Annotated in this window: 113 protein-coding genes, 3 tRNA genes, 1 other RNA gene and 1 other annotated feature (1 of these 118 running past the window's edge); of the genes, 113 read left to right on the top strand and 4 right to left on the bottom strand. The window is 38.1% G+C overall.

The window, feature by feature from the left end:
- From ltrA to DFR79_RS00020, 4 genes are all read left to right on the top strand, one after another.
- Positions 1-984: group II intron reverse transcriptase/maturase (gene ltrA / locus DFR79_RS00005; protein ID WP_133513449.1), on the top strand; the 984-nt coding region annotated here is incomplete at its 5' end.
- A gap of 300 nt (positions 985-1,284) precedes the next feature.
- Positions 1,285-2,382 carry a hypothetical protein gene (locus tag DFR79_RS00010; protein ID WP_133513450.1) on the top strand — a complete coding sequence of 366 codons (1,098 nt, stop codon included), beginning with the start codon at positions 1,285-1,287 and terminating at the stop codon, positions 2,380-2,382.
- A complete protein-coding gene (locus DFR79_RS00015) occupies positions 2,375-2,935 on the top strand; it encodes a replicative helicase loader/inhibitor (RefSeq protein WP_133513451.1) in 561 nt (186 codons plus the stop codon). Before DFR79_RS00010 ends, DFR79_RS00015 begins: the two co-directional genes overlap by 8 nt.
- Positions 2,932-3,252, top strand: a complete 321-nt coding sequence (locus DFR79_RS00020) for a hypothetical protein (RefSeq protein ID WP_133513452.1) — start codon at positions 2,932-2,934, stop codon at positions 3,250-3,252. Before DFR79_RS00015 ends, DFR79_RS00020 begins: the two co-directional genes overlap by 4 nt.
- A gap of 39 nt (positions 3,253-3,291) precedes the next feature.
- Here DFR79_RS00020 and DFR79_RS00025 read toward each other — a convergent pair whose 3' ends face one another.
- The gene (locus DFR79_RS00025) at positions 3,292-3,447 is read right to left on the bottom strand and encodes a YvrJ family protein (RefSeq protein WP_133513453.1); all 156 of its coding nucleotides are present in this window, start codon (positions 3,445-3,447) and stop codon (positions 3,292-3,294) included.
- Between the two features lie 295 nt (positions 3,448-3,742).
- Here DFR79_RS00025 and DFR79_RS00030 point away from each other — a divergent pair, with 295 nt between their 5' ends.
- From DFR79_RS00030 to rlmH, 31 genes are all read left to right on the top strand, one after another.
- Positions 3,743-3,934, top strand: coding sequence for a hypothetical protein (locus tag DFR79_RS00030; protein ID WP_133513454.1), 192 nt, complete (start codon positions 3,743-3,745; stop codon positions 3,932-3,934).
- Between the two features lie 75 nt (positions 3,935-4,009).
- Complete coding sequence (locus DFR79_RS00035) at positions 4,010-4,342, top strand: nucleotide pyrophosphohydrolase (protein ID WP_133513455.1); 333 nt, start codon at positions 4,010-4,012, stop codon at positions 4,340-4,342.
- 26 nt (positions 4,343-4,368) lie between these two features.
- Positions 4,369-6,972 (top strand): McrB family protein, encoded by a 2,604-nt coding sequence (locus DFR79_RS00040; RefSeq protein WP_133513456.1) that lies wholly within the window; start codon positions 4,369-4,371, stop codon positions 6,970-6,972.
- 86 nt (positions 6,973-7,058) lie between these two features.
- Positions 7,059-9,530, top strand: a complete 2,472-nt coding sequence (locus tag DFR79_RS00045; protein ID WP_133513457.1) for a restriction endonuclease-like protein — start codon at positions 7,059-7,061, stop codon at positions 9,528-9,530.
- A 739-nt stretch (positions 9,531-10,269) separates the two neighbouring features.
- Positions 10,270-10,554, top strand: coding sequence for a DUF3467 domain-containing protein (locus DFR79_RS00050; RefSeq protein WP_166637920.1), 285 nt, complete (start codon positions 10,270-10,272; stop codon positions 10,552-10,554).
- Between the two features lie 26 nt (positions 10,555-10,580).
- A complete protein-coding gene (locus DFR79_RS00055; protein ID WP_133513459.1) occupies positions 10,581-11,162 on the top strand; it encodes a hypothetical protein in 582 nt (193 codons plus the stop codon).
- Positions 11,152-11,586 carry a hypothetical protein gene (locus tag DFR79_RS00060; RefSeq protein ID WP_133513460.1) on the top strand — a complete coding sequence of 145 codons (435 nt, stop codon included), beginning with the start codon at positions 11,152-11,154 and terminating at the stop codon, positions 11,584-11,586. The genes DFR79_RS00055 and DFR79_RS00060 overlap by 11 nt, the downstream gene beginning before the upstream one ends.
- A gap of 85 nt (positions 11,587-11,671) precedes the next feature.
- On the top strand, positions 11,672-12,643 hold the full coding sequence (locus DFR79_RS00065) for an AAA family ATPase (protein WP_133513461.1): 972 nt from the start codon (positions 11,672-11,674) through the stop codon (positions 12,641-12,643).
- 26 nt (positions 12,644-12,669) lie between these two features.
- A complete protein-coding gene (locus DFR79_RS00070; RefSeq protein ID WP_133513462.1) occupies positions 12,670-15,228 on the top strand; it encodes a S8 family peptidase in 2,559 nt (852 codons plus the stop codon).
- A gap of 32 nt (positions 15,229-15,260) precedes the next feature.
- A complete protein-coding gene (locus DFR79_RS00075; RefSeq protein WP_133513463.1) occupies positions 15,261-15,674 on the top strand; it encodes a hypothetical protein in 414 nt (137 codons plus the stop codon).
- Positions 15,675-15,901: 227 nt separating this feature from the next.
- A tRNA-Arg gene (locus DFR79_RS00080) sits at positions 15,902-15,978 on the top strand.
- 209 nt (positions 15,979-16,187) lie between these two features.
- A complete protein-coding gene (tadA, locus tag DFR79_RS00085) occupies positions 16,188-16,652 on the top strand; it encodes a tRNA adenosine(34) deaminase TadA (RefSeq protein WP_133513464.1) in 465 nt (154 codons plus the stop codon).
- Positions 16,639-16,731 (top strand) — tRNA-Ser (locus DFR79_RS00090). Before tadA ends, DFR79_RS00090 begins: the two co-directional genes overlap by 14 nt.
- A 109-nt stretch (positions 16,732-16,840) precedes the next feature.
- Positions 16,841-16,932 (top strand) — tRNA-Ser (locus DFR79_RS00095).
- 32 nt (positions 16,933-16,964) lie between these two features.
- Positions 16,965-17,231, top strand: an RNA gene (gene ffs, locus DFR79_RS00100) — signal recognition particle sRNA large type.
- Positions 17,232-17,298: 67 nt separating this feature from the next.
- Complete coding sequence (gene dnaX / locus DFR79_RS00105) at positions 17,299-19,404, top strand: DNA polymerase III subunit gamma/tau (RefSeq protein WP_133513465.1); 2,106 nt, start codon at positions 17,299-17,301, stop codon at positions 19,402-19,404.
- Position 19,405: 1 nt separating this feature from the next.
- Positions 19,406-19,714 (top strand): YbaB/EbfC family nucleoid-associated protein, encoded by a 309-nt coding sequence (locus DFR79_RS00110; protein ID WP_133513466.1) that lies wholly within the window; start codon positions 19,406-19,408, stop codon positions 19,712-19,714.
- Complete coding sequence (gene recR, locus DFR79_RS00115; RefSeq protein ID WP_133513467.1) at positions 19,714-20,313, top strand: recombination mediator RecR; 600 nt, start codon at positions 19,714-19,716, stop codon at positions 20,311-20,313. Before DFR79_RS00110 ends, recR begins: the two co-directional genes overlap by 1 nt.
- A gap of 349 nt (positions 20,314-20,662) precedes the next feature.
- Positions 20,663-22,126 (top strand): IMP dehydrogenase, encoded by a 1,464-nt coding sequence (gene guaB / locus DFR79_RS00120; protein WP_208107463.1) that lies wholly within the window; start codon positions 20,663-20,665, stop codon positions 22,124-22,126.
- Between the two features lie 289 nt (positions 22,127-22,415).
- Positions 22,416-23,471, top strand: a complete 1,056-nt coding sequence (gene trxB, locus DFR79_RS00125) for a thioredoxin-disulfide reductase (protein ID WP_133513469.1) — start codon at positions 22,416-22,418, stop codon at positions 23,469-23,471.
- Positions 23,472-23,696: 225 nt separating this feature from the next.
- On the top strand, positions 23,697-24,323 hold the full coding sequence (gene tmk / locus DFR79_RS00130) for a dTMP kinase (protein ID WP_133513470.1): 627 nt from the start codon (positions 23,697-23,699) through the stop codon (positions 24,321-24,323).
- Positions 24,323-24,682: a cyclic-di-AMP receptor gene (locus tag DFR79_RS00135; protein ID WP_133513471.1), complete on the top strand. Its 360-nt coding sequence runs from the start codon at positions 24,323-24,325 to the stop codon at positions 24,680-24,682. Before tmk ends, DFR79_RS00135 begins: the two co-directional genes overlap by 1 nt.
- A gap of 109 nt (positions 24,683-24,791) precedes the next feature.
- Positions 24,792-25,781: a DNA polymerase III subunit delta' gene (holB, locus tag DFR79_RS00140; RefSeq protein ID WP_133513472.1), complete on the top strand. Its 990-nt coding sequence runs from the start codon at positions 24,792-24,794 to the stop codon at positions 25,779-25,781.
- A gap of 21 nt (positions 25,782-25,802) precedes the next feature.
- Positions 25,803-26,615: a PSP1 domain-containing protein gene (locus tag DFR79_RS00145; protein ID WP_133513473.1), complete on the top strand. Its 813-nt coding sequence runs from the start codon at positions 25,803-25,805 to the stop codon at positions 26,613-26,615.
- A gap of 20 nt (positions 26,616-26,635) precedes the next feature.
- The gene (locus tag DFR79_RS00150) at positions 26,636-26,962 is read left to right on the top strand and encodes an initiation-control protein YabA (RefSeq protein ID WP_133513474.1); all 327 of its coding nucleotides are present in this window, start codon (positions 26,636-26,638) and stop codon (positions 26,960-26,962) included.
- 2 nt (positions 26,963-26,964) lie between these two features.
- A complete protein-coding gene (locus tag DFR79_RS00155) occupies positions 26,965-27,687 on the top strand; it encodes a tRNA1(Val) (adenine(37)-N6)-methyltransferase (protein WP_133513475.1) in 723 nt (240 codons plus the stop codon).
- A 77-nt stretch (positions 27,688-27,764) separates the two neighbouring features.
- Positions 27,765-28,634 carry a 16S rRNA (cytidine(1402)-2'-O)-methyltransferase gene (gene rsmI, locus DFR79_RS00160; protein WP_133513476.1) on the top strand — a complete coding sequence of 290 codons (870 nt, stop codon included), beginning with the start codon at positions 27,765-27,767 and terminating at the stop codon, positions 28,632-28,634.
- 94 nt (positions 28,635-28,728) lie between these two features.
- On the top strand, positions 28,729-30,687 hold the full coding sequence (gene metG, locus DFR79_RS00165) for a methionine--tRNA ligase (protein WP_133513477.1): 1,959 nt from the start codon (positions 28,729-28,731) through the stop codon (positions 30,685-30,687).
- A gap of 24 nt (positions 30,688-30,711) precedes the next feature.
- Entirely contained in the window at positions 30,712-31,368 is a 657-nt protein-coding gene (locus DFR79_RS00170; protein ID WP_133513478.1) for a redox-sensing transcriptional repressor Rex, read from the top strand.
- Positions 31,369-31,371: 3 nt separating this feature from the next.
- Complete coding sequence (locus DFR79_RS00175; protein WP_133513479.1) at positions 31,372-32,190, top strand: MBL fold metallo-hydrolase; 819 nt, start codon at positions 31,372-31,374, stop codon at positions 32,188-32,190.
- A 2-nt stretch (positions 32,191-32,192) separates the two neighbouring features.
- Entirely contained in the window at positions 32,193-32,672 is a 480-nt protein-coding gene (rlmH, locus tag DFR79_RS00180) for a 23S rRNA (pseudouridine(1915)-N(3))-methyltransferase RlmH (protein WP_133513480.1), read from the top strand.
- A gap of 145 nt (positions 32,673-32,817) precedes the next feature.
- Here rlmH and rpsD read toward each other — a convergent pair whose 3' ends face one another.
- Complete coding sequence (gene rpsD, locus DFR79_RS00185; RefSeq protein WP_133513481.1) at positions 32,818-33,414, bottom strand: 30S ribosomal protein S4; 597 nt, start codon at positions 33,412-33,414, stop codon at positions 32,818-32,820.
- Between the two features lie 291 nt (positions 33,415-33,705).
- Here rpsD and DFR79_RS00190 point away from each other — a divergent pair, with 291 nt between their 5' ends.
- From DFR79_RS00190 to DFR79_RS00570, 77 genes are all read left to right on the top strand, one after another.
- A complete protein-coding gene (locus tag DFR79_RS00190; protein WP_133513482.1) occupies positions 33,706-34,341 on the top strand; it encodes a class I SAM-dependent methyltransferase in 636 nt (211 codons plus the stop codon).
- A 14-nt stretch (positions 34,342-34,355) separates the two neighbouring features.
- The gene (locus DFR79_RS00195) at positions 34,356-34,781 is read left to right on the top strand and encodes a hypothetical protein (RefSeq protein WP_133513483.1); all 426 of its coding nucleotides are present in this window, start codon (positions 34,356-34,358) and stop codon (positions 34,779-34,781) included.
- A gap of 257 nt (positions 34,782-35,038) precedes the next feature.
- Positions 35,039-35,569: a transcription repressor NadR gene (locus DFR79_RS00200; protein ID WP_133513484.1), complete on the top strand. Its 531-nt coding sequence runs from the start codon at positions 35,039-35,041 to the stop codon at positions 35,567-35,569.
- Positions 35,570-35,636: 67 nt separating this feature from the next.
- Positions 35,637-35,834: a hypothetical protein gene (locus tag DFR79_RS00205; RefSeq protein ID WP_133513485.1), complete on the top strand. Its 198-nt coding sequence runs from the start codon at positions 35,637-35,639 to the stop codon at positions 35,832-35,834.
- Between the two features lie 3 nt (positions 35,835-35,837).
- Complete coding sequence (locus DFR79_RS00210; RefSeq protein ID WP_133513486.1) at positions 35,838-37,325, top strand: sodium:solute symporter family protein; 1,488 nt, start codon at positions 35,838-35,840, stop codon at positions 37,323-37,325.
- 115 nt (positions 37,326-37,440) lie between these two features.
- Positions 37,441-37,690 (top strand) — a binding site (T-box leader).
- Positions 37,691-37,834: 144 nt separating this feature from the next.
- Positions 37,835-38,701 carry a prephenate dehydratase gene (pheA, locus tag DFR79_RS00215; protein WP_133513487.1) on the top strand — a complete coding sequence of 289 codons (867 nt, stop codon included), beginning with the start codon at positions 37,835-37,837 and terminating at the stop codon, positions 38,699-38,701.
- A 501-nt stretch (positions 38,702-39,202) separates the two neighbouring features.
- Positions 39,203-40,252 (top strand): 3-deoxy-7-phosphoheptulonate synthase, encoded by a 1,050-nt coding sequence (gene aroF, locus DFR79_RS00220; RefSeq protein ID WP_133513488.1) that lies wholly within the window; start codon positions 39,203-39,205, stop codon positions 40,250-40,252.
- Positions 40,245-41,132 carry a prephenate dehydrogenase gene (locus DFR79_RS00225; RefSeq protein WP_133513489.1) on the top strand — a complete coding sequence of 296 codons (888 nt, stop codon included), beginning with the start codon at positions 40,245-40,247 and terminating at the stop codon, positions 41,130-41,132. The genes aroF (DFR79_RS00220) and DFR79_RS00225 overlap by 8 nt, the downstream gene beginning before the upstream one ends.
- A 128-nt stretch (positions 41,133-41,260) precedes the next feature.
- Positions 41,261-42,553, top strand: coding sequence for a 3-phosphoshikimate 1-carboxyvinyltransferase (gene aroA / locus DFR79_RS00230; protein ID WP_133513714.1), 1,293 nt, complete (start codon positions 41,261-41,263; stop codon positions 42,551-42,553).
- The gene (gene hisC / locus DFR79_RS00235; protein WP_133513490.1) at positions 42,550-43,662 is read left to right on the top strand and encodes a histidinol-phosphate transaminase; all 1,113 of its coding nucleotides are present in this window, start codon (positions 42,550-42,552) and stop codon (positions 43,660-43,662) included. Before aroA ends, hisC begins: the two co-directional genes overlap by 4 nt.
- 1 nt (position 43,663) lies before the next feature.
- Complete coding sequence (gene aroF / locus DFR79_RS00240) at positions 43,664-44,716, top strand: 3-deoxy-7-phosphoheptulonate synthase (RefSeq protein WP_133513715.1); 1,053 nt, start codon at positions 43,664-43,666, stop codon at positions 44,714-44,716.
- Positions 44,717-44,803: 87 nt separating this feature from the next.
- Positions 44,804-46,003: a chorismate synthase gene (gene aroC / locus DFR79_RS00245; RefSeq protein WP_133513491.1), complete on the top strand. Its 1,200-nt coding sequence runs from the start codon at positions 44,804-44,806 to the stop codon at positions 46,001-46,003.
- 225 nt (positions 46,004-46,228) lie between these two features.
- Entirely contained in the window at positions 46,229-46,975 is a 747-nt protein-coding gene (locus DFR79_RS00250; protein ID WP_133513492.1) for a SurA N-terminal domain-containing protein, read from the top strand.
- Positions 46,976-47,183: 208 nt separating this feature from the next.
- The gene (locus tag DFR79_RS00255) at positions 47,184-48,584 is read left to right on the top strand and encodes an aminopeptidase (protein ID WP_133513493.1); all 1,401 of its coding nucleotides are present in this window, start codon (positions 47,184-47,186) and stop codon (positions 48,582-48,584) included.
- Between the two features lie 196 nt (positions 48,585-48,780).
- On the top strand, positions 48,781-49,440 hold the full coding sequence (pdo, locus tag DFR79_RS00260; RefSeq protein ID WP_133513494.1) for a protein disulfide oxidoreductase: 660 nt from the start codon (positions 48,781-48,783) through the stop codon (positions 49,438-49,440).
- Between the two features lie 99 nt (positions 49,441-49,539).
- Complete coding sequence (trxA, locus tag DFR79_RS00265; protein WP_133513495.1) at positions 49,540-49,860, top strand: thioredoxin; 321 nt, start codon at positions 49,540-49,542, stop codon at positions 49,858-49,860.
- A gap of 139 nt (positions 49,861-49,999) precedes the next feature.
- Positions 50,000-50,407, top strand: coding sequence for a DNA-binding response regulator (locus DFR79_RS00270; protein WP_133513496.1), 408 nt, complete (start codon positions 50,000-50,002; stop codon positions 50,405-50,407).
- Between the two features lie 74 nt (positions 50,408-50,481).
- The gene (locus tag DFR79_RS00275; RefSeq protein WP_133513497.1) at positions 50,482-50,919 is read left to right on the top strand and encodes a DUF1934 domain-containing protein; all 438 of its coding nucleotides are present in this window, start codon (positions 50,482-50,484) and stop codon (positions 50,917-50,919) included.
- A 31-nt stretch (positions 50,920-50,950) separates the two neighbouring features.
- A complete protein-coding gene (argS, locus tag DFR79_RS00280) occupies positions 50,951-52,612 on the top strand; it encodes an arginine--tRNA ligase (protein WP_133513498.1) in 1,662 nt (553 codons plus the stop codon).
- 50 nt (positions 52,613-52,662) lie between these two features.
- Entirely contained in the window at positions 52,663-54,273 is a 1,611-nt protein-coding gene (locus DFR79_RS00285) for a CTP synthase (protein ID WP_133513499.1), read from the top strand.
- A 12-nt stretch (positions 54,274-54,285) separates the two neighbouring features.
- A complete protein-coding gene (locus tag DFR79_RS00290; RefSeq protein ID WP_133513500.1) occupies positions 54,286-55,059 on the top strand; it encodes an enoyl-CoA hydratase/isomerase family protein in 774 nt (257 codons plus the stop codon).
- 120 nt (positions 55,060-55,179) lie between these two features.
- Positions 55,180-55,812 carry a hypothetical protein gene (locus tag DFR79_RS00295; protein WP_133513501.1) on the top strand — a complete coding sequence of 211 codons (633 nt, stop codon included), beginning with the start codon at positions 55,180-55,182 and terminating at the stop codon, positions 55,810-55,812.
- A gap of 39 nt (positions 55,813-55,851) precedes the next feature.
- A complete protein-coding gene (fba, locus tag DFR79_RS00300) occupies positions 55,852-56,709 on the top strand; it encodes a class II fructose-1,6-bisphosphate aldolase (protein WP_133513502.1) in 858 nt (285 codons plus the stop codon).
- 121 nt (positions 56,710-56,830) lie between these two features.
- Positions 56,831-57,850: a sodium:calcium antiporter gene (locus tag DFR79_RS00305; protein WP_133513503.1), complete on the top strand. Its 1,020-nt coding sequence runs from the start codon at positions 56,831-56,833 to the stop codon at positions 57,848-57,850.
- A gap of 157 nt (positions 57,851-58,007) precedes the next feature.
- The gene (gene rho, locus DFR79_RS00310) at positions 58,008-59,267 is read left to right on the top strand and encodes a transcription termination factor Rho (RefSeq protein ID WP_133513504.1); all 1,260 of its coding nucleotides are present in this window, start codon (positions 58,008-58,010) and stop codon (positions 59,265-59,267) included.
- Positions 59,268-59,513: 246 nt separating this feature from the next.
- The gene (mtnA, locus tag DFR79_RS00315; protein ID WP_133513505.1) at positions 59,514-60,572 is read left to right on the top strand and encodes an S-methyl-5-thioribose-1-phosphate isomerase; all 1,059 of its coding nucleotides are present in this window, start codon (positions 59,514-59,516) and stop codon (positions 60,570-60,572) included.
- A 121-nt stretch (positions 60,573-60,693) separates the two neighbouring features.
- The gene (locus DFR79_RS00320; protein ID WP_208107464.1) at positions 60,694-61,425 is read left to right on the top strand and encodes a nucleoside phosphorylase; all 732 of its coding nucleotides are present in this window, start codon (positions 60,694-60,696) and stop codon (positions 61,423-61,425) included.
- An 18-nt stretch (positions 61,426-61,443) separates the two neighbouring features.
- The gene (locus tag DFR79_RS00325; RefSeq protein WP_133513506.1) at positions 61,444-62,445 is read left to right on the top strand and encodes a BMP family lipoprotein; all 1,002 of its coding nucleotides are present in this window, start codon (positions 61,444-61,446) and stop codon (positions 62,443-62,445) included.
- A gap of 57 nt (positions 62,446-62,502) precedes the next feature.
- Entirely contained in the window at positions 62,503-64,029 is a 1,527-nt protein-coding gene (locus tag DFR79_RS00330; protein ID WP_133513507.1) for an ABC transporter ATP-binding protein, read from the top strand.
- Positions 64,030-65,079, top strand: a complete 1,050-nt coding sequence (locus tag DFR79_RS00335) for an ABC transporter permease (RefSeq protein WP_133513508.1) — start codon at positions 64,030-64,032, stop codon at positions 65,077-65,079.
- Positions 65,076-66,011 carry an ABC transporter permease gene (locus DFR79_RS00340; RefSeq protein ID WP_208107465.1) on the top strand — a complete coding sequence of 312 codons (936 nt, stop codon included), beginning with the start codon at positions 65,076-65,078 and terminating at the stop codon, positions 66,009-66,011. The genes DFR79_RS00335 and DFR79_RS00340 overlap by 4 nt, the downstream gene beginning before the upstream one ends.
- A gap of 208 nt (positions 66,012-66,219) precedes the next feature.
- Positions 66,220-66,459 (top strand): 50S ribosomal protein L31, encoded by a 240-nt coding sequence (gene rpmE / locus DFR79_RS00345; RefSeq protein WP_133513509.1) that lies wholly within the window; start codon positions 66,220-66,222, stop codon positions 66,457-66,459.
- Positions 66,460-66,609: 150 nt separating this feature from the next.
- Entirely contained in the window at positions 66,610-67,188 is a 579-nt protein-coding gene (locus DFR79_RS00350) for a thymidine kinase (RefSeq protein WP_133513510.1), read from the top strand.
- A gap of 40 nt (positions 67,189-67,228) precedes the next feature.
- Complete coding sequence (gene prfA, locus DFR79_RS00355; protein ID WP_133513511.1) at positions 67,229-68,311, top strand: peptide chain release factor 1; 1,083 nt, start codon at positions 67,229-67,231, stop codon at positions 68,309-68,311.
- A gap of 1 nt (position 68,312) precedes the next feature.
- A complete protein-coding gene (prmC, locus tag DFR79_RS00360; protein WP_133513512.1) occupies positions 68,313-69,188 on the top strand; it encodes a peptide chain release factor N(5)-glutamine methyltransferase in 876 nt (291 codons plus the stop codon).
- 46 nt (positions 69,189-69,234) lie between these two features.
- Positions 69,235-70,368 (top strand): L-threonylcarbamoyladenylate synthase, encoded by a 1,134-nt coding sequence (locus tag DFR79_RS00365; protein WP_133513513.1) that lies wholly within the window; start codon positions 69,235-69,237, stop codon positions 70,366-70,368.
- Entirely contained in the window at positions 70,355-70,852 is a 498-nt protein-coding gene (locus DFR79_RS00370) for a low molecular weight protein arginine phosphatase (protein WP_133513514.1), read from the top strand. The genes DFR79_RS00365 and DFR79_RS00370 overlap by 14 nt, the downstream gene beginning before the upstream one ends.
- Before the next feature lie 26 nt (positions 70,853-70,878).
- Positions 70,879-71,526, top strand: coding sequence for a uracil phosphoribosyltransferase (gene upp, locus DFR79_RS00375; protein ID WP_432207086.1), 648 nt, complete (start codon positions 70,879-70,881; stop codon positions 71,524-71,526).
- Positions 71,527-71,628: 102 nt separating this feature from the next.
- The gene (locus DFR79_RS00380) at positions 71,629-72,669 is read left to right on the top strand and encodes an MraY family glycosyltransferase (protein WP_133513516.1); all 1,041 of its coding nucleotides are present in this window, start codon (positions 71,629-71,631) and stop codon (positions 72,667-72,669) included.
- 209 nt (positions 72,670-72,878) lie between these two features.
- Positions 72,879-73,100 carry an AtpZ/AtpI family protein gene (locus tag DFR79_RS00385; RefSeq protein ID WP_133513517.1) on the top strand — a complete coding sequence of 74 codons (222 nt, stop codon included), beginning with the start codon at positions 72,879-72,881 and terminating at the stop codon, positions 73,098-73,100.
- 117 nt (positions 73,101-73,217) lie between these two features.
- Entirely contained in the window at positions 73,218-73,877 is a 660-nt protein-coding gene (atpB, locus tag DFR79_RS00390; RefSeq protein ID WP_133513518.1) for a F0F1 ATP synthase subunit A, read from the top strand.
- A gap of 21 nt (positions 73,878-73,898) precedes the next feature.
- Positions 73,899-74,156 (top strand): ATP synthase F0 subunit C, encoded by a 258-nt coding sequence (gene atpE, locus DFR79_RS00395; RefSeq protein WP_133513519.1) that lies wholly within the window; start codon positions 73,899-73,901, stop codon positions 74,154-74,156.
- Positions 74,157-74,196: 40 nt separating this feature from the next.
- Complete coding sequence (locus DFR79_RS00400; RefSeq protein WP_133513520.1) at positions 74,197-74,604, top strand: ATP synthase subunit I; 408 nt, start codon at positions 74,197-74,199, stop codon at positions 74,602-74,604.
- A gap of 37 nt (positions 74,605-74,641) precedes the next feature.
- The gene (gene atpE, locus DFR79_RS00405; RefSeq protein ID WP_133513521.1) at positions 74,642-74,899 is read left to right on the top strand and encodes an ATP synthase F0 subunit C; all 258 of its coding nucleotides are present in this window, start codon (positions 74,642-74,644) and stop codon (positions 74,897-74,899) included.
- Positions 74,900-75,100: 201 nt separating this feature from the next.
- Positions 75,101-75,601 (top strand): F0F1 ATP synthase subunit B, encoded by a 501-nt coding sequence (atpF, locus tag DFR79_RS00410; RefSeq protein ID WP_133513522.1) that lies wholly within the window; start codon positions 75,101-75,103, stop codon positions 75,599-75,601.
- Positions 75,598-76,158: an ATP synthase F1 subunit delta gene (gene atpH, locus DFR79_RS00415; protein ID WP_133513523.1), complete on the top strand. Its 561-nt coding sequence runs from the start codon at positions 75,598-75,600 to the stop codon at positions 76,156-76,158. Before atpF ends, atpH begins: the two co-directional genes overlap by 4 nt.
- Position 76,159: 1 nt before the next feature.
- Positions 76,160-77,740: a F0F1 ATP synthase subunit alpha gene (gene atpA, locus DFR79_RS00420; RefSeq protein WP_133513524.1), complete on the top strand. Its 1,581-nt coding sequence runs from the start codon at positions 76,160-76,162 to the stop codon at positions 77,738-77,740.
- Positions 77,741-77,742: 2 nt separating this feature from the next.
- Positions 77,743-78,678, top strand: a complete 936-nt coding sequence (atpG, locus tag DFR79_RS00425; RefSeq protein WP_133513525.1) for an ATP synthase F1 subunit gamma — start codon at positions 77,743-77,745, stop codon at positions 78,676-78,678.
- Positions 78,679-78,702: 24 nt separating this feature from the next.
- Entirely contained in the window at positions 78,703-80,115 is a 1,413-nt protein-coding gene (gene atpD / locus DFR79_RS00430) for a F0F1 ATP synthase subunit beta (RefSeq protein WP_133513526.1), read from the top strand.
- Between the two features lie 3 nt (positions 80,116-80,118).
- Positions 80,119-80,550 (top strand): F0F1 ATP synthase subunit epsilon, encoded by a 432-nt coding sequence (locus DFR79_RS00435; RefSeq protein WP_133513527.1) that lies wholly within the window; start codon positions 80,119-80,121, stop codon positions 80,548-80,550.
- Between the two features lie 324 nt (positions 80,551-80,874).
- Positions 80,875-81,435 (top strand): YueI family protein, encoded by a 561-nt coding sequence (locus DFR79_RS00440; RefSeq protein ID WP_133513528.1) that lies wholly within the window; start codon positions 80,875-80,877, stop codon positions 81,433-81,435.
- A 58-nt stretch (positions 81,436-81,493) separates the two neighbouring features.
- The gene (locus DFR79_RS00445) at positions 81,494-82,774 is read left to right on the top strand and encodes a UDP-N-acetylglucosamine 1-carboxyvinyltransferase (RefSeq protein WP_133513529.1); all 1,281 of its coding nucleotides are present in this window, start codon (positions 81,494-81,496) and stop codon (positions 82,772-82,774) included.
- An 82-nt stretch (positions 82,775-82,856) separates the two neighbouring features.
- Positions 82,857-83,810, top strand: coding sequence for a 1-phosphofructokinase family hexose kinase (locus DFR79_RS00450; protein WP_133513530.1), 954 nt, complete (start codon positions 82,857-82,859; stop codon positions 83,808-83,810).
- Between the two features lie 3 nt (positions 83,811-83,813).
- On the top strand, positions 83,814-84,284 hold the full coding sequence (locus DFR79_RS00455) for a CBS domain-containing protein (RefSeq protein WP_133513531.1): 471 nt from the start codon (positions 83,814-83,816) through the stop codon (positions 84,282-84,284).
- A 61-nt stretch (positions 84,285-84,345) separates the two neighbouring features.
- On the top strand, positions 84,346-85,659 hold the full coding sequence (locus tag DFR79_RS00460) for a cation:proton antiporter (RefSeq protein ID WP_133513532.1): 1,314 nt from the start codon (positions 84,346-84,348) through the stop codon (positions 85,657-85,659).
- A gap of 58 nt (positions 85,660-85,717) precedes the next feature.
- Entirely contained in the window at positions 85,718-86,758 is a 1,041-nt protein-coding gene (locus DFR79_RS00465; RefSeq protein ID WP_133513533.1) for a rod shape-determining protein, read from the top strand.
- Positions 86,759-86,781: 23 nt separating this feature from the next.
- Positions 86,782-88,677, top strand: coding sequence for a SpoIVB peptidase S55 domain-containing protein (locus DFR79_RS00470; protein WP_133513534.1), 1,896 nt, complete (start codon positions 86,782-86,784; stop codon positions 88,675-88,677).
- Between the two features lie 33 nt (positions 88,678-88,710).
- Positions 88,711-93,147 carry a translocation/assembly module TamB domain-containing protein gene (locus tag DFR79_RS00475; protein WP_133513535.1) on the top strand — a complete coding sequence of 1,479 codons (4,437 nt, stop codon included), beginning with the start codon at positions 88,711-88,713 and terminating at the stop codon, positions 93,145-93,147.
- A 12-nt stretch (positions 93,148-93,159) separates the two neighbouring features.
- Positions 93,160-94,845: a BamA/OMP85 family outer membrane protein gene (locus DFR79_RS00480; protein WP_133513536.1), complete on the top strand. Its 1,686-nt coding sequence runs from the start codon at positions 93,160-93,162 to the stop codon at positions 94,843-94,845.
- Between the two features lie 114 nt (positions 94,846-94,959).
- Positions 94,960-95,412 (top strand): OmpH family outer membrane protein, encoded by a 453-nt coding sequence (locus DFR79_RS00485; protein WP_133513537.1) that lies wholly within the window; start codon positions 94,960-94,962, stop codon positions 95,410-95,412.
- 81 nt (positions 95,413-95,493) lie between these two features.
- Positions 95,494-96,381 carry a hypothetical protein gene (locus DFR79_RS00490; protein ID WP_133513538.1) on the top strand — a complete coding sequence of 296 codons (888 nt, stop codon included), beginning with the start codon at positions 95,494-95,496 and terminating at the stop codon, positions 96,379-96,381.
- Positions 96,382-96,395: 14 nt separating this feature from the next.
- The gene (locus DFR79_RS00495) at positions 96,396-96,749 is read left to right on the top strand and encodes a hypothetical protein (RefSeq protein WP_133513539.1); all 354 of its coding nucleotides are present in this window, start codon (positions 96,396-96,398) and stop codon (positions 96,747-96,749) included.
- Between the two features lie 104 nt (positions 96,750-96,853).
- Positions 96,854-97,918: a UDP-3-O-(3-hydroxymyristoyl)glucosamine N-acyltransferase gene (gene lpxD / locus DFR79_RS00500; RefSeq protein ID WP_133513540.1), complete on the top strand. Its 1,065-nt coding sequence runs from the start codon at positions 96,854-96,856 to the stop codon at positions 97,916-97,918.
- A 60-nt stretch (positions 97,919-97,978) separates the two neighbouring features.
- Complete coding sequence (gene lpxC / locus DFR79_RS00505; RefSeq protein ID WP_243727667.1) at positions 97,979-98,845, top strand: UDP-3-O-acyl-N-acetylglucosamine deacetylase; 867 nt, start codon at positions 97,979-97,981, stop codon at positions 98,843-98,845.
- 1 nt (position 98,846) lies between these two features.
- Positions 98,847-99,296 (top strand): 3-hydroxyacyl-ACP dehydratase FabZ, encoded by a 450-nt coding sequence (gene fabZ / locus DFR79_RS00510; protein ID WP_133513542.1) that lies wholly within the window; start codon positions 98,847-98,849, stop codon positions 99,294-99,296.
- Between the two features lie 21 nt (positions 99,297-99,317).
- Positions 99,318-100,136, top strand: a complete 819-nt coding sequence (lpxA, locus tag DFR79_RS00515; protein ID WP_133513543.1) for an acyl-ACP--UDP-N-acetylglucosamine O-acyltransferase — start codon at positions 99,318-99,320, stop codon at positions 100,134-100,136.
- Between the two features lie 9 nt (positions 100,137-100,145).
- Positions 100,146-100,976: an LpxI family protein gene (locus DFR79_RS00520; RefSeq protein WP_133513544.1), complete on the top strand. Its 831-nt coding sequence runs from the start codon at positions 100,146-100,148 to the stop codon at positions 100,974-100,976.
- Positions 100,970-102,115, top strand: a complete 1,146-nt coding sequence (lpxB, locus tag DFR79_RS00525; protein ID WP_133513545.1) for a lipid-A-disaccharide synthase — start codon at positions 100,970-100,972, stop codon at positions 102,113-102,115. The genes DFR79_RS00520 and lpxB overlap by 7 nt, the downstream gene beginning before the upstream one ends.
- Complete coding sequence (lptC, locus tag DFR79_RS00530; RefSeq protein WP_166637921.1) at positions 102,108-102,677, top strand: LPS export ABC transporter periplasmic protein LptC; 570 nt, start codon at positions 102,108-102,110, stop codon at positions 102,675-102,677. Before lpxB ends, lptC begins: the two co-directional genes overlap by 8 nt.
- A gap of 51 nt (positions 102,678-102,728) precedes the next feature.
- Complete coding sequence (locus DFR79_RS00535; protein WP_133513547.1) at positions 102,729-103,415, top strand: LptA/OstA family protein; 687 nt, start codon at positions 102,729-102,731, stop codon at positions 103,413-103,415.
- A 4-nt stretch (positions 103,416-103,419) separates the two neighbouring features.
- Positions 103,420-104,139: an LPS export ABC transporter ATP-binding protein gene (lptB, locus tag DFR79_RS00540; RefSeq protein ID WP_133513548.1), complete on the top strand. Its 720-nt coding sequence runs from the start codon at positions 103,420-103,422 to the stop codon at positions 104,137-104,139.
- A gap of 14 nt (positions 104,140-104,153) precedes the next feature.
- Positions 104,154-105,254, top strand: a complete 1,101-nt coding sequence (locus tag DFR79_RS00545; RefSeq protein WP_133513549.1) for an LptF/LptG family permease — start codon at positions 104,154-104,156, stop codon at positions 105,252-105,254.
- 75 nt (positions 105,255-105,329) lie between these two features.
- Positions 105,330-107,084, top strand: coding sequence for an AAA family ATPase (locus DFR79_RS00550; protein WP_133513550.1), 1,755 nt, complete (start codon positions 105,330-105,332; stop codon positions 107,082-107,084).
- A 15-nt stretch (positions 107,085-107,099) separates the two neighbouring features.
- Positions 107,100-108,410 carry a DUF3084 domain-containing protein gene (locus tag DFR79_RS00555; protein WP_133513551.1) on the top strand — a complete coding sequence of 437 codons (1,311 nt, stop codon included), beginning with the start codon at positions 107,100-107,102 and terminating at the stop codon, positions 108,408-108,410.
- Positions 108,403-108,816, top strand: a complete 414-nt coding sequence (gene ruvX, locus DFR79_RS00560; protein ID WP_243727668.1) for a Holliday junction resolvase RuvX — start codon at positions 108,403-108,405, stop codon at positions 108,814-108,816. Before DFR79_RS00555 ends, ruvX begins: the two co-directional genes overlap by 8 nt.
- A 317-nt stretch (positions 108,817-109,133) precedes the next feature.
- The gene (locus tag DFR79_RS00565) at positions 109,134-110,939 is read left to right on the top strand and encodes an S-layer homology domain-containing protein (protein ID WP_133513553.1); all 1,806 of its coding nucleotides are present in this window, start codon (positions 109,134-109,136) and stop codon (positions 110,937-110,939) included.
- A gap of 107 nt (positions 110,940-111,046) precedes the next feature.
- The gene (locus DFR79_RS00570) at positions 111,047-111,730 is read left to right on the top strand and encodes an outer membrane protein (RefSeq protein WP_133513554.1); all 684 of its coding nucleotides are present in this window, start codon (positions 111,047-111,049) and stop codon (positions 111,728-111,730) included.
- Between the two features lie 93 nt (positions 111,731-111,823).
- Here DFR79_RS00570 and DFR79_RS00575 read toward each other — a convergent pair whose 3' ends face one another.
- The gene (locus DFR79_RS00575; protein WP_243727669.1) at positions 111,824-113,539 is read right to left on the bottom strand and encodes a methyl-accepting chemotaxis protein; all 1,716 of its coding nucleotides are present in this window, start codon (positions 113,537-113,539) and stop codon (positions 111,824-111,826) included.
- 240 nt (positions 113,540-113,779) lie between these two features.
- Positions 113,780-114,472 (bottom strand): cytochrome c biogenesis CcdA family protein, encoded by a 693-nt coding sequence (locus DFR79_RS00580; protein WP_133513555.1) that lies wholly within the window; start codon positions 114,470-114,472, stop codon positions 113,780-113,782.
- 162 nt (positions 114,473-114,634) lie between these two features.
- Between DFR79_RS00580 and DFR79_RS00585 the strand changes: the two genes are divergently transcribed.
- Positions 114,635-115,343 carry the 5' portion of a hypothetical protein gene (locus DFR79_RS00585; protein ID WP_133513556.1) on the top strand. It continues 278 nt past the right edge of the window, so 709 of the gene's 987 nt are visible here — the first part of the coding sequence; it begins with the start codon at positions 114,635-114,637; its stop codon lies off the right edge, out of view.

Below are 115,343 nucleotides of genomic sequence, written 5' to 3' on the forward strand. Positions count from 1 at the left end.
CTGACACCAATATTTGACCCAGGATTTTCAGAATACAGCTACGGTTTCAGACCTGGAAGGAATGCACATCAGGCAGTAAATAAAGCTAAAGAATACATTAATGATGGTTACACATGGGTGGTTGATATTGACCTTGAAAAGTATTTTGATACTGTCCAACATGATAAACTGATGTCTTTAGTAGCCAGGAAAGTGCAGGATAAAAGGGTGTTGAAATTAATAAGAGCTTATCTTAACTCAGGAGTAATGATTGATGGTTTAATTAAGAAAACAGATGAAGGATGCCCACAGGGCGGACCTTTAAGTCCATTGCTTAGTAACATTATGCTGGATGAACTGGATAAAGAACTGGAGAAACGCAATCATAAATTCTGTCGCTATGCTGATGATAGTCAGATCTATGTTAAAAGCAGGAAAGCGGCTGAAAGAGTTATGGAAAGTCTTACTGTATTTATTGAAAAGAAACTGAAATTAAAAGTCAATACAACAAAAAGTGCAGTTGGCAGACCCTGGAGAAGAAAATTCTTGGGGTTTTCATTTTATCAAATGAATGGTGAAGTAAGGGTTAGAGTCCATCCGAAATCAATTAAGAAAATTAAGGCAAAGATAAAAGAACTCACATCAAGAAGCAAGCCCTGGACGATGAAATATCGTTTTAAGAAATTAAAACAGACAATCACAGGCTGGGTCAGCTATTATAAAATAGCTGATATGAAAAGCAAGATGCGAGCTCTTGACCAGTGGACAAGACGACGAATAAGAATGTGCTACTGGAAACGGTGGAAGAAGGTTAAAACCCGCTTTAGGATGCTCAGGAAATTAGGTATTAAAGAGCCTAAAGTGTGGGAATATGCTAACACAAGAAAAGGCTACTGGAGAATATCCAATAGCCCAATACTTGCAAGAACCTTTACCAATCAGCTATTAAAGAAACTGGGATACTTTAGTTTTACGGAAAGATATGCACAAGTAATTAATTCTTAATGAACCGCCCAGTACCGATCGGTAAGCTGTGGTGGTGTGAGAGGACGGGGAATAAACTAATTATTTCCCTCCTACTCGATGTTAACCAGATGAATTTTTAAATCGATTTTAAATAAATAAGAATAAAGAAATTAAATCAATATTTATTAAAATAAGTAAAAATTTGCAATATTTTGACTTGAAATATTATACTAATAATGGTATAATACCATAAATTAACATAATGATAGGTTTTTAACAAATAAAGAATAGAAAGGAGGTTTATTTTAGTCGGCTGGCAAACCAAACAGGAGGTAGCAAATGAAATTTAATAAAGTAGATACGAGTTTCTGGATTGACGAGAAAGTAAGAGCCTGGGATTATAAAACTAAATTTCTGGCACTGTATATTTTAACTAATCAGCATAGATATTCTGAAGGTCTATATAGATTGCCAAAACAATATATTGCCGGAGATCTGTCAATTTCGATTGAGGAAGTTAATCAGCTGCTAAATAATTTAATTGATAATGGATTTATAGCTTATGATGAAAAGAATTCAATAATTTTAATTAAAAAGGCTTTAAAATATTCTCCCATCATAAATAAGAATCATCAAAAAGCCGCTCTAAAAAAATTAAATGAACTGCCTAAATCATATCTGTTTAACGAATTTTTGAAGCTGGCTGAGAAGTATAATAATTCTTTTGCAAAATACTTAAAAAAAGAACTGGCGGAGTATTTTATTGACCAAGATCCTGATACAGCGGGCGATTTCGATGCTATCAATAATGGTATTGCAGATGGCATTGATGATGCCGTTAATGATGGCATGGGTGATTCTCTAGAACCAGATCCAGAACTAGAACCAGCTCCAGCTCTAACTCCAGCTCCAACTCTAAATCTAGCTCAAATTAATAAAACATTCGATCTGGATTCGGAAATGGAAATCATATTTTTTGAAAATAATTTTGCTGAAGATAATACTTCAGACTCAAAAAACGGATCAATATCTCAAGCAGACCAAAATGATTTTGAAGCAGAGGAATTAACCGAAAAACTAATAGACTTAATTTTGTCGAATAATTCTAGAGCCAGTGTGCCGGATAAAAATCTAAAAAATAAACGTTTTCAGAAGTGGTTAGGTTCTATTGAAAAACTAAATCGACTGGGTCCTGTAGGAGCTAAAGAAAAAGAAAATAAAGGATACAGCTGGCAGGAAATTGATGAGATTATAGAATTTAGTCAGCAGGATGATTTCTGGAGAAGTAATATTTTAAGTCCACAAAAGTTAAGAAAGCAGGTGATAGTTCTGGAAAACCAGATGCAGAGAAACGGATATCGGGATCAGGCGGAAGCTAAAATGGATATGCTGGCAGAATTATATGCGGAGGCAAAAGAGGATGATTTAGATGAATAAAAAAGAAATTATTAAACTGCTAACTTATTTAAATCACTGTTATCCCGGGAAATTTAAATTTCCTAAAAAATCAAAAAGAGAAAATGAAATGCTGATCGAAGTCTGGTATGATCTGCTCAAATTTTATGATAATCAGTGTGTGATCAGTGTTTTAAAAAAATTGATAATCAACAGCGGTCACTGGCCGCCTTCGGTTGGAGAAATTGTAAAAGAAGTTGAAAGCTTAAAACTGCCGGCGGAAGCAAAGATTAGTGCCGGTGAGGCCTGGAGTCTGGTTTTGAGGTCTGTCAGAAGATATGGTTATTATAGAGCGGGAGAGGCAATGGAGTCCTTACCACCTAAAGTCAGAGAGACTGTAGAACATTTTGGTGGTTTTACAGCAATCTGTCACAGTGACTGCAATAATGATTATGTACGCAGTCATTTTATGAAGCTTTATCAGGAAGTTAACCGCCACAATGAGGAATTAATGTATTTACCTGCTGCAGTTAGAGATGAGCTGCTCGAGGCAGCTTCTAAAAATGAAAATCAAAATAAGGAGTGGTTGCTGTGAGACGTGAAAAACTGGTTGAACTGTTTGAAGAAAAAGTCAAAACAGAAAGAAAAATTCCTACTGCCAGAGATATAGATAGAGATCAGAAATTCCCTTCTTATAGAAAGTTCAAAAAAAGTTTCGGCAGCCAGAGGATCAGGCAGGCAGAAGAACTGAGAAAGATAGTTGAGCATTATAAGCTGCAGTTTAAAATAGATGAGCTGTTCTGTGAGGACTGTAAATTCAACAAATTTGAGTGTGGTAATAATATTGAGGACTGCAAAAATCAGGGTGAATTATATATTAGAATCTTAAAACAGGAATTAAAAAGTCATTAAGTCGTCTCCGGTCTCTGTGTAAAAGCAGGGGCCGTTTTTTTAGTGTTTAAAGTGTTGATCATTATCGTTAAGCATGATCAAGGTGTCGATTGATTCTTTTAATTCTTTAATTAAAGGTTCAAACCTGACTAAAAGATAAATTGATAAAACCATCGGAAACCCATAAGTACTGATTAAGTTGAATATTTCTTTCATGAGTGCCTCCCTTCTAAGCTTTTCATCTAAGCTAATTATATCATAAAAAGTGAGCAGCTGAGTTGGAAAATGGCAGAATTTGTCGACTTGTGAATAAAGGAAAAACAGTATATTTCAAGAAGTATGTAGTTAGATGTAAAAAATTAATTTGAACTAATTATATATGGGGAAGATAATAAGACCTTTGATTATGGCAGGGGAAGACATCAAGGTCTAGAATAATATCTCACGAAAAGGTGTTACCTGGGATGGAGATCAGAATGCCAGAGATGATGGTGTTGATGTCAGAGTCCAGGTGAATTTTGAAATTAATCAAGATAGCTTTATACCAGCTAAAAATACTATCTTCCAGGTTAAAGCTACTAATATGCCTGCTTCAAAAATAGAAAAAGAAATGTGTCCTAACGGTAAATTGCGAAAAACCATCAAAAAATTATCAGATGACAATGGTGCTTATGTAATTGTGAGCAGCATGAATGGGTTTTAATTTTTTACTGGACCGAAAGTTAATAAAACTGCTGATTTGAGTTTATAACTTAATAATCAGATTGGAGTTAAGATAATGGATAAAAAATTAATAGAAAAAATCATTAATTTTAGAGATGATCGTAACTGGTCTCAATTTCACAACCCAAAAGATTTAGCAATTTCTATTTCTTTAGAAGCAGCTGAATTATTAGAATTGTTTCAATGGAATAATAGTGATGAAGTAGTAGAAAATAATTATCAAGAACTGCAGGATGAATTAGCAGATATATTGATTTATTGTACTTTAATGGCAGATAAACTAGATATTAATTTAGATGAAGCTGTAAAAAAGAAATTAGAAAAGAATGAAAAGAAATATCCTGTAGAAAAATCATATAACTCAAAAGAGAAATATGATCAATTATAATAGCTTATTAAATAAGGAGCATAAAAATGGCTGATAATGATAGAAGAATATATCTAATAATTGGAGAAAAAACAAATTTTAATAGAACTATCAAAAGCTCTGTTGATATCAATGAATTATATGAGAAAAATATGATTTCAGAAGCTACATATAATGATTTAATCTCTATTTATCCTGATGCTAAAATGAAATGCTGGGGATTTCCAGATAACAAAAATAAAGATAATGTCTGGGCCAGAATGAACGAAGATGATCTCTGTTTAATGTATAATGATGATCAAATTGTAATGTCAGGTATCTTTAAATATCGTTTTCATAATCAAGAAGTAGCAGAGTATATTTGGGAGAGTGATGGTGTTCCCTTTGAATATATCTTTTGTTTAGATGATGTTCACATTTTAGATATACCTTCAGAAAAAATATTGATAGAGGAATTTGGGTATAAAAAATCTTTTATCATGGGCGCCAATCCTTTGGCAAATAGCAGGTTAGAAAAAGTATTAGATAAATATGGTTCAATAGATAATTTTAGAAAAGAAATAGAAAAAGAAAATAGGACTGACATATTACATTCTTCTAACTCCTGGAGAATACTTTCAGAAAATATCTTTCTGAAAATTATTGATAAGTCAGTATTACATAATAATGGAACTGGAATTCCAAAGGATATAATTAAATATTTTGAAATAGAAGATATTGCAGAAGGCGGCAATAGAGAAATTATATTTAATTATAATGATGAAGAGTATTATGCTAGATTTGAACATATAAGCTTAGACCGCTATCGAATCATGTGGAGACAGGATTTTGCTAATATTTTAAAAGATGAATTATCTTTCTGGCATCAAAAATTTGAAGAAGATAGCAGTTATGGAAGTGATCAGGAAAGACCAAAACTTAAATTTTTCAAGAAAAGCAGCAATAAATATGAAATTGAATTAATTAAAGGTGAAGAGACTGATATTACATATGATAAATTTGATCCAAATATCTGGTGGGTCAACCAAGGTCAAACTATGGAAGCAGAAAAGAATGAAGGGATACTCTGGGCTCCAATAAAAAGCAAAGGTGGTACTACTCAGTATCATTGGGAGACAATGACCGAAGTTAAGTTAGGAGATATTATTCTTCATTATGCAAATGGTTCCTTAAGGTATGTAAGTCAAGTGAAGGAAGAAGCGGTTAAATCAGAAAAACCGGCAAGTATGGAAGCAGATGACTGGAATCGAGAAGGTAGATTAATCAAAACAGATTATTATAAACTTGAACCGGAAGTTAGTTTAGACCAATTCAATCAAGAAATAGTAGAATTAGATATTGAAAAAGGACCAATCAATAAGTTAGGTGGAGTTAATCAAGGCTACTTATTTTATTTTAACAAAAAAGCATTAACGATTATTCAAAATAAAGCTAAAGAAACTAATTGGCCAGAATTTGCTCTTTTAGAGGAGGACCCAATGATAGCAGAATCAGATAAACTTACAACCAAAGAAAAACTAAACCAAATTAAAACCTACATCAAAGCTCAGGGCTATACCTATCCTGATAAACTAATCGAAAACTTCTATCTTTCTCTAAAAACAAAACCTTTTGTCCTGCTGGCCGGTATCTCAGGTACAGGTAAAACAAAACTGGTAGAACTTTTTGCTAGAGCTATTGGCTGCCCATCAGATAACGATCGCTTTAAGCTGATTTCAGTCAAACCCGACTGGAATGACAGTGCAGATCTCTTAGGTTACAGCAATATTAGAGGAGACTTTCAGCCTGGCCCGATTTTAGAAACAATCAAAAAAGCTGCTGCAGATCCTGCTAATCCCTATTTAGTCTGTCTTGACGAAATGAATCTGGCACGAGTGGAATATTATTTTAGTGATTTTTTATCAAAAATGGAGACTCGACACTATGATGGTGATCAGATTAAAACAGATAGATTACTAAATGAAAATGATTTTGATCCAAATGACAAAAATAATTCTAAGACTAAATACTCTAATCTACATATCCCGGACAACCTCTATCTCATTGGAACGGTTAATATGGATGAAACAACCCATCCGTTCAGTAAAAAGGTATTAGATAGAGCAAATACAATTGAATTCAATCAGATCGATTTAACAGCCTTTTTGAAGGAAGATTATTCAGTGCAGGCTCAGAGTTTAAAGGTAAATAATCAATTTCTAAAAACTGAGTATCTAAATTTAAAAGATCTGCTGCCTGCTAAAAAAGATGAAGTTAGAAGAATAACTGAAGAACTGGAAAGACTAAACCAGATACTTAAAAAGGCAAATCTGCAGGTCGGCTACAGAATCAGAGATGAGATCAACTTCTATGTTGTTGAAGCTCTGGATAAAGAACTGCTGGCTGAAAACACTGCCTTTGATAAAGAAATATTGCAGAAGGTATTACCCAGGATTCAGGGTAGTTCAGCTGTTATTAAGGAAATTTTGTTGGAATTATTTGATTTCTTCAGTGGAGCTAGCTTCAGCAAAGAAAATGGGCAGCTGTCTGCAAAAATCTGGAACTATTATCAGGCAGAGAAAGAGGATTTTAAATATCCGGAATCTGCAGAAAAAATAACATATATGCTGAGGAAATTTGAAGAAGATGGTTTTACTTCTTACTGGTTATAGTTTGGACTGCAATACAGACAATAAATTTAAATGAAGTAAGAATATAAAAATATTAGATGAGATATCGACTATATTAAGGTGATAAAATGGCAGTTAAAAAGATAGATCTAATCACAATTAAAAATGATAAATTTTCTCTAAATATTAAGGGTAAGCCTCTTCATCCTGATCACGAAAAGAAATTCCCGGAGAAAAATAAGGCTCAGGCTTCCTACAGCTTCAGCTCGAGTTTAGAAAAAAGATTGGATTTTAAATATCACGATCCTGAAATAGATCAGCTCAAATTGAGCCAGTCTAATTCCATAAAAAGTTTTCCCCTCTTTTTTGAATATCAAAATTATGATTTTCACATAGAAGCAGAAGAGCCGATTGAGCTCTACCATCCTAATCGGGAAATAAGAGAATCGCTGTCACATCCAAATGACAAGCCTAATGTACTTTACGGCAGCATCAATTTTGGAAGTGATATCGGTTATTCTGAATTTGAAATCCGCAGTAACTCTCAGGTGATTTTAACCCTCAAACTGGAGGTCTTTCCCAGCAAGATTGACTACCAGCAGGACTACAATCAGCTTTTAGAGGAAGTAAATAAGGAAGTATATAATTTAGCCTATGACTTTTTAAGAAAGACCTATCAAGAAATGAAGATTTCTGAAAAGCAGAATATCACTGAAGCCGAGTTTTTTACGATCATTGAAAATATCTTTGAAGATTTATTTAAAGCTCTAAAGAGAATAGAAGAGTCACCTCATCATCAAATTATTAGAAAGAGAAATGTCAAGCCTGCTTCCAGAGTCAAAAAGGTCGGCAGACAGAGCCTTAAATGGTTAAATAAAAACAGCCGTCATTATGATCAGGACCTTAAGCTGCCGGAAAAGATGTTGGCAGTGGAAAAGAAGCTGAGTTATGACAATTTTGAAAATAAATTTATCAAGTGGAGTTTTTCAGAACTGATCAAAAGGCTGAAACACTTTAAAGTAAATTACTCTAAAGCCAAAACAAATCCGGATCAAAATTTGCTGAATGAAATCGATAAAATGATCAGAAAACTCAAATTAAAACTTAAACATTCATTTCTGGCAGAAGTTGGTGAACTGCAGAAAATAGATTCCATCTCTCTAGTGCTGCAGATGGCTCCTGGTTACAAGGAATTATATAAATATTACCTAATGCTTTTAAAAGGTCTTTCTCTCAATGGAGATATCTTTCGACTTTCAATTAAGCAGCTTTGGCAGCTCTATGAATACTGGACATTTCTTAAGTTAAACAGCCTGCTCCAGGATAAATATAAGATGATTAAAAATAATATTATTGATTTAGATTATAGCGGGATCAATGTTACCCTTTCTCAGGGAGCAGCGGCTGAAGTTGAATATCAGAATCCAATTACCGGTGAGAAATTTACTTTAAGCTACAATAGATCAAGTGGAGATGGAATCACCACCAATCAGAAGCCGGATAATATTCTTTCACTTAGTAAAAATGATTCTGAGCATCAGTATAAATTTATTTTTGATGCTAAATATCGGCTCAACACCGCAGAAGAGGGAACTAGATATGGTGATAGGTACGAGGGGATTCCTGGTCCGGAAGAATCAGATATCAACACCATGCACCGCTATCGAGATGCCGTAGCAGCAGAGATGGGAGAAGACTACCGGAGAACAATGGTCGGAGCTTATGTACTCTTTCCCTATCGTGATCAAGAAAAAAGATTTAAAGAACATAAATTCTATCAGAGTATTGAGCAGGTCAATATTGGAGCTTTTCCTTTTTTGCCCGGCAGCACAGAACTACTGGCTGATTTTTTAGAAAATATTATTGACGAATCAGCTCAAAGTAATTTTGACCGCAACCTGATGCCTGCTGCTGCAGATGAATTTAGACCTCAGCCTGAATTTAAGGTTGACCTGCTGCTTGGATCTCTGCGCAGTAAAAAGCAGTTTGAGTATTTACTGGACAATAATCTCTACTATTTACCTTTACAGCAGTCAGTCTTAAATCATAATTTAGAATATGTGGCAATCTTTCAGAGTAAAACAAAGTTTGGTAAGCAGAGTGGAGTCCGGTATTACGGCAGAATCAAGAATAAAAAGATAGTCAAAAGAGAGGAAATAGATTTTCCTTCCAGCAGCAGAAGTACCGATCAGAATTATTTGCTCTTTGAAGTTGAAAGCTGGCAGCAGCTTGGCAAAAAAATTAAATCCGAAGGCTATGGAGTCAGCGGCAGTCATATTTATTCCAATCTAATGCTGCTTAAAAAGGCAGATACTCTGCCGGAGCTAAGCATTCGTTCTTTAAAAGAATGGCGGCTCTGGTTGGAATTAAAGCGGCTCAAGGAAGATATTAAGCTACAATTAAAAAATGATAATCTGGATCAAATCCAAAAAATTGAAGGATTCAGAGCTGGAAAAGCGAAAATCAAACTTAAAGAAGATATACTGCAGGTAGAACTGAAAGAAAATCAGCTGGAATTTTCTTATTCAGAGTTTATTCAGAATCCGAGAGCTGTTTTAAATAAGATAATGGGACTTATTAATGACAGCTCTCAGCACTAATTTTGATTTAGATATAAATTTTATATCTTGCTGACGGTTAAAATGTGCTAAATGCAAAACAAAACTTTTTAAATACAAAAAGCTTGGTTAGATGGGGGCGCTGCTGAGAATAGCACTTGACTTTGTTTAAGTATTTTTGTGCAATGCTAGCCATAAAATATATATTTAAGAAAAATATTCTTAAAAGAATTTAAAAAGCCTGATGAAAAATAGCTTTTAATTATAAAAAAAGAAAAACACCTGATAAAATATCAGGTGCTTTCATAATTTTAATTTTGCCCATTGAAGAGCTCTTTATAATTTTATTTTCTAAATTAATATTACTGTTTTATTGATAAAAAGTCAAGTGTTTTCAAATAAAACTCACTTATTTGTTGATTAAGGTCTGCGGGGTTTTCTTTAATTTCATATATAGTGTGAATGTCAAATAATATTTTACACTTTCAGTTAAAACTGCAGCCTATCACTATTTTAATTAAGGACTTTGCTTTTGCAAGTTAAAATTATCAATTTTTTTTATAACAATTTAAGATTATCTGAAATAAAAGCGGATCGTCACCCTTTTTACAACAATCATTATTGATCTTTATCGGAGTTTGAATGAAGAATAATTAAACCATTAATAAGGAAAAGAGATCGCTGCACTTTTTTAAAAATATTAAAAGGATTCTTAGTCTTAATGATGAATATTATAAATAGATCATATTTTGGATAATTTTTTATGAAGGAGTGTTTAAAAATGTATGGGAAAATTAAAGATGGAGATTTAAAAATTAATATTCCAGATGATTTGAAGAGAAAATATGCTAACTCTTTTAAACTAGAATATAATGAGTCAGAAATACTTGTTGACTTTGCTGATACTAATAAAAATCAGGAATATGATCTTGATCTTGTCTCTATGGTTAAGTTTTCTCCCGAAATGGCTGAAAAATTTGTTGTATCTCTGGTAGAATTGATTATGGAGTATAACAATGAATTTGACAAAAATTTGTTAAATTTAAATAATAATGATAAGGAATAATTAAATTTTATTAGGGAGCTGATATTATGAGTAGCTTTGTTATTCCTCGAAGTTTTAAGGGTGAAGCCAAATTGAGCAGAGAAAAAGGGCAACTTGACTTTCAAAAAGTTTTGAGCTTAATTACTAAAGATTTAAATATTGATGAATATTCTGCTGGTAAACTAACAAATTTTACTATACCAGTAAAGATAACTGCCAGATTTTTAGGTGGGGCTTTATTAGATTCTCAGTCTTTGGATCATAAGTCTGAAAATATATTAAATAAAATAAAAAAAGTAATAATTCAAAATAAAATTTCATTTGTTAAAGAAAATTATATTTTAATAAATAAAAATAAAATATTAACTTTTCTATTAAAAAATAAAGATATTTTGTTTTTTTTAGAATCATTACCGGATGTTTTAATAAATTACTTTGATAAAAAAAGAAAATTAAGTTTAGAAGTGAGAAAAGAATTTGAAACAGGAGAGGAAATTTTAATTATTTTAATTAACACATCTGATTTAACTGTTGACAGCGCTTTTCAATATTTAATGGATTTTAAAAGTGACTTTTTACTAAAGAAAGACAATGATTTTTTAAGGAGGATTCATATTAATGCCACCTGAAAAGAACTTTGACTGGCAGCAGTATATAGAATTTGCTGAAGCATTATCGAATACTTCTCAAAAGAATGAATGTATCATGAGAAATATAATCAGCCGCAGTTATTATGGTGCATTTTGTTTATCCAGAGAATTTGCACTAAAAACCGGCTGGATTACTAATGAATTTTCAGGAGCTGATTCTCATAATAAAGTTATTAATGCTTTCTACAATAGTGATTATATAACAAAAATGGAGCTCGAATCTCAAAATATTTATCAGAGAAAAAGAGCTGTAGGGGAATATTTAAGGGACTTAAAAACTTACAGGATAGATGCAGATTATAAAAATATCTATCCGTCTTCAAATGGTAGAACTCTGGAGAGAGACTCTGAATTTGCTCTTAAATATGCAAATACAATTAAAAATATAATTAATGATTTATAAATATATGAATTTAGCATATTGTTTATACAAAAAATGTGATTTAATATAACTCTATAAAATTATAACTATCTGGAGGTGTTATAAGATGGCTAGAGGTGATTTAGTTTTAAAATTAGTTCAGGCTGGAATGTCTGGAGATAAAAGCTTGTTTGAAAGAACTACAAGAGCTATTATTTCGGAAGAAAAAGCCAAAGACCACCATATTCTGGCTTCAAGGATCGAAGAAAAGTTCCAAAACAAGAATAAGGGCACTTCTGATAATAAAAATAATACCTATTATCTTAAAAATAAAAATGCTAAAAATAAAGCTTTAATAGAAAGAATTCCTCGATTTACTTTTGATGATTTAATATTAAATAATAAAACACTAAATATTTGTGTTGAACTGATTGAGGAACAGCAAAAGGCTGATATATTAAGAGCAAACAACGTGGAACCACGACATAGAGTACTTTTGGTGGGCCCGCCTGGAAATGGAAAAACTTCTTTAGCAGAAGCAATTGCCGAGGAACTAATGGTTCCCTTATTTATAGTTTCGTATGAACAACTTATAAGCAGCTATCTGGGAGAAACAGCTAAGAAAATTGATGAATTATTTGAATTTGTTAGCAAAAGAAATTGTGTATTATTTTTTGACGAGTTTGATGTTTTGGGTAAAGAAAGAGGAGATTCCAGAGAGTCAGGAGAAATTAAAAGAGTGGTCAGTTCTTTATTAATGCAGGTAGATGATTTACCAAGTAATGTAGTTGTTGTGACTGCGACTAATCATCCAGAATTATTGGATAGGGCTGTCTGGCGTAGATTCCAAATTAAACTTGAGTTAGATTATCCTTCCAAAAAGGATATTATTAAATGGTTTAATAAATTTGAAAAAAGTATCAATACCAATTTAAAATTTGATAAAGAGATTCTGGCGGATAAATTGTTAGGGCTGAGTTTTGCAGAGATAGAGCAATTTGGTCTTGATGTTTATCGGAGATTAATCTTAAGTGGTAATTCTCTTAAAAGTATAATAAATGAAAGATTAGAGCAGTGGGATAATAAAATAAATGACTAATTAATAATTGATTGGAGGAAACCAACTTGCCCCAGAAAAAGTATATCCCTTTTCCTAATTATACAATCAATGGTCGTGAAAGTTTAACTGGAGGAAGATCTAAGATAAAGAGTCCTTCTCGTGAAAAACAAAAAGATAAATTTGATGGTCCCATGAGAGAGTTGACGCGTACAATGGAGTCAAGATTTGCTGAAATAAAAGATGAGACTACTGGCTTAGATCCGGATATGGTTCTGGTATTAGAAACAGTAGGAAGTGTCGGTAATTTTTATACAGCAGTAAAAAATACTCAAGGGTTTAGCTGGTTGGTAGATTCTATTTCAGAGAGTATTGAAGAAAATGAAGAATTTTATAAAGATAGTGCTCCTTCAGGTAAGGAATTAAAATGCAAGTTATATATGCTTTTAACAAATAGGACTGCTCTGGAACAGTTACTCCAGTTATGGGATAAATTTAACAGGGAAGAAGATCTTCCTCGAGGTAAAAAAGGTTGGAGAGAGATTTTTAATCATTTAAAGGATATCAGAACCTGGGGTGTAGAGGATAGGCTTCAAGATACAGGTCTGTTAAAAAGATGGAAAGAAGATTTAGAATATCAGGATTCAGTTAAGTTTGAAATAGAATTCTGGTTTAATGACAATCGGGATAAACAAAAATTAATTGAATCTGATTTTAAAAGTAAAATTGAGGAATTTGAGGGTAAGATTATTGATTCAGCTTTAATTGAAGAGATTAAATATCATGCTTTTTTAGCTGAGATTCCTGCTGTTGCAGCTGAAAAATTAGTTGCTGATTTTAAACGAGATAAAGATAATAAAGTTTTAAAATCTGAATCTGTAATGTTTTTTAATCCACTTCCCCAGGCAGATTATAAATTTCAGGTTGAAGAATTGGAAGAATTAGCTACCGACAATATTGGTACTACAGAACAAACCGATATGGAGCCAGTGGTTGCTTTATTTGATGGTTTGCCTTTGCAAAACCATCAATCTATAAAAAACAAATTAATTATTGATGATCCTGAAGATTTTGAGGATAATTATCTGGCAAACTATAGATTACATGGTACAAGTATGGCCTCTTTGATTTTAAATGGAGATTTAAATAATTCTTTTCTTAAACATGAAAGGCCTATTTATGTTAGACCAATATTAAAGCCAGACTTAGAAAATAATTTTGATGGTCAAATAAGAGAAACTATCCCTGAGGATAAATTATTTATAAAAAGGATTTATCAAGCTGTGAAAAGATTATTCGAAGAAGGAAATGATGGGGTAGCTTCTGAGATAAAGATTATTAATTTTTCCATTGGTGATAAATATCGTCCATATTTAGATAAGATGAGTTCTCTGGCCAGACTATTAGATTGGCTTTCATGGAAATATAGAATTCTTTTTATGGTTAGTGCTGGTAATAAAGCTGATAATTTTGATTTCGAAGAGGGAGAATATACAAAAGACAGTTTATTAAAAAATATAAATAAAAATCTAAGAAACAGTAAAATCTTGTCACCTGCAGAGTCAATAAATTCAATTACTGTTGGAGCTCAACATAAAGATTATAGTGAGTTTTCTTTAGAAGGTAATTTTCATATCGATTTTTTTGAAGGGTATAATGATTTACCCAGTCCTATTTCACGCTTTGGTTTAGGTTATAATAGAACAGTTAAACCTGATATTTTATTGCCAGGTGGAAGACAGATATATAATAAGAATTACTTACCTGGGGGAAATTATAGATTTACTCCTAACTTTTCTCCACATAAACCCCCCGGCTTAAAAGTTGCTTTTCCTGGATCAAGTCCAGGGTTAAATAATTTTGCTTATACTAATGGTACGAGTAATGCTAATGCGCTAGCAACCCATAAAGCCGCTGAATTATATGAGTTACTAAAAACTAATGAAGAGTTTATAAAAATACCAGATGATGAGATTACAGCATTAATAAAATGTCTGCTAGTTCATTATGCAGACTGGAATAATGGATATAAATTTTTGGAAGAAACATTGTCTGAAGATGTAAATATAAATTCTTTTAGAAGACACGCACAAAAGTTTTTGGGTTATGGTTTTATTAATCCAGAGCAAACATATGGCTGCACTGAAAGACAGGTCACTTTATTTGCTACATCAAAAATCAAGGCTGAGGAGGGGCATAAATATATTTTTCCTTTACCTAAAAGTCTTGAAAGTAAAGCTATTCCAAGAAATCTAATTATTACTCTGGCCTGGTTTAGTCCAATAAAATCTCAGTTTAAAAATTATCGACTGGCTAAATTATATTTTAAACCACCACAAGATGAATTATTGTTGGGTAGAAGTCAGGCGGACTGGCAGGCTGTAATGAGAGGCACTCTTCAGCATGAAATTTTAACAGGTGATAAAGCCAGTGTTTATTATGATAGTGACAACATAAAAGTTAGTGTTAACTGCTATGATAAAACAAATGAATTGAATAAGAATGATATTGAAATTCCTTATGCACTCGCAGTTACACTGAAAATTGAAGAAGATATTAATATTTATAATGAAATAGAAGAAAAGGTAAGAATAATTAATGAGCAGAGAGAACAGATTAGATCATAATTTTTCTAAGGTTATAAGGAGTTGAATAACTAATGGGTAAAAAAAGAAATGGTCATTACTGCGTAGTGTGTGCAAGTGTACTTCCTAATGAAAAGTTCTCTGGCAAAGGTCACAGTCGGCATATATGTAAAAAATGTTCTAAAAAATCAGCTGCAGAGCAGGATGAACAAATAAAAGTAAATAAAATTTACGGTATGACTCGTTTTATGAACTTATCTAAAAATAATAAAAAGCAGCTTGATAAATATTTAAATGATGATTCTAAAAAAGTAAGGGAAGCGGCGAAATCAGTTATAGAAGAATTTGAGGAACTAAAAAGAATAAGAAAAGAAGATGATCAACTGGTGGAAAAAATTGCATCGATGACAGAAGAAGAGTACGAAGAATATTTTGATGAAGATGAAGCCTATCAGGATGACTTTTTTTCTGATGATTTACCTTTTTAACTCGTGTTAAATCTCCAGGATTATAATTAATAACAGCTCACAACGGCTGTCAATTCGATCAACACTAATTTATTTCAAAAAAACCTTGACGAGACCCCTGTATGCTGTTATAATAATAATCGTCGTCTGAAACAATCAGTCGTTCACCGGCTGCTGTTTTATGGTTTTAACTCCCCAAAAAGGGTTAAGCAAAGGGAAAGATTCCCGATATGACATAATCTTACTGTGCGCCCGTAGCTCAACTGGATAGAGCGATTGACTACGGATCAGTAGGCTAGGGGTTCGAATCCTCTCGGGCGCGCCATTTTAAATAAGATAGCAAAAGTAAACTCCCAGTTAACACAGCAGGGAGATTTTTATATTTATAGCTGTTATTTATCGACATAATTGACCAGACACTTCCGGCTGCTGGGCCTTGAAAATTATCTCAAAAAGGTCTTGCAAAAGCTAAAAGCAGCTGTTATAATAGTTAATGTTGCAAGTTAAAATTTTGCACTATTCAGGAGATATTCTATGGAAGATGATATAAAATATATGCAGATGGCCCTGGCAGAAGCCAGGAAGGCTTATCATAGAGCTGAAGTTCCAATCGGTGCAGTTGTTGTCTGTGATGATCAGGTTGTTGGCCGTGGGTTTAATCTCCGGGAGCAAACTCAGGACCCAACTTCTCATGCCGAAATGATTGCTCTGAGAGAAGCTGCCGCAAATGAGGACAGCTGGCGTTTAGAAGATTGTCAGCTTTATGTGACTTTAGAGCCCTGCCCAATGTGTGCAGGTGCAATTTTACAGTCGCGAATTAAACGCCTTGTTTACGGTGCCAGTGATCCCAAAGCAGGAGCTGTCAGAAGCCTGTATCAGCTTTTAGATGATAACCGTTTTAATCATCAGGTAGAAGTTGAGGCAGGTGTACTGGAAAAAGAATCAGCTCAGCTTTTAAAAGATTTTTTCCGTGAGTTAAGATTACGGAAGGATGGGTGAGTCTGGCTGAAACCGCTTGACTCGAAATCAAGTAGACAGTTTTACTGTCTCGAGGGTTCGAATCCCTCTCCTTCCGCCATTAGATTTTATCATCCATAGAATTATATATAAATTTTAAAAGTAGAGACTTAGAATTGGAGTGATTGGATTTTATCCGACCTCTTACTTCTTACCTCCTACTTCCTTACGGAGAGGTGTCCGAGTCTGGCTTAAGGGGCCCGCCTGGAAAGCGGGTGTAGGCTCAAACCTACCGAGGGTTCGAATCCCTCCCTCTCCGCCATTAAAAACTTTATAATTTTTGTTAAGATTTGGCCGCACTAGATGGGGTGGTAGCGGTACCCTGTAACCTGCAAACCGCTAAAGCAGGATTGACGCCGTGGCTGAGGATTTTTTCTTTCAGGGTCTGGCCCTGATAAGTAGTGTTGACAATTGGGTCTCGCGCAATGAAGTCTTGTGAACCCCGTCAGATCCGGGAGGAAGCAGCGGTAAGCAAGTCGCTTCATGTGCCGCGAGGGTGCCTGATTCGAGCCAACTGTCAGGGTAACGCCTGGGGGAGAATTTTCGAAACACGGTGTGCGGTCACTTTTTTAAAACACCCGGAATAGGGTGTTTTTGTTATATAATACTATTTTTTGAGGTGAAAAAAATGTCCTTTCTCTCTCTTTATCGAAAATATAGGCCAGAAAATTTCAATGATCTGATCGGTCAGGATCAGGTTAAACAGACTTTAAAAAATGCTCTAAAAAATGATAGAGTAGCTCATGCCTATCTCTTTGCTGGTCCCCGGGGAACAGGAAAAACTTCGGCAGCGAAAGTTTTTGCCAAATCACTTAATTGTGCTAATCCAACTCCGGATTTTGAACCCTGTGGTGAGTGTAATTCCTGTCAGCGGATAGAAAAGGGTAATTCTCTTGATGTAATTGAGATTGATGCTGCTTCTAATCGCGGTATTGACGAAATTAGAGAGCTGAGAGAAAAGGTCAAATTTTATCCTGGTGAAGGCAAACATAAGGTATATATTATAGATGAGGTGCATATGCTGACCAAAGGTGCCTTTAATGCTCTTTTAAAAACCTTAGAAGAGCCGCCCGAAAGTGTGGTTTTTATCCTGGCAACTACTGAACCACATGCGGTGATCACAACGATTATGTCCCGCTGTCAGCGCTTTGATTTCACCTTACTAACTTTAACTAATCTTAAAAAACGTCTAAAATATATTGCTGATGCTGAAGGTTATGAGATTGACAAAGAAGCTCTTGATATTTTAGCCCGCAGTGCGCGGGGAGGGATGAGAGATGCGATCAGCCTTTTAGACCAGGCCATTTCTTTTAGTGATGGTCAGCTCAGTCTCGAAGAAGTATCCCGGATGCTGGGAAGGATTGATAAATCAGATTTAAAAGAATTTTTACTTCATTTGAGTAACAAAAAAAGCCAGCCTGCTTTAGAATTATTAAATAAACAGCTCGAATCAGGGCTCGGTATAGAGAGATTTAGTGATGAGTTAATCGAATACTGCCGCGAATTACTTTTAATCAAAGAATGTGGTATTGATTCTGGAATTCTCGAATATTCCCGCAGTTATTTAGAAGAAATTGCTTCTGCAGCTGCTAATTTAAGTACTAAAAAGATAACAAATATTATTGATGAATTTGCATCTTTAAAAGATAAATTGCGCTCAAGTGCCAGACCCCGTTTACAATTGGAGATAAGTGTTATAAAATTAAGTAGTAGAGGGAGCAGCAGCAGTTCTCTGGAAGCAAGACTTTCAGAACTGGAATTCAAACTGGATAATTTCCTGACTAATCAGGATAGTTCTGAGTTTAAAAGTGGACTTGAGCTTGAGAAATCAGCTGCCGAAAAGTCGGAGCAGAAAAAAATTGAGAGCGGGAAAGATCAGTCTGAACCAACTCCAGAAGAAACTGCTGCAGATGAACCAGCAGCTGAGACACACACACCAGCTGTTGAAGCTGATAAATCTTCAAAATCTGACCAATCTGGGCCAAAAAATAGGCAGGCCAAAAAACAGATAGAGTCTGTTAAAAAAGAAAAAAATGTGTCAGAAAAAGACACTTCCAGAAATGCTGGCAGTAATGCTGAAAGATCTAAACAGCAAAATCAAAATACAGCAGCCGCTGGAGCTGATATTAGTCTGAGCCAGGTTAAAGAAAGCTGGGCCCGGGTTTTAAAGGAAATCCGTCAGCTGGATATTTCGGTGCAGGCGCTTTTAAGAGAAGGTTCTCCCGCAGCAGTGGAAGGAAAAACAATAGTTATTGCTTTTCCGGAAGATAAAAAGTTCCACTACAAAGGAGCTGCTTCCAATGAGGCTTTAATTGCTCGAGTTTTAAGAAATGTTTTAAATGAGGCAGTGGAACCGGAATTTCAGCTGGGAGCTAAAAAAAAAATAACTGAGCAGTCGGCAGATAGAGATTCTGACATTCAAACTGTTCAAAAAAATGTTGCCCAAACTGAAGCTGTTGATTTAGTTGAAGACAGCAGTCCAGCTGCAGGACAGTCGGAGCAGAAAACCAATCTCAGTCACAGTTCTGAGCCGGATGAGGCAGACGAATTTTCAAAAAGTGATCAACAAAAATCAGAAAAAAATGAATCAGAAGCTGAAGAACCTGCTTCTCAGGGGAGAGAACAAAAACCTGAGCAGGCCGGTGATTTGGACATAGAAGCTTTAGCCAGGATTTTTTCTGGTGAGATTATAGAAGTGGACCAATCAATTTTAGAAAATAGAGGAGGAAATTAAAATGAATATGCAAAAAATGATGAAACAGGCACAGAAGATGCAGGCCAAGATGGCCAAGATGCAGGAAGAGCTGGAAGATAAGACACTTGAGGCAACTGCAGGTGGTGGAGCTGTTAAGGTAGTAGTTAATGGTAAGCAGGAAGTTGTTGATCTGCAGATTGATCCTGAAGTAGTTGACCCGGAGGATGTAGAAATGCTGGAAGATTTAGTACTGGCAGCTGTTAATCAGGGTATGCGCGAAATGCAGGAAATGGTAAATGATGAAATGGGTAAAGTAACTGGTGGTATGAATCTACCAGGGATGCCCTAATGAATCCATATCCTAAACCAATGGGGAAATTGATCGGCGAGCTCAGTAAACTGCCCGGTATCGGGCCTAAAACTGCTCGCCGTCTTTCTTTTTATATACTGGGCCAGCCCAAAAATGATGTAAAAACCCTGTCAGATGCCCTGATTGAAGCCCGGGAGAAGATCAATTATTGTTCTAACTGTAACCATTTGACTGAGGGAGAGACCTGTACTTTCTGTCAGTCTGAGGAGCGGGATAGGACTTCGATTTGTGTAGTGGAAAGCCCCCGGGATGTAGTTGCAATGGAAAAGACCGGAGAATACAACGGTCTTTATCATGTGCTGCACGGAGCTATCTCACCGATGGATGGAATTGGGCCTGATGAAATAAAAATTCGTTCCCTGATTCCCCGTCTGGAAAAGGATCATGTCCAGGAGATTATTGTAGCCACTGACCCTAATGCAGAAGGTGATGCTACTGCAATGTATCTTGCTAAATTGATTAAACCTCTGGGAGTTAAAGTGACCCGGATCGCTCACGGAATTCCTGTCGGCGGCGACTTAGAATATGCAGATGAGGTAACCCTCTCCAAGGCTTTAGAGGGAAGAAGAGAGTTATAAATATTACAGTTACCGTTTACCTGTCGAATTTTGTCGTTAATTCGACAGGTAAACGGTAGGTGCACAAGGAGAAGTCCCCTGAACGGGGGCTTTTTTTAAAATTAAAACTAAAATTGGAGCACAAAATGGGATATATTTCGCTAAAATTCGACAAGTAAACGGTAGGTGCACGTTTTACAGCTTGACATTAGCCCTGAGCTTTGTTAAAATACTTAAAATATTAGATTGTTCTTACGGCATAATAATTATCCAATTATCTCATTTTATTACATATCAATGAGGGTTAGTTTTGCAGTTTTCAGTTCATAATTTTAAGTATTAATTTTTACAAAACTCAAGGAGGTTGGTTATGGAAAAAATAATTAAAGAAGGCTTGACTTTTGATGATGTTCTGCTGGTGCCGGCAGAATCAAATGTAGTTCCAAAAGAAGTAAGTACAAGATCTAAACTGACTGATGATATTTATCTCAATACTCCAATTATGTCGGCGGGAATGGACACAGTTACCGAAGGTGATATGGCAATTGCAATGGCCAGAGAAGGTGGATTGGGAGTAATTCATAAAAATATGCCGATCGACCAGCAGGCGGCTGAGGTTGATCGAGTAAAGCGTTCGGAAAGTGGAGTTATTGTTGATCCATTCTTTTTAAGTCCAGATGCCCTGATTGAGGAAGCAGAAGCTTTAATGTCCAAGTATCATATCTCAGGTGTGCCAATTGTTGATGAAAACGAAAAACTGCTCGGAATTTTAACCAATAGAGATCTGCGTTTTGTAGAGGATTATAAGCGGCCTGTTTCGGAAGTAATGACCGAGGAAAAACTGGTTACTGCCCCTGTGGGAACAGATTTAGAGGGAGCCAAAGCTCAGTTAAGAAAACATAAAATAGAAAAACTGCCCATAGTTGATGACGAAGGAATTTTAAGAGGTTTAATTACAATCAAAGATATAGAAAAGGCAAAACAGTACCCTCTTGCTTCAAAAGACAAGCAGGGAAGATTACTTGCTGCTGCAGCGGTCGGGACCGGAAATGATACAGATGAGCGAGTGGCAGCTTTAGTTGAAGCCGGGGTTGATATTTTAGTAATTGATACCGCCCATGGACATTCGAAAAATGTGATCAATGTAGTTAAGAAAATCAAGACCAAATACCCAGAACTGCCTGTGATTGCAGGTAATGTGGCAACTGCTGAAGCAACTGAAGCTTTAATTAAAGCTGGTGCTGATGTGGTTAAAGTCGGAATCGGACCCGGTTCAATCTGTACCACCAGAGTTGTTGCTGGTGTTGGTGTGCCTCAAATTACTGCAATTAATGATGCAGCTGAGGTGGCGAAAAAACACGGTAAAACAGTGATTGCTGATGGTGGTATTAAGTATTCTGGTGATATTGTTAAGGCGATTTCTGCTGGAGCCAATAATGTGATGATCGGAAGTCTCCTGGCTGGAACCGAAGAAAGTCCGGGAGAATTGGAAATATATAAAGGTAGAAGTTATAAAGTCTACCGCGGAATGGGTTCAGTTAGTGCCATGAAAAAAGGAAGTAAAGACCGCTACTTCCAGGAAGATGAAACTGAAACAGAAAAATTTGTGCCGGAGGGAATTGAAGGAAGAGTTCCCTATAAAGGTACACTGGCAGAAACTGTTTATCAGCTTGTTGGAGGCTTAAAATCCGGTATGGGTTACTGTGGAACCCCTGATATTGATTCTTTGATTGAGAACTCCCGGATGATCAAAATTTCTGCAGCTGGTCTCCGCGAAAGCCATCCTCATGATGTTAAGGTAACAAAAGAAGCTCCAAATTACAGTATTGATTAAGTCAAAATTTTTTAGTATGCTCTCTGTTCTTTTTCCGGCAGAGAGTTTTTCTTTTTGGACAGGCCAAAAGAGAATAAAATAGAACAAAAGTGATTCAGACTTTGCTGTTAGCACCTGCTTTGTTGCTAGTTTTACAGAAATATAGGCTAAATAGTATTAAGATTATATCTGTAAGTTAAAAGTTTATCTTATAAACAAAAAATAAAAAATATTATATATCTCACACAAAGCACCTAAAAACACTTTAGAACAAAAAATGTTAGCAAAGTTGATAACAGGGGGAATTAAAATGAACGAAAAAATTAGACAGGAAGAAAATTTAATTATTATTGGTGGAGGACCCGGTGGTCTTTCTGCCTCAATTTATGCAGCCCGGAATGGAGTTGCACCACTGGTTTTAAATGGTCCGGAACCAGGGGGTCAGATTACAACAACTTCTGAACTGGAAAACTATCCCGGCTTTCCGGAGCCGATTGGTGGTTTTGAATTATCTCAAAAAATGACCGAGCAGGCCGAAAATTTTGGTGTGCGTTTAGAATACGAAAGTGCAGAAGAAATTGATTTTTCTGGAGACAAATTTACTGTTAAAACAGAAATGGGCGAATATATTGCAGACTCGATAATTATAGCAACAGGAGCCGAGCCTAGAACTCTGGGACTTGATAAGGAAGATAAATTTCGAGGTAATGGAGTTTCTTATTGTGCAACCTGTGATGCCGCTTTCTTTAAAAACAAAGAAGTAGCGATCGTCGGTGGTGGTGATACCGCTTTATGGGAGGCAACTTTTTTATCTAAATTTGCTGCTAAGGTTTATATCCTGCACCGCCGCGATAAATTTAGAGGTGCCAAGATTCTCGGTGACAGAGTAAAGGCTAAAGAAAATATCGAGATCCTCTGGGATACAGAGGTTAAAAGCCTTAATGGGGAAAACAAATTAGAAGGTATCCAGATCTTTAATAATAAAAATGGTGAAGAAAGACTGCTGGAAGTCGATGGGATGTTTGTTGCTATTGGTCATCAGCCGAGAACCGAATGCCTCAAAGGCCAGATTGATTTAGATGACTACGGCTATATTCTAACAGATAAGAAACAGCACACCAATATCCCGGGAGTTTTTGCCTGTGGAGATGTCCAGGATCCCGATTACAGACAGGTTGTTGTGGCAGCTGGTTCTGGAGCTAAAGCTGCAATCGAAGCTTCCGAATATATTGAAGAAAAGGAAGATTCTTTCCCTGCCAGAGAGGTTAAGATTAAAGATTTTACAGGCGAAAAGAATGAAGATAGCCAGGAAGATGGGGCTGAAAAAGAAGAAGGAAGTTTAAGCCTCAGTTTAAACCTGGATTAAATCTAAAACTAAAAATATAATTATAAACCTTGATAATCTAGCCGGCGGGTATTCTTGAGAAGTTCAAGAATGCTGAAGTCGGTTTTTTTCTTTTTTGAATCGGTGAAAACCCACAATTATTATTTATTTTGCAGCTGGAGTCTCATTGCATTAACAGAGGGATTATTATATAATTATATTATAAATAAGATTATTTTAACAAAGTTTAGAGAGGGGCTGGCCGTTTTGGCAGAAGGTTTTTTTATTACATTCGAGGGAATTGAGGGCTCAGGTAAGACCACCCAGATTAATTTACTGGCAGAATATCTGCGGGAGCAGGGTTATCAGGTTTTAGTTAGCCGGGAGCCGGGTGGAACAGCTCTGGGAGAAAAAATCAGGGAGCTGCTTTTAGATCCTCAATATGATTCGATGGACTACAGAACAGAGATTCTTCTTTATGCTGCCGATAGAGCTCAGCATGTTAGAGAAAAAATTAAACCTGCTTTAGAGCAGGGGAAAATTGTTATTTCAGATAGATTTGTGGATTCTAATCTTGCTTACCAGGCAGCCGGCCGCGGTCTTGATTATGAGATGGTATATCAAATCAATGACTGGGTAATTGATTCTACCTGGCCGGACTTAACTTTTATTTTAGATATTGAGATCAAAGAAGGTTTAAAAAGAGCCCGGGCACTCAGCCTGGATGAAGCAGGAGATAGACTGGAACGAGAAGTTGATGATTTCCATCAGCGGGTTAGAGACGCTTATCTGGAGATGGCAGAGGGCGAAAGATTTGCCCTGGTAGATGCGGGTGGAGACAGAGAAGAGGTCCAGAAAAATATAAAAAAAATTATCGCCAGGAGGTTATTCTAATGGAAAAAAGAGCAGAATCAGGTAAAACAGTAAAAATGGTGGTTGCTGTAGTTCATGATCACGATGCGGCTGACTTGCTGGAGTCGCTGACAACTTCGGGTTTTCAGGCTACAAAAATGGCCTCAACAGGTGGATTTTTAAGAGAAGGTAACACCACCTTTATGATCGGCTCCGATCAGGAACATGTAGAAGAAGTGCTGGATATCATTAGAGAAAACTGTGAGTCACGCAAAAAAACTGTGGCCCCGATGTCACCTGTTGCAAATTCGTTAGAAGGTTATTATTCTTTTCCAATGGAAATCAAAATTGGAGGAGCAACCGTATTTATCATTGATGTCGAACAGTTTATCAAAATGTAGAGCAGTTATTTAAAATATAGAGTTTTTAATTAAGATTTAGAAGAGTTAATAAGCTGTGGTCTAATTTAAATGATAAAGTGTAGTTTATAATAAATAGAGGAGTTTTTAAATGAGTTTTAACTCAGTTATCGGACAAAAAGAAGCGGTAGAAATACTGCAGGATGAAATAAAAGATGATCGAATCAGCCATGCCTATCTGTTTTCTGCTAAAGAGGGCAGCGGCAAATCAAAGCTGGCTTTTGAATTTGCAAAGGCCAGTTTTTGTGAGGAAGCTGAGGCTGACAGCTGCGGCAGCTGTATTAACTGCCGTAAAATGGATCACCAGAACCACCCTGATTTTAAGGTGATTTCTGTGCTGGAAGGCAAAAGCGCGATTTCTATCGATCAGATCAGAGAGTTAAAAAAAGAGATTGCCTATAAGCCCTATGACAGTGATCATAAAATTTACGTTATGGAAACAGCCGAAAAGATGACAAAAGAAGCAGCAAATTCGCTTTTAAAGACTTTAGAAGAACCTCCTTCTTTTGCCACAATTATCTTATTGGTCGAGGACAGCGGTAAACTGCTGCCGACAATAGTTTCGCGCTGTCAGCAGATCAAGCTGCGTAATGTAAGTAAAGAGAAAATCAAGGAGCTGCTTTTAGCGGAGGGCCTGGAGGTTGAGCGGGCGGAAATAGTCAGCAGTACTGCAGCTGGAAGTCCGGGTAAGGCGCTGGAGATTATAAAGATCGACGATTATTTTGAGCAGCGTCAGCAAATTTATGATTTTTTAAAAGATATTAATTCCAAAAACACAATCGAAATTTTTCAAATCACAGAAAAATTATCTTCACTGCTGAAAGCTGATTTTCCCTGTTTTAATTTGCTATCAGACTGGTATCGCGATATAATGATGATTAAACAGGATTATCTGGATGCAGTGACCAATAAAGACTATTTTGAGGAATTAAAAGAGCTGGCTGCAGAGCTTAGTCTGCAGAATATAATTAGAAATTTGGAGTTGATAGCCCAGAGTGAAGAATATATTGAACGCAATATTAGAGAAGAACTTAGTCTGGAAGTCTTATTTTTCAAACTGCGCCAGCCTGATCAAGAATAGATAAATGAGGTGTTTAATTTAATGAAGACGGTAGTTGGAGTAAGTTTTAAAAAAGCCGGAAAAATCTATTATTTTGATCCTGGTGAACTGGAAATAAAAACCGGAGATTATGTAATAGTAGAAACCGCCCGCGGTATAGAATATGCCGAAGTTGTGGTTGGCAAAAAAGAAATATCAGATGACGAAATAGTTGCGCCTTTAAAAGATGTTATCAGAAAGGCCACTTTAAAAGATAGAGATAAACATGAGAAGAATTTAGCACTGGAAGCAGAAGCTTATGACATTTGTCTGGATAAAATTGAGAAACACGGACTGCCGATGAAGCTGATAGATGTAGAATATACTTTTGATCACAATAAGATTATATTCTATTTTACAGCAGATGGCAGAGTTGACTTTAGAGAACTTGTTAAAGATTTAGCATCAGTTTTTAAAACTAGAATTGAGCTGCGTCAGATTGGAGTCCGGGATGAGGCCAAAATGCTTGGTGGTTTAGGTCCCTGCGGCTTACCTGTCTGCTGTGCGACATTTTTACGCGATTTTCAGCCGATTTCAATTAAAATGGCAAAAAAGCAGGATTTATCACTCAATCCTTCCAAAATATCAGGTCTCTGCGGCCGTTTAATGTGCTGTCTGCGCTATGAAGCTCAGACCTATAAAGCCCTTAAAAGATTAATGCCCAATATAGGCGAAAAAATTGAGCTTGAGATGGGTAAAGGAAAAGTTGTTGACCGCAATCTGGTCAAACACACTGTAGAAGTTGATATTGGAACAGAAGAAAATATAGAAGTAGATGTAGAGGAACTGGACGAATATGATTTAGATTTAGATTGAATGGAAAGGAAGGAAATTTAATGGATCAGGAAATATTGAGCAGCCTTGCCCATTTTCAGGAACAAATCGAGGCACTTTCCCTCCGTTTTCATAAACTTAAAGATATTACCTACAAGCTCTATCAGGAAAACGAAGAACTGCAGCGCGAAAACGAAGAGCTGAGATCTCTGCTTTTTAAAGATCAGGAAGATGCAGAAGAAGCTGTGGTTGAAAAAGAAGGTTACAGTAATTTGATTCATATCTATGATGAAGGTTATCATGTTTGTCCTTTAAGTTTTGGAGAAAAAAGAAAAGGAGACTGCCTTTTTTGTTTAAATCTGCTGGAAAATCAGGGTAAGGAGAAATAGTGATGGAAGAGATTCATTATTTGATTGAAGATGAGCTTGAAATTATACAGGATAATCGGTTTTTTAAATTTGGAACTGATTCTGTACTTTTAGCAAATTTTGTTAAACTCCGTCGAGGAGATAAAGTAATTGATCTTGGTACAGGCAGTGGTGTAATTCCACTGCTTTTAGCATATAAAAATGAGGGTGTAGAGGTCACAGGAGTCGAAATCCAGCCTGAGGCCGCTGAGCTGGCAGAGCGTAATGTGGAGTTCAATCAGCTGCAGGATCAGATTAAAATTATTAATGCCGATCTCCGGCAGCTGGATGCTGAACTGAAGGCCGGCAGCTTCGATGCTGTGGTTTCCAATCCACCCTATCTACCTGTAGAAGCTGGTAGAATGAAGAAAAGTGATTATCTGGCAGCTGCCAGACATGAGATCCACGCAGAGCTGGAGGATGTTGTGGCTGAGGCCGCCCGACTTTTAAAGTACGGAGGTCAATTTTTCCTTGTTCACCGGGCAGAGAGATTGACAGAAGTAATAGAAACCTTAGCTAAATATAACTGTCAGGCCAAAGAACTGCGGCTGGTTCAGGCCCGGCGTGATAAAGAAGCCGATATTTTTCTGCTCCGGGCCAAAAAGGGAGCCAATCCAGGCCTGCGGGTTAAACCTGTTTTAATAATTTATCAGGAGAACAGCAGTGAATATACAGCAGAGCTCAAAGAAATTTATGGACAAAAATAATTTGGAATATACTTTCCTTATTCTATAATTGCAATACATGATTGTTTTAGAATGATTATTTACAGGAGGTTATTTTTTTGCAGGCAGCAGAGCTTTATTTATGTGGAACCCCAATCGGTAATTTAGATGATGTAAGCCAGCGGCTGCTGGCTACACTAAAAGAGGTTGATCTTATCGCCTGTGAGGATACCCGCAGAACTCAGAAACTTTTAAATTATTTTTCGATCAAAACAAAAATGATCAGCTATCATGAGCACAACGAAAAAGAAAGAAGTAAAGAGTTGATTGAATATTTACAGGCTGGTCGAAAAATAGCTTTAGTCAGTGATGCCGGGATGCCTGGAGTCTCAGACCCCGGGGAAATCCTGGTCAAAAAAGCTGTATCTGCCGGGATTGAAGTGATTCCGATTCCGGGGCCGAGTGCTTTTCTGGCAGCCCTGGTTGTTTCCGGACTTGATATTTCTGCTTTTTCATTTAAAGCTTTTATTCCCCGCTCCGGTAAAAAACGGCAGCAGTTTCTGGAAGAGCTGGCTTTAGCTAAAGATACAACCGCTTTTTACGAATCTCCCTATAGACTTAAAGATACACTCAAAGATCTCAGCCAGTTCAGCTCAGAACTTGCCTCACGCCAGGCAGTTGTGGCCCGCGAAATCACAAAAATGCACGAAGAAAAATATTATGGTACAGTGGCTGAGTTGGAAGAGAGGCTTAAAGAGCAGGAGATCAAAGGGGAAATCGTTGTAGTAATTGCCGGCCGCAGTCAGGTGGAAGCAGAAAGTGAAGGCTGGGAAGACTTAAGTATTTTGGAACATCTTAAACTTTTAATTGAGAGTGGAATGACCAAAAAACAGGCAATTAAAAAGGTTGCCAATTTGAGAGAGCTGCCCAAGAGTGAAGTTTATAAAGAAGCAGTTGTCATTTCAGTTGATAAGGATAAATTTGAATAGTTTTTAAGATGAATTTTAGCTTAATTTTATAAAAATTTGAGTAAATATTTATGATTAAAAGATTTATGACTAAATCTGGAGAGGATGATCAATTTTGAGCAGAGATACCTATTATGTAACAACCCCGATTTACTATCCAAGTGATAAATTACATATCGGCCATGCCTATACAACAGTTGCGGCTGATACAATCGCCCGCTACAAAAAAATGCAGGGTTATGACACCATGTTTTTAACCGGTTCTGATGAACACGGTCAGAAAATTGAGCGTAAGGCAGAAGATGCCGGTCAGGAAACCAGAGAATATGTTGACCAGATTGTAGAAACTTTTAAGGAGCTCTGGGATAAGCTGGATATCGACTATGACTACTTTATCCGGACTACCGAGGAGCGCCACGAAAAAGTAGTGCAGAAAATCTTCAAAAAACTTTATGATAAAGGCGATATTTACAAAGGTAACTATGAGGGCTGGTACTGTACTCCCTGTGAGGCTTTCTGGACCGAAAGACAGCTGGAAGAGGAAAATGGCGAAAAAGTTTGTCCCGACTGCCACCGTCCGGTAGAATGGGTGGAAGAAGAAAGCTATTTCTTCAAGATGGGCAAATATGCTGACCGCCTGTTAGAACATATAAAAAACCATCCGGAGTTTATTGAACCGGAATCACGCCGGAATGAGATGATTAATTTTATAGAAAATGGCCTTGATGATTTAAGTGTGTCCAGAACTACCTTTGACTGGGGAGTTCCGGTACCAATTGATGAGGACCATGTAATTTATGTCTGGATTGATGCTTTAAGCAATTATATTACAGCTATTGGTTATCAGACAGACCAGGAGAATTTTGAACACTACTGGCCGGCAGATTTACATCTGGTTGGTAAGGACATTCTCCGCTTCCACACGGTAATCTGGCCGACTATTTTAATGGCCCTGGATCTGGAATTACCGGATCAGGTATTTGGTCACGGCTGGCTTTTAAGTGAGACAGGTAAGATGTCAAAATCCAAGGGTAATGTTGTCGATCCGGTTGTTTTAATCGATGATTTTGGCAAAGATGCAATTCGCTATTACCTGCTGCGTGAGGTGGCTTTTGGTACAGATGGCAGGTATTCTACAGAAGCTTTAATTCAACGGATTAACTCTGACCTGGCAAATGATCTGGGTAATCTTTTAAACAGAACTGTGTCCATGGTGGAACAGTATTTTGACAGTGAGATTCCGGAGCCGGGAGCAGAAGAAGCAGTAGACAAGGAATTGATTGATCTGGCTGCAGAGACCAAAAAAGATATTGAAGCAGAGATGGAAGAATTAAAATACACTGTGGCCCTGGAAAAAATCTGGAATTTTGTCCGCCGGACCAATAAATATATCGATCAGACAGCTCCCTGGATTTTAGCCAGAGAGGAAGCAGATCGCGAAAGATTAAAAACAGTACTCTATAATCTGCTGGAATCTCTACGGATTACTGCAGTAATGTTAAAACCTTTTCTGACAGAGGCTCCTCATAAGATGGGTGAGCAGCTGGGTCAGGCAGAGGCAGTCAGACAGGCTGACTGGGAAGATGCTAACTGGGGCGGCTTAAAAACTGGAGTTAAAGTTTATAATGGGGATCCAATGTTCCCCCGGATAGATTTAGAAGAATATTTCGAAAAGGTGGAAGCCCGCAAAGAGCAGGCCGAAGCTGAGCAGGAGGAGGAAAACGAATTGGATTTAGTTGAGATCAAAGACAGAATTACTTTTGAAGAATTTATGGATGCGGATATTAGAGTTGCTGAGATTTTAGAAGCAGAAAAAATTGAAGGCAGCAATAAACTGCTAAAACTGAAGGTCGATATTGGCCTGGAGGAAAGACAGTTAGTGGCTGGAATCGCAAAGCATTTTAGCGCGGAAGATGTTATTGGACGTCAGATTTTGATTGTAGCTAATTTAGAACCTGCCACAATTTTTGGGGTTAAGTCAGAGGGCATGATTTTAGCTGCTTCTGATCCAGAAGATAACATGGTTTTATCAACTGTAAGTGCTGATATTGCAAATGGAAGTCAGGTAAAATAATTATTAAAGCAGGAGGAATTCACAGTGAAAGATAGAGAGAATATACCTAAGGCTACAATTGAGAGACTCCCTTTATATTACAGGTGTCTTGACAAAATGGATACTTTTGAAGAGGTTGAGGTAGTTTCTTCTAAGGATCTGGGAGGAAGACTTGATATTCCCTCAACTCAGGTGCGGAAAGACCTTTCCTATTACGGAGAGTTTGGACGCCGGGGAGTTGGTTATAATGTCAACGAATTAAAAAGATCTGTAGGTAAGATTTTGGGAGTTGATCGGATCTGGCCGGCAGTTTTAGTCGGGGCCGGTAATCTGGGGCGAGCCCTGGTTAATTACGGAAGTTTTGCCATGATGGGTTTTGAAATCAGCAATGTGCTGGATAATGATTTAGACAAGATAGGAAATATGATTAACGAACGCGAAGTAAAGAGTGTGCAGGAGATTGATAAAATAGTCAAGGAAAATGATATTAAACTGGGAGTGATTGCTGTTCCAACTGAGGCGGCACAGGAAGTTGCCGACCAGATGGTTGAAGCAGGAATCAAAGCAATCTGGAATTTTGCACCAACAAGACTTTATGTTCCAGATGAGATTGAAGTTAAAAATGAAGACCTGGCAGTTGGTATTGTTTCTCTGATATATCATTTAAGCTGGCAGGAAGAAATGGAAGCAAAGGGTGAGTAAAACGTGAGGATAGAAACAGCGGTTTTATCCAGCGGCAGCAAAGGTAATTCTACTTATATTCGGGCCGGAAAATATTCGGTTTTAATTGATGCCGGTTTAAGCGGCAAAGGACTGGAAGAACGAATGGCTGCCCTGGATCTGGATCCGGCAGGCCTGGATGCATTATTGATCACTCACGAACATAAGGATCATATAAAGGGGATCGGAATTTTATCCCGCCGCTATGATCTGCCGATTTACGCCAATGACGGCACCTGGGCAAAAGCGGAGCCGGAACTGGGTAAGATTAAGCCCGAAAATCGAAGGGTTTTTACTGGTGATTTTGTAATTGGGGGGCTTAAATTTTCTCCCTACTCGATCTCTCACGATGCTTCTCAACCGGTAGGTTATGTCTGTCAGGCCGGCGGCAAAAAAATTGTACTGGCCACTGACACAGGTATTATGGAGCAAAAGATTATCGATAAAATTAAGGGAGCAGACTTTTTTGTTCTGGAATCAAATCATGATCTGGAAATGCTGATGACAGGCAAATATCCTTACTTTTTAAAAAATAGGATTAAGGGTAGTGAGGGTCATCTTTCCAATGATGACACAGCTGCACTGCTGCCGGGTTTGATTAAGGATAATTTTCCCACAGTAGTGCTGGCTCATTTGAGTGAGGAAAATAATAATCCTAAAGTTGCTTACATTACAGTCAATAATGCCCTCAAAGAAGCCGGCCTGGAAGTCGGCAGGGATTTAAGAATGGGCTGTGCGGATCAGCATCAAACGACTCCACTTTTCAGGATTGATCAGAAAGCAAAAAAGAAGGAATCATTTTAATTATGGATATTAATATCATTACTGTCGGCAGTTTAAAATCTTCCTTCCTGGAGCCGGGAATTGAAGAATTCAAAAAACGCTTAAGCCGCTACTGTAATTTAAATATTATCGAAGTTAAAGACGAAACTGTTCCCAAAAACCCTTCGGCTAAAGATCTTGAAGCACTGCAGGCCCTGGAAGGTGAGCGGATAATTAAAAATATTCCGGAGAGAAGTTATGTTTTTGCCCTGGATGTAAAGGGGAAACCGATGACTTCTACCGGTTTTGCAAAATCACTGCACAATCTGCAGGTTCGAGGCTACAGTTCTTTCAGCTTTGTAATTGGAGGAGCAACCGGCTTAAGTGATTTTGTCCTGCAGCAGGCCGATTACAGATTTTCTCTCTCCCATCTGACCTTTACCCACCAGATGATCCGCTTAATTTTGCTGGAACAGATTTACCGCGCCTTTAAAATTAATAATAATGAACCCTATCATTTATAATAAAAAAATATAAGTAGGTACCAGGGACAAAAAGGCCTTTTTGGACCTGGTACAAGTGAATAAAAGAACAATTATTTAAAGCTAAAATGCCAGAAATCGGTTTGAACCGGTCGCTGGCATTTTTTAGATCTGAAATTTTTCAGTTTTATTTCCTGGAATAAAATTCTATTACCAGCTGATCATTAATTTCGATTGGGATTTCATCTATTTCTACTTCTGAACTTAACTTCGCCTCAAAATTATCATAATCTCTTTCCAGATAGCTGATCTGATTTAAATGTCGATCCAGAAAATTTTCTCGAAACAAATTGTTTTTTCTATATTTATCTCTCAAAGTAATCTGATTACCAATCTCAACCTGATAAGATGGAATATCTATCTTTTTCCCATTGACTAAAATATGTCCGTGAACAACCATCTGCCTTGCCTGTCTGATAGAACGGGCAAAACCTGCTCGATAGACAAGATTATCCAGCCGCTTTTCCAGTATTCTAATCAAATTATCACCAGTCACACCGTCTTCACTGGCGGCTTTTTTTACATAATTACTAAATTTTTTCTCCATCAAACCATAATATGCACGCAGGCGCTGTTTTTCCAGCAGCTGCTGGCCGTAGTTTGATAAGTTTCTTTTTTCGCGATTAAATGTCCCATCTGCTCTCTTCATTGCCCTGGGATGTCCATAAATATTAACACCCAGTCTTCTTGATTCTTTAAATCTTGGACCTCTTTTTCTGGCCAATTTAAACTTCCTCCTTATTAATAACTATTAGCCGCGGTTATTAATCCATAGTTATCTTATCAAGTTTAAGGCAGAAGTTATAGTTCCTATTTAACAATTCAAAGATTAAGTCGATTATTTTAAAACTTAAATAAAATTTTAGCAAATTAATTTACAAAGTAAGACCTGATGTAATATAATAAAATATAGGATGTTATTATAAATCCAGCTATGTTATCAGATTAAAATTAATTTTACTTAAATAATTTTCAAAATACAAAATAATAACGAAATTTAAGAGGAGTGTAAGTTTTGGACTGTATAATTTGCGGCAGCAGTGATTTAGAATTACTTGATATTAAAAATAAATATTATCACTGTCAGGATTGTGAAGTTATTTTTATTGACCCGACGGAAATAGTTGCTCAGGCTGAGGAAAAAGAGAGATATGAGGGACATGATAATAATCATCAGAATGAGGGCTATGTTCAGATGTTTGAGGATTTTATTGAGGAGCTAATTGAGCCTCATCTAGATTTAGAGAAGATAAATGATGTTTTAGAATTTGGCTGTGGACCCGGCCCGGTTCTGGCTGATCTCCTGGAGGCTCAGGCGCTCGAAGTTGATCGTTATGACCCCTATTTTTTTCCGGAGAAAGTGTTTTTAGATAAAAAATATGATTTAATTACCTCGACAGAGGTGTTTGAACATTTTTCTGATCCAATTAAAGAAATGGAGTTGTTAACTTCTCATTTAAAAGATGGTGGCCATCTGGCCGTGATGACTTCTTTTCATCCCGGACCGGAGGAGTTTGAAGACTGGTGGTATAACTGGGATCCAACCCACATTGTTTTTTATAACCAAAAGACCTTTAGTAAATTAGCTTCAGATTTTGGTTTAGATATTATTTATACTGATCAAGAAAAATATATTCTTTTTAAAGCTTAGAGGGGGAGAGACTTTTGAAAAAATATGTAGTGCTGGTGACAATTATTTTAACTTTATTCATTTCTTTCACTGCAGTTAATGCTCAAGAAGTTGATGTCTGGGAAAAGGCGAAGGAAGAAGGAGTTCAATTTCGTGCTGTTGGTAATGATCCGGAATGGCTGGTTGAAATTAGAAATGATGACAAGATTAAATTTGTTAATGATAGCGGCAGACTTGAGATTAAAGCTCCTGTAGATGATCTCTGGCTGGGACCGGCTGGAGAAGATAAGATTTATTATGTTGAAAACGATGTTATTCAGTTTCAGGTTATTATTATGAAAAAAGGCTATCAGGATCCTCTGAGTGGGGAAAAGTTTCCCTATCAGGTAAGAATTGTTTTTCCAAATAAAAGTTATGTTGGTGGCGGCAGGCTTTTAATTCAACCTGAAAATGAAAATTAAGATAAACTTAGAAACTCCCTGTTTAATATAAGCAGGGAGTTTTATTGACTGCCTGAGATTCGGCTCTCGTAATTTCTGCTGTTCCCCTAAATTCTGCCGGGTCCAGTCTCCCCCTCCTAATCTTAATTGCCATCTTAAAACCGTCTAAAGTTGTAATCGAATAATAAAAGCAAATAATGACTTTACAGCTGACAATACAAATGATAAAATAAAGAGCAAGTAATTTAAAAGGGATTTAAAATGATTAATTTACCGGGGTGATTAAAATTAAGACCAAACAGAGAAGAGAAAAGCTGCTGCAGAGACTAAAAAAATCTCAAAAAGCATTAATTGGTTCCCAGCTGGCCGAAGAATTTGGAGTCAGCCGTCAGGTGATTGTCCAGGATATTGCTCTTCTGCGGGCCCAGGGAGAAAAAATTGTTGCCACCTCACAGGGTTATTTTTATGAAGAAAATCTGGGGATGCCCACTGTTAAAGCTTCTATTGCCTGTCGTCATGATGATCAGGAAGAACTTAAAGATGAGCTTTTAACTGTGGTAAATTACGGTGGGCGAATTATTGATGTTAAAGTTGAGCATCCAATTTACGGAGAACTCTGTGGGAATCTGATGATCAGCAGTGTTGAGGATGTAGAAAATTTTGTCCACAACTACCATCAAAATGAGGCAGCACTGCTTTCAAAATTAACTGATGGAGTTCATCTGCACACAATTGAAGCTGTTAATGAGCAGGTTCTGGAAAAAATCAAAGATGAGTTAGATGAAAAAGGTTATTTGCTGGAAGAATAATATATTTTTGCTTTTACTGTAAAGACAGCTGTAAAGTTTTGCTGTAAAAATTGGGAGGTATCTAATTATGGAGAATAAGAAATTGAAGAAACTGCGTTTATTTTACACACTGGTAATTCTGCTGCTGGTGATTTCTGCTTTTGCAGTCCCCTATACTCTGCTCAACTCGATTAATCTTTTTAGAGGGGCCTTTTTGTTCTGGAGTCTTTTTGCTTTAACCGTTATCTTTTTGACTATCAAAATCACAGGTTACTGGAGGGAATAACAAATGCCAACAATATATTTATACACAGCGGTAATTTTATACATAATTATTGGATCAATAGTTGCTTTAATGGCCAGAAAAGAAATGAATGAAGGTGTGATAGAATATTTTTTAAGTGGGAGAAATACAGGTGGTTTTGTGGCAGCTCTGTCTTATAGTGCCACCACCTACAGTGCTTTTATGATGATTGGCCTGGCGGGTTTTACATATTCTGGAGGAGTTGGGGCCCTCGGTTTTGAACTGGTTTATTTATCCGGTTTGTCCCTGGTTGCTTTTTTTGGTCCCCGTTTCTGGTTGATCGGCAAAAAGAATAACTATGTCTCTCCCTATGAGATGCTTGGAGATCGCTATCAGAATCAGTGGATTGCTTTTGCTGCTTCACTTTCGGCCTGTGTTTTTCTGATTCCTTATCTGGCGGTACAGCTGATGGGAGTTGGTTATCTCTTGAGCGGACTTTCCGGAGGTGAAATCCCCTTTGTCTTCGGGGTGGTAATTGCTGTAGTGCTGGCCATCGCCTGGGCTTTAATTGCCGGGATGAAATCTGTTACCTGGACTGATTCTCTGCAGTCATTAATCATGATTCTGGTCAGTATTATAATTTTGTTTTATGTAATTTATCAGCATCTGGGAGGTTTTATGAGCTTCTTTGGTTCTCTGACTGCCCTGGAAGGGAATGTGCTGACTGTGCCGGGGCCGGGATTTTTTAGTTTCAAAACTTTCCTCGGTTTGAGTCTGCCCTGGTTTTTCTTTTCAATTTCTAATCCCCAGGTCAGCCAGCGGCTCTTTATTCCCCGGGACTTAAAGGCAATGAAGACTATGATTAAAGGCTTTTTGCTTTTCGGATTTATTTATACCCTGGTTTCAGTTTTCTGGGGTTTTTCTGCCCGTCTCTTAATTCCAGGCCTGGCTAATGCTGATCTGGCAACACCGGAGCTGCTGGCATCTCAATATGTGCCAACTATTTTAGCGCTGGTGGCGATGATTGGAATCACTGCCGCTGCAATTTCTACCATTGACTCGATAATGCTGACTTTATCCTCACTTGTAGTCAGAGATATTTTCAAAAATATGGAGGATAATCTGGATCAGGATCAGAATTTAAGACAGCTTCGAACTGCGAAAATTGCAATTTTGATCATTGCTCTTCTGGGATTTTTCTTTGCGATTCAGGAGCTTGATTTAATTGCAGCCCTGTCAGTGGCAGCCTCAGTTGGTCTGCTGGTTGTAGTGCCTTCGATGTTTGGGGCCTTTTTCTGGAAAAAAGCTACAGCAGCTGCTTCTTTGAGCAGTATAATTGTCGGTTCAGCTGCCGCCTTATATCTGCAGTTTAGCGGCTGGAGTCCCCTGGGATATGGTGCCGGAGTCTGGACATTTCTTGTTTCGACAGCAGTTTTTCTGATAGTCAGCTTATTTACCCAGGCTCCAACAAAAAAAGCCGAAGAATTTATCGGCTATATTAACCAGGAATGTAATCGGAAAGATATTCTCTAAACTATTTTTTGCAGTTAAAATTATTCCATCAGAAAAACAGAAATAGAAATCTGAGCTTGACAAATGGAAATTAATAAGGTAAAATTAATAAAACTTGAGTTAGAAAAAATAATATTTAAAAACTTTGATCAGGGAAAGTAATTAGAAGTATTTATCTCAGCGAAGCGGGGTTAGTGAGAGCCTGCCGGTAAGTATTTTAATGAAGTTCCCCTGTGAGTTGTCAGCTGAACGAAAAAGTAAGCCTGCACCGGCCGTCTACCGTTATCCGGACAGATTATTGGAATCATTAATAATTCCCGTAATTGTTGAGTGGGCTTTTTAGCCAAAAAGATTGGTACCACGAGAATTCAAACCCTCGTTCTTTAATTAGAGCGGGGGTTTTTTGTAGTTTAATATATTACAGCTACCGTTTACTTGTCGAACCATGTCGAAAAAAAGACATAAATCGACAAGTAAACGGTAGGAGCAAGGAGCAAGGAGCAAAAAAGCAGGGAAAAAGGAGTGAGTAGATGAGTAATTTAGAATATGGATATTTAGGTCCACCGGGAACATTTAGCGAGCAGGCGATTTCTAACTACTGTGCCAGCTATGGAGGCAGTACAACTGCCTGTGGATCAATTAGGGATATTGTAGAGGCGGTGATAGCAGACAGAGTTGACCTTGGACTTCTGCCGCTGGAGAATTCACTGGAGGGCTCAGTAAATTTAAGTCTGGACCTTTTATATCAGCATCCAGAACTTAAACTCTACCGGGAGATTGTACTTCCCATCGAGCAGTATCTGCTGGTCCAGCCCGGGGTCGGTAAAGAAGAGATTAAAGAGATCTACAGTCATCCCCAGGCGATCGCTCAGTCAGGTGATTTTCTGGCAGAAGAGTTTAAAGATGCAAAAATCATTTACACAGATAGTACTGCTGCTGCTGCCAAAAAGGTACTTGAGTCAGCAGACAGAGCTGCAGTTGGTTCAATTAGACTGGCGGAGATTTATGAGCTTGAGATTCTGGCTGAAAATTTGCAGGGAGATCTGCCAAATGCAACCCGTTTTGTCCTGACGGCAAAAAAGGATAAGAACTTTGGCAGCAACAATCATCTTGGAGAAGCGGCAGCCAGTGATTTTAAAACCTCTATAATTTGTGCGCCTGAGGTCAATGAGGCGGGAGTACTCTACAGAATGCTGGGTAAATTTGCTGAGGAAGATATTGATCTGACAAGAATTGAATCCCGCCCCAGCCGTCAGCGCCTGGGAGAATATATTTTCTATATTGATCTAAAGGGCTGCAGCAGTGACCAGCACCTGAGTTCAGCTCTGCAGGAAATAAAAAAAATGACTTCCTACTTCAGGCTTTTAGGATCATATCCAAAGACAGTAATTGACTAATTGATTTAGGTAAATTTTTATTGAAATTTAAATTTGTTTCTAAAAAGTTAAAATTTGATTTTGCAGCTTGAAAATTGAATATCTGGGCGAAAAAGCGGAAATTTTATTTGACAGAAGTAAAATTGCCTGCTATAATACTCATTAACTAAATAAACTCACTTAAAAACTTTGAAAGAGGACCCAGTAAGCCGCAGGCTGAAATACACCTCTTGAGTTGCCAGCTGAAAGTTAGACGAGTAAGCTTAAAGGCCGTCAGCCGTCGTTACCCGGTGCGGAAGTGTTAGCTTCCAGTAGAGATAATCTGTTATTTAATGAGATTAAAACAGGTGGTACCGCGATATCAATCGCCCTGACTAAGGGGCGATTTTTTGCATTTTTATAGGTTTTTAAACAGTTATTTAAGGATTTGAAACTAGACATTTATTGAATTTTAAATAATTACCAAAAATTGGTTCCGCAAACGGTAGTAGCACATTAACATTAAAAGAGGAGTGAGTAGAAATGATAGCAGTATTAAAAAGAAGTGCAAGTCAGGAAGATAAGGATCAGGTAATTGAGGTTATTCGAGGAGAAAATTTTGATGTTCATCCAATTCAGGGAGTAGAGAAAACAGTAGTAGGTGTTCTGGGTGATCCGGCACGCAAGTCAAATTTGAAGGAAAAACTGGAGACTATGGGAGCTGTGGAAAAAGTTGTTCTAATTTCAGATCCCTATAAACTGACCAGCTGGAATTTCAAGCAGCAAAAAACTGTTGTTGATTTAGGTGATGGAGTTAAAGTTGGTGGGGATGAGCTGACAGTTATGGCCGGACCCTGTTCGGTAGAAAGCAGAGAGCAGATTGTAGAAACAGCCAAAATTGTTAAGGCTGGAGGAGCAAAAATTCTGCGCGGTGGAGCCTTTAAACCGAGAACTTCCCCTTATTCTTTTCAGGGTCTGGGAGAAGAAGGGCTGAAGTTAATGGCTGAAGCCAGAGAAGAAACCGGACTCAAGATTATAACTGAGCTGATGGACATTGAGCATATAGATGTTGTCTGTAAATATACCGATATTATTCAGATTGGGGCCCGGAATATGAAAAACTATTCCTTATTAAAGGCAATCGGTAAACTGGATAAGCCGGTAATGCTCAAACGCGGTATGGCAGCAACAATTAAGGAATGGCTGCTTTCGGCGGAATATATAATGAATAATGGTAACCATGATGTAATTTTATGTGAAAGAGGAGTCAGAACCTTTGGTGAGGAAACTAGAAACACCATGGACTTAAGTTCGATTCCTTTAGTCCAGCAGTTAAGTCACCTGCCGGTAATCGCAGATCCAAGTCATGGTACAGGCCGCTGGGAATTGGTGACTCCGGTTGCCAGAGCAGCAGTTGCTGTGGGAGCAGATGGAATTATGGTTGAGGTACACCCTGATCCCCAGAACGCTCTCTCTGATGGTCCTCAGTCACTGAAGCCCAAAAACTTCAACTTGATGATGGACGAGATCAAAGCTATTTCCAATTCTCTGCAGAGTTTTGAATCCAGAGAAAGAAAAATAGCTTATGCCTAATTTTGAAAAAATTGCTGTTGTCGGGATTGGCCTGATCGGGGCCTCCCTGGCAGCAGCTTTAAAAAAAACCGGGCCAGATCTAAAAATAACTGCGGTTGACAGAAGTGCAGAGAGCATTAAAAAAGCAGAGAAACTGGGAATTATCGATCAAGGTTTTACAGAGATTAAGGATAATTTAAAAGATCAGGATTTGATTTTTATTGCTGTACCGGTAGCGGCAGTTCCAGCTGTGATTAGAGAGATCAAAGAGGGCAGTGACAGTCAGCAGCTGCTGGTTGATGCCGGCAGCACCAAAAAAGAAATTATGCTGCAGGCAGCCCAAATTTTAGAGGACAGCTCCAAAATTTTTATCGGCGGTCATCCGATGGCCGGCTCCCATAAATCCGGGATTGACTGGCATGATCCGGAGCTCTTTAAGGAGGCACCATTTATTTTAACTCCCTGGCTGGATGGGGAGCAGCAGGGGGAGGAAAAAAAAGAATTGCTACAGCAGCTTAAGGTTTTAATTGAAAAAATTGGAGCCAGGGTCCACATTATTTCGGCAGCAGAACACGACCGCTGTACAGCCTATTTAAGTCATCTTCCCCATTTGTTGTCATCAGCCCTGGTAAATTTGAGTCAGCAAAAAGATTTTAACAGCGAATTTTTTGAACTTTCAGGAAGTGGTTATCGCGATATGACCAGGATTGCAGGCAGCTCGCCCGAACTGTGGCAGGATATTATTTTATCAAACAGGGAAAACTTAGCAGAATTAATTGAAAAATACATAGCAGAATTAAAAGAGCTGCAGCAGGATTTAGAAAATAATGATCAAGAAAAAGTTTATAATTTTTTAGCCAGGGCAGCAGAAATCAAGAATAAAACAGAGGATAATCAATAAGGTTAATGAAATATAAATATAATAGGTAATTAAATATAAAAAGATAATAAGGATCGTTAATAATAATTTGAGCTAGACAGCGAAATTAATAAAATTATAAAAAAGTAGAGAAAAATGAGGAGGAAATGATGGTATATCAAGTTGAGCCAGCAAAAAAAATTAATGGTGAAATAAAAGTTCCGGGAGATAAGTCGATTTCCCACCGTTCCCTGATCCTATCTTCGATAGCAGAGGGAGAGAGCAGAATAGAAGGTCTTCTGGAGGCAGAAGATTGTCTGAGTACAATGGGAATAATGCGTGATTTGGGAATAGAAATTACAAAAGAAGGTGCAGGTAAATATACAGTTCAGGGAAAGGGACTTGATGGGCTGGAAGAAGCTGATGACGTTTTAGACTGCGGCAACTCAGGTACTTCAATGCGGCTTTTAGCCGGGCTTTTAGCCTCTCAGGATTTTTATTCAGTTTTAACAGGTGATCATTCACTGCGTAAAAGACCAATGCAGCGTATAATTGGACCTTTATCAAAAATGGGAGCTCAGATCTGGTCCCGCCGGGACGGGCTGGCCCCACTAAGTATTAAAGGTCAGAAATTAGAATCAATGGAATACAAACTTCCTGTTGCCAGTGCTCAGCTAAAATCTTCAATTCTGCTGGCAGCTTTAAAAACAGAGGCCGAAACTGTAATTATTGAACCTGCAGTCTCCCGGGACCATACAGAGCGAATGCTGCTGGGAGCAGGCCTGGACTTAGAAATCCTGGAAGACAGGATTATTTTAAAAGAAGCTGCAGCAAGAAAACTAAATCCCTTTCAGATTAAGGTCCCTGGAGATATTTCTTCAGCTGCCTTTTTTATTGCAGCCGGGCTCTTAGCTGATCAGGGAGAGCTTTTAATTAAAAATGTTGGGATTAATCAGACCCGCAGCGGCTTTCTGGAAGTAATAGAGGCCATGAATGGAAGGATTGAACTCCTAAATAAACGGGATCAGGGTGGAGAACCAACTGCAGACATTCTGGTTAAACCTTCTAAGTTAAAGGGAACAGAAGTCAGCGGAGGAGTTATTCCCCGGCTGATTGATGAGATTCCTATTATCTCGGTCCTGGCTGTTTTTGCAGAAGGCAGGACAGTAATCAAAGATGCAGCAGAACTCAGAGTTAAGGAAACCGACAGAATTATGGCTGTTGTCAAGGAATTTGAAAAGCTGGGAATAGAAATTATTGAAAATGAAGACGGTATGGAAATAAGTGGTCCCCAGACAGTTAAAGGTGGGATTGAGGTTGAGAGTTATCATGACCACCGGATTGCAATGTCGCTGGCGGTATTAGCTTTAAATACTGAAAATGGAATTACCATTAAGGGCAGTGAGATTATTGCCACTTCTTTTCCTAATTTTAAAGACTTATTAGCAGAGGTGAGAGAATGAAAAAGATAATTGAAGGAATTGCGGATAGAATTAAAGAGATGAAGCGTTATCAGGCAGGCAAAAGTATCGAAGAGGTAAAGGAAGAATATGGGCTGGAAAAGGTGGTTAAACTGGCTTCTAATGAAAATTCACTGGGGCCTGCGATTCAGGTCATTGATACCATTCAGTCCGAAGCCAAAAATGTCAACTTATATCCGGATTCAGAAACCAGAGTGCTCAAAAAAGCACTGGCAGAAAAATATGAGCTGCAGGAGGAACGAATTTTCCTCGGTAATGGCTCTGACGAAATACTTGATCTTTTAATGACTTTAATTTTAAATCCCGGAGACGAGGTAATTCAGGGAGATCCAGCTTTTATTAAATACGAGCTGGCGGTAAAATCTAGAGGAGGACAGAGTGTTAAGATTCCTCTTGATCAAAACCACCGACATAATCTGGAAGCAATGGAGGCAGCAATTACAGACAAAACAAAGGCGATTTTTATCTGTAATCCCAATAATCCGACCGGAACCATGCTCAAAAAGGAAGCAATTGAAGGATTTTTAGAAAGGGTTTCAGATGAGATTTTAGTAATAGTTGATCAGGCCTACCAGGAGTATATCACAGCCGAAGATCCTTTTGATGGAATTAAGCTGCTGGATAAATATCCGAATTTGATGCTGATGCGTACTTTCTCAAAGGCCTATGGAATGGCAGGGATGAGAGTTGGTTATGCTCTGGCTGATCCGGAACTGGTAGATTATTTAAATAGAATTAGAGGGCCTTTTAATATTAATAGTCTGGCCCAGAAAGCAGCAGTTACTGCCCTGGAATCGGAGTCACACTTAGAAATCTGTCATAATTTAAACGAAAAAGAAAAGAAATTTCTCTATCAGAAGTTTGAGGAGCTGGAACTTGAGTATATAGAAACTCAGGCCAATTTTATGATGGTTGACCTCCAGATGCCGGCTGCAGAAGTTTTTGAAAAAATGCAGCAGCGGGGAGTAATTATCAGACCGGGTAATCAATTTGGAATGGACAGCTGGATCAGGGTTACCGTCGGTACCAGAGCTGATAATGAATTTTTTATCAGGAACTTAAAAAAAGTATTAGCAGAGAGGAATGAGTAATATGATAGCAGTATTGAAACGCGGCTCAACCAAAGAAGATGAACAGAAAGTAATTGAGTTGATAGAAGCGGAGGGCTTTTCTGCCCATCCGGATACCGGAGCAGAAACTACAATTGTCGGAGTGGTAGGAGCTGCACCTGATAAAAAGGTTAACTTAAAAGAAAAACTGCAGGTTATGAGTGCAGTAGAAAAGGTAGTTGTGATTTCCGATCCCTATAAATTAACCAGCTGGAATTTCAAGCAGGATAAAACTGTGATTGACCTCGGTGATGGGGTTAAAGTCGGTGGAGATGAGCTGACAGTGATGGCCGGTCCCTGTTCTGTGGAAAACGAAGAGCAGATGCTGGAGACAGCAGGGGTTGTCAAAGACGCCGGGGCTAAAATCCTGCGCGGTGGTGCCTTTAAACCGAGAACTTCACCCTATTCTTTCCAGGGGCTGGGAGAGGAAGGTCTTAAGCTTTTAGCTAAGGCAAGCGAGGAAACCGGACTCAAGATAATTACCGAACTGATGGATATTGAACATATAGATGTTGTCTGTGAGTATACGGATATTATTCAGATTGGGGCCCGTAATATGCAGAATTATGCCCTGCTTAAAGCGATCGGTAAACTCGATAAACCGGTGATGCTGAAAAGAGGAATGTCAGCTACTATTAAGGAATGGCTTTTATCTGCAGAATATGTGATGAATGAAGGTAATCACAATGTAATTTTATGTGAGAGAGGAGTCCGGACCTTTGGTGAGGAAACCAGAAATACAATGGATCTAAGTTCAATTCCTTTAGTCCAGCAGTTAAGTCACCTGCCGGTAATCGCAGATCCAAGTCATGGCACAGGTCGCTGGGAACTTGTAATTCCTGTTGCCAGAGCAGCTGCGGCAGTGGGTGCAGATGGAATTATGGTTGAAGTACATCCTCATCCCGAAAATGCTCTTTCGGATGGTCCTCAGTCTTTAAAGCCGGATAACTTTAGACTGCTGATGGACGAAGTAAATGCTATTATGACCTCTTTGAGTTCATTTAAATCCAGAGAAAAGAAGGTTGCCTATAAATAAGCGGCTGTAAATAAACTAGGTAAAAAATCATTCAGCTAAAATTTAGGCGAAAGAACAAATTTTGGCAGATATCGAGGAGGAAAATACATGTTTGAATATTTAACAGCTGGAGAATCTCACGGGCCCAGGCTGACAGCGATAATTAAAAGCCTCCCCTCCGGTTTGAGAGTAGAAGTTGATAAAATAAACGAACAGTTATTTAGGAGGCAGCAGGGTTATGGCCGCGGGGTACGAATGAAAATAGAAAGTGACCGGGTGATTATTAATTCAGGTCTGCGCCACAAAAAAACTCTGGGTACACCTTTGAGTATGACTATCGAAAATAAGGACTGGCAGAACTGGCTTGAGGTGATGGCCCCTGACCAGGAGCGGGGGGAAGAGGTTGAGGCTCTGACCAATCCCCGACCTGGACATGCTGATCTGGCGGGAGCTTTAAAATATAACCACCGTGATCTGCGTAATGTGCTTGAGCGAGCAAGTGCCCGCGAAACTGCTGCCCGGACGGCAGTAGGAGCAGTGGCCGGACAATTTTTAGCGGAATTTGAGATTGATGTCTACAGTCATGTGGTCCAGATTGGGAATCTAAAAAGTGAAACCTGGACCGATTTAAAGGCAAAGGCTCCGGATCGATTTGCGAATAAAGAAGCTGTCCAAAAATATTTTGCCGAACTGGATCAGACTCCACTCCGCTGTGGGGACAGCAGTAAAACTGAGGCCATGAAGAACTTAATTGATTCCTGGCGGGACAATGGAGATTCAGTCGGCGGAGTTTTTGAGATAGTCGTCACCGGGCTGCCGGTGGGTTTGGGCAGTCATGTCCACTGGGATTTAAAACTGGAAAGCAAACTGGCAGCTCAGCTGATGGGGATTCAGGCAGTTAAAGGTGTAGAAATTGGAGCTGGTTTTAAGGGAGCCGGACTCCCTGGTTCTAAAGCCCATGATCAGATATTTTATAATCTTGACCGCGGTTTTTACCGGAACTCCAATCAGGCCGGCGGCATAGAAGGTGGAATGACAAATGGAGAGGAACTAATTATCCGGCTGGCAGTGAAGCCGATTCCGACTCTGGCTCAAGCTCTGCATTCAGCTGATATAATTTCTAAAAAAGAAACAACTGCTGCTAAAGAACGCTCTGATGTCTGTGCAGTTCCGGCAGCCAGTATAGTTGGAGAAGCAGTGACAGCTATTGTGCTGGCCGGGAGTACTGCCGAAAAGTTTGGCGGGGACAGCATCAGGGAAATCAAGCGCAATTATGACGGCTATTTAGAACAGCTGCGAAAGTTTTAATTTAATAATTATTTCATTTTAACCATATTCTAATAATTATCCCTTATTATATTAAATAGATAAGCTGAGGTAAATATTTTGAATAGACTTTATAAGAATTTAATCTTTTCATCATATTTTCATCACATTTCTGAACTATAGTGTTATTTAGACAAAAGAGATCGATGCTTAACTAAATATTTTTAGAGTTAAGCAGAATTAATTTAAGGGGAGTGCTTATATTTAATGAAAAAGATTTTAATTTCACTTTTATTGATAACTGTTCTGATGGTTCCGACAGCTGTTCTGGCTCAGGATGCAGCTAATAATGGCGAGCAGCCTGCTGGCTCATCAAATCAGACTAAGCAGGTAGTGGCAGCTGTTAATGGAGAAGAAATAACATCTCAAGAACTTGCACAGCAGGCCAATGTTAATCAAATCCTGCAGCAGGTTAGTCGGGTTGATCAGCAGCTGGCCCAGATTTTATCAAGTTCTGAGGCTGGGAAAAAGGTATTAAATGAACTCAAAAAGGCTAAATTAGATGGCCTTATTGATAATGTCTTATTAAAACAGGCAGCAGAAGAATCGAACATTACTCTAACTCAGAGTGAAAAAAATGAAATTTATAAAAAGCAGAAAGATGCTATATTAAAGCAGAATAAGATGACTGAAAAACAGTTTCTATCTATTCTGAAAAAGCAGGGTTATGAGAATGAAGCTGCTTATAAAAAAGAATTTTTAAACAATCCTCAGATTAAAATTAATAAACTGATTGAGCAGAAAGTACTGTCCAATATTGAAGTCAGTGAAAAAGAACTGCAGCAGGCATATGATCAAAATAAAAAGGCCTTTGCTAAGAGTGGGAAGGACACTTCTTTCGAAAAATTGAAGCCGCAGTTAAAGCAGATGCTCAAGCAGCAGAAGCAGAGTCAGGCGATTAATCAATATTTACAAAAGCTAAGAAAAGAAGCGGAGATCAAAAAGAACATTTAATGGAATCTTTTTTATCTAAAGATTATATTCAGCGGAGTCCTGCCTAAAAGGCAGGACTTTTTTCTTTCTGCTGTAGTAAAATTTAAGGTAGAAATTTTATTGCTAATCTTAATTCCTTTATTGTTAATAATTTACTTACAATTTGGTCTTTGAGCTGATATAATTAATGAGAATAAAATTTAAAATCAGATAATAGGAGGCATTATAGATGAGTGAAGAAAAAAAGAATGAGAATGCGTATCAGGCGAAAAATGCCTGGACAGAAATGGGCGAAGAGGAAAGAAAAGAAGTTTTTGCCTTTAACGAAAATTATGCAAATTTTTTAACTGAGAATAAAACCGAAAGAGAATTTGCCAGTGCTGCGATAGCTGAGCTGGAAGCGGCAGGTTTTAAAAATATTGAACAGTATGAGAGCTTAAAAAAGGGAGATAAGGTTTATGTAGCCAACCGTTCCCGGGCTTTAATGGCAGCTGTGATTGGCGAGAAAGACCTGAAGGAAGGTTTAAAAATCATCGGCAGCCATATTGATTCTCCCAGACTGGATTTAAAACCAAATCCACTTTACGAAGATGGTGAGATGGCAATGTTTAAGACTCACTATTATGGTGGAGTTAAAAAATATCAGTGGGTTACAATGCCCCTGGCCCTGCACGGAGTGGTTGTTAAAGATGATGGCAGCCAGATAAAGATCAGTATCGGCGAAAAAGAGGATGAACCTGTATTTTTTATCAGTGATGTTCTGCCTCATCTCGGCAAAAAACAGATGAAAAAATCAATGAGTGAGGGTATCAGTGGTGAGCAGTTAAATGTAGTTGTGGGCAGTATTCCTGTTGCTGATGAAGATGCAAAAGATAAAATTAAAACCGCTGTTTTAAATCACCTCAAATCCGAATATGATTTTAAAGAAGAAGATTTTATCAGTGCTGATCTGCAGATAGTGCCTGCCTTTAAGACCAGAGATGCTGGTTTTGACAGAGGTTTACTTGCCGGTTATGGTCATGATGATCGGGTCTGCAGTTATACAGCTTTAGAGGCGATTTTAGATGTAAAAGAACCTCAATATACTTCTGTAGTTCTGCTGATGGACCGCGAAGAAGTAGGAAGCATGGGATCTACCGGTATGCAGTCTCATTTCTTTGAGGATCAGGTAGCAAATCTGGTGGACCTTTATTATAATCAATACAGCGAATTACTGGTGCGTAAGGTAATGCAGAACTCGAGAGTGCTGTCAGCTGATGTAAATGCAGCCTATGATCCTGATTTTGCTGAAGTTTATGCCAAACATAATTCTGCTTATCTGGGCAAAGGTATTGTTATTTCTAAATATACCGGAGCCCGCGGTAAGGCTGGAGCTTCTGAGGCCAGTGCCGAATTTATGGGAGAAATCAGAGGTCTCTTTAATAATGCAGGTGTAATCTGGCAGACAGCTGAGCTCGGCAAGATTGATGAAGGTGGAGGCGGAACTATTGCTCAATTCCTGGCCAATTACAATATGGATGTAGTTGACTGTGGACCGGCTGTACTTTCAATGCATTCACCCTATGAAGTGGTAAGTAAGGCAGATGTATATCATACTTATTTAGCTTATAATGTATTTTTAGAAAAATAAATTAAGCTTAAAATTGTTAGAAACTCACAGGAGGAGCAGGGGGCTGCTTCCCCTGTGTTTTATATTTAATTTTGGGAAATGTTAATTGCTTAACTTTAATTAATTTTATATCGTATATAATAAATGTTGTAAGTTAAATGGTATATTACAATAACTGCCATAATAAGAACTAATAATACTCAGGGAGTGATCTACAATGGCGAAAATCGATCAGGAAGAAAAAAACAAGATCAAGGAACTGTTTTCTAAACATTTAAAAGACGAAGTTAATTTACTTTTCTTTTCTAAAGATGAGGACTGCCAGTACTGTGCAGATACAGAAGAAATTCTAACAGAAGTAACCGCTTTAGATGAAAAAGTAAATTTCGAAAAACATTTAGTAGGCAGCGATAAAGCTGAAGAATTAGGTGTTGATAGAGCACCGGCAATTATTTTTCTAAATAATGAAGGTCAGGACAGTGGAGTTCATTTTTATGGAATTCCATCAGGTTATGAGTTTACTTCTTTAATTGAAGATATTCTGGATATGTCTGATCAGGAGAGAATTGACTTATCTGAAGATATTAAAAAAGAAATAAGAGCAGTTGAATCTGATGTTCTGCTGCAGGTATTTATTACTCCAACCTGTCCTTACTGTCCTCGTGCGGTTAGAGTTGCTCACCAGATGGCAATGCTTAACCCAAAGGTCAGAGGAGAAATGGTAGAGGCGATGGAGTTTGAAGAACTCTCCGCAAGCTTTAATGTCTCCGGGGTCCCAAAAACAGTTATTAACTCAGGTGCAGATGAGCAGGTTGGTGCAGTTCCAGCCAAAACAATTTTAAAGAAAATTATGGATTTAGCAAAAGCAGCCAGCTAAAATATAAACTTTATATTTTAATTCACTTGTACCAGGCACCAAAAATCTTTTTGGTGCCTGGTACAAATAAATAAATTCACAACAGGAGGAAATTTTATAATGAGCAAACCGGTAAAAGTAACAGATGATAACTTCAACACAGAGGTATTAAGTGCTGACAAAAAAGTTTTGGTTGATTTCTGGGCAGAATGGTGTGGGCCCTGTAGAATGGTAGCCCCTGTCTTAGAGGATGTAGCAGGAGAATATGGGGATCAGATTAAGGTTGCCAAATTAAATGTTGATGATAATCAGACTACTGCTTCCAGATATGGAATCATGAGCATTCCCACCATGTTAGTTATGGAAGATGGTAAGGTTGTAGATAAACTGGTAGGATATATGCCCAAGGATAAACTTGTAAAAAAATTAGATTTAAAATAATAAATTTTAATCAAATTTCAAAACCTCTCTTTCTATTTTAAGATAGAAGAGGGGTTTTTTATATTTTCTTGCAGATAACCCTGTAAAAGTACAAAGTTTTATGATAAAATTAAGATTGATTAAAAAAGGAGGGTTATAAGTGCAGCGTTTATTAGTTATACATACGCCTGATGCTGATCTGACGGAGATAGCAGAAGGTATTAAAGAAGGGGCAGAAGCCCAGGGGTTTAGAGTTGATATGAAGAACACTAAAGATATTGGGAATGGTATCTCCTTTTATCCCTATGATTTGATTATAGCAGGCAGCACAACCGAGGGGATTTTTCGGGGTAAGATAGATCAATCTTTAAATAAGTTCCTTTCCGAAGCCAAGCGAACTGTAGGGAAAGATGCTGTCGCCTATGTTAAACCTCGCTTTTTTGCAACGAATAAGTCTTTAAAAAAAGTAATGTCGGCTCTGGAATCACAGGGCTGTATAGTTAAAAATTTTAAGGCAATTAAGGACCACCAGTCAGCAGTAGAATTTGGTAAAAATCTTAAAATATAGAATTTAAAAACCGCAGTTAAAATTTGGGCTGTGGTTTTTTCAAATTATAATATTCTGGAGTGGATTAATAAAGAATGAGTAAAAATGTTTCAATTAAATTAGAAAATGTACAGCAAATAATTGATGATCAGGAAAAACAGAGAATAAATAATCAGTACCAGGGCGAATTTTATATTAAAAATGAAAAACTTTATTTAAGTTATCAGGATGATGCCGAAGGTATGGATGGAGCCCGGACTGTTGTCAAAATTGATCCGGAGCGGGAACGGGTTCTGCTTTTGCGTCATCAGCCCGCAGCTATGAAACAGGATTTTGTAATCGGAAAAAAGCAGGAAGGATATTTTAAAACTGCCTATGGTGAAATTAAAATGGCAGTTAAAACTAAGAGACTGGAAATGGAAATCAGCGAGAATGCCGGACTGATCAGGATTAATTATCAGGTCTTTTTAGGTGGAGAGTTAAATGCTGAACACCATTTGAAAATTAATTATAAAATATTAAAAGAAAAATAATAGAATTAAAATCACTAGGAGGTTTATTGTTTTGCAGAAAAATTTACAGGCCGCAGTGGAAGCTGAATTAATCAGTTTTCTGGTCGAAAGTGTAAAAAAAGCTATTTATGAGGGAGATTTAGACTTAGAAAAGGTGCCTGAAGTTTCAATTGAGGTACCCCGGGAAAAAGGGCATGGTGATTATGCTACTAATCTGGCAATGGTTTTAGCAGGCCAGGCAGGGATGAACCCCCGTCAGATTGCCGAAATAATAGTTGAGAATTTTGAAAGTGAAATTGTAGAGGAAATCAGTATTGCTGGCCCGGGTTTTATTAATTTTAAACTAAAAAATGCCTGGCTCTGGAATAATCTGAAGCTGATTACTAAACAGGCAGAAGATTATGGTAAAATTGATGCTGGTAGAGGCAGAAGAGTACAGCTGGAATTTGTTTCTGTTAACCCTACCGGGCCGCTGCATGTGGGTCACAGTCGGGGAGCTGTAGTTGGTGATGTAACTGCTTCAGTTATGGAGGCTGCCGGTTATGAGGTAGAAAGAGAATATTATATCAATGATGCCGGAAATCAGATGGATATTCTCGGTCAGTCAACCCTTTTGAGATATAGAGAAATCCTGGGTGAAGATATTGAAATGCCGGAGGATGTTTATGCTGGTGATTATATTAAAGAAATTGCACAGGATTTATATGAGAAATATGGTTCTGATCTAATGGAAAAAGAAGAAGCGGAAAGACTGGAAATCTGCCGCGAATATGCCTATCAGAAAATGCTTAAGAATATCGAAGAAGACTTAGAAGAATTTGGAATTGAATTTGATAACTGGTTTAGTGAGCGGACACTTCATCCCGATAAAGTTCAGCAGGCAATTGAGCTGCTGAGAGATAAGGGTTATATTTTTGAGAAGGAAGATGCTCTCTGGTTTAAATCAACTGACTTTGGTGATGATAAAGACCGGGTTATCATTAAATCAGATGGTTCTCCAACCTATCTGGCAGCAGATATGGCCTATCATCTAGACAAATTAGAGCGCGGTTTTGATAAACTGATTAATGTCTGGGGAGCTGACCACCACGGTTATATTCCGCGGATGAAAGCTGTGATTGAAGCTTTTGGTTATGATCGAGAGACTCTGGAGGTCATTGTGGTTCAGATGGTTACCCTGCTCCGGAATGGTAAAAAAATGCCGATGTCTAAAAGAGCAGGCAGTTTTGTAACTATGAAAGATGTAAATCAGGAAGTTGGAATAGATGCCGCCCGCTATTATTATGTAATGCGCAGTACTGACAGCCACCTTGATTTTGATCTGGAACTTGCCAAGGAAGAATCAAGCAGCAATCCGGTTTATTATGTTCAGTATGCTCATGCCAGAATTCACAGTATAATAGATAATGCTGAGCTGGAAGCTGATGCTGAAAACCTTGATCTCTTAACAGATGAAGCTGAAATTGATTTAATGAAGATGCTGGCTAAATTTCCGGAAGAAATTAAAATGATTGCTGAGTCAAGACAGCCCCATCATCTGACAACTTATGCCTATGACCTTGCAACTGCTTTCCATTCGTTCTATAATAATTGTCGGGTAAATACAGATAATGAAAACTTAGCTCAGGCAAGACTTTATTTAGTCAACGCAGCCTGCCAGGTTTTAAAGAATGTTTTAACTCTGCTGGGGATCAGTGCCCCGGAGCAGATGTAGTAAATACTTATAACTAATTTTAAAGATTAAAAGTGGAGGAGATAGCAAAAATGACCAAGTATATTTTCGTAACAGGAGGGGTGGTTTCTGCCCTTGGTAAAGGGATAACTGCAGCTTCCCTGGGCCGCCTGCTTAAAAGTAGAGGTCTTAAGATCAGTATTCAGAAATTCGATCCTTATATTAATTATGATCCAGGCACAATGAGTCCCTATCAGCACGGTGAGGTTTTTGTAACTGATGATGGTGCCGAAACAGATCTGGATTTAGGCCATTATGAGCGTTTTATTGACACTAATTTAAGTCAGAGCAACAATGTAACGACCGGAAAAATTTACGGCTCCGTTATTCAAAAGGAACGCCGGGGAGATTATCTGGGGGCAACTGTGCAGGTGATTCCTCATATCACAGATGAGATTAAAGAACGGGTAACTAGAGTAGGTAGAGAAACAAATGCCGATGTAGTACTCACCGAAATTGGAGGTACGGTTGGTGATATTGAGAGTCTGCCTTTTTTAGAAGCAATCAGACAGCTGAAAAATGATCTGGGCAGGGATAATATTCTTTATTTACACTGTACCCTGATTCCCTATTTAAAAGCAGCAGGTGAGCTGAAAACAAAACCAACCCAGCACAGCATTAAGGAAATGCGGGGAATTGGTATTCAGCCTGATATAGTTGTCTGCCGTTCCGAGTGGGAGCTGACTCAGGAAGTCAGGAATAAGATTTCGCTTTTTGGAAATGTAGAAAAAGAGGATGTTATCCAGCTGATTGATGCCGAGCACATTTACGAAGTGCCTTTAATGCTCGAGGAAGAAGGTATGGCGGAAAATGTGATCAAAAAGCTAAAATTAGAGGATAGAGTCCAGGAAGTAGATCTGGATAACTGGATTGAACTGGTAGATAAAATTAAACACCGTGACCATCAGGTTAAAATCGGGATAGTGGGTAAATATGTTGAACTGCCAGATGCTTACATAAGTATTGCCGAATCATTTACTCATGCCGGTATTGCCAATAACTGTGAAGTTGAGATCGAATATATTTATGCAGAAGGGCTGGAAACTGCAGCTCAGGCAGAAGAGAAGCTGGCGGACTTGGATGGTATTTTAGTTCCCGGAGGTTTTGGAGACCGCGGAATTGAAGGTAAGCTGAAGGCTGTAGAATATGCCCGTAAAAATAAGGTTCCCTATTTTGGGATTTGCCTGGGAATGCAGTGTGCAGTAATCGAGTATGCACGCCATGAACTGCAGTTAGAAGATGCTAACAGCAGTGAATTTGACCAGGAAGAAAAGGAACCTGTAATTGCCTTAATGCCGGATCAGCATGATGTTGAAGATATGGGTGGAACCATGCGGTTAGGCCTCTACCCCTGCAAATTGAAGAAAGAGAGTATCAGCCGGGATGCCTATCAGGAAGAGGTTATCTATGAGCGTCACCGCCACCGCTACGAATTTAACAATCATTATCGAGAACAGATCGAAGAGGCAGGTATGGTTTTAAGTGGATTATCCCCAGATGAGAGACTGGTGGAGATAGTTGAAATACCCGATCATCCCTGGTTTGTGGGAGTTCAGTTTCATCCAGAATTTAAATCACGTCCAAATAGACCACATCCTTTATTTGTCAGCTTTATCAAAGCAGCACTAGAATATAAAAAATAAGGGGGAAAAAGAATGGCAGGAGATTTAGTTAAATGTGACTTTGATTCACCAGTAGCAACTGTTACTATTAATCGACCACAGGTTTTAAATGCCTATAATGAAGAGTTATTGGATCAGCTCTATCAAACCCTGGAAGGACTTTTTGCAGATCAAAAAGCAGCAGCTATAATTTTAACTGCAGAAGGCAGTAGAGCTTTTTCTGTTGGTGGAGATATTGATTATCTGGAAAGCTTAAATAGTGAACAGGCAAAAAAATTATCGCAAAAAGGACAGCACCTATGTAGTTTAATTGAAAGCAGTGACACAGTTGTAATTGCAGCTGTAGACGGATATGCTCTCGGTGGAGGTATGGAAATCACTTTAGCCTGTGATCTCCGTCTTGCTTCAACTCGCTCCCGTTTCGGTCAGCCGGAGGTTAAACTTGGTATTATACCTGCTTTTGGCGGCACACAGCGGCTGCCGCGCCTGATTGGAGAGGCAGAAGCTAAAGAATTATTATATACAGGTGATATTATTGATGCTGCTCTGGCTTATGAGCTGGGGTTGATCAATAAAGTGGTTACCCCCCGGAGTCTGCTTTCTGAGGCTAGAGAACTGGCCCTGGAGATAACTGACCGTTCTACTAAAGCTGTAAAGCTGATCAAAACTGCTGTTAATAAAAAGTATGTAGAGGATGCAAAAGCGGGATATGAGTATGAGAGTGAAGCTTTTGCCGAGTGCTTTAAAACTGAAGAACATAAAGTAAGAATTAGAGAAATGAAGCGAATTGTTAAGGAAGATAGCTAACTTAGTCTGAGAACTTAACCTAATTTTTGAGATTGAAAAAAGGATTTTTAGAACTAATGAAGAATAATTAGGTTAAGGAGGTGACGACCTGGCCTTGAGATATCCAGGCCGGGATAAATAATGTTAATCAATCTTTCAACAACAATTGCTTTGAGCTGTCCTGCCTGTGGTTGTCTGGAAAAGGAAAAAATTAATATTTTTGAACTACCAGCAGGAGAATTAAAGCAGCTGAGCTGCAGCTGTGGAGCAGAAAAAGCTGCACTTAAAAGAAAAAATAATTCTCAGATACAGATTCATTATTTCTGTCTGCACTGTAATAAGGCTCACAAAATTACAGTTTCTGCTCAGAAATTCTGGCGTTCAAATGGCTTACATCCTCTTTCCTGCAGGGAAACAGGTCTGAATCCGGGATTTTTTGGCCCCCCGACTTTAGTTAATGAAGAAATTAAAAAGGAAAAACAGGACCTGGAGTTAATGGCAGCAGAACTTGGCTTTGATGATTTTAAAAGCCCGGACGTTATGCTGCAGTCACTTGATTTGATTCATGACATTGCTGCAGATGGAGCCTTAAGCTGTGAATGCGGCAGTGATGAGATAAACATAGATTTATTTTCTGACAAAATTCAACTAATTTGTAACAACTGTGGTTCGCACTTAAATATAGACGCTGTTAACCAGAATGACTTAAAAAATCTAAGACAGCTAAATAAAGTGCAGCTGCATACTATTCAGGGAAAACCCAATAATTTTTAAAAGACCCTGAATTAATATTTAATAAGGAGGAAATTAATTATGAACTTAGTTCCAATGGCAGATATTTTACAGGATGCACACGAAAAAACATATGCAGTAGGTGGCTTTAACATTAATAATATGGAATTCCTGCAGGGAATTATGATGGGAGCTCAAGAACTTAATTCACCTGTTATTTTACAGACCAGTGAAGGTGCAATTCGCTATATAGGAATGGATTATGTAATGCAGATGGTAGAAGCTGCAACTAAAAATATTGATATTCCTGTTGCTTTACACCTTGATCATGGTAGTGATTTTGAGAGTATTATGAAGTGTATCAGAGCAGGTTATTCTTCTGTAATGATCGATGCTTCCAAAAAACCATTTGAGGAAAACATTGCTCTAACTAAAAAAGTTGTAGAAGCAGCACATAATGTCGGGGTTAGTGTAGAAGCAGAGTTAGGAACAATTGGTGGTACAGAAGATGACCATACAGTTGACGAAAAGGATGCAATGTATACTGATCCAGATCAGGCAAAAGAATTTGTAGAAGCTACCGGAGTCGATGCTCTTGCAATTGCAATTGGTACAGCTCACGGTGTTTATGCTGGAGAGCCTGAATTAGATTTTAAAAGACTGGAAACTATCAAAAAGCTAATTGAGATGCCTGTTGTTTTACATGGAGCTTCTGGTATTTCCGCTAAAGATTTAGGAAAAGGAGTTAGCCTGGGTGTTAACAAGGTTAATGTAAATACAGACTTCCAGCAGGTATTTACTGCCAGAGTTAAGGAAGTATTTGCTGAAAAACCAGAACTGTATGATCCGCGCAAATACTGTGGACCCGGTAGAGAAGCTATTGCCGAAAAGGTTAAAGAAAAGATTAAGATTTTAGGCAGTAATGATATGGCCTGGTAATCTAAAGTGTAATTATTGGTACCGGGTACTTGTAAAATATTTCCTAAAATGATTACTGAAAGCAGTTAATTGGAGATATTTTACAAGTACCCGGTATCTTTATTTAAAAAGGAGGATTTAATTGTTACAGCTCTGGTTAGAATTTATTTTAATGGCAATTTTTATTATTATTTCAGGAACCTATTTATCAAAATATGGTGATATAATTGCTGATAAAAGCGGTCTTGGTCAGGCTTTTATTGGCGGGATTTTAATTGCGATGGCAACTTCACTGCCGGAACTGGTGACCAGTGTTAGTTCTGTTATTGTGGGTGCTCCAGATATTGCAGTTGGTAATGCTTTTGGCAGTAATACTTTTAATCTTGTTATTTTGGCCTTTGCGGATCTACTCCAGGGTAAAGGTCCCTTATTACTTCGAGTTAACTACAGCCATTTACTCTCCGGTCTGGTAGGAATTTTACTTTCCGCTCTGGTAGTCTTCAGCCTTATCTTATCTCATTTTATGAATTTTAATTTAAGTATTTTTGGTGTAGGAATAGACAGTATAATCCTATTGTTTACATATATTGTGACTGTAAGGATGATTTATCGTTATGATAAAAAGAACCCTCTTGATCCAGATGATCCGGTAAAAGAAGTTGATCCCAATCCGGATTACACTTTAAATAAGGCTCTAGTGGGATTTTTAGTTTGTGCAGTGGTTATTGTTTTCAGCGGTTATCGGTTAAGTATTACTGCTGATCAGATTTCGATGCTGACAGGTATTGACCAGAGTTTTATGGGGTCAATTATGGTGGCTGCAGCAACTTCACTGCCGGAACTGGTTGCAACTATTGCTGCAATTAGGATTGGATCCTATAATATGGCTGTTGGAAATGTTTTCGGAAGTAATATTTTCAATATGACAATTATCTTTTTTGCTGATGTATTTTATACTCAGGGAGTACTGTTAGATAATGTTCGGATAGTTCATATTTTAACAGCAACTGTCGGGATCATCATGGCTTCAATTATTTTGATTGGATTATTTTATCGTTCGCGCCGCTCCTTTATGTGGATGGGCTGGGACGCGATTGCCGCTGCCGTTGTTTATTTTGCAGGAGTTTATCTGCTCTTTCAGCTTGGACTGAATGTAATTTAATTTCAAATCAGAACATCCCGTTCTTCGGTCAGTTTTAACTCTGCTAATCATTAATCTATTGCCGCCTCCTGCGGCAGGATTAACAAACAACTTAAAATTTAAGTATGACATAATTATTTTAAAAAAACAGGGATAATTTAAGAAAGGTGGACTTGATGTGCTTAACATCAGTGAACTAGAAAGAAAGACTATTACAGAATTACATGAGATAGCAAAGGAGATGGGTGTCAGCGGTTATTCGCAGATGCGGAAAAAGGATCTGATCTTTGCTATTTTAAAAAAGGGAACAGAAAAGGGAGGTAATATCTTTGCTGAAGGTGTACTGGAGATTATCCAGAGTGAGGGATATGGCTTTTTAAGACCCTCTAAGTATATACCTTCCAGTGATGATATATATATTTCAGCTTCTCAGATCCGGCGCTTTGATTTAAGAACCGGGGATGTTGTTTCCGGTCAGGTGAGAGAGCCCAAAGATAGTGAAAAATATTTTGCTATTTTAAGAATTGAGGCTGTCAACTATCAGGACCCGGAAAAAGCGAGAGAGCGCTCTCACTTTGAGGATTTAACTCCTTTGTACCCGGAAGAAAGATACAAACTGGAATATCACAAAAACGAGATTTCCTCCCGGATGATTGATCTGATTGCTCCGATCGGTAAAGGACAGCGGGGACTTTTAGTTTCTCCTCCTAAAGCTGGAAAAACAGTGCTTTTAAAAAAGATAGCCAACAGTATTCGTCAAAATTATCCAGAAAGCAAGATGATGATTTTGCTTATTGATGAGCGTCCGGAAGAGGTAACAGATATGAGGCGTTCGGTTGATGCAGAGGTTATTGCTTCTACCTTTGATGAGCCGCCTGAAGAACATATTCAGGTTGCAGAACTGGTTTTAGAAAAGGCAAAGAGGCTGGTTGAACATAAAAATGATGTAGTTATCTTATTAGATAGTATTACGAGACTGGCCAGAGCTGCCAATGTGACTATTCCTCCGAGCGGTAGAACTCTCTCCGGTGGTCTGGATCCAACAGCCATGCATTTCCCCAAAAGATTTTTTGGGGCAGCCCGGAATATTGAAGAAGGTGGGAGCCTGACAATTATTGCTACCTCTCTGGTAGATACAGGCAGCCGGATGGATGATGTAATTTATGAGGAGTTTAAGGGAACAGGTAATATGGAGCTCCACTTAAACCGCCGTCTGGCCGAAAGAAGACTCTTCCCTGCTATTGATATTAACCGCTCCGGTACCAGAAAAGAAGAAATGCTTCTGGGAGAAAAAGAACTGGAGATTATCTGGAAGCTGCGTCAGCAGACTCAGGATATGTCGGAATATGAACTGATGAGTACTTTCCTCAAACAGCTAAAAAATACTAAAGATAATGAAGAACTGCTGCAGATGCTGGATAAGGTGTTTAAGAATTAAATAAGATGATTTTGCAAAATTGAATAATCTACAAATGAGCCAGCTGTTTTTAATGACAGCTGGTTTTTTTCATAATTGAGCTAAAACATTATTTTCAAAGTTCGGTAATTTTGTTGGGAATAAAAAGGTTATTTAGCGGGTTTTGTTGAATTAATTAAATATAGAACAAAAATTAAATATTCTGTTTATTCAAACAGCAGATAAGAGGGCATTTATAGGCAGAAGATTAAAATAGGAGGAATTTTAATGACCAAAAGTATTGTACCGGCCAGACTAAATGAGAGTAATGATAAGTTAATCTTATTAGACCAGACTTTATTACCGGAAGAGGAGAAATATCTGGAGCTTGACACAAAAGAAGGGGTCTGGAAGGCAATTAAAAACTTAAGTGTCAGAGGAGCACCGGCGATTGGGATTGCAGCCGCTTACGGTCTCTATGTCTGCTTAAAAAAAATTGAAACAGATTCAGTTTCTGAGTTAGAAAAGGAACTTGTAAAAATCAGTGATCATCTTGCTGCTTCCAGACCAACAGCGGTCAATCTTTTCTGGGCTTTAAAAAGAATGAAAAAAAGATTTGACTTAGAAAAAAATGAGGGTAAAAATGTTCAGGAAATCAAAGATGCCTTATTAGAAGAAAGTAATCAGATTTTAAAAGAAGATCAGGAAATGGATAAAGCAATTGGCGAACATGCTCTGAGATTACTTGAGCCGGGTATGGGACTTTTAACTCACTGTAATGCAGGAGGACTGGCAACTTCTGGCTATGGCACAGCAGAAGCGCCGATGTATCTGGGCTGTGACCGGGGTTATGATTTTAAAATTTATGCTGATGAGACCAGACCACTGCTGCAGGGAGCCCGGATAACTGCTTTTGAATTATATGAGGCCGGTCTGGATGTAACTGTAATTACCGATAACATGGCAGCTCAGGTGATGAAAGAAGGAAAAATTGATGCTGTTTTAGTTGGATCGGATAGAATTGCTGCTAATGGTGATGCTGCTAATAAAATAGGAACTCTGGGAGTTGCAATTTTAGCTAAAGAATATGGAATTCCATTCTATTTTCTGGCTCCTACTTCTACTATTGATCTGGAAACTGAAACTGGAGCAGATATTGAAATTGAATTAAGAGATCCCGAAGAAATTAGAAATGGATTTGGCAAAAGAACTGCCCCGAAAGAAGTGAAGGCATATAACCCAGCTTTTGATGTCACACCTAAAGAATATATTACCGCTATTATTACTGAAAAAGGAATAGTAGAACCTCCATTTAGGGAAAATATTAAAAAATTATTTAAAGATTAATAGTGTGTATTATGCATGGATATTCAAAAAAATTTGCCGATCAATAAAGGATTATATTAATTTATCGGGAATTTTATTATTAACAAAGTATCTATTAGTAGTGGAATTGGGGTTGAGAATTTTGAAGAAAGAGATATTTTTACCTATTTTAAAAACTGATAGTAAAAATATTAGAAAAAAAGCATTAGTCTGTGGAGATCCAGCCAGAGCTGACAAAATTGCCGGCTTTTTGTCCAACCCAGAAGAGATAAGCTATAATCGAGAATATAAACTGCTTAATGGTTTATATAATAATAAACCAATTAGTGTTTTGTCCCATGGAGTTGGTGGTCCGGGAGCCGGAGTGGCCTTTACAGAATTAATCAAAGGAGGGGTAGAAGAGATAATTAGAGTTGGAACAGCGGGTTCACTTTCTCAAAAGATTAAAGATGGGGATCTTGTTATTGCCTCAGCTGCTGTCAGAAATGATGGTCTGACAGAGCAGCTTGTGGATTTATCTTATCCTGCAGTGGCTGACTGGGAAATTGTCAATAGGCTTAATCAAACAGCTAATGAATTAGAAATTAAGACAAGGACCGGCATTGTTTCGACAATTGCAGCTTTTTATCCGGAAATTGAATCATTGAGCAATAATTATTTCAGTCAGGCAGGGGCAATAGCTGTAGAAATGGAGGCCAGCGCTTTATTTGTTATTGCATCCTTAAATAACATTAAAGCAGGTGCAGTGCTGGCAATTGATGGCATAGCTGTTAATTTTGATGCTGATAGTTATGACCCTCATCGAGAAGAAGTTTCTCAGGCAGTTGAGCAGGAGATTGTTCTGGCACTTGAGGCTCTGACAAGAGAAAATTAAAATTGGGAGGTAATATTTATGCGAAAAAAATTATTATTAGTTGCTCTGTTTTTAATTTTAGCGACAGCTGTTTTATCTTCTGCTGTGCTGGCCGAGGGAAGAATAGCAATCGTATTTGCAACAGGAGGATTGGGTGATCAGTCATTTAATGATATGGCTTTTAAAGGTATCAAAGCAGCCAGAGAAGAATATGGAATTAGTTTTGATGCAGCTGAACCTACTTCTATTTCTGAATATGAAACATATTTAACCCAGTTTTCAGCCTTAAATAGATATGATTTGATAATATCTATTGGTTTTGATCAGGCTGATGCTCTGAATACGGTGTCTCAAAGATATCCTCAGCAAAAATATGCTATTGTAGATGCTGTAGTTAAACAGGATAATGTCGCCTCATATGTTTATGAGGAAAAGCAAAGAGGGTTTTTGATGGGAGCAGCCGCTGCTATGATGACCACCAGGACTAAAGATGAGAAGATTAATCCAGCTAAAGTAATAGGAGTCATCGGGGGAATGAAAATTCCTTTAATTGATGAAAATATCGCAGGTTATATAGCAGGAGCAGAATATATAGATCCTGAAGTTAAAGTAATTCACTCTTATGTTGGCGGCTGGGCAGATCCTGCCAAAGGAAAAGAACTTGCTAAGGCTATGATAGAACAGCGAGCAGATGTTATCTGGGGTGCTGCTGGTCGTTCTGGCCTGGGAGTGCTCAAAGCTGCTGCAGAAAACAATATCTATGGAATTGGAGCTGACTCTAATCAAAATCATGTTGCTCCAGAACATGTTTTAACAAATGGAATGAAATTTGTTAATCACACAGTAAAAAGAGCTGTTAAACAGGTTATAGAAAACAACTTTAAACCCGGAGTTCATGTCCTTGGTATTGAAGAACAGGGACTGGGTTATACCGAAAGCCTGCTTCCAGCTGAGATTATTAAAAAGTTAGAGAAAATTAAAAATAAAATAGCAGCGGGAGAAATAAAAATCCCGGCCACTATTGAGGCAGCTAGAAAATAACAAATATGCAATAGGGACAGAAATGTCCCTATTTTCTTTCTATTTGAGTTGGAGGTGATGACAATAAATGCTGTTGAAATGAAAAATATTTCTAAGTCTTTTGGTAGTGTTAAAGCAAATGACAGTATAGATTTTTCGGTAAAAAAAGGTGAAATCCACTGTTTGCTTGGCGAAAATGGAGCGGGGAAGTCAACCCTGGTAAAAATCTTATTTGGTCTTTATAATAAAGATCAGGGCCAGATAAAAATAAATAATAAGCCGGTAAAGATTAATAATCCAGCCGGGGCAATCAAAGAAAAGATGGGGATGATCCATCAGCATTTTATGTTAGTCGACAGATTTTCTATAATTGAAAATATTATTGCAGGTCAGGAGCCAACCAGAACCTGGGGGACCAGTATTGATAAAAAGAAAGCTGCAGTTAAGGTTAAAGAAATATCTCAGAATTTTGGATTTGATCTGGATCCGGAAGCATTAATCGAAAATCTCTCAGTTGGAGAACAGCAGCGGGTGGAAATTATGAAAGCTTTATATCGCGAGGCAGAAATACTAATTTTAGATGAACCAACAGCGGTTTTAACGCCTCAGGAGACGGAAGAATTATTTGAAATCATGGAAAGTTTAAAAGAAGATAATAAAACAATAATTTTTATTACTCATAAATTAAACGAAACAATGGAAATTGCTGATCGGATAACTATTTTAAGAGATGGTAAAAAGATAGGAACTGTTAATAAAAATGATACAACTCCGCAGAAATTAGCTAATATGATGGTCGGGAGAGAGGTTTTGTTAGATTTAGAAAAAAGCAGTAAAAATCCCGGAAAAGAAATTTTTTCAATTAAAAATTTAAGTTATAAAAACCCGGTCAGCGGTTTAGAACTTAATGAGATAAATATATCTTTTAAAAAGGGAGAGATTGTTGGACTGGCCGGAGTAGAAGGTAATGGACAGCTGGAGTTAGAAGAAATTATTGCCGGCTTAAAAGCTCCGGACAGTGGAGAAATACTCTTTAATTCTCAAAAAATAACTAAAGTTTCTACCCGGGAGCGGAGAAATATGGGGCTGGCACATATCCCCTCTGATAGAAATAAATACGGTTTAGTTGGAAACTTTTCTCTCGCTAAAAATATTTTGCTGGGCTCAGAGTGGAATCCTGAGTTTAAAAATAAATTTATGATTGATTTTGATTATCTTAATAATTATACTGATCAAATTTTAAAAGAATATGATGTTCGCTTCTCTGGTAAAAATTCCAGGGCTTCAGAACTATCGGGAGGTAATCAGCAGAAGTTAATTATTGGAAGAGAATTGAGCAGAGGAGCAGAATTTGTTTTAGCAGCACAGCCAACAAGAGGTGTTGATATTGGGGCTATTGAATTTATACACAGGCAGCTGTTAAAAATTAGAGAAGAAGACAAGGCTGTATTTTTGATTTCGGCTGAACTGGACGAACTGATGAGTTTAAGTGATAGAATTCTGGTTATCTATGAGGGGAATATTGTGGCCCGGGGTAAAGTAGAAGATTTTGATCAGGAAGAATTAGGACTCTTAATGGCCGGACACAGCAGGGAGGAAAGATAGATGGCTTTTAATAAAAATCTGAAGGAAATATTATATTCTGTGGCAGCTATAATTTCAGCACTGCTCCTGGGAGCTCTTTTAATAAAACTTTCTGGTCACAGTGCTCTAAAAGCATATTATTATTTATTTTACGGTGCTTTTGGCAGCACTTATAATATAGCTCAAACTTTTTTGAAAACAATTCCCTTAATTTTTACCGGTTTAGCAGTTGCTGTCGGTTTTCAGAGCGGTCTTTTTAATATTGGAGCAGAGGGTCAGCTTTATCTTGGAGCTTTTGCTGCAGCTCTGGCTGCTATTATTTTTTCGAATTTGCCGGGATTTATCTTAATCCCCTTAGCTCTAGCAGCAGGTGCCCTGGCAGGATCTTTATGGGCAGCAGTACCCGGTATTTTAAGAGCTAAAACCGGTGCTCACGAAGTTATCACCACAATTATGTTTAATTATATTGGAATCTTATTAACTACTTTTTTGCTGAAGAATTATTTTAAAGAAGAAGGCCCCGTTGATCAGACAAAAAAAATAGCGGAACAGGCAAGGCTGCCGGAATTAGTAGCAAATACTCGTTTGACCTGGGCTTTATTTATAGCGATTTTTGTTATTATAATAATTTATTATTTATTAAACCACACTGCTTATGGTTATGATTTACAGCTGGTAGGAGAAAATATAAATGCTGCCGAATACAGTGGGGTAGATTCGGATAAAGTTATCATTAATACAATGCTTTTGAGTGGAGGAATTGCTGGCCTGGCCGGAAGCACCATGGTTCTGGGAGTTTTGCATAGATTTATTACCAATTTTTCTCCAGGTTATGGTTTTACAGGGATAGCTGTTGCTGTGCTGGGGAGAAATAAACCGCTGGGAGTTCTGTTTGCAGCCTTTTTATTTGGGATTTTAGAGTCTGGCGGGATGTCAATGCAGCTTTTTGCCAAAATTCCAGCTGACTTGATGACAATAGTTCAGGGGCTTGTTATTTTATTTGTTGCCGCACCTTCAATTTTTAAAATCTTAAAAAATAAAAGCGGAATATTTAGAGGTGATAATTCGTGAATGTATTAGGCACAATTTTTAGTATAAATACTCTAGCTGCTGCAATTCGGCTGGTTGTTCCTATTGCTTTAGCAGCAGTAGGGGGAGCTTTCTCCGAAAGATCTGGAGTTATTAATATTGGTCTGGAGGGTATGATATTAACAGGCGCCTTTGCAGGAGCTGTGGGTTCCTATTACAGCGGCAGTGCTTTTTTTGGTGTTCTGGCTGCATTAGCTGCTGGTGCAATTTTAGGACTCCTTTTTTCTTTTTTTACAATAGACCTGGAAGCTGATCATGTGGTTGCTGGAGTTGGAATTAATATTCTTTCTCTGGGATTTACTACCTGGTTAATGCAGGTTATCTGGGGCCAAAAAGGTGCTTCACCACAGGTTGCTGGTCTGCCTGAAATTAAAATACCAATTCTGGCAGATCTACCTCTGCTTGGTGATCTTTTAGCCAGTAATTCCCCGATTGTATATCTGATGTTTATCATTGTAATTTCCAGCTGGTATCTATTGTTTAAAACCCCCCTTGGATTACGGATCCGCTTTACCGGTGAGCACCCCGAAGCAGCAGATACTCTCGGGATAAACATTCGGTTTATTAAATATTTTTCTGTAACTTTAAGTGGTGTCCTGGCAGCACTGGGAGGATCTTATTTGTCCCTGGGCCATTTAAACTGGTTTAGCAGCAATATGTCAGCCGGGAGAGGATATATGGCACTGGCGGCCAATATATTTGGGCAGTGGAATCCACTGGGAGGATTTGCTGCCAGCATGCTTTTTGCTTTTACTGATGCTGTCCAGATGCGATTACAGGGAATGAACTTAAATATAGCTTCTGAATTTATCCAGATGCTGCCTTATGTTCTGACTGTTCTTATTTTAGCCGGAGCAGTAATTAGATCCAGACCACCGGCAGCCCTGGGCAGTCATTATAAATCAAATAAATAAAATTAGCACTTTGAGAGTGGAATAAAGAGCAGACTTAACTTCTCACAGGCAGAATAAAGTCTTTCTCTAATTAATTTTTTCTCCTTGCAACACTAAAAGCCCTGTGTTATAATAAATCTTAGCGTGAAGATTTATGTCTTCAGCCCGATTTTTGAGACATAAAATAATCGGTGTAACAATAATTATGAATGCAAGAGAGGTGATATAGATGCGTGAAGGAATCCACCCAGACGTTAAAGAAACCACAATAACCTGTGCCTGCGGCGAGGTTTATAAAACTAAGTCAACTAAAGAAGATATCAGGGTTGAAGTTTGTTCTAGCTGTCATCCATTCTATACAGGAAAACAGCGTAAAGCCAAAAAAGGTGGTCGTGTCGAAAGATTTAATAAAAAATACGGGATTTCAGACGAAAGCTCAGAAGAAGAATCTGAAAAAGATACTGAGTAGAACGGAACAGAAATCCTTTTTTTCTGCTGCAGGGCTTAATTGCTCTGCTTTTTTTTTAGAAAAATTTTCAATAACTGGCGATAAAATAGAAAGTTTTGCCTGGAAATTTTAAAGAATTATGATCAGTATTATAATGATGAGGTGGAATAATTGTATAAAATTACAAAAAGCGGCTGGCTGGAAGTAATTACAGGCCCCATGTACTGTGGAAAAAGCGAAGAACTGATCCGCAGGTTGCGCAGGGTAAAAATTGCTAAACAGAAAGTAAAAGTATTTAAACCCGTTTTAGATGACCGTTACAGCAAAAAAGATGTTGTTTCTCACAGTGGAAACAGTATAGAAGCAGTACCAGTTGATCATCCAGAAGAAATTTTAGAAAGAATCGATGCTGCAGTTGATGTAGTAGGGATTGATGAAGCTCAATTTTTTCATGAAGATTTAGTAGAAATTTGTGAAGACCTGGCTGACAGAGGGATTAGAGTTATTTTGGCCGGACTGGATAGAGATTTTCGCAATCAGCCCTTTGGACCGATGCCGGAATTAATGGCCAGAGCTGAATATGTTGATAAACTGCATGCTATTTGTATCCAGTGTGGAGAACCTGCAAGCAGAACCCAGCGCTTAATCGATGGACAGCCAGCGGCTGCAGATGACCCGGTGATTTTAGTGGGAGCATCTGAGGTTTACGAAGCTCGCTGTAGAAGCTGTCATGCTCTTAAAGGGGAATAATCTGCTGCCAATTTTAAAGATAATATGAGGTGAAATATAAATGTTTGATTTAGAAAACTTAGAAGAAAAACTGGATAAACTGGTTGAGAATTATAAAAAATTAAATTCCAAACTCAGTGATCCTGAGGTAATCAATGATAGTGATAAATATCAAAAACTTTTAAAAAAACATGCAAAATTAAAAAAGATAGTAGAAAAATATAAAGAATATAAAGAAGCAAAAGAGGGTATCGAAGAAGCAGAGGAAATGATGGAGCTGGAAGATGATCCAGAAATGCAGGCTCTGTTTGAAGAAGAAATTGAAGAACTAAAGCCTAAAAAAGAAAAATTGGAGGAAAAGCTTCCAATTATGCTGCTGCCTGATGATCCCAATGATGAGAAAAACGTTATTGTAGAAATCAGGGCCGGTGCTGGTGGAGATGAAGCTGCACTTTTCGCGGCTGACTTATACAGAATGTATTCTCGTTATGCAGAAAATAAGGGCTGGAAGGTAGAGATAATGAGTGCCAACGAGTCTGCTTCTGGTGGCTTTAAGGAAATTATTTTCACAATTGAAGGAACAGATATTTTTAAATATTTAAAGTACGAGAGTGGGGTTCACAGAGTACAGCGTGTGCCTTCAACTGAGTCCAGCGGTCGGATCCATACTTCTACCGCTACCGTTGCTGTTTTACCGGAAGCTGAAGAAGTGGATGTAGATATCAATACTAATGATTTAACTATTGACACCTTTCGCTCCAGTGGTCCAGGTGGTCAGAGTGTAAACACAACTGACTCCGCTATTAGAATTACTCACAAGCCAACCGGTCTTACCGTTTCCTGTCAGGACGAAAAGTCACAGCATAAAAATAAAGCTAAGGCAATGCGGATTCTGCGGGCCCGCCTGCAGGAGAAAAAAGAGCAGGAAAAACAAAAGGAAAGAGCTGAAGCTCGCAAATCACAGGTTGGTACAGGTGACCGCAGCGAGAAAATCAGAACCTATAATTTCCCTCAGGGGAGAGTAAGTGATCACCGGATTAATCTGACTGTCCACCAGCTGGATAAAATTCTTGATGGAGAGATGGATCCTGTTATTGAAGCCTTAATTGAGGAGGATAATATCAAGAGATTGGAGAAGATCTAAAATGAATATTAAAGAACTTCTTAAACGCAGTGATCAGTTTCTGGCTGAACGAGGGATCGAAAGCTCTCGCCTGGATGCTGAAGTACTGATGGCAGATCTCCTGGATATGGAAAGGATCAATCTTTATGTAAAATATGATTATCCTTTAAAAAGCAGCGAAGTTGACAGATATCGAGAAATGATAAAAAAGAGGGCGCAGAGAGTCCCAGCAGCCTATATTACTGAGAAAAAAGAATTTATGTCATTAGAATTTGAAATAAAGGAAGGGGTTTTAATTCCCCGACCGGAGACAGAGAATCTGGTGGAGACAGTTATTGAATACTGCCGTCAGAATGAGCTGCAGAGTCCGCAGATAATTGATGTGGGCACAGGTAGTGGGGCCATTGCTGTTAGTCTGGCTCACTACTTGACTGAAGCTAAAGTTGTAGGAGTTGACCTTGATCCACAGGCCCTAAAAGTTGCCCGCCGGAACATGGAAAAACACGAATTAAGTGAGCGGATGAGTATTCTAAAAAGTGATCTGCTGGCAGAATTTATCAAAAGGGAGATTAAAGAAATTGATATTATAGTCTCTAATCCTCCTTATATTTCGGAGGCGGAAATGGAAGAACTGTCACCGGAGGTCAAAAAGGAACCACAAACTGCCCTGAAAGCAGGAGCAGACGGTTTAGATTATTACCGGCGTCTGATACCGGAGGCCGAAAAAGTGCTAAAAAATGGTGGCAAAATCTTTCTGGAGATAGGTTATCAGCAGGCTGAAGCTGTCAGCAATCTTTTTGGTAAAAGCTGGTCTCAGGTGGAAGTGAAAAAGGATTATGCAGAGAATGACAGAATTGTCTCAGCAGTTTTTGAAGCAGTTAAAAAAACTGAGGGTTAAAATAATTAAAAAATACTGCTGCAGTAGATGAAGTTAGGTGGAGCTGATGCAATTTAAAACTAAAATAAAAAAAACCGAATATCAAAAAAAATTTGAGTCTGACAGAATTGAAGGACTTGCTCTGGATTCTGTTTTGAGAAATAAATTAAAAGAAGATCAGGCAGTTATTGAGGCTGCTGACCTCTTAAAAAATGGAGAAGTTGTGGCTCTACCTACAGAAACAGTTTATGGTCTGGCGGCAGATGCCATGAATCCGGAAGCTGTAAAGAAGATTTTTAAAGCCAAAGGTCGGCCCCAGGATAACCCGCTGATTGTTCATATTGCTGATCAGTCACAGCTTGGAGAGCTGACAGCCGGTAAAACATCTGTAAAAGCTAAAAAATTAATGGAAAAATTCTGGCCGGGACCGCTGACAATTATTTTTTCGAAAAATGCGAAGGTGCCTGCTGTAACTTCTGCCGGTCTGCAGACTATAGCAGTCCGGATGCCTGCTCATCCTCTGATGCTGGCTGTCATTGAGCTTTCTGGACTGGCCCTGGCAGCTCCCAGTGCTAATACATCTGGTTTTCCCAGTCCGACTCGAGCCAGACATGTCTATAATGATCTCAAAGGAAAAATACCGTTGATTCTTGACGGAGGGCCCTCTCAATTTGGGGTGGAATCAACAGTTATTGATCTGAGCGGAGAAGAGATCCGAGTTTTAAGGCCGGGTGGTGTCAGCCGCGAAGATATATCTTCTTTTTTAGGAGAAGATGTTAGTTTAGCTGCTGAACTCAAAGATGATAAAGTACTTTCTCCGGGAATGAAATACCGCCATTATGCGCCCCAGAAAAAATTACACATCTTTAATTTTGAGGACAGAATTTCTGTTTTGAGACAGGCTTTAAAAAGAGCAGAAACAAAAAAAATTGCTGTTATCACTGCTAGAAAAAGCAAAATAAATATTAAAGATCTTACAGAAGATAATATAAAAATTTTGAGAGTTTTTGATCATGAAGCTCCGGAAGAACTGGCCCAAAAACTTTTTGATTTACTTAGAAAACTTGATGCTGATCAGAGTATTGAAGAAATTTACATTGAAGAATTAGAGACAGCGGGTATCGGTGAGGCTGTGATGAACAGGGTTTATAAGGCTGCCGCTGCCGGAGAATATTCTCAGCCAGGAGGTGGAGACAATTAAAAAGATTTTATTTGTTTGCACGGGAAATACATGTAGAAGTCCAATGGCAGAGTATTTATTAAAAGAATTGATATCAGAAAATGATGAACTTAAATTAAAAAAATGGGAAGTTCTTTCAGCTGGAATTTCGGCTGTTAAAGGTGCTGAAGCCAATGAAAAGGCAAGTTCTGTGATGAAAGAATTAAATATTGATCTTTCCGATCATATTTCTCATAATATTGAAGAGATCGAGCTAGGTCAGGAAGATTTAATTATTACTATGACCCGCAAGCACAGTCGGGCCCTGGTCCTCAGACATCCAGATTTAGCCGATAAAATTTTTACTTTAAAGGAATTGAGTGAGCTGGATACTGATTCCAGAGATATTCAGGATCCTTTTGGTCTTTCCGAAGAAGTATATAGAGAGACCCGGGATGAAATTCAGAAGAATTTAAGGTTTTCCTTAAAAAAACTAAAGAATATTGAGTTGATTGAGGAGGACTAAGCTTCTTTAAGTAGAATAATATTAATATGAAGGGAGAAATAATTTTGAGTGAATTACATGTAATGGACCATCCGTTAATCAGACACAAAATTGCAATAATGAGGGACAAAAATACCGGCCCCAAAGAATTTAGGGAGCTGGCCGATGAGGTAGCAACTTTAATGGCCTATGAGGTAACAAGAGATATGCCTTTAGAAGATGTAGAAATTGAAACTCCGATTACCAAAGGCAAATTTAAAATGATAGCCGGTAAAAAATTGGGGATTGTGCCAATTTTAAGAGCCGGACTGGGGATGCTGGATGGAGTTCTAAAACTGATTCCTGCTGCCCGGGTTGGTCATATTGGTTTATATAGAGACCCTGAAACACTGGAAGCTGTTGAGTATTACTGTAAACTTCCAACTGATATTCAGGAAAGAGATTTACTGGTAGTTGATCCCATGCTGGCTACAGGTAATACAGCTATGGAAGCAATTAAGTTTATTAAAGATAGAAATCCGCGCAGTGTTAAATTAATGGTACTGGTTGCAGCTCCAGAGGGAGTTAAGAAAATTCAGGATGCACATCCCGATATTGATATCTGGACAGGTGCACTGGATGAAAAATTAAATGATCATGCTTATATTGTTCCCGGCCTTGGTGATGCAGGGGATAGGCTTTACGGTACTAAATAAAATTTGGGTACCGGGTACTTGTAAAAATTTACCATAAATATTGGAGTTTGTGTCTGGTTAATTTTTACAAGTACCCGGTACCCTTTAGGGGAGGTAAGATAATTGCTTTATCTGGCTGCTTTTATAATTACTTTAATATTATCCTTAATCATAACTCCCGTTATTATCAGGCTGGCGCATCAGCTTAATTTTATTGACCGACCGGGAGAAAGAAAAATAAACAAAAAGGTGATTGCTACAGCAGGGGGGACTGCAATTTATCTTGCCTTTATGATTCCTCTCAGGTTTTTTCTGCCTGCCAATCAGACAATTACAGGGATCATGGTAGGTGGAACGTTTATGCTGATTTTAGGACTGCTGGATGATAAGTTCGAAATTTCTGCACCCATAAAGTTTATTGGTCAGATAATAGGTGCTCTGATTTTAATTTATTATGGAGTTAAAATTAATTTTATCACCAACCCGTTTGGCGGTTTTATCTATCTTGGTATTTATACAGTTCCTTTTACAGTTTTCTGGATTGTTAGTATCATTAATACTATTAATTTGATTGATGGTCTCGATGGCCTGGCAGCAGGAGTTTCAATTATCGCAGTTTTAACCCTTTTTGCAGTTGCGCTGCAGGAAAATCAGGTTACTGCTCCGATGCTGGCAGTTTTACTTGCCGGAAGCTGTTTTGGCTTTTTAAAATATAATTTTAATCCCGCTAAAATTTTTATGGGGGATACGGGCTCCATGTTTATCGGCTATATTATTGCGGCTGTTTCGATTACAGGTGCTCTAAAGAGTGCAGCAGCTGTGACGATTTTTGTGCCGATGCTGGCCCTGGCAATTCCAATCATGGATACTACTTTTGCTATTATTAGAAGAATATTTAATGACCGCCCAATTGGAGAGGCTGACCACGGACATATTCACCACCGGCTGCTGGCAATTGGAATGAATCAGAAACAGGCAGTTCTTTCCGTTTATATGATCAGTGCAATCCTGGGTACAGTTGCTTTTGTCATTAATGGAATTAAATTTGATCATGCTTTAATTATCTTTATTTCAGTTATTTTAATTATTATTTATGGAGCCAAAAAAATCGGAATTTTTTCTGTAGAACTTCCTCAGGAAGGATGTTCCCTGGAAGACAGTTAATTGTAAGAAGATAGTTAATTGTAGTAAACAAATTTATTGGAGCAATTCTCTCCTCTGTTTGTTTGTTTTTTACAGAATTTAAGTGGTTGAAGATATAAAATAAGTATTGTATAAAAACTTGTTCTTTTAAATATTTTGTTGTTAATTTCACAAGTGAGCTTGCAACTTTAGTCTTAATATAATAAAATATGACAAAGGTAAGATAAAAAATGGATAACAAAGATTGGCGTCAAATTATGCGTGGACTTGCTCTGTTAACAGAAGTTGGTCTGGTGATAGTCGTCTCTGGAGGTATTGGTTTTGGGGCCGGTTATTTAATTGATAGTTTTTTTGATTTTGATCTTTTATTTAAATTATCAGGATTAATTGTTGGTCTGGGGGCCGGCTTTTATTCTGTTTACAAACTATTAATGTCGACTTTTGATGATTAAATAAAAAGCCATTTTTAAATTTTTCTGTTCTTTTTCAGTTTAGTTTTAGTTATTTTTAAATTTGATTTATTTTAAGTTTTGTCTTTTTAAACTATTTTTACGAGAGGAGGAATAATTTTGAATCCAGGTCCGAAGATATTATTTTATCTTTTTGGAAAAGATTTTTTACCGATTACTGACACCCTGATTGTTGGCTGGGTTTCTGTAATTATTATTTTAATAGGTGCTAAATATTTAACCACCAGTTTAACTATCCGACCTAACGGTAAGCAGAATGTAGCAGAGTTTATAATAGAAATCATTTATAAACAGATTGAACCTATGCTGCCGGGAGAAGGCTGGAGATTCCTTCCTTTTATTGCGACTATTTTTATTTACGTTGGAGTTGGAAATCTGATTGGAGTTGTACCCGGTGTCACCAATCCGACTGGTGATTTAAATACCACCCTGGGACTGGCACTGGTAGTATTTGTTGTCACTCAGTATGAAGGAATGCGGGAATATGGTGTCTGGGGATATATAAAAAGTTTTGCCGAACCGGTAATCTTTTTACTTCCAATTAATATCATAGGAGAATTAGCGAAACCTATTTCTCACTCATTTCGTCTTTTTGGTAATATTGTTGGTGGAGGTATAATTATAACACTTATTTATCAGGCAGCTCCGTTTTTAATTCCCGTACCACTACATGCCTGGTTTGGGATATTTGTTGGTGCAATTCAGGCTCTGATCTTTGGAATGGTTGCTATTGCCTATATTTCAGTTGCTAAGTCTTAGTCTTGAGAAAGGAGGCAAATCATGATAGAATTTTCACCCGAAGTGGCCAATACAGTGATTACAACTGTCTCTTATATTGCAGCAGGAGCAGCGATGATTGCAGGAGTTGGTCCCGGAGTTGGAATGGGTTTTGCTGCTGGTAAAGCAACATCTGCTGTCAGAAGGCAGCCTCAGGCTAGAGGTCCAATTATTACAACTATGCTGCTGGGACAGGTAATATCAGCTTCAACTGGTATTTACTCTCTGGTTATTGCAATCTTTTTGATTTTTGGAATTTAACTTTGTAATAATTGAGAAGTAAATGATTAAGGAGTAATAGATGAAAGATATTGATGATCCACAAAAAGTACAGAAAGAAATCCTGAAAAAAACTTATTTGATTTCTTTGCTGCCAATTATATCTTCTTTACTGGCAGGAGAATATGATGTTACCCTCGGCTTTATTTTTGGCCTGGTAATTGCAACTCTTCTGTTAAGATTAAAATATAATAACATAATTAGGGCATTGAGTATGGAAGAAGAATCAGCTGAAAAGTTTATCAGAAACAGATACTTTTTAGAATATGCTCTTTATTTTCTGGTTCTGGTTACTGCCGTTAGACATGCCAGATTAAATTTCCTGGCAGCTGCAGTAGGTTTGTTTATGATTAAATTTGTTGTGATTTCATGGTCAGTTATTGATTTACTTAAAGATACTTTTCAAAGTAAAATTGATGAGTATAAATAATGATTTTTGTTTTTAATACCGAAAGGAGGAAATTATAATGGTAGAATTTTCACCAGCAGTTATTGACACAATTATTAGAGCAGCTGCACTTTTAGGAGCAGGTTTTGCAATGATCGCAGGTATTGGTCCTGGTATTGGTCAGGGTTATGCCGCTGGAAAAGCTGTAGAATCTGTAGCTAGAGATCCAGAAGCAAGAGGTAATATTATTACCACTATGCTTTTAGGTCAGGCTGTTGCTGAGTCAACAGGTATTTATTCTCTGGTTATTGCCATTGTTTTAATCTTTACAATATAGTTTAAGTCTGTAATTAAGTCGGGAGAGTAATTCTCCTGACTTAATAGTACTTACTATATTATTTGTTTGTCAGCCCATCTTATAATGATGGGCCGCTAATAAAATCGGCAGCTTTAATTGTCGTTTTTTATAAAATTTTTGAGTATAAATATTTTGGGCAGAAATTAAGCCTGAATTATCTTTCAGGAGGTGAATGTACTCTTGGTTAATATTAACACTACAATGTTATGGCAGTTAGTAAACTTTTTTGTTTTAATGTTTTTACTAAAAAGATATCTCTATTCTCCAGTAAAAGAGATACTGGATAAAAGAGCCGATCAGATCAACAGTGATCTGGATCAAGCCGAAGAGACACGCGAAGAAGCAGAAGAACTTAAAGCAGAATATGAGCAGAAACTTAAAAATGCTCATAATGAGGCTCAAAAAATTGTAGATAAAGCAGAAAGTAGAGCCAACAAAAAAGCAAAAGATATTATAAATAAGGCAGAAGATAAAGCTGAGAACTTAAAGGCCAAAAAGTTAGAAGAGATTGAACAGGCCAAAAAGGAGGCAGCAGCTGAACTCAGAGACAATATTGCTGATTACACAGTTCAGGCAGCAAATAAACTAATCCAGGAGCAGTTAAACGAGGACAAACATCAGCAGATGATTATGGACTTTATAGACCAGCTTGATAAAGAGAAACTGGGTGAACTGCAATGAGAAATGAAGTAGCATCTAAATACAGTCGTGCTTTATTTGGACTGGGAAAAGACCATGATAATCTATTGGAATTAAAAAGAAATTTGTCTGAATTCTGGCAGCTGGTACAGGAAAATGAAGATTTGAATATGCTTCTTTTCCATCAGCGGATAACTCCAGAAGATAAAAAAAGAACTCTGGAGAAAATCTTTGCTGAAGAGCTGGATCAGGATATTTTACATTTTCTTTTTATCTTAATTGAAAAAAGAAGAGAGTTTTTTCTGGAATCAATTCTCAAAGAATTCAATACACTGGTTGATGATGCGGAAAGCATTTTGCATGTAGAAGTTACATCAGCTGTGGAATTAAATGATTCGATGTTAAATAAATTAAAAGAAAAATTAGATTCACTATTAGATTATAATATTCAGATTGAAAATAAAGTTGATCAAGAAATCATTGCTGGTATTGTTCTGAAAATTGAAGATTATATTATCGATGGCAGCCTGTTCTATGAGCTCAACTCACTGAAGCAGAAGCTAAAATCGATTCCAGTAAGTAAGTTAGGGGTGAATTAATTTGAAACTGAGACCTGAAGAAATAAGTTCGATTATCAAAAAAGAAATAGAAAATTATGGACAAAAATTAGAATCCGTGGGTGTCGGTACTGTATTAGATGTAGGTGATGGTATTGCTCATGTCTACGGACTTAAAGACGCTATGTCCGGAGAACTTCTGGAATTTCCCAATGAAGTCTTTGGAATGGCTTTAAACCTTGAGGAAGATAATATCGGGGTTGTTTTACTCGGTGATGAGACATTAATTGAAGAAGGTGATGATGTAAAACGCACCGGCCGGGTAGTGGAGGTGCCGGTTGGAGAAGCTCTTTTAGGAAGAGTTGTTAATCCACTTGGACAGCCGCTTGACGGTAAAGGTGCAATTGAAAGTGATACATATCGACCTGTAGAATCGGAAGCACCTGGTGTTGTTGATCGTCAGCCTGTAGAGGTTCCCCTGCAGACTGGTCTAAAATCAATTGATGCGATGACTCCAATTGGTAGAGGCCAGCGTGAATTAATTATTGGTGACCGTCAGACTGGTAAAACAGCGATTGGTATTGATACAATTATCAACCAGAAAGATAATGATGTGATCTGTATTTATGTAGCTATTGGACAGAAAAATTCAACCGTAGCTCAGCTTACAGAAAGACTGAGAGAAGAAGGAGCAATGGATTACACTATAGTAGTTTCTGCTACAGCAAGTGAGCCAGCTCCGATTAGATATATCGCACCTTATGCCGGTTGTGCTATGGGTGAGCATTTTATGTACGAAGATGATCGAGATGTATTAATAATTTATGATGATCTTTCCAAACATGCGGTAGCTTATCGTGCCATGTCACTTCTTTTAAGAAGACCACCTGGACGTGAAGCATATCCTGGTGATGTATTTTACTTACACTCACGGTTATTAGAGCGGGCCGCCAAGTTGAATGATGATTTAGGTGGAGGTTCTTTAACTGCCCTGCCGATCATTGAAACCCAGGCTGGAGATGTTTCCGCTTACATTCCTACCAACGTTATTTCGATCACTGACGGCCAGATTTATCTTGAGAGTGAGCTGTTCTTCTCAGGTGTAAGACCGGCTGTTAACGTAGGTATTTCTGTATCTCGTGTTGGTGGTAATGCACAGATTAAGGCGATGAAGGATGTTGCCGGTACACTGCGGCTTGACTTATCACAGTATCGTGAACTTGAGGCTTTTTCCCAGTTTGGATCTGACCTTGATAAGGCAACTCAGCAGAAACTTGCTCGTGGTGAGAGAATTGTAGAGATTTTAAAACAGGATCAGTATTCACCAATGCCGGTGGCAGAACAGGTTATTATTATTTATACGGTGACTAATGGTCATTTAGATGAGCTGCCTGTTGATAATTTGGGCCGTTTTGAAGAAGAATATCTTAATTTTATAGACAGTAATTACCCTGAAGTAAAAGAAGAAATAATTGAATCAGGAAAATTATCTGATGAACTTAAAGAAAAATTGAATGAGATGGTTAAAGAGTTTAAAGATATGTTCGAGATTCGAAAAAATACTATTGTAGATATGGATTCTAGCGAATCTGATACCGAAGCAGAGGAAGCTGAGGTGAAATAACAATGCAGAATATGCGAGATATTCAGCGGCGGATAGGGAGTGTTAAGAACACTCAAAAGATTACCAGAGCCATGAAAATGGTTGCTGCCGCCAAACTGAAAAATGCTCAGAATAGAGCAGAAGATGCCCGGCCATTTTTCAATAAAACAGTGGAAGTTTTAAGAGGTGTATTTACCAGAACTAAAGAAGCAGCCCACCCACTTTTAGCAGAAAGAGAAGGGGGCAGGCATCTGGTAATTGTTATTACAGGAGATCGAGGTCTCTGTGGAGCTTATAATCACAAGGTGATTGATCTGGCCGAAGAAATTGTGGAAACAGAAGAAGAAGTTTCTTTAATGGTTCTTGGGCGAAAGGCACGGGACTATTTTCGACGTCTGGATACAGATATTATGGCTGAATATGTTCAGCTTGATGATTACCCTGGTTATGGTTTTGCCAACAATCTTGCTGATGAGATTATTCATCATTTTGAAGCAGAAGATGTCAATAAGGTGTCGATGATTTATACCCACTTTAATTCTGCTATCAGTCAATCAGTAAAAAATATGCAGCTCTTACCGGTAGAAAAGTTTGCGGAAGAGGCAGAAAAACCTGAAACTGAGCAGAAGGAGCCTGTGGAAGCTGAGATGGATGCTGAAACGGATGCTGAAACAGTAGAAGAAGAGGGAGAAAAGAAATATGTAGATTATATTTTCGAACCCTCTCCGGCTGAAGTTTTTGATAATATTTTACCTCAGTATTTAATTAATGTTATTTATTCAGCCCTTCTGGAGTCTAAAGCAAGTGAGTTTGGTGCCCGGATGACTGCCATGGACTCTGCGACTGAAAATGCAAGTGAGATGATAGATGATCTAACCCTTAAGTATAACAGAGCTCGTCAGGCAGAAATCACTAAGGAAATTACAGAAATTGTTGGTGGAGCAGAGGCACTTAAATAAAGTTTTATTAAAGGAGGAATTTGCGTGAGTGACCAGAACATTGGTAGAGTAGTTCAGGTTATTGGTCCGGTAGTTGACATTGAATTTCCGGATGGAAATATACCTAAGATCTTCAATGCTATCAAAATACAAAATGAAGAAAGTGAGATAGACTTAACCTGTGAAGTAATGCAGCAGCTGGGTGATGATAGAGTTAAAACAGTTGCTATGTCTTCCACAGATGGACTTGTAAGAGGAATGGAAGCTGTAGATCAGGGAGAACCAATCAGTACTCCAGTAGGAGAGGCTGTACTGGGAAGAGTGTTTAATGTTTTAGGAGAGACTATTGACAATCGTGGTGAGGTAAAAACAGATGAGAGAATGCCTATTCACCGCCCTGCACCTAAATTTGAAGAGCAGGAATCAACAACTGAACTTTTCGAAACAGGAATCAAAGTTATTGATCTTTTAGCACCTTATACTCGTGGTGGTAAAGTTGGACTTTTTGGTGGTGCTGGTGTAGGTAAAACAGTACTTATCCAGGAATTAATTAATAACATAGCGACAGAACACGGTGGTTATTCTGTATTCTCCGGTGTTGGAGAAAGAACCAGAGAGGGTAATGACCTCTGGCTGGAGTTCCAGGAAGCTGATATTTTAGATAAGGTTGCGATGGTTTTTGGTCAGATGAATGAACCACCTGGAGCCCGGATGCGCGTTGGACTTACAGGACTGACAATGGCCGAGTATTTTCGTGATGAAGCCGGTCAGGATGTATTATTATTTATTGATAATATCTTCCGTTTTATTCAGGCCGGTTCTGAGGTATCTGCGCTTTTAGGTAGAATGCCTTCTGCGGTAGGTTATCAGCCAACACTTGCTTATGATGTTGGTACCTTACAGGAGAGAATTACTTCAACAAAGAAAGGTTCAATCACATCTGTCCAGGCAGTATATGTACCTGCAGATGATCTGACTGACCCTGCTCCTGCAACCACATTTGCTCACCTGGATGCTACAACAGTACTCTCCAGAGATATTGTGGAAAAAGGAATTTACCCTGCTGTTGACCCACTTGATTCAACTTCTAATATTCTTGACCCCAGAATTCTGGGTGAAGAACATTATAATGTTGCACGTGAGGTCCAGGAAATTTTACAGGAATACAAAGATTTACAGGATATTATCGCTATCCTGGGTATGGACGAATTATCTGAAGAAGATAAGATTGTTGTAAATAGAGCCCGTCGAATTGAGAGATTCCTGTCTCAGCCATTCTTTGTTGCTGAGCAGTTTACTGGAACACCAGGTAAGTATGTTGAACTGGATGACACAATTCGAGGCTTTAAAGGAATTTTAGAGGGGCGCTACGATGATCTGCCAGAGGAAGCATTTTACATGGTAGGTACAATCGAAGACGCAGTAGAAAAAGCTAAACAGCTGGAAGAAGGTGAGTAGCCAATGGCTGCTGCACCAAAAATTCAGCTTGATGTGGTAACACCGCAAAAATTAGCTTATAGTGAACAGGTAGATCTGATAGAAGGACCTGCAATTGATGGTCTGATTGGTATTTTGCCTGACCATGCACCTTTAGTAACTGCAATGCAGATTGGAGTTGTAAGAGTTGTTAAAGATGGTGAGGAAATTCAGATAGCTATCAGTGAGGGTTTTATGGAGGTTCAGCCTGATCGGATTAATCTGGTGGTTAGAACCGCCGAACTGCCGGAAGAGATTGATATTGAGCGGGCGGAAGCTGCAAAAGAAAGAGCAGAAGAAAAGCTGGAAAAAGGACATGACAAAGTTGACTTTGCTAAAGCAGAAGCAGCCTATGATCGTGCTCTGGCCCGCCTCAAAGCCGCCGGTCATCAGGATCACGGCTATGATCGTTTATAACACCTACCGTTTACTTGTCGACTTATGTCGATAAATGTAGAAAAGGGTATGAGTTTATAAAACTATATAAATAGAAAAGGGCCCCCAGGGGCCCTTTTTCAGTTTAAAAGATAAAAAGTTATTAATGATAAATTGCAGTCATCAATATATAAAATTAATTTCTTCATCTTTAAATCTGGCTTTATATTTCATCGCTTCAGTGCTGAGTAATTCCCCTGCTGATCAAAATTATATTTCGACAAAAAACGACAAGTAAACGGTAGGTGCACGTGAGGTGTACATCTCGAACTTAAAATGTTAAAATATTAAGAGGAGGGTATAGTTATGACAAATGATAATGAAAGCAAATTAGAAAAAAAAGCTCGTGAGGGAGCTTTTGGTCCGACTGAAATTAAAAAAGGTGAAAAAAATAGATTTCTGGGTGAATATGAGGAACGAGTTATTGCCTATTTGACAGAGGATCAGGTTAAAGAAACAGCTTTATACCCCGAGATAAAAGATGTTTTAAAAAGTAGTGAAGCAAACAAGCTGATTATTAGAGGAGATATCGCTAAAAAACATATCTCAGATTATATAAAATGGGCCCGGGAAAAAGGAATTCGATTTAATAGAAAAAACTCTCCGGAGTTCCGGGGAAATGTAGCGCTGGCAGTTGCTGGAAAAGATGCTGTAACTCAGCAATTTGGTCGGATTCCGGACCGTGAGGAAAAGTTGCAAAAAAAGGGTTTATCTGATAATATTATAAGGAATGCAGGCTCATTGCTCTGCGGGGATTGTTGGAAGGAATTAATGGAAAAAGCGCCGGAGGAAAAAATTAATTATAAAAAGGCCGGCATATTCGATAAATTAACAGGTGCCAACTGTGTAGGCTGTCAAAATAAATAACTGACATTTATTAATGAATGATTGAAGGATAAAATTTGATCTGGATTTTAAAGAAGGAATGATTTATTTTAGAAAGGGGCTTTTAGAGGTGGACAAGTATATTATACAGGGTTTAAATCCACTTACAGGAGAAATTAAAGTTGGGGGAGCAAAAAATGCGGCTTTGCCAATTATAGCTGCATCTTTACTTGCTGACTCTCAGGTTGTTTTAGATGACATTCCACGACTTAGAGATGTAACCAATTTATGCAGTATTATTGAAGATATGGGTGCAAAAATAGAAAGAAATAAAAACCGGATTATTATTGATCCAACCGGGGTATCTAAAACCGAAGCAGATCATGATTTAGCCAGGAAACTGCGTGCTTCTTATTATATATTGGGAGTGATGCTTGCCAGATCAGGGCATGCAAGAACTACTCTTCCGGGAGGATGCAATATTGGTAATCGTCCTATTGATCTTCATCTTAAGGGGTTTAGGGCTCTGGGAGCAGAGGTTAATTTAGACCATGGGGTTGTTGATGTAAAGGCTGATAAATTAAAAGGAGCAGAGATTTATCTTGATTATCCAAGTGTAGGGGCCACTATTAATATTATGATTGCTGCCAGTCGGGCTGAAGGTAAGACCATTATCGAAAATGCGGCCCGGGAGCCAGAGATTGTAGACCTGGCAAACTTTTTGACCGTGATGGGAGCTAATATTAAAGGTGTAGGTACAGATATCATCAAAATTGAGGGTGTTGATGAGATGCATGGAGTTGAACATCGAATCATACCTGATCGAATCGAGGCTGGTACATATATGATAGCATCGGCTATCACTGGTGGAGATGTATTTGTCCGCAATGTCCTGACTGAACACGTAAAACCATTAATCGCTAAAATGCATGAGATGGGTATTACTGTAGAAGAAGACATAGCAGGTGTCAGGGTTAAAGCAGGTAATGACTTAAAGGCCGTTGATGTTAAAACATTACCTTACCCGGGTTTTCCTACAGATATGCAGTCTCAAATGATGGCTTTGCTGACTCAGACTGATGAGACAAGTTTAATTATTGAAACAGTCTGGGAAAATCGTTTTATGCATGTAGATGAACTGAAAAGAATGGGAGCAGAAATTAAAATTGATGGTCATAGTGCTCTCATCAAACCGGCCCCCCTGACTGGTGCCGAAGTTAGAGCTACCGATCTGAGGGCAGGTGCTGCACTTATTCTGGCCGGACTGGCTGCCGAAGGACAAACAGAGGTCAAGGATATCTATCATGTAGAGCGGGGATATGAAAATATAGAAAAGAGGCTTCGAGAAGTTGGAGCCTCAATAAAGAAAGTATCTGAGTAAATAAAACCTGCCGCTGATATTTCAGCGGTTTTCTGTTTTGAAAGTTAGTTTTTGCTTTTCAATAAAACAAGGTGGTGAAAAAATGATTACAACAGTGACATTGAATCCAGCTATTGACCGCGAATATTTTGTTGATAAGAATGAAGTTATGAAAAACCAATTTATTTATAATGATGAAGACTTAAAAATTTACCCGGGGGGAAAGGGTTTAATTAGTGCAATTAACTTTAAGTCTTTAGGTTATCAGGATGTTCAAAACATTGGTTTTGTTGGTGGAAAACAGGGAATGTTCTTCGAAAAAATGGTCCAGAAACAGGATATTATCAGCAACTATATTTATACCGAAAGTGAAATTAGAAACAATGTTAAAATAATTGGTCGAGAACCTGCAACTTATACTCAGTATAATGATTATACTTATCGGGTAGAAAAAGAAGAGGTAAAAGAATTAATTGTTCGTTTTAAAAGATCGATTTCCGAGAGTAAATGTATTTTAATCTCCGGCTCAGTACCTGAGGGAGTAGATTTTGATATCTATCAGCGTTTAATAAAAATTGCAAAGGATAAGGGAAAACACGTATTTCTGCAGGCGAGTGGAGAGGCTTTAAAACTGGCTTTGAAGTCAAATCCAGATATAGTGACCCCTTATTTTAAGCACCATAAAACAATTCTGGATATGGAAATGAACGATAAAGAAGATTATATTAGAGCAGGTAAAGAGATTCAAAAACAGGGTGCAAAAAGAGTGATGATTCCCTTCCACTGTGACCGACTGCTTTTTGATAAAAATGGAGATGTCTATCAGTTATCACCTAAAGGGTACTGTATTGTTAACTGGCTTGGCTCCAGTGATGCTTATAATACAGGCTATCTTGATTATGCGTTTCAGACAGAGGACTTCGATTTTTTAGAAGCTAATCTGCGTGGAGGAGCGGCAGCTTTATGGATAGCAGAGAATAAAGAAATTTACTTACAGAACCGGGAAGATTATAATTCCTATCTTGATCGACTGGAAATTAATAAGCTGGAGGTGTAGAAATTGAGTAATGTAAGAGATTATATGATCCGGACTATGAATTCAGTTACTCCTGATGACAGTATTCGCAAAGCTATAATTTTAATGTATAGGTCAGAGCAGTCAGTGCTGCCGGTAGTGAATCATCAAAACCTTTTTGTGGGAACTATCTACAGTAATAATATTCTGAAGAACATAATTCCAGAAAGTTTTGGCTTTCTGGACAGCAGCCGTCTTTTTTATGAAGTTAATGAAGCGGTAGAAAACTTAAAATATGTTAAGGACGAAAAAGTTGAAAAGTATATGGCCCGCAATCGAGATGCGGTTAAAGAAGACAGTGATATGAAAAAACTTGCTGATATTATGCTTAACAACAAAGAATCTGTACTGTTTGTAACAAATGATAATGGTTTTTTGAGAGGTTTTATTGAGAGATCTAACCTACTGCATTATTTATTAGATGAAACAGAATCCAAAACAGCTGCTGAAGAATAATTTTTCTATTTATAAGTTTACAAGGAGATAAGGAAAGTAGAATAAAAAAAGAGGTGTAGTTATGAATGAGCTAGAATCAATTTCCGTTCTTATAGTTGAAGAATGGTTGGTTTTGAATAATATTTCCAATAAAGAACTTTACTTAATTTCAATATTTTTACTTTTTGCTTTTTTAATAGTTTTACTGGCTAAAAAGTATAAAATACCAATAGTAGTAGGATATGTCTTTCTGGGTATTTTAATGAGTCCAGATATAATTTCTTTACTGCCGCTGATAGATCAGGAGTTTACAAATTTTTATACATTTATTCTCGCAAATCTGAATTATGTAACCACAATTGCTCTGTCATTTATTGCTTTTACCATCGGTAGTGAACTTTCGATAAAAACAATAAAAAGGCTGGGGAAAAACATATTATATATAGCCTTACTTGAGTCATTTGGAGCTTTTGTAGTTGTTACCACGGCTATTTATCTTATCGGTAACCCGCTCTATATGGCACTCCTATTTGGTGCTATTGCTTCTGCAACAGCTCCGGCAGCAACGGTAATGGTTTTAAAAGAATATAATGCGGAAGGACCTTTGACTTCAACCATTATGGCGGTTGTTGGTCTGGATGATGCTCTTGCTTTAATAATTTTTTCGCTAATCAATCCGATTGCCTATTCTCAGTATCTGGGCGGAGCGGGAGAACCATTAAATTTATCAGCCTTAATTATATATCCGCTGACAGAGATTTTTGGATCTATTTTTGTGGGTCTGGCTCTGGGATATGCAGCTCAGTATTTGCTAACTATTTTTAATGAAAAAACGAGAAAAATATTGACTATTGTCACGACCATAATTTTGAGTTCTTCTATAGCAGTATTTTTTGAATTTTCACCTTTAATTGCCAATATGTCAGTTGGATTTGCAATTAAAAACTTTGCTAAAAAGAATCTGCAGATTTCCGAATATCTGGATACCTTAACAATTCCTCTTTATGCGATGTTTTTTATAATTGCAGGTACAGAAATTAGATTTTCCGAAATGGGTTCCCTTAGTTTTCTGCTGATAGCCTTTAGTTATTTAACAGCACGGATCATCGGTAAGGTGGGGGGGTCAACTTTAGCTGCTAAAGTTTCGGGAGCACCAGAGGCAGTAAAAAAATATATCGGCCTTGGACTATTACCCCAGAGTGGGGTAGCAATTGCTCTGGCTTATACTGTGCAAAAACAGTATACTCAGGAAACTGAAGTCGGACTTTTGATTTTCAATACTCTGCTGTTGACCGCAGCGATAACTGAAGTGGTCGGACCTCTCTTAACTAAATATGCTGTAGTCAATGCTGGAGAAATAAATGCTGGAAATCAGTCCCGGGAAGATTATAGTTAATTTTAATTTCATTTTAAGATTGATCGTTTATAATAAAAAGTAGGTATAAGAAAGGAGTATGCTATTGAACTTATTAAATAAATTTAGTAAAAAAATTGCAATTGACCTGGGAACAGCCACAGTTATAATTTATGAGAGTGACAAAGGTATTGTTTTACAGGAACCTTCTTTTGTAGCTCTTGATAAAAATACGAATAAAATAATTGCGGTTGGGGAAGAAGCCCGGCGGATGCTGGGAAGAACTCCAGGCAATATCGAAGTTATTAGACCCTTAAAAGATGGTGTAATAGCAAATTTTGAGGTCGCCGAAATGATGCTCAAAAGTTTTTTGAAAAAAGTTGGGGTTAAAAGTAGATTTATTAAGCCCTTGATTATGGTCTGTATACCTGTTGGAGTTACCGGGGTGGAAAGCCGTGCAGTTTTAGAAGCGGCAGTTCAGGTTGGAGCTCGCAAGGCATTTTTGATTGAAGAACCGGTTGCAGCTGCAATTGGAGCAGGTCTTAGAATTGAAAAGGCAGAAGGTAATATGATAATTGATATTGGGGGAGGAACAACAGAAATTGCTGTTCTTTCTCTGGGTGGAATAGTTGTCGGGGAGTCGATCCGGGTTGGTGGTGACAAATTTGATGAAGCTCTGGTACGTTATGTTCGAGAAAATTATAACTTAGTTATCGGAGAATCAACTGCGGAAGAAATTAAAATAAACATCGGCAGTGCAGATCCCAATTATTCTGCTGTGTATGAAGTTAAAGGTAGAGATTTAATGACAGGACTGCCCAGACATATAGAGTTAACCGCCCAGGAAACTCATAAAGCTTTTAAGGAACTGCTTGATAATATTGCTCAGGGCGCCCGGCGGGTTTTAGAAAAAACTCCACCAGAATTATCAGCTGACATAGTCGAAAAAGGTATCATTTTGACCGGTGGAGGTTCTCTACTGGAGGGTCTGGATAAATTTATTAGTCGGCAGACAGAAGTTGGAGCCTTTGTAACTGATGATCCCCTGATCTGTGTTGCAGAAGGAACCGGACAGGCTTTAAATGAGTTAGACAAAATATCAAATGTATTAAGCACAGGTGATCAGGGCATTTTATCGTAAAAGTAACTGGAGAGTGATTAAATTTGAAAAAAATTATGAAAAAGGTTTTATTTTTTATTCTAATAGTCTTAATTCTCAGCAATACCCCAGTGCTTGCCGCAGATAACATTATGCCTTTAGAGGAAGTAGAAGCAGGAATGACAGGCTATGGAAAGACTGTTTATTCTGGAAGTAAAATTGAAAAATTTGAAGTGAAAATAATTGATGTACTCGACAACCGCAGTCTGGATCAAGATTTAATATTAATTAAATTAACCGGTGATAAAGCAGAAAAATATGGTGGAATTGCTGCCGGAATGAGCGGCAGTCCTATTTATCTTAAAGATCGTATAATTGGGGCTATTGGCTATGGATGGAATAATAGTAATCACCTTTATGGTCTGGTGACCCCGATCGAGAGAATGCTTAAGCTGCTCGAAGATAATGATTTTAAAGAAACAAGCGGTAATTTTAGTGACTTTGAACTTGAAGAATTTACACCAGGAAAAAATATTATTAAAACAAAAAGTCCAATTATGGTTAGTGGAATTAACGGTCGAGCTTTAGATAGACTGGAGAAAAAGCTGGCCCAATTAAATCTAAGTGTTATTCCCAGTTCAGGGATTGAAGAGGCAGATAAAAGCAGTGAAAAACCTAAACCAGGAGAGGCGATTGCTGTGCAGCTGGTAAGAGGTGATATCAGTGTAGCTTCAATTGGTACCCTGACTTATGTGGATCAGGGGCAATTTTTGGCTTTTGGTCATCCCTTTACCAATCGAGGTCGGGTAAATTATCTTCTGAGCCGAGCTCATATAAATGCTGTTATTCCCAGTACAGAACAGCCTTTTAAACTCGGTTCACCTTACAACAGGCTTTTAGGTTCAGTAACTCAGGACAGAGGGGCTGGTATTGCAGGAAGAATTGATACATATCCCAAAATTACTCCTCTTTATATCTCTGTCTCCAAAAATGGGCAGCTGGTTGAGGAAGTCAGCCTGCAGATTATTAATGATGAGTATTTATTTTCCTCTCTTGCAAATAGTGCTGCTCTGCAGGCAGTAGATTCGGCACTGGATAGAATTGGTCCCGGTTCTGCAGTCTCCCGTCTTAAAATCATGGGGAGAGGTCTACCTGAGCTGCAGGTAAAATCCAGCAATATGTATTACAGTCAGAATGATATTGGAAGTACAGCTTTATCCGATTTTTCTCAATTGTTAGATTTGATTCTGACTAATCCGTTTACAGATGTTAATTTAATTGATATTCGCTTAGAACTGGATTTTAATCGGAGTCATAGTGTGGCTTTGATTCAGGAAGCAAAGGTCTTAAACGAAAAAATATATCCCGGGGATAAGTTGAGAGTTGAAGTAACCCTCCACCGCTATCGCAATGGCACAAAAACGAAAATGATTACCATGAAAGTACCCGAAGATGTGGAACCTGGTATAGCCACCCTCTTTGTTGATGGAGGTTATACAGGCGAGACAGTGCGGCCGGAAGATACTGAACCCATGCAAAATCAGAGCCTGGGTGGATTAAATGAAGCTGAAATTTCTGGCCACAAAAGTTTGGAATCCATGTTAAACGATTATTTAGATTCACCGGATAACAATGATCTTATTTTACAGCTTTATCCTTCCTATGCGGCTCCTATCTATCAGGAGAGCAGTGAGCAGCCTCCGGGACAGAAGTCTGTCGGAAATAAAGAAGGCGAAGATAACAAACCGGAAAACAAAGAACAAACTGAAAATGAACAGAAGCCGGAAGAAGTTAAAGGTGCTAAAGATGCTGGAAATCTGGAGGAAGAAATAAAAGAGCGATATTCTACCGAATATGTGCTGGAAGGTAGTTTGAATCTTGATCTAGAAATCTTAGCTTCGCCCACAGCAGAAAGTGATTCAGCTGCAGGATGGGAAAAAGACGAAAAATTAAGGCAGTAATAAACATAGTCAATGATTTCTGGAGGTTTTTAAATGGATAAGCAAATTAAATATCTATTGGGAGTTTTAATTGTACTGCTTATCTCAGCTTATTTTTTAAGTTTGCTGGTAGGCTTACCCCAATACTTTGAAGAGGATATTATTGCTTTTCTGGAAGAAAGATTTTCAGGCAATATTTCTTTCAGCTCTGTCTCTTTATGGCCTCTAAATAGAATTCGACTCAACAATTTTGAGTTTACTGCCAGAAATGGAAGCACTTTTAAAGCCGAAAGTCTTAACCTGGATTACAGCCTGAATTTTAATGAGGAAGAAATAGTTAAGGTTGAGTTTATAGAACTGATTGGGGCAGAAATTGAAGTTCAGGGAGATTTTATTAATTTAAATCAGAACTTGTCTGCTTCAGATTGGCGGCCAGGAGCTAAGAGGCCGGGGGCTAATTTGAGTAATGCTGATTTTTTATCTGCCCTCAGTCTGCCCGATTTTTTTGCTGATATAAATGTAAATATTAGAAATTCAAATTTGGTATTAAAGACAGCTGCTCTTAATCTGGAGTTAACTGATCTACAGCTCGGATTAGAAGCAGAGAGTACTGAGAGCTATAAACTTAATTTTTCTGCAGGAGTAATGATTAAACAGCTGCAGCTCGAAAATGATTTAGAGCTCAATGATTTTAAGATAAGTAACTTAGATTTAAAATTTAAGAAGAATAAGGGCACTGCGGAACTCTATTTTGCAGGGGAAAGCCTTGAGCTGGCAGCAGCAGCTGCTAATCTGCAGAGGAGTAAATTTAATTATCAGGATTTTGAGGTTGATCTCAAAACTCTTCAGGGTCTGGCTTCTGTAAGAGGTGAACTCAGCTTTAAAAATTATCAGCTCAGCAGCTATCAAAGTCAGATAACTGTTGAGGATTTAACTCTTCAGAGCAGCTATAACTATGCTCAGGGAGAGAAGGAAAAGCTAACTTTATCTTCACCAAGTTTAAAAATTAAGGCTGCAGGTCCTGAACTGAGTTTAGTGATCAGTGAGAATACAATTTTTGTTGATCAGAATCCTGTTAATTTGAGTCTGAAGATTGATCAATCCCTGGATTACAGGTTAAAAGTAGAAGCTGAAAACTTTAATTATGATTATCGGTTTTTAGCTCCTTATTTGAATAAAGGTGTTTTTGACTTTAATTTTAATCTCAGTACAGCCAGTAATCAGCTGCAGATTGCTGCCGCAGAAATTTCTGCGGCAGAGCTGAGCAGCCAATATATGGACTTAAATTCAGCAGATATCTCTTTGATGTTTGATCAGGATGAATTTTTTCTTAATAAGGCCGAAATTTCCCTGGCTGATGAAAACCAGCTGGCTCTAAAAGGAAGTTATAATTTTGAAAATAAAAATTATTTTTTAACTGCAGAGGCGAAAAATTTTATTTTATCAGAAAATTTGATTTCTAACCTGACCCGGATTGAATTTTTTGCTGAGAACAATTATCTGGCCCAGCTCAATCAGATTAAAGACAGGCGGCTGGATTTTAAAATTGATGCAGCCGGGCTTTACGGTCAACAGCAGGGGCTGTCAGCAAATGGAAATTTAAATTTATCTTTTAAAACTGCAGCTGCCGGATCATATTTTAAGGTAGACAGTTCTTTCTGGTATACAGATCAGAAGCTGCTGCTTAATTCTTTTAAAGTTATTTCTGATTACGGCCGGCTGGATCTGATGGGCGAGCTTGATTTTGGGACTGAAAAACTGCAGCTTCGCTATGCAGCTCGCCATCTTGAACCACAAATTATAAACGAATTTTTGGCCCGGGAAGCTTCAATTTTGACTGAATTGAATCCAAATATTACCTACCTGGAAGGCTCGATTCTGGATAGTTTTACAAATCCAACAGTTAATCTCAGGTTGAATATGAATCAATTAGAATATGATAATTATCTTTTAGAAGATCTGATGCTTTCTGCAGTTTATGAAAATGATAATCTGAAGATAAATGATTTTCAGGCAAAAATTGCCCAGGCTTCAGTTACTGCGGCAGGTGAGATTAAAAATCTTTCCCGACTGGGAGAAGCAGAGCTTAATCTAAATGTAAATAGTCAGGATTTATATTTCCAGGATATAGCAGCCTTTGCCGGACAAAAATTACCCTTAAGTGGGGAAGTTCAGATCCAGGCAGCTTTTAGCGGCAGAGTAAATGATTATAATCTTAATCTGAGTTTAAAAGCAGATAACAGTATTCTGGAATTTGATGGTCAGGAAATTGAATTTTCAAATCTGCAGGCAGAAATCAGCCGCGAAAATGGTGACTTTATAATTAATGATTTAGCTGCTGAACAGCAGGATCTACAGCTGACTGCTGCCGGTAGCTTTAATTTCAGCCAGGGATTTGATGTAGATTTACAGTTGGATGGTTTTCAACCTGCCAATTATTTGAATGATTATCAGTATGCTGCAGACAACCTAAATGGCAGCCTTTCTCTGAGCGGAAAGATCAGAGGGAAGCTGGAAAATATAACTGTTGATTTTGAACTTGATTCTCAGGATTTGAGTTTTTCTGAACTGGGAATTGAGATTAATGACAACTCATTTAGCTATAATATAAATGAAAATCTGATTTCGATTGATCATTTTAATTTTTCTGCTGCTTCCGGCAGCTATAACTTAAGTGGTAGAATTTTTGATTTAAGTAGTCAAATAAAAACAGAGCTAGAACTTGAGCTGCTGGAGGTTCCAACCAGAAACCTGGTTCTTCAGTTTGCTAATTTTTATCCACTGGCAGAAGATTTGATCTTTGCCGGTTCGATAGATTTTAAATCTCAGGGATTAGATTACCAGGCAGAGGTTGATATTAATGCTGATGCTCAAACAGGTTCAGGTAATCTGTCCTTAAGTGGTACAGTTAGCGAAAATATGGCTCTTAACTTTGAGGCTTCAAAGCTGGCACTTAATGTTAATTCCAGTCAGTATGGTTTTAATTTCAAATTAAATAGTTTATTGGATTTTAGTGGAAGTATAGAGGGAAGCCTGCAGGCTCCAGTGGTGAGGTTAACTCATCAGCTGCGGGAACTAACTCTTAACAACAACAGCGTGGAACTGGTAGAAGGAGAAATAATTCTGGAAAGCAGTCGGAGGTTTTCGATTTCAGAAAATCTAGAGTTCAGTCAGGGTGGAGAACTGACATTAGACGGCAGCTATTCTCTGATTGATGACCAGTTAAATTTAAGTTCTAATCTTGAATCTCTTCCTCTGGGCTTTTTGATTTCTTTTCTGGGAGAGGGTTATTCTGCTTCCGGCAGTATTAATGGTTCTTTTAGAGCGGAAGGAAGCCTGGAGTCTCCAGCACTAGAAGGGGAGCTGAAAATAGGAGCTGAATATTTAGAACTCGGTCTCAGTCATCGGATAGAAAATTTGCAGGGAACAATCAGCCTCGCTCAGGGAAAGGCAGTGGTAGAGAATCTAGATGGAAATTTTGCTGAAGGTCAGTTTTCTGTCAACGGCAGGCTAAATTTCTTGAATTTAGAAAACTTCTGGAATTTATCCTTAACTGGGCAGAATTTATATTTGGAACACGGTTCGCTGGCAGGTAATTTTGATGCAGATTTAAATTTCACTGGACCCTTATTAAATCCTCTGCTGGAAGGAGATTTGCTAGTTCATGATTTTGTGATTGGAATTCCCTTTGAATGGCCTGAAACTGAGGTCGATTCGAATGCTTTTGTGCCCAGGATTAACTTAGATATTACACCTGGAGAAAATGTAAGAGTGGAAAATGAAAATATGGAAATAATAGTGCAGAGAGGAAGTCTTAATCTGCAGTTTAATAATAGTCTGGCTGATCCGCTTTCACTGGAAGGGCGTTTGCGCAGTCAGGAAGGTGAATTTACCTATTATAGTTCTTATTTTAATCTTGAAAATGCAGAAGCAGTATTTAGTCCGGTTAACGAAAATGATATTCCCGAGCTCAGTGTTAATGCGGTTACCTATGCCGGTGGATATGAGATCACTATCAACCTGAGAGGACCTGCAGATAATATGAGGATTACTCTGAGTTCTGATGCGGATCTTACCCAGGATGAGATCCTAAATCTTCTGTCCACCCGGGGAGCTCTTGGTTCTGCTATTATCGGTGGAGAAGATATAGGGGTTCAAAATATTATCTGGCAGGAGCTGACGAGGATTGTAAATTCATTTTTGCAGCAGGGTGTAATCTCTGATCTTGAGTCAGATTTTGAAACGATATTTTCACTTGATAGAGCAGAGATAGATGCCCTTCAGTTTGGAATGGAGAGAGAATTTACTATTTATTTAGGTAAAAATATTACAGATAGATTGTATATAGAGTATGCCAATTATTTTAATCAGGAAGGAAGAGGAGCAGAATTATCCTTTGAATATCAATTAACAGAACCAACTGTTCTTAAGGGTACTTATTTTGGTGATCAGGAGTATCAAATTAGTATAGAAACAGAAATTGAATTTTAGGAGGCCAAGGAAATGAAAAAAAGTTTAGTCACAGTAGTCTTTATTGCAGCAATCCTGCTGAGTTTTTCTATCACAGCTGCAGCTCAAAACATTCCAATTGATGAAGTTACTAAAATCTCGGTTAGAGGTAATGAATATGTAGGTGATTTTGAGATTTTGAATGCAGTTCAGACAGAGGTTGGTGATCAGACAAGTCAGGAAGCACTGCGTTCTGACATGCAGTCAATTTATGATCTCGGTTATTTTTCGGATGTAAATATAGTTTTCGAAAATTTTGAGGGGGGCCTGCATGTTATATTTGAAGTTGTGGAAAATCCGGTCTTGAAAAAAATTGAGCTTTCCGGTTATGAAGGATTATATACAGCAGCTTCAATAAAAAAAGAACTTGACTTACAAACAGGAACTGTTTTAAATGTTAAGAAGATGAATCAAAACTTAAAATCGTTTCAGGAAAAAATGCAGAATGACGGCTACGTTCTAGCTCGTTATAAAAATGTTAATATTTCAGAAAAAGGTGTACTGACAGTTAAAATTAGTCCCGGTCACCTGAGTGCTGTCGAAATTAAAGGTAACACAAAAACCGAAAATTATGTTATTCTGAGAGAAGTGCCGATTGAAGCCGGAGATATAGTAAATATCAATAAAATCCAGAAGGGTTATCAAAATTTACACCAGCTGGAATACTTCAAAAACATTAATCCCGAATTAGTTCGGGTAGAAGGTGAAGATAATCAGGCCAGATTGGTGATTAATCTAGAGGAGGCCAACACCGGACGCCTTAATTTTGGTGGTGGATATAGTTCCACAGACGGCTGGCTTGGATTTGTTGATGTCAGCGAGAAAAATTTATTTGGAAATGGTCAGAATATTGGAGCCAGATGGCAGTTTGGTGATACTACAACTTATTCTTTAAACTTTTATGAGCCCTATCTCCTGCGCAGTGATTTTTCTTTCGGGTTCAGTGTCTATGATCGCGAAAAAGAAAGAACCAATGCCGCAGATGAAGATTATATCAGAAAAAGCAGAGGGGGTAGTATAACTTTTGGTCATCCACTTCCCAAAAACTGGAGGACTTCACTAAAATATAGAGCTCAGGATACAAAAGAAACCTGGAGTGACAGCGGTGAAACATTTTATGATAAGAGTCTGCGTTCTTTAACTCTTGGTTTTAGTAGAGACACCTCCAACAGCAGATTTCACCCAACTTCTGGTTCAATCAATAATTTTGAAATTGAGCACGCTGGAGATTTTATTGGTGGAGAAATGAACTTTACTAAATTTACCTGGGACAGCCGCAGATATTTTCCTGCTTTCAGTGATCATGCAATTGCAGCCAGGATGAAGCTCGGCTTAAGTGAACCGAGAACTCCTCTCGCAAGTGAGGAATATGATCTTGGTGGCTCAGATAGCCTGCGCGGTTATCAGCGGAGTGATTTTGATGATGCTGTTCCAAACAACAATCTATTATTATTAAATCTGGAATACAGAATTCCCTTCAATGAAAGCTTTACCGGAGTTCTATTTACTGATGCCGGTAATGTCTGGGAAGATCGAGAGAGTATTGCCCTTGACGACCTGCATTATGGTTATGGACTGGGAATGAGGATGAACACTCCTGTTGGACAGCTCCGCCTTGATTACGGCTGGGATGAGGAACAGGATGGACGGCTGCACTTCAGTATCGGTAATACATTCTAGAGACCTATCTAATTTATAAAATTTAACTTTATAAATTGTATAATTTGATTATAATTTAATTAAGAACAGAGATTAGACTGAAAAAGAAATGATACAGTCTGGAGGAATTCGAATATGAATTGGAGTGACCGCAAGTTTCAGACTGCAGTTCTGCTTTTATTAATATCTATTTTAGCTGCAGTAATCCTGCTTGGGGTGCTGACAGAAGATGAAGCTGTTGATAAAGCAGCTTATGTTAATTTAGAGCGAGTTTTTGAAGAACACCCAGCAAAAACCGCTGCTGAACAGACCTTAAATCAAAAAGCAGCGGAATATCAGCAGCAGCTGGAATCGAAAGCAGAAGAACTGTCAGGGACCGAGCAAAAAGAGGTGTTAGCAGAATATCAGCAGCGGCTGCAGGATCTGGAATCTGAACTGTTAGCTTCAGTTACAGAAGAAGTGGAAAAAGTAATTAAAGAGACCGCTGCCGAGAAAAAGGTAAAATTTGTGTTAGAAGAAGAGCAGGTTTTATATGGTGGTTATAACCTGACTGATGATGTACTGAAGAAATTAAGGGAGGAATGGTAACTGGCTGTTTGATTTATTTTACTTTTTAATCTCCAGCCGGGACTAATGTTTAAGGCTGAGCAGGGAAAGGAGAGAGGCAGAATGGATAAACATGATTATCATTTTATCTCAATAAAGTTTTTAACTGCAATTTTAATGGCTTTAGTTTTTGCCTTTCTCTTTGTTTATGTTTTTACTCCTCAGCTGAGAGAGGATTACCCTATTTACAGCCTGCAGAAGAGCAGTCTCGAGCTATCAGAAAGTCCAGCTCTTTTTGCTTCCTCACCTCAAAATATGGAAGTGACAATGACTGCTGAGAAGTTGAGATTTAAGGAAAAACTGAAAGATAGAAGCTTTGAACTGATGGAGCAGAGTAAAAAAACCATGCTGGCGGTTATTAGCGCCAATTATTTAGAAAAGATGAATGGATTAAGAGAAAAGCAGATGCTGGCTCTGGAGGCTGAAAGAAGGCGGCTTGAAGCAAGAGAGAAAAGATTATTGCAGGAAAAACGGCAGGAATTAGAAGCGGAGCTTTCTCAAAAACTGCAGCAGCTGCGGCAGGAAATACGAAATAAGTATTCTGATTTTAATCAGGAGCAGATCAGGGATAATTACCTGAAGATGATTAATCTCAGACTTAAAATTGAATTTATTGCTCGAAACGAGAGTGAAAGAGAAAAATATCAGCAGCAGCTGGAAAAAGTAAAAGCCGAACAGCAGGCACTTATAGCCCGGAAAAATTCGGAATTGAATGAGAGTATTTCTCACAGGACCAGTTTGCTGATTATGGAGTTTAATCAGCAGTATGCAGCTTATAGAGAACAGTTAAGAACTCAGCAGCGAGAGATTCTTTCTCAACTGAGGACAAAAATTGAAAATGAGCTGGCCGCGGCCAGAAAAGAAATAAAAAGCGATTTAGCTGCCGCCCGGGAACAAAAAGCAGCCAATATGGAGCAGCTGATAAAAAAGACAAAAAAAGAGTATTACTAATTCAGGAGGTTTTAATGACAATGCATTATTATCGGAAAGCCGCTGCAGTATTTATAATTGTGCTGGTTTTAATCCTGCCCCTATTTTTAGAAAAAGAAGAAAAAACAGCAGTAATTAATTTAGAGCAGGTAATTATCTCCAGTACCTATCTCAGTCAGATAAAAGCTGAAAGCTCAGCTGATCAAGCAGCAGATGGAGTTTCAATAAAAGAAGCAGAAAATAAAATAATGAAAACTCTAAAAACAGAAGCGGCAGAACTGGCAGCAGAAAAAAGCTACAGCAGTATTTTAATTGATCAGGCAATCTATCAGGGTGGTAAAAATGTTACTCAGGAACTGGCTGCCCGGATAGATAAAAACTATAAATAAATATTGACGGCAGATAGATAAAATGATGGTTAGAATAATAAAAAAAATGATAATTAGGATCATAAAATATAACATGATAGTTTTTTGAGGGGGATAATATTAAATTGACAGCAAATAATCCAAAAATCAGTTATCAGCTCCGGGAATTAGCAGAAATTACAGCATCTAAGATCAGGGGAAATGAAAAAACATCTGTTGATAATGCCCGGGGAATAGAAGAAAGCAATCAAAATTCAGTTACCTTTGCTGATCAGAAAGAATATTTAATTAAAGCCTTAAAATCTGAGGCTGCAGTAATTGTCAGCGACTATCGAATCTGTGAACAGCTGGATTCAGAATTAAAGGAGAATAAAAGTTTTTTGCTGACAGATAATCCGAGGCGAGTTTACGCTCAGATTGCTGATTTATTAACACCGCGTCCTTATGATAATCGAGAAATTTCTACTAAGGCTGTAATAGATGAATCAGTAAAGAAGGGGGAAAATATTTCTATCCATCCCGGGGTAGTTATTGCCCAGAATGTGGAAATCGGAAATAATACCGTTCTCGCACCAGGAGTAATTATAGGACCGGATGTAGAAATTGGGGATAACTGCTTATTACATCCAGGGGTGATTGTCGAAAGAGAAACAATAATCAGGGATGATGTTATAATCCAATCCGGTGCTGTAATTGGTTCTGATGGCTTTGGTTTTGCTACAGACGAAAACGGCCACCACAAAATTCCTCAGCAGGGAAATGTAATTATTGAATCAGAGGTTGAGATTGGAGCCAATGTCACAATTGATCGGGGAGCAAGTGGACCGACCGTTATCAAACAGGGGAGCAAACTTGATAATTTAATTCAGATCGGACATAATGTCGAAGTTGGCGAAGAATCACTCTTAATTGCTCAAACCGGTATTGCCGGCAGCACAAAACTGGGCCGCAGAGTAACTCTGGGTGGACAGGCCGGAGTTGTGGGGCATATTAAATTGGCTGATAATACGACAGCAGCAGCCAGAGCAATGGTTACCTCAGCCACAAGTGAGGGTGATTTTATCTCAGGTGCTCCGGCTCAAATTCACCGCAAAGCCCTTAAAGAACAGGCATATTTAAGGCGGCTGCCGAGATATATTGATAAAATTAAGCAGCTGGAAAAAAGGCTGGCAGAACTGGAAAATAAATAATCCTTGAATTATAAAGCCAATAAATATATAATAAACTATTGAAAGGCTTTTAATGAAAGGATGACAATTTTGTATATAGAAAAAGAAAAACAAAAAACACTTAAAAAAGAGATTTTAATTGAAGGTATCGCCCTGCATTCCGGGAAAGATGCAGCAATCAGACTGAAAGCAGCTCCTGCTGATACAGGAATTATATTTTATCGTTCTGATTTAGATAAAAGGATAAGGCTTAAAGCAGAACCGGGCTCAGTGGTTAATTTAGTTAGAAATACAACTATTGGCAGCCGGGAAATTAAGGAAGCTAAAGTAAGTACAGTCGAGCATTTAATGGCAGCTATCTGGGGTAGTGGAATAGATAATTTAGAAGTTGAAGTTTCTGGTCCGGAGATTCCGGTTATTGATGGGAGTGCTTATCCCTATTATCAGCGGATTATGGACAGTGGACTTAAAGAACAGCCGCAGCAGAGAAAAGTTTTTAAAATTGAAGCTCCAATATATGTCCGTCAGCATGATTCATATATTACTATTTTACCATATGCCGGTTTTAAGATTTCCTATACTTTAGATTATCAACATCCAGTAATCGGAAGCAGTTATTTTGAGTTCGATGCTGAAAAAATAGATTTTGGAGAAGAAATTGCAAAGGCCAGAACTTTTGGTTTTGCAGAAGAGGTGGAAAAACTGCATAAACGGGGTCTTGCTCTGGGAGGTAATCTGGAGAATGCTGTTTTAATAGAAGCAAACAAAACAGTTAATCCACTCAGATTTGAAAATGAATTTGTAAGACATAAAATTCTGGATGTGATTGGGGATATGTTTTTAAATGGCAGAATAATGGGCCATATTATTGCGATTAAATCTGGACACAGGCTCCATGTTAAACTGGCGGAGAAGATCAGAGAAAAAATGCTTGAGGAGGAAAATTAATTTGAGTAAGTTAAATGAGATCATTGATATTAGTGTAATCAAGTCAATTTTACCCCATCGTTACCCTTTGTTATTAGTAGATAGAATCGAGGAAGTACATAAAAAGGAATCGATTATTGGGATAAAAAATGTAACAATAAATGAGGAGTTTTTCTTAGGTCACTATCCTGATCATCCAATCATGCCGGGAGTTTTAATTGTAGAGGCAATGGCACAGGTGGCAGGGATTTTAATTTATTATAGTTTTGAAGAAATGGAAGATAAACTTCCTATCTTTACAAGTATTGATAAAGCAAAATTTAGAACACCTGTTAAACCTGGTGACCAGCTGAAAATTAAGGTGGAAATGGTAAGATTACGCAAAAGGGTTTCTAAAGTTAGAGGAGAAGCTTATGTGGGCGATAATCTTGCTGCAGAAGCAGAAATGATGTTTACTTTTGAAGAGAAATAAATTGATAATTTGGGAAGGGGAATGATAGTCTTGGCAGCAGAGAAAAAGGGAAAGGTGCTCCACATGAGCAATATTCACGATACAGCAATTGTTGCTCCTGGAGCCAAAATAGGGAAAAATGTTGAAATTGGACCTTATGCTATTATCGGTGAAAATGTTGAAATTGGGGAAGGTACAGTAATTGGACCCCATGTAGTGGTTAAAGGTTGGACTCAAATAGGTAAAAATAATGAGATTTTTCATGGGGCTTCTATAGGTTTTGAGCCTCAGGATTTAAAATTTGATGGAGAAAAAAGCTATCTCTTTATTGGAGATAATAATACAATAAGAGAAAATGTTACTATCCACCGGGGGACCGCCGAAGGCGGAGGGGAGACAAGAATTGGAAATGATAATTTAATTATGGCCTACTGTCATGTAGCACATGACTGTCAGCTGGGCAGTCATATTGTGATGTCCAATGCAACAAACTTAGCAGGTCATGTGGCTATTGAAGACTATACGGTAATTGCCGGAATGGTTGGAGTCCACCAATTTGTACGCATTGGTAAAATGAGTATGGTTGGAGCCCATTCTAAAGTAGTAAAGGATGTACCTCCCTATATTTTGGTTGATGGACATCCGGCCGGAGTTAATGGAATCAATGTTGTTGGTTTAAGACGCAATGGTGTTAGTCCTGATATGCGGAGAGAAATTAAAAAGGCCTATAAAACTCTCTACCGCTCTAAGTTAAATATTGATGAAGCAATAGAAAAAATGGATCAGGAATTGGATGCCAGTGAAGAAATCGAACATTTTCTGCGTTTCCTGCGTAATGCCAGCCGCGGAATCTGCCGGTAGGTGTAATTAATGACTAAAAAAGCTTTAATTGCAGGCTGGGGTGATCTGCCGCGAATCTGGGCTGAAAAAGCCCAGGCTGCAGGAGAAGATTTTATTGTAATTAAAATTGCCGGAGAAATTACAGCTGAATTCTCTGATTTAGACTGTGCAGAATATACGGTAAATTTAACTCAGCTGGGAGAGATACTCGAGATTTTAGAAAAAGAAAAAATCAAAGAAGCTGTCTGGCTGGGGAAAATACAGAAAGCACATCTTTTTGCTGATTTTAACCCGGATCAGAAATTACAGCAGCTGCTGGCCCAGCTGCCTGATTTAAATGATGATACAATCCTGATGGCCCTGGCTCTGGAATTTATAAACTCCGGAGTTAAGCTTCTGCCCCAGACCTATCTTTTAGAAGATCAGCTGGCAGAAGCCGGTATTCTGGCCGGAGAAATTAGGACTGAGTTAAAAAAGGATTTAATTTTTGCTTTCGAGACTGCCTATAATCTGGGCCGCTTTGACATCGGTCAGACAGCTCTGGTAAAAGATGGAGCTGTGATGGCTCTGGAGGCAATTGAAGGCACAGATCAGGCCATAAAACGGGCGGCTAAATATGGGGGCCCGGGAGTTGTAATGGCCAAATGTAGCAAAAGTGATCAGGATCTTCGTTTTGATCTTCCTACAGTTGGTCTTAAAACTCTGGCAAATTTAATTGAAAATAAGGCAGCAGCCTTAATTATTGAGGCGGGTAATACATTTATTTTAAATAAAGAAGAATTCTGCCGCAGAGCAGCTGCAGAGGGAATTGTTGTTGCTGCTGCAGAATATAAAGAAGGGGAGTTAATCCTACCTTGGTAAAAATAATGGTTTCTGCAGGTGAAGTATCTGGTGATATGCATGCTGCGGCAGTCCTGAAAAAAGTAAAACAAAAAAATGATAGTGTTCAAATTTTCGGGATGGGCTCAACTGCCCTTAAGGAAATGGGAGCAGAGATTTTAATTGACCCTACCGAAATCAGCACTATTGGTTATATAGAAGCCCTAAAAAATATTAGACAGCATTTTAAACATCTTAAGCAGATGAAAAAAATTCTGCGGCAGCGCCAGCCGGATCTGGTGTTTCTGGTAGATTATTCTGCCTTTAATATGAAAATGGCAGAGGCCTGCAGTCAGGAAGGAATTAAGGCTGTTAATTATTTTCCACCTTCTGCCTGGGTTTACAATAAGCGCAGAGCCAGCAAAATGGCAGCTTATGGAACCCACATTGCAGCAGTTTTTCCCATGGAAAGAGATGTTTATCAGGCAGCCGGAGCTGAGGTGACTTTTGTCGGCCACCCGCTGGTAGATCTGGTAGAAGTTGAAAAATCAGAGGCAGAAATCAAAAGAGAACTTAATCTTAAACCGGAACAGCTGGTAGTTTCGCTTTTTCCGGGCAGCCGCAGGGGAGAAATCGAATCCCTGCTGCCGGAGATGCTGCAGGCAGCTCAAAAAATAAAAAGAGAAAAACCGGAGCTTAAATTTTTGCTCTCAGCTGCAGAAGGAATTAAGGTTGATTATTTAAAATCTTTTACCGAAAAATTTGATTTTGAGCTTAAAATCATTCAAAAAAGAAATTATCAGTTAATGAAGATTTCAGAATTTATAATTTCAGCTTCAGGGACCACAACCCTGGAAGCATCGATTTTAAATACCCCGCAGATTATTGCCTATCAGGCAGCTTTAACCACCTATCTGCTGGCAAAATATATTTTTAAGGTTGAATTTGTGGGTCTGCCCAATATAATTGTCGGGCAGGAAGTTGTACCAGAACTTTTGCAGAATGATTTTAAGGCAGAAAGGATTGCTGAACTTGCTTTAAACTGGCTAGATCACCCTGAAGAACTCAATCAAATAAAAGAGAAACTGCAGACTGTCCGCCAGAAACTCGGTGGAGGAGGAGCAGTGGAAAAAACAGCAGACTTACTGCTTAGAGAAGGAGGGCTAAAAAATAGTGGATAGAAAAAGTATTTTTTTAGCGCTCTTTATTTTTATTATTATAGTTTTTTCTTTATATTTTAGTCTGGAGGAGAATCCGATTATAACTCCAGAATCACCTGCAGAGAATCAGCAGCTGCCTGAGGCAGAGCTGCAGGGAGTAGAGTTAACTATCTATAATGATCAGCAGAATCATCGGCTTAGACTGCTGAGTGAGCAGGTGAAAAGATTTGAGTCAGAACAGCGGCTGGATCTAAAACCTGTAAAAATTAAAGTGTTTAATAAGTCTACTGGCGAACTGCTTTATACACTAACTGGTGATTCTGGCAGCTATTACAGCAGTCGGGGTTATATAGAGCTGCGGGGTAATGTAGTAGTTGAGAGTGACCGCTATCAGATTAAGTCAGCGGCTCTGGATTATTATCTTAATCGAAATTATTTAGAGGGCAGAGGTTCAGTTAAAATTACAGGCAGTGGTTTTAATTCCCGGGCTCAGAGTTTTCGTTCTGATCTTAATCTGAATAATTTAAAACTTTTTGGAAATGAGGATCAGGCTGAAATAAATTTTGATAATCTTGACGAATGATAAGTAAGAATGATTAGTCCAGCGGACTATTTCAGGTGAGGGGCAATAAAAATGCGAAGAAAAATTTTATTATTTTTTATAATTTTTATTTTGACATTAACTGCAAATGTAAGTGCGGTTAGAGAATTGAATGGTGATAAACTCAATTTTGAGCAGACTGAACAGGGTCAGGTATTTAGGGCCGCCGGTAATGTGGAGTTGATTTATGATGAGCTCCGGATAACTGCTGCCGGGGAAGGAATATATCGCCGTTATAACGGAGAAATTGAATTCAGAAAAAATGTGAAGCTTTATTATCAAAATTTTACAGGTCAGGCGGATAAACTGACTGGAAATGTAGAGGAAGAAATTTTTCATTTAATCGGAAATGCTCAGATTGAAGGAGAAAATTCTTATCTAGAAGCCGATAGGATTGATTTTTATCAGGGCCAGCAAAAAATAGTGGCTCAGGGTAATGCCTATCTGGAGTATCAAAATTTCTGGGCGGAAGCAGATAAGATTAGCTATTTTCTGGACCAGGAATTAATTACTCTCACCGGTAATGTAAAGGGAGAGCGAAACGGAGAGAGTTTTACTGCTCAATCAGCAGAGATTAATCAGAAAACCGAAACAGTTAAACTCACAGGTCAGGCAACCTTAAGATTCAGCGAAAATGAGAGTGAAACTTCAGCAGGCAGTGCTAACTCAGGGGCTGATAATTCTGAAAGCAGCAGTAAGAGTGGAGCAACGGAGGAATAAATAGATGACTATTAAAGCTCAGGGATTGATTAAAGAATATAATAAAGAAAGAGTGGTCAATGAGGTTGATCTTAAGGTTGAGCGGGGTCAGATAGTCGGGCTGTTGGGACCTAATGGTGCCGGTAAGACTACCACTTTTTATATGATTCTGGGACTAATTAATCCTGATGGGGGGCAGATTTTCTTCGATCAGCATAATATTTCCAGCCTGCCTGTCTATAAGCGGGCAAGGCTTGGAATCGGTTACCTGCCCCAGGAAGCGTCAATTTTTCGCAAACTAACAGTTGGAGAAAATCTGGCGGCGATTTTAGAACACAGAGACTTAAGTGACCAGAAAATCGAAGCCGCGATTACTGAATTATTGGCAGAATTTCATATTGACAATCTCAGAAACCGCAAGGCTTTTCAGCTTTCTGGAGGGGAAAGACGTCGGGTTGAGATCGCAAGGGCCCTGGCAGCTGATCCGGACTTTATTCTGCTGGATGAACCCTTTGCCGGAGTCGATCCGATTGCAGTTAATGATATTCAGGAGATAATTCGTTATCTTAAAAACCGGGGACTCGGGGTCCTGATTACCGATCACAGTGTGCGCGAAACTCTTTCGATTACAGATCGAGCCTATATTATGCATGAGGGAAAGATTTTACTTTCAGGAACCTCAGCAGAAATAGCAGAAAACGAGCAGGCCCGCAAATTTTATCTGGGCGATAAATTTCAAATATAGAGAGGTGCAGTTTTTTGAAAATACTTAATAAATATATTTATAAAGAATTGATAGCACCTTTTTTCTTTGGGGTGGCAGCTTTTACCGGCATCTTTATTGGTACAGACTTAATTTTTGAGTTAACCGAATATTATACCCGCTGGGGAGTGGAGGTTTTTACCTTGATCAGGCTTTTCTTTTTGAGCCTGCCCGAGATAATAGTGCTTACTTTCCCGATGGCTTCTCTTTTGGGAACAATTATGGCCTATAATCGGCTTTCTGGAGACAGCGAAATCACGGCCATGAGAGCCGGCGGAGTCAGCATAATTTCTATTGTGCTGCCTGCTTTAATCATGGGGCTGGTGACAAGTGGAGTTACTATCGGAATCACAGAGTTTCTGGTACCCAGAGCCAATTATAGAGCGGAACAGATAATGTATCAGGCCCGCCACGGGGAGCAGAGACCGGAGACTCAGTACGATTTATTTTTAACCCCGATGGACAGCAGTACCCGCCGACCGGATTATATGCTCTATGCCCACAGTTTCAATGGAGATAGTGGTGTGATGAAGGATGTAGTGGTTCAGAGTTTCGAAAATGGCAGCCCTGATAGTGTTTTAGAAGCTAAAAGAGCAGAATGGCTGAGTGATGGCTGGCACTTTTACAATGGCACGATTTACTTTCTGGATGCAGAAGGCAGACGTCCTGCCCTGGAGTTTGATTCCTATCGCTCACGGGAGGAAATTCATTCTCCGGGCCGGGCCGGACAGCTTGGCAAAAATATAGATGAGATGAATATTCGGGAACTAAGTGAGCAGATTGCTCTGATGGAAGAGCAGGGGCGGACAGCCTATGAGGAACGGGTAGAACTGCATCATCGTTTTTCTATCCCCCTGGCCAGCTTTATTTTTGCTCTGCTGGCAGCACCACTGGGTATTAAACCACAGCGTTCGGCTGGTTCTGCCACCGGATTTGGAATCAGTATTATAATTATTTTTATCTATTATGTTTTAATGACAGTCGGAGATGCCCTCGGCAGTCAGGGAACAATTCAGCCCTGGCTCGGGGCCTGGCTGCAGAATATTGTGATCTTCATTGTTGGAGTTGGAATGCTGATTAAGACTGCCAGACAGTAAATTTAAAGGAGAGCGAAAAAGTAAGTTTAGCAAAATGTTTTTAAATGATTATATTTTAGGAAAGGATGGGTAAAAATGAATAAAAACCTAAAAGGTATCCCCCTGGGAATAGACAATTTTAAAGAGCTGATAGATAAAAATGCTTATTTTGTTGATAAGTCACTTTTGATTGAGAAAGTTATCAATAATACAAGTAAAATAATGCTTTTTACCCGTCCGCGCCGATTTGGCAAAAGTTTAAACTTCTCGATGCTGAAATGTTTTTTAGAAAACCCGGAATGCAGAAAGTTTGATAATGAAGCTCAAAGTTATGAATATCTTTTTAAAGAATTAGATATTGCAGAAGAAAAGGCTTTACTTGCAGAACATCAGGAGCGCTATCCTCTGCTCAATTTTTCTTTCAAAAAAATAAAGGCTAATCACTGGCAGGAGGCTGCTTATCTTTTAAAAGAAGAAATTGCAAGAGAGTATAAGCGGCATCGTTATTTACTGGATTCTGAGCTGCTGTCAGATTTTGAAAAAAATGAATATCAAAAACTGATGCGTAAAGAAGCTCAGATTTTCAATTACAGTTCTGCAATCAAAGAACTAACTGATTATTTAAAAAGATATTTTAATGAAAAAAGCATTGTTTTAATAGATGAATATGATACTCCTCTCCATTATGCTAAACTAAATGGCTATTATAATGAGATGCTAAATTTTATGAGGGCTTTAATGGTTGATGGGCTTAAAGGTAATGACAGTCTGGAAAAAGGTGTTGTTACTGGAATTATGAAAATATCACAGGAAAGTATTTTTAGTGCTTTTAATAATCCGGAAACAAATACAATTATTGATTCTTTTTGTGCGGATAAATTTGGTTTTACTGAGGCTGAAGTTAAAGAAATGCTTGCTTATTATTCTATCAGTGATCAGCTGGATACAGTTCGGGACTGGTATAATGGCTATCTTTTCGGTGATCGAATAGTGATTTATAATCCCTGGAGTATTCTTAATTATGTTAAATCCAATCCCCGGCAGCCCAAAACATACTGGAATAATACGGGTGACCCGGAGCTGATTAAAGAAGCACTGCAGCTGGATCAGAAAAAGGGAAAAGAGTATTTAGAGAAATTATATCAGGGGCAGTCGCTGACAGTAGAAGTTGACAGCAATATTATCTATGATTATGTATTTAATGATGTTGATAAAGCCCTGAGCTTTTTACTGCACAGCGGTTATTTAAAGGCTGAGCAGTGCAGTGAACAGTATCAAAAATACAGACTCAGTATTCCCAATCGGGAAATTAGGTTGATTTTTAAAAAAATTCTGGCTAACTGGTTTAATTTTGAGGAACAGAGTGGAGATTTAATTGTGGATATGTTAAACTCTTTAATCAATGGTGATTTGAGTAGTTTTGAAATTCATCTCCAGGATTTAATACTTGTCAGCAGCAGCTATTATGATGCAGCTGCTTCTACCAGGGTGCTTTCGGAAAAAGGTCAGGAAAAAGAAAGACAGGAAAATTTTTATCACGGCCTGATTTTAGGTTTGATGACTTATTTATCTGATCAATATTATTTAGAAAGCAATAAAGAGTATGGGCTGGGAAGAGCTGATATAGTGCTCCTGCCAAAAGATAAGGATCAGAATGCTTTTGTGATGGAATTTAAAAATGAGTATACGACTTCTGATATTTCGGCTGCAGCTGCGGCCGAAAAAGCAATACAGCAGATAAATGAACAAAAATATGCAGCAGCTTTAAAAAAGCAGGGGTTAAAGAAAGTATATAAACTGGGAATTGGTTTTAAAGGTAAAGAACTGGCATTGAAAACAGAGATTGAATAGTCAAATTTTAAGGAGGTGGAGATTATTAACGCATTTGTTATTATAGGAGCAGTTGTTATTTTAAGTGGTTTAATTGCTTATCTTGGTGATCGGATTGGGATGAAAATGGGTAAAAAGAGAGTTTCCTTATTTGGTCTCCGCCCCCGTTATTCTTCAATTATTATTACCATTGTTACCGGAATTTTAATCGCAGTTCTTTCAATTACTATTTTACTGGCAGTTTATTCTGAATTAAGACAGGCCTTATTTAATATTAATGATGTTTTAACAAGACTTGAATATTTAAATGAAGAGCTGGAAAATAGAGATCAGCAGCTGGCTGCAAAAGATCAAAAGTTGGCGGCTAAAGATCAGGAACTGGCAGAGCTGCAGAAGGAAATCGAAGCAAAAGAGAAAGTGATTGCGAACAAAGAGGCTGAAATTGAGGCCAGAGAAGCAGAAATAGCGAAAAAAGATCAGGAAATAGCTGCTGTAGAAAGTGAACTGAAAAAGTTAACCCAGAATAGAGACGAGCTGCAGAATCGGGTAAACGAGTTAAGTTCACAGCGGAAAAAATTGGAATCTCAGGTGACAGAACTGCAAAATCAAATATCCGAACTGGAAGCAGACTACGGCAGGCTGCGGGAAGTAGCAAATCAGCTGCAGGCTGGTGTAATCTATTATATGGGTGAGGATATGGTTTACCAGAAGGGTGATATAATTTATACCGATGTCCTCGAAGGAGGGCGCAGTGAGCAGGAAACAATTTCTGCCCTGAATAAATACCTGCAGGCAGCCAATCAGGTTGCAACCAAGAAAGACATTGAGGTCAATCAGGAAACCGGGATGGCTCTGCGTTTACAGACAGAGGATATTTTAAATGCTGCCCGGATAATCTATAATATGGAACCCGGCAGTAGAGTGATTGTTTCTCTGGTAGCCAGAGTTAATGTTCCTCAAAATGACTGGCTTTATGCAAACTTCCAGCTTTACGAGGACTTTAAAGTATTCGAAAAAGATCAGCTGATCAGCAGCAGAACAATTAGTGCTGAACAGAGCAGTGAGGAAATTGAAACTGAACTGGAAGCACTACTGCAGGATATTAATAAAAAAGCAATTAATCAGGGACTTTTACCTGACAGCTCAGGCCAGGTTGGCAGTATTAACTTCAGTCAGTTTTATGATCTGGTTAATAGAGTTCGTTCTGCCAGTGGTAAGGTAAAGGTAAATATTTATGCAGATACAGATATCTGGCGGCGGGATAGATTGAGCGACAACTTAAGATTCGAACTGGAAGATAAGGTGGCAGAGGAGTCAGCTGCCGGGGAGGCCGATAATAATGAGTGATTTACTGGCACTTGATCCCGGCAGTGATAAAGTTGGTACTGCAGTTTTGAACTATGAGAAAGAGGAAAAAGAAAAAACAATAGTAAAAAAAGAGGAACTTCTGGATCACCTGGAAGAAATTTTTAGTCATTATCAGATAAAGGAAGTAGTAATTGGCAGTGGAACCGGGGCTGAGGCAGTAAAAGAAATGATCAGCCGTACTTATTCTGATCTCAAAATTACACTTGTGGCAGAAGAATATACAACTGAAGAAGCTCAGGCCCGTTATTTAGAGCAAAAGCCGATGTCCAACTACGAAAAACTGCTGCGTAAAATAGTCAGCTGGAAGATTAAAAAACCGCTTGATGACTACGCAGCTCTGATAATTGGTGAAAAATATCTCGAAACTATTGACGAAAACGATTGAAACTGGTATAATTGAGATTGAGGATACACAAAAATTAAATTTGACAGATAACTCAATTTACTGTTATAATTTAATTTGCAAATTGATAACATAATAATGCTTATAAACTCGACGCTAAAATGCGGCAGAAAGGAGGTGCCCCCCGAAGCTGCGTAGTGGTAGGGTTATAAGAGTTCTAAGATACTTATTTTAAATCTTTTGGACAGATGAAGAGGAAACTAGGTAACTCGCTCGGATGTCCTCTATGATTGTATAAGTTATTAGAACTTATATATTGAAAAGAAAAAGTTAGAAAACAATCAAGGGGGATTTTAATAATGAAAAAACTTACAATTACAATTGCTTTAATCTTAATCGTAGCATTAGCTATGCCTGCATTTGGTCAGTCATTCTCTGACGTGCCAAGTGATCACTGGGCATATGATGCAATTAACAAATTAGTTGCTGCTGGTATCGTCGAAGGTTATCCTGATGGCGAATTTAAAGGTAGCCAGAACATGACTCGTTACGAAATGGCTGTTATGGTTAGCCGCGCTCTAGATCAAATTGCTGATGCAAGAGAAGATCTTGTTGACAAAGTTGACGAAATGGGCGAAGGTCTAACTACAGGTCAGGCAGAAGATGTAACTGCTATCGTTAAGTCTTTAATGGAAAAGAACACTGATAAAACACTCAGTGATCAGGAAGCTAAAGAAGTAGCAGATATCGTTGATGCTTTAACATTCGAATTAGCTGCTGAGCTTAAAGTATTAGGCGCAGATGTTGATGCTGTAGAATCTGACTTAGCTGAAGTACAGGAAACTGTAGCTAAATTAAAAGCTGATATGCCTCAAGACAACATTGAGTTTGGTGCTACAATCGATACTTTTGCAGAAGTTGCTAATTATGGTGACAATCCAGCTGCAGTTATCGAGCTCTGGGCTGATGGAGACGCTTTAGATATTACCGCTCCAACTACAACTGATGAAGAAGATGCAGAAGATTTCCCAGCAGAAAAGAAATTCTGGCAGGAAATTGGAATTGACGCTACTGGTGAATTAAATGGAGCAAGCTTTAATCTTGCTGTAGATACTACTACTAATGTATTTACTGAAGAAGATACTGTTTTTGACAGCAGTGTTTATACTGTTGAAGAAGATGGTTTGAGTTTAGCTGTTGATAGTGCTTTATTAGAAGTTGCTTATAATGACTACGGAGTTAAGTTAGGTGACTTAGATGGATATACAGCTTCCTCATACTTTGTTGATGACGAAGATATGGAAGGTATGGAAATGACAGCTTCTTACATGGGTAATGACATCACTGCTTTTATTTTGGGTGAAGATTATGATGTTGATACAGATTACTATGGTGTTCATGTAAGTAGAGAAATGGACTTCGGTACTGTTACTGGAAAAGTATATCAGGCTAGTTTTGATTTAGAGACTAAAGATGTTACTGATGTAGCTGTAGAAGTAACTGATGTAGCTGTTACTGATATGATTACTGTTGGTGGAGAAGTTGTATTTAATGATACTGAAACAGAAAGCGATACCTTATTCAATGTTAATGCTGAAGCAAAAATTAGTGACGCATTAACTGTTGATGGTATGTTTGAAACTGTTGGCGAGAACTTTGAGTCAGCAAGTGTATTAGGTGATCTTGAAGAAGCTAATAATTACGATAAGTTTAATGTGGGTGCTTCATATGTAGTGAATGAAAACAATACAGTTACTGGTGACTATACATTAGTTCAATCTGATGCAGCTGGTAATAATGAAGATAAGAGCACTGTAGAAGTTGCACTTGACAACACTTATGGTAAGTTTACTAATAATGCATCTGTTGCTTATACTATGAATGATGGCTATACAGATGGTCACGATACTACAGTTATCGAATTGGGTACTGAGTATGCCTGGAATGAAACCACTACTCTTGGTGCTGCTTTAGTTAACAAGAATGAAGAAAAAGCTGCAGGTAATGTAATCAGCTATAACTACCTAAAGGGTACTATGGATAAAGAGTTAGCTGAAAACATGAGCTGGAATACTGAACTTAAGTATATCACAGGTGAAGTTGGAACAGCTAATACTGAGGGAACAGGTAATGCACTTACTACTTCCTTATCTGTAAGCTTCTAAATATGGCTTATAGCTAAAAGATACAAAAACAACCCGGGGGATTTATTCCCTCGGGTTTTCTATATTTATAGGAAAAAAATAACAAAATATTAGGAGGAAATATAAAAATGAAGAATAAAATTATGGTGTTAATGATAGCTTTGATGTTGGTAGGACTTATGGCAGGTAATGCAGCAGCTGCTGAGTGGAAAGCAGTTGGTGGTATGGCAATTACTAATGTAACATTAGACAAATGGAATTCTACCATTGATGATTTGAATACACTAGTTGCGAGTGATTTTAAAGGTGCAATAGCAACAAGTAATATTGAAAAAATGGAAAATATTGATAGGGTTCCTATGATTTATGTGGGGGCTAAAAAAAGATTAAACAATAAATGGACTACAACTGTACAATATGAACGTATCTTTGGTGCAGTAGAAACAAACTTTGATTCTGCAGTGGGAAGTGGGTCTGCAGAGATAGATGTAGCTTTAAATGGAATTGGTATTCTTGCTGATTACAGTTTAAATCAAAGATGGTCTTTAGGTGGAGGAATAGCGTTTTATAAAGGTACTAAAGATAAAGATTTTGAAGGGCAGGCTTTTGCTGCTTCTGGCTTAGTAGATAAAGAAGTTGATTTAGATGCAGTTAGTTATCGTCTGGGGGTTGGTTATGAAAGATCTTTTGCTGATAACTGGGATTTTAATGCTGGTTTAGATTACTTATATCTTGAGATGGATGATGATGAAGAAGGCAACGTATACAGTAATGGATTTTCCTATACTGCAGGTTTAACATATAGCTTCTAAAATTAAATCTATTGAAAAAGAAACCCCATTCGAAATTAGAATGGGGTTTTTAAAAATAAATACTATTTAATTTTTAGCGAACAATAAATTTTTTTAGTTATTTTTCAGCTTAAACTGCTTAACCAGGTCAGAAAGTGTACTTGCTGTCTGAACAAGATCTTCTGAGGCCTGAGCAATAATCTTGGTTGATTTAGACTGTTCTTCACTGGCAGCAGCTACTCCTTCTGCATTGTGGGCAGCTTCTTCGCTTACAACTGCTATTTCTCTAACTGCAGACTTGGCAACTTCACTATTTTCATTCATCCGCTGACTCTGTCTTTCAATTTTGTGGATTAACTGATCAAGGTTTTCTGCCGCACTGATTATTTCTGTAAAAGCAGCAGAGGTTGTATTAATTTCTGTCACACTCTCTTTAACCTTGTTTTCGTTTTCATTCATTTTAGTTACAGTGTTTTTTACATCTTTTTGAATGGAGACAATTAAATTGGAGATATCTCCAGTAGCTGCAGCGGATTGCTCTGCCAGTTCTCTGATCTCATCGGCTACTACAGAAAATCCTCTTCCTGCTTCACCGGCTCTGGCTGCTTCGATGGCAGCATTTAAGGCCAGTAAATTTGTCTGGGCTGCAATGTTATTAATTAAATCAACAATCTCTCCAATTTTTTCGGAGGATTGGCCCAGGGAATCAATTACCTGTGAGGTTAAGCGGGTGTTTTCACTGACTTGCTTAAAACTCTGTTCAGAATTTTTAAGGGACTGATTACCTTCTTTAATGTTTTTCATCACATTTTTTGACTGTCCGGCCATCGACTCAGTATTATTGGAGACTTTAGTAATATCTTCCGCCAGAGTATCAATGATCGAAGATACTTCTTCTACCTGGGCGGATTGTTCTTCAGCCCCGGAAGCTATCTGCTGCACAGAATTTCCAATTTCATCGGCTGAGGCGGACAATTCCTCTCCTGTAGCAGTTAAATCCTGACTGGAACTGCTCAGCTCATCTACTGTATTATCAATCCCCAACATTACACTTTGTAAACTTTCTATCATTTTCTTAAATGAGCCTGCCAGTTTTCCGATTTCATCTTCCTTATTTAAATACTTATCTTTAATTTTTACTGCTAAATTTCCAGCTGCTATTTCTTCTGCATATGAACTTAAGTCTTTTAGGGGTTCTGTCATTTTAAGCACAAAAACAAAGATTAAAATGGAGATAATTAATCCAGAAATAAGAGCAAAGAGAGCTGTATTAACTGTAACTCCATTTACCATCTGGTTAACAAAGGCCATTGAGGTCCCAACAGACCAGATACCAATGATTTCGTTCTGAGCATTCCGAATTGGCTGGTAGGCTGTTTGAAAGAGTTTCCCTACAACGTTTGCTTCACCATGAAATTCTTTTCCCTGCCTGAGTACTACTTCTTTAACTTCCTCAGAAACCTGAGTCCCAACTGCTCGACTGCCGTCTACCATTACATTGGTTGCAACTCTGGTATCTCCGGCGAAAATAGTGACGATGTTTCCCTGAGTTAATTCTCCAATCCGATCAACTATTTCAAAGTTGCCATTTATTAAGGTTTCACCTTTATATAATTGATCTCCTCTTAATTCCCATTCTCCTGGATACTCGAGATCGATAATCTCATAACCAGTAGCTAAATCTGCATTTGCTTTAATTGTGGCTGCATTTTTTGCCTCTTCAGTTGAAACATCTCTGATGCGGTAAATAATGCCTCCTGTCATTAGTATAATCCCTGCAACAACTATCAATAATATTTTGTACTTGATTGATAAATTCTTGATTTTCATTTAATTCCTCCCATTATAGAATTTAGTGTAGTGGTCTTAACTACATTATCGACAAAATTCGATAAAAAGTAAATTCTAAATCGGGGCAATTTTGTCTCATAGTAATTGTTATCATTTAATATCTCTATTATACTCGCTTTCTTTACTGTTTAAACAGGGATTGTAGCTTTAAAATAAGTTATTTTATTCTCAAATAGAAAACAGAATTAATATAAGTTTTTAATGTTTAACAAAGTATTTTTATAATAAAATTCTGTTGATTACTTCCGGATAACCACTAACCATCAGCAGTCCAAAAATAATCAGCAGGGTACCAGTTATTTTATTTACCAGAGGTAGATATTTATTAAAAGCTTTTAACCTTGGAAGCAGATAGTCCATAAATAAAGCTGTGATAAAAAATGGAAGAGCCAGCCCAACTGCATAAATAAAAAGCAGCAGTCCCCCCTGAAAAATATTTTCCCTGGTGCTGGCGGTAATTAAAATTGAACTTAAAATTGGTCCAATACAGGGTGTCCAGCCCACTGCCAGAATTACTCCCATGCTAAAGGCTCTTAAATTTCCGGTCAGAGAATTGGGAAGCTCAAATTTCTTTTCTCGATAAAAATAATTAATTTCCAGGATTCCAGTTAAATGAAGACCAAAAATAATAATTACTGTGCCTCCAATCTGCATCAGTAAACGCTGGTTTCTAATTAAAAATTTGCCCAGAAAAGTAGCGGAAAGTCCCAGAAGAACAAAAATTACTGTAAAACCGGCAATAAAGCTCAGAGCAGTAATAATTATAGAAAGCTCATTTTTCTTTTCCTTTGCTTTAGCATAATCACCAACAAGATAGGAGAGGTAAGTTGGGATCAGCGGTAAAATACAGGGTGAAAAGAAAGATAATAGTCCTGCCGAAAGTGCTGCTATAAAGCTGAGATCTGCTGTCATTTGACCACCTCATTTTTGTTTTTGTTGATTAAATTATATAACACTATATCCAGATAGACAAATATAATATTTTGTAAAATAAAAGCGGGCACCATCTGGATTATTTGGCTTATATCTGTTATACTTATACTGTGTAACAAAAAAGAAAGGAGGCAGGGCAAGATGAAAAAAATATTTCTATTTTCTTTAATAATAATTATCTTATTTAGCTTTAGTGCTGCAGCTCAGGAAGCCGAGATTGCAGATCTCGAAAATGAAAACTTAGAAAATCTGGACCTGTCTCATGAAAAATCTTTTTCCGATTCAGCGAGGAAAGAACTGCTGGGGATTGCTTCTCAGTTCGAAAGTCCGACTGATATAGAAAATATTGAAATAGATAACAGCAGTTTTAATTTAACCGGAAATGGAACTCAGTCCAATCCAGGTTTACAGCTTTTATCTGATTTGAATTTTAATACAGCTTATAATGAAGAAATTATTGATGACAAAATAGTAAGTGAAACTCAGCTGCAGTTGGAATATGCAATTAACTCCCGTGCTTTAATTAGAGCCGGTTACAGTCTGGCCAATCGAGAATGGTGGGAGGTTCAGCGACCTCAAACTGAAGCGGAGGAGACTCTTCCGGAGCCGGAGTTAAGTATAAATAGTGCTCAGACACCAGAGATCACTAATAATTCAGAACGAGTATTTAAAGAGGAAAATGAGGTCAGCCGCAGCCTTGGATTGGCCTATCAGACCAGTGATCGTTTTACGGTGTCTGCTGACTTTATAGAAAATAATGATCTAAATAGTTTTAATAATGACCTTGATTTAAATGCGGACTCTACAGTTTTTGGTCTGCAGTATAAGGATCCACTGGGGACAATTAGAG

It is taken from the genome of Halanaerobium saccharolyticum, from assembly GCF_004362045.1.
In the GTDB taxonomy this organism is placed as follows: Bacteria; Bacillota; Halanaerobiia; order Halanaerobiales; family Halanaerobiaceae; genus Halanaerobium; species Halanaerobium saccharolyticum_C.

What these genes read in the sequence shown, in the direction of transcription:
- DFR79_RS00010 (WP_133513450.1), top strand. Translation starts at nt 1,285, where the DNA reads ATGAAATTTAATAAAGTAGATACGAGTTTCTGGATTGACGAGAAAGTA.
- DFR79_RS00015 (WP_133513451.1), top strand. Translation starts at nt 2,375, where the DNA reads ATGAATAAAAAAGAAATTATTAAACTGCTAACTTATTTAAATCACTGT.
- DFR79_RS00025 (WP_133513453.1), bottom strand. Translation starts at nt 3,447, where the DNA reads ATGAAAGAAATATTCAACTTAATCAGTACTTATGGGTTTCCGATGGTT.
- DFR79_RS00035 (WP_133513455.1), top strand. Translation starts at nt 4,010, where the DNA reads ATGGATAAAAAATTAATAGAAAAAATCATTAATTTTAGAGATGATCGT.
- DFR79_RS00040 (WP_133513456.1), top strand. Translation starts at nt 4,369, where the DNA reads ATGGCTGATAATGATAGAAGAATATATCTAATAATTGGAGAAAAAACA.
- DFR79_RS00045 (WP_133513457.1), top strand. Translation starts at nt 7,059, where the DNA reads ATGGCAGTTAAAAAGATAGATCTAATCACAATTAAAAATGATAAATTT.
- DFR79_RS00050 (WP_166637920.1), top strand. Translation starts at nt 10,270, where the DNA reads ATGTATGGGAAAATTAAAGATGGAGATTTAAAAATTAATATTCCAGAT.
- DFR79_RS00055 (WP_133513459.1), top strand. Translation starts at nt 10,581, where the DNA reads ATGAGTAGCTTTGTTATTCCTCGAAGTTTTAAGGGTGAAGCCAAATTG.
- DFR79_RS00060 (WP_133513460.1), top strand. Translation starts at nt 11,152, where the DNA reads ATGCCACCTGAAAAGAACTTTGACTGGCAGCAGTATATAGAATTTGCT.
- DFR79_RS00065 (WP_133513461.1), top strand. Translation starts at nt 11,672, where the DNA reads ATGGCTAGAGGTGATTTAGTTTTAAAATTAGTTCAGGCTGGAATGTCT.
- DFR79_RS00075 (WP_133513463.1), top strand. Translation starts at nt 15,261, where the DNA reads ATGGGTAAAAAAAGAAATGGTCATTACTGCGTAGTGTGTGCAAGTGTA.
- tadA (WP_133513464.1), top strand. Translation starts at nt 16,188, where the DNA reads ATGGAAGATGATATAAAATATATGCAGATGGCCCTGGCAGAAGCCAGG.
- dnaX (WP_133513465.1), top strand. Translation starts at nt 17,299, where the DNA reads ATGTCCTTTCTCTCTCTTTATCGAAAATATAGGCCAGAAAATTTCAAT.
- DFR79_RS00110 (WP_133513466.1), top strand. Translation starts at nt 19,406, where the DNA reads ATGAATATGCAAAAAATGATGAAACAGGCACAGAAGATGCAGGCCAAG.
- recR (WP_133513467.1), top strand. Translation starts at nt 19,714, where the DNA reads ATGAATCCATATCCTAAACCAATGGGGAAATTGATCGGCGAGCTCAGT.
- guaB (WP_208107463.1), top strand. Translation starts at nt 20,663, where the DNA reads ATGGAAAAAATAATTAAAGAAGGCTTGACTTTTGATGATGTTCTGCTG.
- trxB (WP_133513469.1), top strand. Translation starts at nt 22,416, where the DNA reads ATGAACGAAAAAATTAGACAGGAAGAAAATTTAATTATTATTGGTGGA.
- DFR79_RS00135 (WP_133513471.1), top strand. Translation starts at nt 24,323, where the DNA reads ATGGAAAAAAGAGCAGAATCAGGTAAAACAGTAAAAATGGTGGTTGCT.
- holB (WP_133513472.1), top strand. Translation starts at nt 24,792, where the DNA reads ATGAGTTTTAACTCAGTTATCGGACAAAAAGAAGCGGTAGAAATACTG.
- DFR79_RS00145 (WP_133513473.1), top strand. Translation starts at nt 25,803, where the DNA reads ATGAAGACGGTAGTTGGAGTAAGTTTTAAAAAAGCCGGAAAAATCTAT.
- DFR79_RS00150 (WP_133513474.1), top strand. Translation starts at nt 26,636, where the DNA reads ATGGATCAGGAAATATTGAGCAGCCTTGCCCATTTTCAGGAACAAATC.
- DFR79_RS00155 (WP_133513475.1), top strand. Translation starts at nt 26,965, where the DNA reads ATGGAAGAGATTCATTATTTGATTGAAGATGAGCTTGAAATTATACAG.
- rlmH (WP_133513480.1), top strand. Translation starts at nt 32,193, where the DNA reads ATGGATATTAATATCATTACTGTCGGCAGTTTAAAATCTTCCTTCCTG.
- DFR79_RS00205 (WP_133513485.1), top strand. Translation starts at nt 35,637, where the DNA reads ATGGAGAATAAGAAATTGAAGAAACTGCGTTTATTTTACACACTGGTA.
- DFR79_RS00210 (WP_133513486.1), top strand. Translation starts at nt 35,838, where the DNA reads ATGCCAACAATATATTTATACACAGCGGTAATTTTATACATAATTATT.
- pheA (WP_133513487.1), top strand. Translation starts at nt 37,835, where the DNA reads ATGAGTAATTTAGAATATGGATATTTAGGTCCACCGGGAACATTTAGC.
- aroF (WP_133513488.1), top strand. Translation starts at nt 39,203, where the DNA reads ATGATAGCAGTATTAAAAAGAAGTGCAAGTCAGGAAGATAAGGATCAG.
- DFR79_RS00225 (WP_133513489.1), top strand. Translation starts at nt 40,245, where the DNA reads ATGCCTAATTTTGAAAAAATTGCTGTTGTCGGGATTGGCCTGATCGGG.
- aroA (WP_133513714.1), top strand. Translation starts at nt 41,261, where the DNA reads ATGGTATATCAAGTTGAGCCAGCAAAAAAAATTAATGGTGAAATAAAA.
- hisC (WP_133513490.1), top strand. Translation starts at nt 42,550, where the DNA reads ATGAAAAAGATAATTGAAGGAATTGCGGATAGAATTAAAGAGATGAAG.
- aroF (WP_133513715.1), top strand. Translation starts at nt 43,664, where the DNA reads ATGATAGCAGTATTGAAACGCGGCTCAACCAAAGAAGATGAACAGAAA.
- aroC (WP_133513491.1), top strand. Translation starts at nt 44,804, where the DNA reads ATGTTTGAATATTTAACAGCTGGAGAATCTCACGGGCCCAGGCTGACA.
- DFR79_RS00250 (WP_133513492.1), top strand. Translation starts at nt 46,229, where the DNA reads ATGAAAAAGATTTTAATTTCACTTTTATTGATAACTGTTCTGATGGTT.
- DFR79_RS00255 (WP_133513493.1), top strand. Translation starts at nt 47,184, where the DNA reads ATGAGTGAAGAAAAAAAGAATGAGAATGCGTATCAGGCGAAAAATGCC.
- pdo (WP_133513494.1), top strand. Translation starts at nt 48,781, where the DNA reads ATGGCGAAAATCGATCAGGAAGAAAAAAACAAGATCAAGGAACTGTTT.
- trxA (WP_133513495.1), top strand. Translation starts at nt 49,540, where the DNA reads ATGAGCAAACCGGTAAAAGTAACAGATGATAACTTCAACACAGAGGTA.
- DFR79_RS00275 (WP_133513497.1), top strand. Translation starts at nt 50,482, where the DNA reads ATGAGTAAAAATGTTTCAATTAAATTAGAAAATGTACAGCAAATAATT.
- DFR79_RS00285 (WP_133513499.1), top strand. Translation starts at nt 52,663, where the DNA reads ATGACCAAGTATATTTTCGTAACAGGAGGGGTGGTTTCTGCCCTTGGT.
- DFR79_RS00290 (WP_133513500.1), top strand. Translation starts at nt 54,286, where the DNA reads ATGGCAGGAGATTTAGTTAAATGTGACTTTGATTCACCAGTAGCAACT.
- DFR79_RS00295 (WP_133513501.1), top strand. Translation starts at nt 55,180, where the DNA reads ATGTTAATCAATCTTTCAACAACAATTGCTTTGAGCTGTCCTGCCTGT.
- fba (WP_133513502.1), top strand. Translation starts at nt 55,852, where the DNA reads ATGAACTTAGTTCCAATGGCAGATATTTTACAGGATGCACACGAAAAA.
- mtnA (WP_133513505.1), top strand. Translation starts at nt 59,514, where the DNA reads ATGACCAAAAGTATTGTACCGGCCAGACTAAATGAGAGTAATGATAAG.
- DFR79_RS00325 (WP_133513506.1), top strand. Translation starts at nt 61,444, where the DNA reads ATGCGAAAAAAATTATTATTAGTTGCTCTGTTTTTAATTTTAGCGACA.
- DFR79_RS00330 (WP_133513507.1), top strand. Translation starts at nt 62,503, where the DNA reads ATGACAATAAATGCTGTTGAAATGAAAAATATTTCTAAGTCTTTTGGT.
- DFR79_RS00335 (WP_133513508.1), top strand. Translation starts at nt 64,030, where the DNA reads ATGGCTTTTAATAAAAATCTGAAGGAAATATTATATTCTGTGGCAGCT.
- rpmE (WP_133513509.1), top strand. Translation starts at nt 66,220, where the DNA reads ATGCGTGAAGGAATCCACCCAGACGTTAAAGAAACCACAATAACCTGT.
- prfA (WP_133513511.1), top strand. Translation starts at nt 67,229, where the DNA reads ATGTTTGATTTAGAAAACTTAGAAGAAAAACTGGATAAACTGGTTGAG.
- prmC (WP_133513512.1), top strand. Translation starts at nt 68,313, where the DNA reads ATGAATATTAAAGAACTTCTTAAACGCAGTGATCAGTTTCTGGCTGAA.
- DFR79_RS00365 (WP_133513513.1), top strand. Translation starts at nt 69,235, where the DNA reads ATGCAATTTAAAACTAAAATAAAAAAAACCGAATATCAAAAAAAATTT.
- upp (WP_432207086.1), top strand. Translation starts at nt 70,879, where the DNA reads ATGAAGGGAGAAATAATTTTGAGTGAATTACATGTAATGGACCATCCG.
- DFR79_RS00385 (WP_133513517.1), top strand. Translation starts at nt 72,879, where the DNA reads ATGGATAACAAAGATTGGCGTCAAATTATGCGTGGACTTGCTCTGTTA.
- atpE (WP_133513519.1), top strand. Translation starts at nt 73,899, where the DNA reads ATGATAGAATTTTCACCCGAAGTGGCCAATACAGTGATTACAACTGTC.
- DFR79_RS00400 (WP_133513520.1), top strand. Translation starts at nt 74,197, where the DNA reads ATGAAAGATATTGATGATCCACAAAAAGTACAGAAAGAAATCCTGAAA.
- atpE (WP_133513521.1), top strand. Translation starts at nt 74,642, where the DNA reads ATGGTAGAATTTTCACCAGCAGTTATTGACACAATTATTAGAGCAGCT.
- atpH (WP_133513523.1), top strand. Translation starts at nt 75,598, where the DNA reads ATGAGAAATGAAGTAGCATCTAAATACAGTCGTGCTTTATTTGGACTG.
- atpG (WP_133513525.1), top strand. Translation starts at nt 77,743, where the DNA reads ATGCAGAATATGCGAGATATTCAGCGGCGGATAGGGAGTGTTAAGAAC.
- DFR79_RS00435 (WP_133513527.1), top strand. Translation starts at nt 80,119, where the DNA reads ATGGCTGCTGCACCAAAAATTCAGCTTGATGTGGTAACACCGCAAAAA.
- DFR79_RS00440 (WP_133513528.1), top strand. Translation starts at nt 80,875, where the DNA reads ATGACAAATGATAATGAAAGCAAATTAGAAAAAAAAGCTCGTGAGGGA.
- DFR79_RS00445 (WP_133513529.1), top strand. Translation starts at nt 81,494, where the DNA reads ATGATTTATTTTAGAAAGGGGCTTTTAGAGGTGGACAAGTATATTATA.
- DFR79_RS00450 (WP_133513530.1), top strand. Translation starts at nt 82,857, where the DNA reads ATGATTACAACAGTGACATTGAATCCAGCTATTGACCGCGAATATTTT.
- DFR79_RS00460 (WP_133513532.1), top strand. Translation starts at nt 84,346, where the DNA reads ATGAATGAGCTAGAATCAATTTCCGTTCTTATAGTTGAAGAATGGTTG.
- DFR79_RS00465 (WP_133513533.1), top strand. Translation starts at nt 85,718, where the DNA reads ATGCTATTGAACTTATTAAATAAATTTAGTAAAAAAATTGCAATTGAC.
- DFR79_RS00475 (WP_133513535.1), top strand. Translation starts at nt 88,711, where the DNA reads ATGGATAAGCAAATTAAATATCTATTGGGAGTTTTAATTGTACTGCTT.
- DFR79_RS00480 (WP_133513536.1), top strand. Translation starts at nt 93,160, where the DNA reads ATGAAAAAAAGTTTAGTCACAGTAGTCTTTATTGCAGCAATCCTGCTG.
- DFR79_RS00485 (WP_133513537.1), top strand. Translation starts at nt 94,960, where the DNA reads ATGAATTGGAGTGACCGCAAGTTTCAGACTGCAGTTCTGCTTTTATTA.
- DFR79_RS00490 (WP_133513538.1), top strand. Translation starts at nt 95,494, where the DNA reads ATGGATAAACATGATTATCATTTTATCTCAATAAAGTTTTTAACTGCA.
- DFR79_RS00495 (WP_133513539.1), top strand. Translation starts at nt 96,396, where the DNA reads ATGACAATGCATTATTATCGGAAAGCCGCTGCAGTATTTATAATTGTG.
- lpxC (WP_243727667.1), top strand. Translation starts at nt 97,979, where the DNA reads ATGACAATTTTGTATATAGAAAAAGAAAAACAAAAAACACTTAAAAAA.
- lpxA (WP_133513543.1), top strand. Translation starts at nt 99,318, where the DNA reads ATGATAGTCTTGGCAGCAGAGAAAAAGGGAAAGGTGCTCCACATGAGC.
- DFR79_RS00520 (WP_133513544.1), top strand. Translation starts at nt 100,146, where the DNA reads ATGACTAAAAAAGCTTTAATTGCAGGCTGGGGTGATCTGCCGCGAATC.
- DFR79_RS00535 (WP_133513547.1), top strand. Translation starts at nt 102,729, where the DNA reads ATGCGAAGAAAAATTTTATTATTTTTTATAATTTTTATTTTGACATTA.
- lptB (WP_133513548.1), top strand. Translation starts at nt 103,420, where the DNA reads ATGACTATTAAAGCTCAGGGATTGATTAAAGAATATAATAAAGAAAGA.
- DFR79_RS00550 (WP_133513550.1), top strand. Translation starts at nt 105,330, where the DNA reads ATGAATAAAAACCTAAAAGGTATCCCCCTGGGAATAGACAATTTTAAA.
- ruvX (WP_243727668.1), top strand. Translation starts at nt 108,403, where the DNA reads ATGAGTGATTTACTGGCACTTGATCCCGGCAGTGATAAAGTTGGTACT.
- DFR79_RS00565 (WP_133513553.1), top strand. Translation starts at nt 109,134, where the DNA reads ATGAAAAAACTTACAATTACAATTGCTTTAATCTTAATCGTAGCATTA.
- DFR79_RS00570 (WP_133513554.1), top strand. Translation starts at nt 111,047, where the DNA reads ATGAAGAATAAAATTATGGTGTTAATGATAGCTTTGATGTTGGTAGGA.
- DFR79_RS00575 (WP_243727669.1), bottom strand. Translation starts at nt 113,539, where the DNA reads ATGAAAATCAAGAATTTATCAATCAAGTACAAAATATTATTGATAGTT.
- DFR79_RS00580 (WP_133513555.1), bottom strand. Translation starts at nt 114,472, where the DNA reads ATGACAGCAGATCTCAGCTTTATAGCAGCACTTTCGGCAGGACTATTA.